Annotated in this window: 102 protein-coding genes (1 of these 102 only partly in view); 71 read left to right on the forward strand and 31 right to left on the reverse strand. The window is 67.0% G+C overall.

Features of this window, described 5'->3' with window-relative positions; genetic code table 11:
- Positions 1–141 precede the first annotated feature (141 nt).
- Positions 142–771, reverse strand: coding sequence for an OmpW/AlkL family protein (locus tag FJU31_RS00690; RefSeq protein WP_108770094.1), 630 nt, complete (start codon positions 769–771; stop codon positions 142–144).
- A gap of 187 nt (positions 772–958) precedes the next feature.
- Here FJU31_RS00690 and FJU31_RS00695 point away from each other — a divergent pair, with 187 nt between their 5' ends.
- The 3 genes from FJU31_RS00695 to lpdA all read left to right on the forward strand — a co-directional run bounded on the left by FJU31_RS00695 (position 959) and on the right by lpdA (position 5264).
- Entirely contained in the window at positions 959–1474 is a 516-nt protein-coding gene (locus FJU31_RS00695) for a DNA-deoxyinosine glycosylase (protein WP_150453071.1), read from the forward strand.
- A 167-nt stretch (positions 1475–1641) separates the two neighbouring features.
- The gene (gene aceF, locus FJU31_RS00700) at positions 1642–3348 is read left to right on the forward strand and encodes a dihydrolipoyllysine-residue acetyltransferase (protein ID WP_150453072.1); all 1707 of its coding nucleotides are present in this window, start codon (positions 1642–1644) and stop codon (positions 3346–3348) included.
- A 107-nt stretch (positions 3349–3455) separates the two neighbouring features.
- A complete protein-coding gene (lpdA, locus tag FJU31_RS00705; RefSeq protein WP_150453073.1) occupies positions 3456–5264 on the forward strand; it encodes a dihydrolipoyl dehydrogenase in 1809 nt (602 codons plus the stop codon).
- 488 nt (positions 5265–5752) lie between these two features.
- Here the strand turns inward: lpdA and FJU31_RS00710 are convergent, their stop codons facing one another.
- A complete protein-coding gene (locus tag FJU31_RS00710; RefSeq protein ID WP_150453074.1) occupies positions 5753–6571 on the reverse strand; it encodes a hypothetical protein in 819 nt (272 codons plus the stop codon).
- A gap of 493 nt (positions 6572–7064) precedes the next feature.
- Here FJU31_RS00710 and FJU31_RS00715 point away from each other — a divergent pair, with 493 nt between their 5' ends.
- The 9 genes from FJU31_RS00715 (at position 7065) to FJU31_RS00755 (ending at position 14137) form a co-directional block, all read left to right on the forward strand.
- On the forward strand, positions 7065–7400 hold the full coding sequence (locus FJU31_RS00715) for a hypothetical protein (RefSeq protein ID WP_150453075.1): 336 nt from the start codon (positions 7065–7067) through the stop codon (positions 7398–7400).
- 30 nt (positions 7401–7430) lie between these two features.
- Positions 7431–8231 carry a F0F1 ATP synthase subunit A gene (gene atpB / locus FJU31_RS00720; RefSeq protein ID WP_079223562.1) on the forward strand — a complete coding sequence of 267 codons (801 nt, stop codon included), beginning with the start codon at positions 7431–7433 and terminating at the stop codon, positions 8229–8231.
- A 72-nt stretch (positions 8232–8303) separates the two neighbouring features.
- The gene (atpE, locus tag FJU31_RS00725) at positions 8304–8609 is read left to right on the forward strand and encodes a F0F1 ATP synthase subunit C (protein WP_005411133.1); all 306 of its coding nucleotides are present in this window, start codon (positions 8304–8306) and stop codon (positions 8607–8609) included.
- A gap of 106 nt (positions 8610–8715) precedes the next feature.
- Positions 8716–9186 carry a F0F1 ATP synthase subunit B gene (locus tag FJU31_RS00730; protein WP_005419512.1) on the forward strand — a complete coding sequence of 157 codons (471 nt, stop codon included), beginning with the start codon at positions 8716–8718 and terminating at the stop codon, positions 9184–9186.
- 2 nt (positions 9187–9188) lie between these two features.
- Entirely contained in the window at positions 9189–9716 is a 528-nt protein-coding gene (locus FJU31_RS00735; protein WP_079223560.1) for a F0F1 ATP synthase subunit delta, read from the forward strand.
- 44 nt (positions 9717–9760) lie between these two features.
- Positions 9761–11308: a F0F1 ATP synthase subunit alpha gene (atpA, locus tag FJU31_RS00740; RefSeq protein ID WP_108747433.1), complete on the forward strand. Its 1548-nt coding sequence runs from the start codon at positions 9761–9763 to the stop codon at positions 11306–11308.
- Positions 11309–11403: 95 nt separating this feature from the next.
- The gene (gene atpG, locus FJU31_RS00745) at positions 11404–12267 is read left to right on the forward strand and encodes a F0F1 ATP synthase subunit gamma (RefSeq protein ID WP_150453076.1); all 864 of its coding nucleotides are present in this window, start codon (positions 11404–11406) and stop codon (positions 12265–12267) included.
- Positions 12268–12305: 38 nt separating this feature from the next.
- Positions 12306–13712, forward strand: coding sequence for a F0F1 ATP synthase subunit beta (gene atpD / locus FJU31_RS00750; protein WP_079223556.1), 1407 nt, complete (start codon positions 12306–12308; stop codon positions 13710–13712).
- Positions 13713–13714: 2 nt separating this feature from the next.
- Positions 13715–14137: a F0F1 ATP synthase subunit epsilon gene (locus tag FJU31_RS00755; protein WP_005411127.1), complete on the forward strand. Its 423-nt coding sequence runs from the start codon at positions 13715–13717 to the stop codon at positions 14135–14137.
- 193 nt (positions 14138–14330) lie between these two features.
- Here FJU31_RS00755 and FJU31_RS00760 read toward each other — a convergent pair whose 3' ends face one another.
- A complete protein-coding gene (locus FJU31_RS00760) occupies positions 14331–14717 on the reverse strand; it encodes a GtrA family protein (RefSeq protein ID WP_150453077.1) in 387 nt (128 codons plus the stop codon).
- Between the two features lie 81 nt (positions 14718–14798).
- On the opposite strand from FJU31_RS00760, the gene glmU reads away from it, so the two are divergent.
- Positions 14799–16166, forward strand: a complete 1368-nt coding sequence (glmU, locus tag FJU31_RS00765) for a bifunctional UDP-N-acetylglucosamine diphosphorylase/glucosamine-1-phosphate N-acetyltransferase GlmU (RefSeq protein WP_150453078.1) — start codon at positions 14799–14801, stop codon at positions 16164–16166.
- Between the two features lie 110 nt (positions 16167–16276).
- Here the strand turns inward: glmU and FJU31_RS00770 are convergent, their stop codons facing one another.
- The 6 genes from FJU31_RS00770 to FJU31_RS00795 all read right to left on the reverse strand — a co-directional run bounded on the left by FJU31_RS00770 (position 16277) and on the right by FJU31_RS00795 (position 23710).
- The gene (locus FJU31_RS00770) at positions 16277–17638 is read right to left on the reverse strand and encodes a sensor histidine kinase (RefSeq protein ID WP_150453079.1); all 1362 of its coding nucleotides are present in this window, start codon (positions 17636–17638) and stop codon (positions 16277–16279) included.
- Positions 17635–18981, reverse strand: a complete 1347-nt coding sequence (locus FJU31_RS00775) for a sigma-54-dependent transcriptional regulator (protein ID WP_150453080.1) — start codon at positions 18979–18981, stop codon at positions 17635–17637. The genes FJU31_RS00770 and FJU31_RS00775 overlap by 4 nt, the downstream gene beginning before the upstream one ends.
- 154 nt (positions 18982–19135) lie before the next feature.
- Complete coding sequence (locus tag FJU31_RS00780) at positions 19136–20353, reverse strand: ABC transporter permease (protein ID WP_108770083.1); 1218 nt, start codon at positions 20351–20353, stop codon at positions 19136–19138.
- A 20-nt stretch (positions 20354–20373) separates the two neighbouring features.
- Entirely contained in the window at positions 20374–21675 is a 1302-nt protein-coding gene (locus tag FJU31_RS00785) for an ABC transporter permease (RefSeq protein WP_150453081.1), read from the reverse strand.
- 10 nt (positions 21676–21685) lie between these two features.
- Positions 21686–22408, reverse strand: a complete 723-nt coding sequence (locus FJU31_RS00790) for an ABC transporter ATP-binding protein (RefSeq protein ID WP_150453082.1) — start codon at positions 22406–22408, stop codon at positions 21686–21688.
- A gap of 24 nt (positions 22409–22432) precedes the next feature.
- Entirely contained in the window at positions 22433–23710 is a 1278-nt protein-coding gene (locus FJU31_RS00795; protein WP_150453083.1) for an efflux RND transporter periplasmic adaptor subunit, read from the reverse strand.
- A gap of 203 nt (positions 23711–23913) precedes the next feature.
- Here FJU31_RS00795 and glmS point away from each other — a divergent pair, with 203 nt between their 5' ends.
- Positions 23914–25752 (forward strand): glutamine--fructose-6-phosphate transaminase (isomerizing), encoded by a 1839-nt coding sequence (gene glmS / locus FJU31_RS00800; RefSeq protein ID WP_150453084.1) that lies wholly within the window; start codon positions 23914–23916, stop codon positions 25750–25752.
- Positions 25753–26194: 442 nt separating this feature from the next.
- On the opposite strand, the gene FJU31_RS00805 is transcribed toward glmS, so the two are convergent.
- On the reverse strand, positions 26195–26590 hold the full coding sequence (locus tag FJU31_RS00805) for a hypothetical protein (protein WP_150453085.1): 396 nt from the start codon (positions 26588–26590) through the stop codon (positions 26195–26197).
- Between the two features lie 765 nt (positions 26591–27355).
- Positions 27356–28168: a lysozyme inhibitor LprI family protein gene (locus FJU31_RS00810; RefSeq protein WP_150453086.1), complete on the reverse strand. Its 813-nt coding sequence runs from the start codon at positions 28166–28168 to the stop codon at positions 27356–27358.
- A 475-nt stretch (positions 28169–28643) separates the two neighbouring features.
- On the opposite strand from FJU31_RS00810, the gene FJU31_RS00815 reads away from it, so the two are divergent.
- The 3 genes from FJU31_RS00815 to FJU31_RS00825 all read left to right on the forward strand — a co-directional run bounded on the left by FJU31_RS00815 (position 28644) and on the right by FJU31_RS00825 (position 31573).
- On the forward strand, positions 28644–29012 hold the full coding sequence (locus FJU31_RS00815; RefSeq protein WP_150453087.1) for a hypothetical protein: 369 nt from the start codon (positions 28644–28646) through the stop codon (positions 29010–29012).
- Positions 29013–29064: 52 nt separating this feature from the next.
- Positions 29065–29526, forward strand: a complete 462-nt coding sequence (locus tag FJU31_RS00820) for a DUF2846 domain-containing protein (protein ID WP_204324091.1) — start codon at positions 29065–29067, stop codon at positions 29524–29526.
- A 97-nt stretch (positions 29527–29623) separates the two neighbouring features.
- Complete coding sequence (locus FJU31_RS00825; protein WP_150453088.1) at positions 29624–31573, forward strand: PEP/pyruvate-binding domain-containing protein; 1950 nt, start codon at positions 29624–29626, stop codon at positions 31571–31573.
- A gap of 39 nt (positions 31574–31612) precedes the next feature.
- Here FJU31_RS00825 and FJU31_RS00830 read toward each other — a convergent pair whose 3' ends face one another.
- On the reverse strand, positions 31613–32086 hold the full coding sequence (locus tag FJU31_RS00830; protein WP_150453089.1) for a hypothetical protein: 474 nt from the start codon (positions 32084–32086) through the stop codon (positions 31613–31615).
- Positions 32087–32383: 297 nt separating this feature from the next.
- Between FJU31_RS00830 and yddG the strand changes: the two genes are divergently transcribed.
- The 4 genes from yddG to FJU31_RS00850 all read left to right on the forward strand — a co-directional run bounded on the left by yddG (position 32384) and on the right by FJU31_RS00850 (position 38095).
- Positions 32384–33334 (forward strand): aromatic amino acid DMT transporter YddG, encoded by a 951-nt coding sequence (gene yddG / locus FJU31_RS00835; protein ID WP_150453090.1) that lies wholly within the window; start codon positions 32384–32386, stop codon positions 33332–33334.
- 190 nt (positions 33335–33524) lie between these two features.
- Positions 33525–36269: a TonB-dependent receptor gene (locus FJU31_RS00840; RefSeq protein ID WP_150453091.1), complete on the forward strand. Its 2745-nt coding sequence runs from the start codon at positions 33525–33527 to the stop codon at positions 36267–36269.
- A gap of 70 nt (positions 36270–36339) precedes the next feature.
- Positions 36340–37299: a pectinesterase family protein gene (locus FJU31_RS00845; protein WP_150453092.1), complete on the forward strand. Its 960-nt coding sequence runs from the start codon at positions 36340–36342 to the stop codon at positions 37297–37299.
- 364 nt (positions 37300–37663) lie between these two features.
- Positions 37664–38095: a CBS domain-containing protein gene (locus FJU31_RS00850; protein WP_150453093.1), complete on the forward strand. Its 432-nt coding sequence runs from the start codon at positions 37664–37666 to the stop codon at positions 38093–38095.
- A 90-nt stretch (positions 38096–38185) separates the two neighbouring features.
- Here FJU31_RS00850 and FJU31_RS00855 read toward each other — a convergent pair whose 3' ends face one another.
- Positions 38186–38614: a VOC family protein gene (locus FJU31_RS00855; protein ID WP_150453094.1), complete on the reverse strand. Its 429-nt coding sequence runs from the start codon at positions 38612–38614 to the stop codon at positions 38186–38188.
- A 70-nt stretch (positions 38615–38684) separates the two neighbouring features.
- Positions 38685–39203, reverse strand: coding sequence for a lactoylglutathione lyase (gene gloA, locus FJU31_RS00860; RefSeq protein ID WP_150453095.1), 519 nt, complete (start codon positions 39201–39203; stop codon positions 38685–38687).
- Between the two features lie 125 nt (positions 39204–39328).
- On the opposite strand from gloA, the gene FJU31_RS00865 reads away from it, so the two are divergent.
- Positions 39329–40441, forward strand: coding sequence for a PLP-dependent cysteine synthase family protein (locus tag FJU31_RS00865; protein ID WP_150453096.1), 1113 nt, complete (start codon positions 39329–39331; stop codon positions 40439–40441).
- Between the two features lie 246 nt (positions 40442–40687).
- Here the strand turns inward: FJU31_RS00865 and FJU31_RS00870 are convergent, their stop codons facing one another.
- A complete protein-coding gene (locus FJU31_RS00870) occupies positions 40688–41092 on the reverse strand; it encodes a hypothetical protein (RefSeq protein ID WP_150453097.1) in 405 nt (134 codons plus the stop codon).
- A 163-nt stretch (positions 41093–41255) separates the two neighbouring features.
- Here FJU31_RS00870 and FJU31_RS00875 point away from each other — a divergent pair, with 163 nt between their 5' ends.
- Positions 41256–43334, forward strand: a complete 2079-nt coding sequence (locus tag FJU31_RS00875; protein ID WP_150453098.1) for a M3 family metallopeptidase — start codon at positions 41256–41258, stop codon at positions 43332–43334.
- A gap of 115 nt (positions 43335–43449) precedes the next feature.
- Here FJU31_RS00875 and FJU31_RS00880 read toward each other — a convergent pair whose 3' ends face one another.
- Together FJU31_RS00880 and FJU31_RS00885 are read right to left on the reverse strand one after the other, a co-directional pair.
- Positions 43450–44253 (reverse strand): SDR family oxidoreductase, encoded by an 804-nt coding sequence (locus tag FJU31_RS00880; RefSeq protein WP_150453099.1) that lies wholly within the window; start codon positions 44251–44253, stop codon positions 43450–43452.
- Entirely contained in the window at positions 44250–44816 is a 567-nt protein-coding gene (locus FJU31_RS00885) for a DUF1415 domain-containing protein (RefSeq protein ID WP_150453100.1), read from the reverse strand. Before FJU31_RS00885 ends, FJU31_RS00880 begins: the two co-directional genes overlap by 4 nt.
- Positions 44817–45011: 195 nt before the next feature.
- Here FJU31_RS00885 and FJU31_RS00890 point away from each other — a divergent pair, with 195 nt between their 5' ends.
- The 3 genes from FJU31_RS00890 (at position 45012) to FJU31_RS00900 (ending at position 48821) form a co-directional block, all read left to right on the forward strand.
- On the forward strand, positions 45012–46478 hold the full coding sequence (locus FJU31_RS00890; protein ID WP_150453101.1) for a benzaldehyde dehydrogenase: 1467 nt from the start codon (positions 45012–45014) through the stop codon (positions 46476–46478).
- Positions 46479–46495: 17 nt separating this feature from the next.
- A complete protein-coding gene (locus FJU31_RS00895) occupies positions 46496–47623 on the forward strand; it encodes an NAD(P)-dependent alcohol dehydrogenase (protein WP_150453102.1) in 1128 nt (375 codons plus the stop codon).
- A 106-nt stretch (positions 47624–47729) separates the two neighbouring features.
- Positions 47730–48821, forward strand: a complete 1092-nt coding sequence (locus tag FJU31_RS00900; protein ID WP_150453103.1) for a helix-turn-helix domain-containing protein — start codon at positions 47730–47732, stop codon at positions 48819–48821.
- 210 nt (positions 48822–49031) lie between these two features.
- On the opposite strand, the gene FJU31_RS00905 is transcribed toward FJU31_RS00900, so the two are convergent.
- The gene (locus tag FJU31_RS00905; protein WP_079223459.1) at positions 49032–49514 is read right to left on the reverse strand and encodes a YajQ family cyclic di-GMP-binding protein; all 483 of its coding nucleotides are present in this window, start codon (positions 49512–49514) and stop codon (positions 49032–49034) included.
- 91 nt (positions 49515–49605) lie between these two features.
- On the opposite strand from FJU31_RS00905, the gene FJU31_RS00910 reads away from it, so the two are divergent.
- The 5 genes from FJU31_RS00910 (at position 49606) to FJU31_RS00930 (ending at position 53144) form a co-directional block, all read left to right on the forward strand.
- Entirely contained in the window at positions 49606–50502 is an 897-nt protein-coding gene (locus tag FJU31_RS00910; RefSeq protein ID WP_150453104.1) for a DMT family transporter, read from the forward strand.
- Between the two features lie 199 nt (positions 50503–50701).
- Positions 50702–51709: a methionine ABC transporter ATP-binding protein gene (locus FJU31_RS00915; protein ID WP_150453105.1), complete on the forward strand. Its 1008-nt coding sequence runs from the start codon at positions 50702–50704 to the stop codon at positions 51707–51709.
- Positions 51706–52395: a methionine ABC transporter permease gene (locus tag FJU31_RS00920; protein WP_150453106.1), complete on the forward strand. Its 690-nt coding sequence runs from the start codon at positions 51706–51708 to the stop codon at positions 52393–52395. The genes FJU31_RS00915 and FJU31_RS00920 overlap by 4 nt, the downstream gene beginning before the upstream one ends.
- A 160-nt stretch (positions 52396–52555) precedes the next feature.
- The gene (locus FJU31_RS00925; protein WP_150453107.1) at positions 52556–52834 is read left to right on the forward strand and encodes a type II toxin-antitoxin system RelE/ParE family toxin; all 279 of its coding nucleotides are present in this window, start codon (positions 52556–52558) and stop codon (positions 52832–52834) included.
- Between the two features lie 10 nt (positions 52835–52844).
- Positions 52845–53144, forward strand: coding sequence for a HigA family addiction module antitoxin (locus tag FJU31_RS00930; RefSeq protein ID WP_150453108.1), 300 nt, complete (start codon positions 52845–52847; stop codon positions 53142–53144).
- 71 nt (positions 53145–53215) lie between these two features.
- Here FJU31_RS00930 and FJU31_RS00935 read toward each other — a convergent pair whose 3' ends face one another.
- Positions 53216–53818, reverse strand: coding sequence for a lipocalin family protein (locus FJU31_RS00935; protein ID WP_150453109.1), 603 nt, complete (start codon positions 53816–53818; stop codon positions 53216–53218).
- 126 nt (positions 53819–53944) lie between these two features.
- On the opposite strand from FJU31_RS00935, the gene FJU31_RS00940 reads away from it, so the two are divergent.
- Positions 53945–54259 (forward strand): hypothetical protein, encoded by a 315-nt coding sequence (locus tag FJU31_RS00940; protein ID WP_150453110.1) that lies wholly within the window; start codon positions 53945–53947, stop codon positions 54257–54259.
- Between the two features lie 69 nt (positions 54260–54328).
- On the forward strand, positions 54329–56425 hold the full coding sequence (locus FJU31_RS00945) for a prolyl oligopeptidase family serine peptidase (protein WP_150453111.1): 2097 nt from the start codon (positions 54329–54331) through the stop codon (positions 56423–56425).
- 123 nt (positions 56426–56548) lie between these two features.
- On the opposite strand, the gene FJU31_RS00950 is transcribed toward FJU31_RS00945, so the two are convergent.
- On the reverse strand, positions 56549–57733 hold the full coding sequence (locus tag FJU31_RS00950) for a pyridoxal phosphate-dependent aminotransferase (protein WP_150453112.1): 1185 nt from the start codon (positions 57731–57733) through the stop codon (positions 56549–56551).
- Between the two features lie 143 nt (positions 57734–57876).
- Here FJU31_RS00950 and FJU31_RS00955 point away from each other — a divergent pair, with 143 nt between their 5' ends.
- The 8 genes from FJU31_RS00955 to hslU all read left to right on the forward strand — a co-directional run bounded on the left by FJU31_RS00955 (position 57877) and on the right by hslU (position 65723).
- A complete protein-coding gene (locus FJU31_RS00955) occupies positions 57877–59988 on the forward strand; it encodes a S9 family peptidase (RefSeq protein WP_150453113.1) in 2112 nt (703 codons plus the stop codon).
- Positions 59989–60042: 54 nt separating this feature from the next.
- Positions 60043–60462, forward strand: coding sequence for a YbaN family protein (locus FJU31_RS00960; protein WP_150453114.1), 420 nt, complete (start codon positions 60043–60045; stop codon positions 60460–60462).
- Between the two features lie 129 nt (positions 60463–60591).
- Positions 60592–60843 (forward strand): LPS translocon maturation chaperone LptM, encoded by a 252-nt coding sequence (gene lptM / locus FJU31_RS00965; protein WP_150453115.1) that lies wholly within the window; start codon positions 60592–60594, stop codon positions 60841–60843.
- Positions 60836–61687, forward strand: coding sequence for a diaminopimelate epimerase (gene dapF / locus FJU31_RS00970; protein WP_150453116.1), 852 nt, complete (start codon positions 60836–60838; stop codon positions 61685–61687). Before lptM ends, dapF begins: the two co-directional genes overlap by 8 nt.
- On the forward strand, positions 61684–62358 hold the full coding sequence (locus tag FJU31_RS00975) for a DUF484 family protein (RefSeq protein WP_188115427.1): 675 nt from the start codon (positions 61684–61686) through the stop codon (positions 62356–62358). The genes dapF and FJU31_RS00975 overlap by 4 nt, the downstream gene beginning before the upstream one ends.
- A gap of 16 nt (positions 62359–62374) precedes the next feature.
- Positions 62375–63253, forward strand: a complete 879-nt coding sequence (xerC, locus tag FJU31_RS00980; RefSeq protein WP_150453118.1) for a tyrosine recombinase XerC — start codon at positions 62375–62377, stop codon at positions 63251–63253.
- A 438-nt stretch (positions 63254–63691) separates the two neighbouring features.
- On the forward strand, positions 63692–64243 hold the full coding sequence (gene hslV / locus FJU31_RS00985) for an ATP-dependent protease subunit HslV (RefSeq protein WP_079223431.1): 552 nt from the start codon (positions 63692–63694) through the stop codon (positions 64241–64243).
- A 106-nt stretch (positions 64244–64349) separates the two neighbouring features.
- Positions 64350–65723, forward strand: coding sequence for an ATP-dependent protease ATPase subunit HslU (gene hslU, locus FJU31_RS00990; protein WP_150453119.1), 1374 nt, complete (start codon positions 64350–64352; stop codon positions 65721–65723).
- 268 nt (positions 65724–65991) lie between these two features.
- Here hslU and FJU31_RS00995 read toward each other — a convergent pair whose 3' ends face one another.
- The gene (locus tag FJU31_RS00995; RefSeq protein WP_150453120.1) at positions 65992–66645 is read right to left on the reverse strand and encodes a TetR family transcriptional regulator; all 654 of its coding nucleotides are present in this window, start codon (positions 66643–66645) and stop codon (positions 65992–65994) included.
- A gap of 227 nt (positions 66646–66872) precedes the next feature.
- Here FJU31_RS00995 and smeD point away from each other — a divergent pair, with 227 nt between their 5' ends.
- From smeD to smeF, 3 genes are read left to right on the forward strand one after another with little or no spacing between them, the layout of a single operon-like run.
- Positions 66873–68060 (forward strand): multidrug efflux RND transporter periplasmic adaptor subunit SmeD, encoded by a 1188-nt coding sequence (gene smeD / locus FJU31_RS01000; RefSeq protein ID WP_150453121.1) that lies wholly within the window; start codon positions 66873–66875, stop codon positions 68058–68060.
- A gap of 12 nt (positions 68061–68072) precedes the next feature.
- A complete protein-coding gene (smeE, locus tag FJU31_RS01005; RefSeq protein WP_246161177.1) occupies positions 68073–71252 on the forward strand; it encodes a multidrug efflux RND transporter permease subunit SmeE in 3180 nt (1059 codons plus the stop codon).
- On the forward strand, positions 71245–72630 hold the full coding sequence (smeF, locus tag FJU31_RS01010) for a multidrug efflux RND transporter outer membrane subunit SmeF (RefSeq protein WP_425473600.1): 1386 nt from the start codon (positions 71245–71247) through the stop codon (positions 72628–72630). Before smeE ends, smeF begins: the two co-directional genes overlap by 8 nt.
- A 316-nt stretch (positions 72631–72946) precedes the next feature.
- Here the strand turns inward: smeF and FJU31_RS01015 are convergent, their stop codons facing one another.
- From FJU31_RS01015 to FJU31_RS01030, 4 genes are all read right to left on the reverse strand, one after another.
- The gene (locus FJU31_RS01015; RefSeq protein ID WP_342788274.1) at positions 72947–73411 is read right to left on the reverse strand and encodes a transposase; all 465 of its coding nucleotides are present in this window, start codon (positions 73409–73411) and stop codon (positions 72947–72949) included.
- 160 nt (positions 73412–73571) lie between these two features.
- Positions 73572–73994: a low affinity iron permease family protein gene (locus FJU31_RS01020; protein WP_108770045.1), complete on the reverse strand. Its 423-nt coding sequence runs from the start codon at positions 73992–73994 to the stop codon at positions 73572–73574.
- Between the two features lie 73 nt (positions 73995–74067).
- Positions 74068–74394 carry a hypothetical protein gene (locus FJU31_RS01025; protein ID WP_150453123.1) on the reverse strand — a complete coding sequence of 109 codons (327 nt, stop codon included), beginning with the start codon at positions 74392–74394 and terminating at the stop codon, positions 74068–74070.
- Positions 74395–74782: 388 nt separating this feature from the next.
- Entirely contained in the window at positions 74783–75235 is a 453-nt protein-coding gene (locus tag FJU31_RS01030; RefSeq protein WP_108750493.1) for a nucleoside deaminase, read from the reverse strand.
- Between the two features lie 81 nt (positions 75236–75316).
- On the opposite strand from FJU31_RS01030, the gene ubiE reads away from it, so the two are divergent.
- The 4 genes from ubiE to FJU31_RS01050 all read left to right on the forward strand — a co-directional run bounded on the left by ubiE (position 75317) and on the right by FJU31_RS01050 (position 79776).
- Positions 75317–76078, forward strand: a complete 762-nt coding sequence (gene ubiE / locus FJU31_RS01035; RefSeq protein WP_079223406.1) for a bifunctional demethylmenaquinone methyltransferase/2-methoxy-6-polyprenyl-1,4-benzoquinol methylase UbiE — start codon at positions 75317–75319, stop codon at positions 76076–76078.
- A 192-nt stretch (positions 76079–76270) separates the two neighbouring features.
- On the forward strand, positions 76271–78199 hold the full coding sequence (locus FJU31_RS01040) for a M1 family metallopeptidase (protein WP_150453124.1): 1929 nt from the start codon (positions 76271–76273) through the stop codon (positions 78197–78199).
- A gap of 228 nt (positions 78200–78427) precedes the next feature.
- Entirely contained in the window at positions 78428–79159 is a 732-nt protein-coding gene (locus tag FJU31_RS01045; RefSeq protein WP_150453125.1) for a hypothetical protein, read from the forward strand.
- Positions 79156–79776, forward strand: coding sequence for an HAD family hydrolase (locus FJU31_RS01050; protein WP_281290800.1), 621 nt, complete (start codon positions 79156–79158; stop codon positions 79774–79776). The genes FJU31_RS01045 and FJU31_RS01050 overlap by 4 nt, the downstream gene beginning before the upstream one ends.
- A gap of 562 nt (positions 79777–80338) precedes the next feature.
- Here the strand turns inward: FJU31_RS01050 and FJU31_RS01055 are convergent.
- Positions 80339–81277, reverse strand: coding sequence for a carbohydrate kinase family protein (locus FJU31_RS01055; RefSeq protein ID WP_079223403.1), 939 nt, complete (start codon positions 81275–81277; stop codon positions 80339–80341).
- 283 nt (positions 81278–81560) lie between these two features.
- Between FJU31_RS01055 and FJU31_RS01060 the strand changes: the two genes are divergently transcribed.
- The 9 genes from FJU31_RS01060 (at position 81561) to FJU31_RS01100 (ending at position 92933) form a co-directional block, all read left to right on the forward strand.
- Entirely contained in the window at positions 81561–82607 is a 1047-nt protein-coding gene (locus FJU31_RS01060) for a rod shape-determining protein (protein WP_079223402.1), read from the forward strand.
- 118 nt (positions 82608–82725) lie between these two features.
- Positions 82726–83742, forward strand: coding sequence for a rod shape-determining protein MreC (mreC, locus tag FJU31_RS01065; protein WP_150453126.1), 1017 nt, complete (start codon positions 82726–82728; stop codon positions 83740–83742).
- Positions 83739–84224 (forward strand): rod shape-determining protein MreD, encoded by a 486-nt coding sequence (gene mreD, locus FJU31_RS01070; RefSeq protein WP_079223400.1) that lies wholly within the window; start codon positions 83739–83741, stop codon positions 84222–84224. Before mreC ends, mreD begins: the two co-directional genes overlap by 4 nt.
- Before the next feature lie 3 nt (positions 84225–84227).
- Complete coding sequence (gene mrdA, locus FJU31_RS01075) at positions 84228–86309, forward strand: penicillin-binding protein 2 (RefSeq protein WP_150453127.1); 2082 nt, start codon at positions 84228–84230, stop codon at positions 86307–86309.
- Positions 86306–87418 carry a rod shape-determining protein RodA gene (gene rodA / locus FJU31_RS01080; protein ID WP_150453128.1) on the forward strand — a complete coding sequence of 371 codons (1113 nt, stop codon included), beginning with the start codon at positions 86306–86308 and terminating at the stop codon, positions 87416–87418. Before mrdA ends, rodA (FJU31_RS01080) begins: the two co-directional genes overlap by 4 nt.
- Positions 87419–87604: 186 nt before the next feature.
- Positions 87605–88705 (forward strand): rod shape-determining protein RodA, encoded by a 1101-nt coding sequence (gene rodA / locus FJU31_RS01085; RefSeq protein WP_150453129.1) that lies wholly within the window; start codon positions 87605–87607, stop codon positions 88703–88705.
- 492 nt (positions 88706–89197) lie between these two features.
- Positions 89198–90346 carry a lytic murein transglycosylase B gene (gene mltB / locus FJU31_RS01090; RefSeq protein WP_150453130.1) on the forward strand — a complete coding sequence of 383 codons (1149 nt, stop codon included), beginning with the start codon at positions 89198–89200 and terminating at the stop codon, positions 90344–90346.
- The gene (locus FJU31_RS01095) at positions 90343–91617 is read left to right on the forward strand and encodes a septal ring lytic transglycosylase RlpA family protein (protein WP_150453131.1); all 1275 of its coding nucleotides are present in this window, start codon (positions 90343–90345) and stop codon (positions 91615–91617) included. The genes mltB and FJU31_RS01095 overlap by 4 nt, the downstream gene beginning before the upstream one ends.
- A 98-nt stretch (positions 91618–91715) precedes the next feature.
- The gene (locus tag FJU31_RS01100; protein ID WP_150453132.1) at positions 91716–92933 is read left to right on the forward strand and encodes a D-alanyl-D-alanine carboxypeptidase family protein; all 1218 of its coding nucleotides are present in this window, start codon (positions 91716–91718) and stop codon (positions 92931–92933) included.
- A 131-nt stretch (positions 92934–93064) separates the two neighbouring features.
- Here FJU31_RS01100 and FJU31_RS01105 read toward each other — a convergent pair whose 3' ends face one another.
- Positions 93065–94126: a lipid A deacylase LpxR family protein gene (locus tag FJU31_RS01105; RefSeq protein WP_246161178.1), complete on the reverse strand. Its 1062-nt coding sequence runs from the start codon at positions 94124–94126 to the stop codon at positions 93065–93067.
- Between the two features lie 259 nt (positions 94127–94385).
- On the opposite strand from FJU31_RS01105, the gene FJU31_RS01110 reads away from it, so the two are divergent.
- The 7 genes from FJU31_RS01110 to gnd all read left to right on the forward strand — a co-directional run bounded on the left by FJU31_RS01110 (position 94386) and on the right by gnd (position 101854).
- Complete coding sequence (locus tag FJU31_RS01110; RefSeq protein ID WP_150453134.1) at positions 94386–94664, forward strand: YbeD family protein; 279 nt, start codon at positions 94386–94388, stop codon at positions 94662–94664.
- On the forward strand, positions 94652–95362 hold the full coding sequence (gene lipB / locus FJU31_RS01115) for a lipoyl(octanoyl) transferase LipB (RefSeq protein ID WP_079223387.1): 711 nt from the start codon (positions 94652–94654) through the stop codon (positions 95360–95362). Before FJU31_RS01110 ends, lipB begins: the two co-directional genes overlap by 13 nt.
- A gap of 18 nt (positions 95363–95380) precedes the next feature.
- Positions 95381–96391, forward strand: a complete 1011-nt coding sequence (lipA, locus tag FJU31_RS01120; protein ID WP_150453135.1) for a lipoyl synthase — start codon at positions 95381–95383, stop codon at positions 96389–96391.
- A gap of 291 nt (positions 96392–96682) precedes the next feature.
- Positions 96683–98860 carry a carboxy terminal-processing peptidase gene (locus FJU31_RS01125; protein WP_150453136.1) on the forward strand — a complete coding sequence of 726 codons (2178 nt, stop codon included), beginning with the start codon at positions 96683–96685 and terminating at the stop codon, positions 98858–98860.
- 180 nt (positions 98861–99040) lie between these two features.
- Positions 99041–99682 carry a DUF2242 domain-containing protein gene (locus tag FJU31_RS01130; protein WP_150453137.1) on the forward strand — a complete coding sequence of 214 codons (642 nt, stop codon included), beginning with the start codon at positions 99041–99043 and terminating at the stop codon, positions 99680–99682.
- 47 nt (positions 99683–99729) lie between these two features.
- Entirely contained in the window at positions 99730–100938 is a 1209-nt protein-coding gene (locus FJU31_RS01135; RefSeq protein ID WP_188115428.1) for a hypothetical protein, read from the forward strand.
- A 10-nt stretch (positions 100939–100948) separates the two neighbouring features.
- Positions 100949–101854, forward strand: a complete 906-nt coding sequence (gnd, locus tag FJU31_RS01140) for a phosphogluconate dehydrogenase (NAD(+)-dependent, decarboxylating) (protein WP_150453138.1) — start codon at positions 100949–100951, stop codon at positions 101852–101854.
- A 408-nt stretch (positions 101855–102262) separates the two neighbouring features.
- Here the strand turns inward: gnd and FJU31_RS01145 are convergent, their stop codons facing one another.
- Positions 102263–103306 (reverse strand): oxidoreductase, encoded by a 1044-nt coding sequence (locus FJU31_RS01145; protein ID WP_150453139.1) that lies wholly within the window; start codon positions 103304–103306, stop codon positions 102263–102265.
- A gap of 171 nt (positions 103307–103477) precedes the next feature.
- Here FJU31_RS01145 and FJU31_RS01150 point away from each other — a divergent pair, with 171 nt between their 5' ends.
- The 4 genes from FJU31_RS01150 to FJU31_RS01165 all read left to right on the forward strand — a co-directional run bounded on the left by FJU31_RS01150 (position 103478) and on the right by FJU31_RS01165 (position 107745).
- Positions 103478–103849, forward strand: coding sequence for a BON domain-containing protein (locus FJU31_RS01150; RefSeq protein ID WP_150453140.1), 372 nt, complete (start codon positions 103478–103480; stop codon positions 103847–103849).
- 128 nt (positions 103850–103977) lie between these two features.
- A complete protein-coding gene (locus FJU31_RS01155; protein ID WP_150453141.1) occupies positions 103978–105792 on the forward strand; it encodes a sensor histidine kinase in 1815 nt (604 codons plus the stop codon).
- Complete coding sequence (locus FJU31_RS01160; RefSeq protein ID WP_150453142.1) at positions 105789–106229, forward strand: response regulator; 441 nt, start codon at positions 105789–105791, stop codon at positions 106227–106229. Before FJU31_RS01155 ends, FJU31_RS01160 begins: the two co-directional genes overlap by 4 nt.
- 4 nt (positions 106230–106233) lie before the next feature.
- Positions 106234–107745 (forward strand): ATP-binding protein, encoded by a 1512-nt coding sequence (locus tag FJU31_RS01165; RefSeq protein WP_150453143.1) that lies wholly within the window; start codon positions 106234–106236, stop codon positions 107743–107745.
- A 73-nt stretch (positions 107746–107818) separates the two neighbouring features.
- Here the strand turns inward: FJU31_RS01165 and FJU31_RS01170 are convergent, their stop codons facing one another.
- A complete protein-coding gene (locus FJU31_RS01170; protein WP_150453144.1) occupies positions 107819–108568 on the reverse strand; it encodes a proteasome-type protease in 750 nt (249 codons plus the stop codon).
- 94 nt (positions 108569–108662) lie between these two features.
- Here FJU31_RS01170 and folK point away from each other — a divergent pair, with 94 nt between their 5' ends.
- On the forward strand, positions 108663–109148 hold the full coding sequence (folK, locus tag FJU31_RS01175) for a 2-amino-4-hydroxy-6-hydroxymethyldihydropteridine diphosphokinase (protein WP_150453145.1): 486 nt from the start codon (positions 108663–108665) through the stop codon (positions 109146–109148).
- A 77-nt stretch (positions 109149–109225) separates the two neighbouring features.
- Here folK and FJU31_RS01180 read toward each other — a convergent pair whose 3' ends face one another.
- On the reverse strand, positions 109226–109963 hold the full coding sequence (locus tag FJU31_RS01180; RefSeq protein WP_150453146.1) for a pteridine reductase: 738 nt from the start codon (positions 109961–109963) through the stop codon (positions 109226–109228).
- Between the two features lie 58 nt (positions 109964–110021).
- On the opposite strand from FJU31_RS01180, the gene FJU31_RS01185 reads away from it, so the two are divergent.
- The gene (locus FJU31_RS01185; protein WP_150453260.1) at positions 110022–111206 is read left to right on the forward strand and encodes a class I SAM-dependent methyltransferase; all 1185 of its coding nucleotides are present in this window, start codon (positions 110022–110024) and stop codon (positions 111204–111206) included.
- A complete protein-coding gene (locus FJU31_RS01190) occupies positions 111203–111595 on the forward strand; it encodes a VanZ family protein (RefSeq protein ID WP_150453147.1) in 393 nt (130 codons plus the stop codon). The genes FJU31_RS01185 and FJU31_RS01190 overlap by 4 nt, the downstream gene beginning before the upstream one ends.
- A gap of 133 nt (positions 111596–111728) precedes the next feature.
- Here FJU31_RS01190 and FJU31_RS01195 read toward each other — a convergent pair whose 3' ends face one another.
- A protein-coding gene (locus tag FJU31_RS01195) for a beta-N-acetylhexosaminidase (protein WP_150453148.1) crosses the window boundary here: on the reverse strand, positions 111729–112666 show its final stretch. Its footprint extends 1396 nt past the window's final position; only the last 938 of its 2334 coding nucleotides appear in the window; its start codon lies beyond the right edge, outside the window; it ends in the stop codon at positions 111729–111731.

Raw genomic sequence — 112666 nt, forward strand, 5'->3', positions numbered from 1 at the left:
GGGGGGGGGGGGGGGGGGGGGGGGGGGCCCCCCCCCCCCCCCCCCCACCCCACCCCCCCCCCCCCCCCCCCCCTCGACTCTACAAAACAACAACGGGCCCCGCAGGGCCCGTTGTTTCAACACAGTAGAGCAGGCAACCGCTTAGAAGCGCGCACCGATGCCGAAGCCCACGGTCCACGGGTCAAGCTTGGCTTCGCCCACCTTCTGGCCGGCGACCTTCAGGTCCGGGCGCGAGTGCATGTAGCGGGCATCGGCGCGGGCAAACCAGGTGGAGTTGATGTTCATGTCCACACCCACGGTGCCGATGGCACCCTTGGCGTCCTTCAGGCGGATGTCATCGCCACCGGCGAAGTTCTCGTTGCTGAAGGCCGACTGGAAGTAACCCACGCCCACGAACGGACGGAACACATTGTCAGCCTGGCCGAAGTGGTACTGGCCGCTCAGCGCGACCGGCTGCTGCTCGACGCTGCCCAGGCGGGCATTGCCCGGACCCTTGACGCGGTGGTCGAACTTGTCGGCAGCTCCCCACAGCTCAACGGCCCAGTTGTCGTTGACGTAGTAGCTGAAGCTGACGGTCGGCGCCGGGCCGCCATCAACCTTCTTGATGCCGTCGATCGGATCGTTCTTCGGCTGCAGCAGCGATACACCACCAACCACGGCAAAATGCTTGCCCGAGGCGGTGTCTGCGGAGCTGCTGTCCTGCGCGAAGGCAGCAGGAGCGAAGGCAGCGGAGGTCAGCAGGGCGAGGCTCAGAATACGGATGGAGCGCATGGGGGATATCTCCTGTTGTTTCTTGTTTTGGGCCCCCGGTTGCGGGGTGATGCCACCGTAGTCGCCTCAACATGAATCGAATCCGACGCGCGTTAAAATTTGGTTTTCATTGTTCAGCGGGCAGAGAGAAACCGCTGTTTTATAGGGGTTTCATGCATATGCGATTGTTCATGCAGTTGGAGGGAATGTGAGCGGCGATGCGTTGTGCATCGGCCTGCCTGCGCACGTTGATCGCGATTGCCGCGTGCTGGTGCTGGGCTCGATGCCCGGTGTCGCCTCGCTGCAGGAACAGCAGTACTATGCACATCCGCGCAACCGTTTCTGGCCGCTCCTCGGGGATCTGTGCGGGTTCGATCCGGCGCTTGCCTACGAGGCGCGGCTGCGCGCGCTCGCCAATGCCGGTGTCGGCCTGTGGGATGTGATCGGCCAATGCGAGCGGCGGGGCAGCCTGGATGCGGACATCGTGCGCGGTTCGGAAGTCCCCAATGCGCTGCCCGCACTGATTACCGGCCTGCCGCGGCTGCGTCTGGTCGCCTGCAATGGCGGGGCGGCCTGGCAGGCACTGCAGCGCTGGGTTGTGCCGGATCTGGCAGCAACGCCGGCGCTGCTCGCGCTGCCGTCCACCAGCCCGGCCAATGCCGCGTGGTCCCTGCCGCGCCTGCGCCAGGCCTGGCAGCCGCTGGCTGACGCGCTGGCGACATGAAGCGGACATCGTCGGGACAATACGCTACCCACTGGAAGTGCCCGCAGGCCTTTGGCAACAGCGTGTCCCGGCGGCGTGCGTACTGAAAACACCTGTAACGGTTGGCGCTGGCCCCCTCTGGCCGCACAATAGACGTTTCCCTACACCAGATTGCCGGAGTTATCCCCATGGCCGAAATCAAGGAAGCACTTGTCCCCGATATCGGTGACTACAGCGATATCCCGGTAATCGAGGTGCTTGTCGCCGTCGGCGACACGGTCAAGAAGGACCAGGGCCTGGTGACGCTGGAGAGCGACAAGGCCACGATGGAAGTGCCGTCCTCGGTTGCCGGTGTGGTCAAGGAAATCAAGGTCAAGGTCGGCGACAACCTCTCCGAGGGCAAGGTCGTGGCCCTGATCGAAGTGGCTGAAGGCGAGGCTGCCAAGCCGGCTGCTGCTGCCCCGGCCCCGGCCAAGGCCGCTGCCCCGGCTGCCGCCACCCAGAGCGCCCCGGCCGCTGCTGCGCCGGCCGCCCCGGCTGCCAGCGGCGGTGCCGTTGAAGCGCTGGTGCCGGACATCGGCGATTACACCGACATCCCGGTCATCGAAGTGCTGGTCGCCGTCGGCGATACGGTCAAGAAGGACCAGGGCCTGGTCACGCTGGAAAGCGACAAGGCCACCATGGAAGTGCCGTCCTCGGTCGCTGGCGTGGTCAAGGAGCTGAAGGTCAAGGTTGGCGACACCCTGTCGCAGGGTGCCGTGGTCGCCATCATCGAGTCAGAAGGCGCTGCCGCGCCGGCCCCGACCAAGGCGGCCGCTGCCGCCGCCCCGGCCGCTGCCGAGACCGCCACCAAGGTCGAGCCGGTCGCCGTTCCGGCCCAGCCGGACAAGCTGGCCGCGCGCGAGATCGCCTCGGCCGGTACCCCGACCAGCCCGCCGGTGCAGTTCAACGCCGATGGCGTGCTGCCGGCCAAGGTGCCCTACGCCACCCCGGCCGTGCGCGTGTTCGCCCGCGAACTGGGCGTGGACCTGCTGCAGATCAGCGGCACCGAAAAGGGCGGCCGCATCACCAAGGGTGACGTGCAGAAGTTCGTCAAGGCCGCGCTCAGCGGTGGCGTGCCGGCCGCAGCCGGTGCTGCCGTCGCCGCCGGTGGTGGCTTGAACCTGCTGCCGTGGCCGAAGGTCGACTTCAGCAAGTTCGGCGAGACCGAAGTGCAGCCGCTGTCGCGCATCAAGAAGATTTCCGGTGCGAACCTGGCCCGCAACTGGGCGATGATCCCGCACGTCACCCAGTTCGAACAGGCCGACATCACCGACCTGGAAGGCTTGCGCGTGGCGCTGAACAAGGAGAACGAGAAGGCCGGCATCAAGCTGACCATGCTCGCCTTCCTGATCAAGGCCAGCGCCGCGGCGCTGAAGAAGTTCCCGGAATTCAACGCCTCGCTCGATGCCAGCGGTGAAAACCTGACCCTGAAGAAATACTTCCACATCGGCTTCGCCGCCGATACTCCGAACGGCCTGGTCGTGCCGGTCATCCGCGACGTGGACAAGAAGGGCGTGGTGCAGATCGCGCAGGAAACCACCGAACTGGCCAAGAAGGCGCGTGACGGCAAGCTGGGCCCGGCCGACATGAGCGGCGGCTGCTTCTCGATCAGCTCGCTGGGCGGCATCGGTGGCACCGCGTTCACCCCGATCGTCAACGCACCGGAAGTGGCCATCCTCGGCGTCTCCAAGTCCGCCATCCAGCCGGTCTGGAACGGCAAGGAGTTCGCACCGAAGCTGATGCTGCCGCTGTCGCTGAGCTACGACCACCGCGTCATCGATGGCGCCCTGGCCGCACGCTTCACCACGTACCTGTCGCAGGTACTGGCCGACATGCGCCGCGTGCTGCTGTAACGCACCGCTTCGCCCCCACCGTGCGGCCGCTGCCCCTTGGCGCGGCCGCGTGAACAGATGCAGTGACAGCCCGCCGGCGCCGCCGGCCGGGCACGAGGAAAACCACCATGGCCACGATTGAAGTCAAGGTTCCCGACATCGGCGATTACAGCGATGTGCCGGTGATCGAAGTGTTGGTCGCCGTCGGCGATACGGTGAAGAAGGATCAGGGTCTGGTGACCCTGGAATCGGACAAGGCCACCCTGGAAGTGCCGTCCTCGGCCGCCGGCGTGGTCAAGGAAATCAAGGTCAAGCTGGGTGACACCCTCTCCGAAGGCGCCGTGGTCGTGGTGCTGGACGCTGAAGGTGCCGCCGAAGCCCCGGCCAAGGCCGCAGCGCCCGCCCCGGCGGCAGCCGCCCCGGGCAGCAAGCCGCCGGTGACCCCGTCGCACCGCGCCCCGGCCGAGCCGGCGTCACCGAAGCCGGCGCTGTCCAGCGGCAAGCCGGCTGACATCGAATGCGAAATGGTCGTGCTGGGCTCGGGCCCGGGCGGCTACACCGCCGCCTTCCGTGCCGCCGACGTCGGCCTGGACACCGTGCTGGTCGAGCGTTACGCCAGCCTCGGCGGCGTTTGCCTCAACGTTGGCTGCATTCCGTCCAAGGCCCTGCTGCACGCCGCAGCGGTCATCGACGAAGTGGCCCATGCCGGTGATTTCGGCGTCGAATTCGGCAAGCCGACCATCACCCTGGACAAGCTGCGCCAGTACAAGGAAAAGGTCGTCAACCAGCTGACCAAGGGCCTGGCCGGCATGGCCAAGCAGCGCAAGGTCCGCAGCGTGCAGGGCGTCGGCAAGTTCATCTCGGCCAACGAGCTGGAAATCACCGCCGCTGACGGCAGCACCCAGCTGCTGCGCTTCCAGAAGTGCATCATCGCCGCCGGTTCGCAGGCGGTGAAGCTGCCCAACTTCCCGTGGGACGACAAGCGCGTGATGGATTCCACCGACGCGCTGGAGCTGGCCGAAGTGCCGGGCTCGCTGCTGGTCGTCGGCGGCGGCATCATCGGCCTGGAAATGGCCACCGTGTATGGCGCGCTGGGCAGCAAGGTCACCGTGGTCGAGTTCATGGACCAGCTGATGCCGGGCGCCGACAAGGACCTGGTCAAGCCGCTGGCCGACCGCCTGAAGAAGCAGGGCATCGACGTCCACCTGAAGACCAAGGCCTCGGGTGTCACCGCCGATGCCAAGGGCATCACCGTGACCTTCGAAGCTGCCGAGGAAGGCCAGACGCCTGCCCTGGCGCAGGGCACCTTCGACCGCGTGCTGGTGGCCGTGGGCCGCTCGCCGAACGGCAGGAAGATCGATGCCGAGAAGGCCGGCGTGCAGGTCACCGACCGCGGCTTCATCCCGGTCGACCGCCAGATGCGCACCAACGTGCCTCACATCTTCGCCATCGGCGACATCGTCGGTAACCCGATGCTGGCCCACAAGGCCACGCACGAAGGCAAGCTGGCCGCCGAAGTGGCTGCCGGCCACAAGAAGGAATGGGTCGCCCGCGTGATTCCGTCGGTGGCCTACACCAACCCGGAAATCGCCTGGGTCGGCGTCACCGAGACCGAAGCCAAGGCCAAGGGCCTGAAGGTCGGCGTGGCCAAGTTCCCGTGGGCCGCCAGCGGCCGCGCGATCGGCATCGGCCGTACCGAGGGCTTTACCAAGCTGATCTTCGACGAAGAGACCCACCGCATCATCGGTGGTGCCATCGTCGGCGTGCACGCCGGTGACCTGCTGGCCGAGATCGGCCTGGCCATCGAGATGGGTGCCGAAGCCGAAGACATCGGCCACACCATCCATGCGCACCCGACGCTCAGCGAATCGGTGGCGATGGCCTCGGAAATCTACGACGGCACGATCACCGATCTGTACCTCCCCAAAAAGAAGTAATGCCGGGCCATGCCCGGCGGGCATTTGGTGCGGCATGAAAAACCCGGCGAAAGCCGGGTTTTTTGTGTGCGGGAGCGTCCGGGGGGAGAGTCGACTGTCAGTCGACTATCGCGCGCAGCGCGGGCCTGCATGGGTTACGGCGAAGGGCAGTCGACTCTACCGGCCGAGCGCGCGCAGCGCGGGCTTGCATGGGTTCCGGCGAAGGGCAGTCGACTGACAGTCGACTCTACCGGCCGAGCGCGCGCAGCGCGGGTATCCAGGCGGTCCGGCGGAGGGGTAGAGTCGACTGTCAGTCGACTATCGCGCGCAGCGCGGGCTTGCATGGGTTCTGGCGAAGGGCAGTCGACTGACAGTCGACTCTACCGGCCGAGCGCGCGCAGCGCGGGCTTGCATGTCGACTGACAGTCGACTCTACCGCTCCCACGCGGCACAAAAAACGCGGCGCCGGTTGCCCGGGCGCCGCGCTGGGGAGATCGGGTGACGCTCGATCAGAAGGTCATGCTGATGCCGGCCACCGGGCCCTTGAACTCCTGCTTCAGGCCGATCACGCCGTCGCTGCCCTTCTGGTCCACGTCCAGCTTGAACCAGTCATAGCCGGCGAACACGCCGAAGGTCTCGGTGAAGCGGTATTCGACGATGGCGTTGGCGCGGCTCAGGTCGCCGTCGTAGTCGTCAAAGCTGCCCCACTTGGTGTTCAGGTACTGGCCCTGGATGTTGATCAGCCAGCGGTCAGCCGGGGTGAAGCTCAGGCGCGCGCCAACCACCGGGGCCACGCCGCTCTCGCTCTCATCCAGGAAGCGGCCGCTGTACACGTTGCCCAGGTCGGCAAAGCCCTTGGCGCTCACCTTTGCCCACTCGGCGCCCAGCTGCAGGCCCATGTCGAACTTCTCGGTGTCCACCACCGAGTAGTCGTACACCAGGCTGGCGACCTGGTACTTCAGTTCGGCCTTGACGAAGCTACCTTCCGGCACGTTGATCTGGCCGAAGGCAATGCCGTCATCCAGGGTCTCGCGGCGGTCCTTGTCCCACTTGAAGTAGTCGAAGATCAGGCGCTGGCGGTCGCTGAAGCGGAACACGCCGTCAATGCGCGGCTCCCACTCCTTGCCGCCCATCTTGAAGTCTTCACTGACGTTGACATCCTGGCCGGCAACGGTGGTGTTGCCGCGGATGGTGTTGTCGTTCTCGATGTTCATGGCACCCACGCGCAGCGTGAAGCGCGGATCGCCCTCGGCAGCATGGGCGGCATTGGCGAACGAGGCGCCGGCGGCGAGCAGCGAGAGGGCGAGCAGGGTGGGTACGGGGCGCATCGCAGAGTCCTTGCAGTGGTTAATTCGGAATGAAGGCCACTGTGCCGGACGTGAGCGTCCACCCTACGTGAACGTATGGTCCACGCCGCGTAGACGGTTCAGCGCCGTCATGGCGCTGCAAAGAAGATGGCCCCGGAGCGGACTACGGGGCCATCCTGGGACCTGCGGGGCGAAGCGTCGACGAGGTTGCTGCAGGCAGGTCGAAAGATAGGACAGGCGGCGCTCCGGAAAGTTCCGCGGCCTGCGACCAAAGTTGAATGCGCTGCATCGCAACATGGTGCGGACGCTATTGTCCCCCCTGTGGGCCGTAAAAATCCTGCCGATCCGGCAACTTGCGGCTCCGCGGATGAACAGGCAGCGGTTGTCTCACAAATTGTCCCACTGATATAATTTGGCGGCTCGATGAGGCACGCACGCTGTAACGGCCTCCGCCCTTCACAAGAACCATGTGGGACATCCTGTGCTGAACTCCGTTGAAGCGGGTCGGCGACTGATGCTGCGCGCCGCGGTCTATCCGCTGGTCGCAGTGGCTGTCCTGGCCCTGGCATTCCTGCTGATGGCGGGGCAGAAGGCCGCACTGGGTGCGCTGCTGTCCGGCGTGGCGGTCTCGGCCGGGGGTTGGGTGGCGGCGCGGATGGCACTGAGCGGGGGCGCAGTTGCAGCAGGTTCGGCGATGGCGCGCCTGATCATTGCGGTAGTTGCGAAGTGGGCAGTCGTTTTCGGCGTCCTGCTGGCGGGTTTCCTGGTCTTCAAGCTGCCTGCATTGGCGCTGTTGGCCGGTATCGCCGTCGGTTTGATGTTCCAGGTCCTGGCTCTGGCCAGGCGTTGACAGAATTCAATTAACTAAGGTTCCGGACACATGGCGGGCGAGGCTCTAACCCCTACCAGCTACATCCAGCATCACCTGCAGAACCTGACCGCACCGGTCGGCAACGGCGAAGGGATGTTCTGGCACATCCACGTCGATACCTTCCTCACCGCCGTCCTGATGGGCCTGGTGATCGTGGTCGCGTTCTGGATGGGTACCCGCAAGGCCACCGCCGGCGTGCCGGGCAAGTGGCAGGCCTTCGTCGAAATCTGCCTGGAGTTTGTTGACCGCCAGGCCAAGGACACCTACCACGGCAAGAGCAAGCTGGTCACGCCGATCGCCATCACCATCTTCTTCTGGATTCTGCTGATGAATCTGCTGAAGATGATCCCGGCCGATTTCATCGCCAAGCCGCTGGAAATGGCCGGTGTCCACTACTGGAAGCCGGTGCCGACCGCTGACGTCAACGCCACCCTGGGCATGGCCTTCAGCGTGTTCTTCCTGATGCTGTTCTTCGCGCTGAAGTCGAAGGGCCTGCTGGGCTTCATCAAGGAATTCCTGACGGCGCCGTTCGGCAAGTGGATGATGCCGTTCAACCTGATCCTCAACATCGTCGAGTGGCTGAGCAAGCCGATCTCGCTGGCGATGCGACTGTTCGGCAACATGTTCGGCGGCGAAATCGTGTTCCTGCTGATCTGGGTGCTGGGTGGTGCCGGTTTCTTCGGTGCCATTGCCGGTGGTGCATTCGGTCTGGGCTGGATGCTGTTCCACCTGCTGGTGATCCCGCTGCAGGCCTTCATCTTCATGATGCTGTCGATCGTGTACCTGAGCCTGTCGGAAGACGCTCACTAAAGTTCCAAGCTTCAACCAGTTTCACCTTCATCCGTTTCATCACCCTTAGCAACTTAGTTCCTGGAGATAACCATGTACTTCGCCGTCCTGACCAACTTCGCGCAGATTCAGAGCTCCACCGCCCTTGCCGTCGGCATCATGATCGGCCTGGCCGCGCTGGGCGCTGGCCTGGGTCTGGCCATCATGGCTGGTAAGTTCCTGGAGTCGGCCGCCCGCCAGCCGGAACTGATCCCGGTCCTGCAGGTCCGCATGTTCATCACCGCCGGCCTGATCGACGCCGCGTTCATCATCTCGGTCGCCGTCGGCCTGCTGCTGGCCTTCGCCAACCCGCTGTCGGCTGCCTTCGCTGGCGCCGTCACCAAGGCTCTGGCCGGCTGATACAGCGGTTTGAGACGACCGGGTGCTGATGCACCCGGTTTCGGATGAAGGCCGGATGCGCCGCTTCGGCGGCGCGTCCACCCCGAAACCAGCGATCGAGCTAACCATGAATATCAATTTCACCCTTCTTGCGCAGGCGCTCGCCTTCGCTGGTCTGATCTGGATCATCGCGACCAAGATCTGGCCGCCGCTGATGAACGCGATCGAAGAGCGCCAGCAGAAGATCGCTGAAGGCCTCGCTGCTGCCGACCGCAGCCAGAAAGATCTGGCCCAGGCGCAGGAGAAGGTCAACGAAGCGCTGAAAGAAGCACGCACCAAGGCCAACGAGATCATCGACCAGGCCCACGCGCGCGCCAACCAGATCGTTGATGCTGCCCGTAACGAAGCAATCACCGAAGCCACCCGTCAGAAGGAACTGGCCCAGGCTGAGATCGACGCCGCCGCCAACCGTGCCCGTGAAGATCTGCGCAAGCAGGTGTCCGCGCTGGCCGTGACCGGTGCCGAAAAGCTGCTCAAGCGCGAAATCGACGCCAACGCCCACAAGGCGCTGCTCGACGAGCTGGCCTCGGAGATCTAAGGATGAGCCAGGCCCTCACGCTTGCCCGCCCGTACGCCCGCGCCGCCTTCGCGACCGCGCGTGACGAAGGCACGTTCGCGCCGTGGTCGGACGCCCTGGCGTTCTCCGCCCACGTCGCCGCCGACCCGCGCGTGGCGGCCCTGCTCGCCAACCCGGAGCTGGGTCGCGACGAAGCCGTCGCACTGCTGGCACCGGAAACCCACGGTGAGACGTACTCGCGTTTTCTCGCCGTGCTGGCCGAATCGCATCGTCTGCCGCTGCTGCCGGAAATCGCTGGCATGTTCGACGCCCTGCGCGCCGAAGCCGAACACGTGGTCAAGGCCACGGTGACCTCGGCGGCCGAACTGTCGGCCGGTGAGCTGGATGCGATCAAGGTCGCGCTGCGCAAGCGCTTCAACCGTGAGGTCGACGTGACCACCGCGGTCGATGCCTCGCTGATCGGCGGCGCCGTCATCGACGCCGGCGACGTGGTCATCGATGGTTCGCTGAAGGGCAAGCTGGCCCGTCTGCAGACCGCGCTCGCTAACTGAATTCATTTAACGTCCGGCCCCGCTGCCGGCACTAGGACTTGACGATGGCAACCACGCTCAACCCCTCCGAAATCAGCGAACTGATCAAGAACCGCATCGAGAAGGTCAAGCTGGCCGCGGAATCGCGCAACGAAGGCACCGTGACCAGCGTGTCCGACGGCATCGTGCGCATCTTCGGTCTGGCCGACGTGATGCAGGGCGAAATGATCGAACTGCCGAACAACACCTTCGCCCTGGCCCTGAACCTGGAGCGCGACTCGGTCGGCGCCGTGGTCCTGGGTGACTACGAGCACCTGCGCGAAGGCGACGTCGCCAAGACCACCGGCCGCATCCTGGAAGTGCCGGTCGGTCCGGAACTGCTGGGCCGCGTCGTGAACGCGCTGGGCGAGCCGATCGACGGCAAGGGCCCGCTGGGCACCGATCTGACCGCTCCGGTGGAGCGCGTTGCTCCGGGCGTGATCTGGCGCAAGTCGGTCGACCAGCCGGTGCAGACCGGTTACAAGTCGGTCGACTCGATGATCCCGATCGGCCGTGGCCAGCGCGAGCTGATCATCGGCGACCGCCAGACCGGCAAGACCGCGATGGCCATCGATGCGGTGATCAACCAGAAGGGCACCGGCATCAAGTGCGTGTACGTTGCGATCGGCCAGAAGGCTTCGACCATCGCCAACATCGTGCGCAAGCTGGAAGAAAACGGCGCGCTGGCCCACACGGTCGTGGTTGCCGCCACCGCTTCCGAATCGGCTGCCATGCAGTACATCAGCGCCTACTCGGGCTGCACCATGGGTGAGTACTTCATGGACCGCGGCGAAGACGCGCTGATCGTGTACGACGATCTGTCCAAGCAGGCCGTGGCCTACCGCCAGATCTCGCTGCTGCTGAAGCGCCCGCCGGGCCGTGAAGCCTACCCGGGCGACGTGTTCTACCTGCACTCCCGTCTGCTCGAGCGCGCAGCCCGCGTGTCCGAGGAATACGTCGAGAAGTTCACCGAAGGCAAGGTCACCGGCAAGACCGGTTCGCTGACCGCGCTGCCGATCATCGAAACCCAGGCCGGCGACGTGTCCGCCTTCGTTCCGACCAACGTGATCTCGATCACCGACGGCCAGATCTTCCTGGAAACCGACCTGTTCAACGCCGGCATCCGCCCGGCCGTGAACGCCGGTATCTCGGTGTCGCGCGTCGGTGGCTCGGCCCAGACCAAGATCATCAAGAAGCTGTCGGGCGGCATCCGCATCTCGCTGGCCCAGTACCGTGAGCTGGCTGCGTTCGCGCAGTTCGCCTCGGACCTGGACGAAGCGACCCGCAAGCAGCTGGAGCGCGGCCAGCGCGTGACCGAGCTGATGAAGCAGAAGCAGTACGCGCCGATGTCGATCGCCAACCAGGCGCTGTCGATCTACGCCGTCAACGAGGGTTACCTCGACGACGTGCCGGTCAACAAGCTGCTGGCCTTCGAAGAAGGCCTGCACGCCCACTTCGCCAACACCCAGGGCGAGCTGGTCGGCAAGGTCAACGCCACCGGCGGTTGGGACAACGACATCGAAGGTGCCTTCAAGAAGGGCATCGCCGAGTTCAAGACCACCGGCAGCTGGTAATCGCGGTCCTGTAGAGCGGAGCCATGCTTCGCTGGACCAGATGACAAACGGTTGAACAACGCGGGGCAACAGCCCCGCGCCACGGGAAACAAGAGATGGCAAGCGGACGCGAAATCAAAACCAAGATCAAGAGCGTGCAGAACACCCGCAAGGTGACGCGCGCCCTGGAAATGGTCTCGGCCTCCAAGATCCGCAAGGCGCAGGATCGGATGAAGACCTCGCGTCCGTACGCGCAGGCGATGAAGCAGGTGATCGGCCACCTGGCCCAGGCCAGCACCGATTACCAGCATCCGTTCCTGGTCGAGCGCGAGCAGGTCAAGCGGGTCGGGTTCATCGTGATCTCCTCCGATCGCGGCCTGGCTGGCGGCCTCAACAACAACCTGTTCCGCAAGATGCTGGGCGAAGCCAAGGCATGGCAGGACAAGGGTGCTGAAGTGGACCTGGTGACCATCGGCCAGAAGGCATCGACCTTCTTCCGCCGCGTGAAGGTCAACATGGTCGGCAGCGTGACCCACATCGGCGACGTGCCGAAGCTGGAATCGCTGATCGGTGTGATCAAGGTCATGCTCGACGCCTTCACCGAAGGCAAGCTCGACCGCGTGTACCTGGTCTACAACCGCTTCGTGAACACCATGACGCAGAAGGCCAGCTTCGACCAGCTGCTGCCGCTGCCGCCGGCTGAGAAGCAGGTCGCTCACCACGACTGGGATTACCTGTACGAACCCGATGCCGCGACCGTGCTCGAGCACGTGATGACGCGTTACATCGAGTCGCTGGTGTACCAGGCACTGCTGGAAAACGTCGCCTCCGAACATGCCGCACGCATGGTCGCGATGAAGGCGGCGAGCGACAACGCCAACAAGCTGATCGGTGAGCTGCAGCTGGTCTACAACAAGGCCCGCCAGGCAGCGATCACCCAGGAAATCTCCGAAATCGTCGGCGGCGCGGCAGCAGTCTGACCGCGTTCGTTCAAAGCACACATTTAGAGGATGCAGCAATGAGTCAGGGCAAGATCGTTCAGATCATCGGCGCGGTCGTCGACGTCGAATTCCCGCGTGAGTCGGTGCCGAAGGTGTATGACGCACTGAAGGTCGAAAACACCGAAATCACCCTCGAAGTCCAGCAGCAGCTGGGCGACGGCGTGGTGCGTACCATCGCCCTCGGTTCCACCGACGGCCTGAAGCGCAACCTGGTGGCCGTCAACACCGACCGCGGCATCTCCGTGCCGGTCGGCGCTGGCACCCTGGGCCGCATCATGGACGTGCTGGGCCGTCCGATCGACGAAGCCGGCCCGGTGGCCGCCAGCGACAGCTGGGAAATCCACCGTGCGGCCCCGTCGTACGAAGATCAGTCCCCGGCCACCGAGCTGCTGGAAACCGGCATCAAGGTCATCGACCTGATGTGCCCGTTCGCCAAGGGCGGCAAGGTCGGCCTGTTCGGCGGCGCCGGCGTCGGCAAGACCGTCAACATGATGGAACTGATCAACAACATCGCCAAGGCGCACAGCGGTCTGTCCGTGTTCGCCGGCGTGGGTGAGCGTACCCGTGAGGGCAACGACTTCTACCACGAAATGAAGGACTCCAACGTCCTCGACAAGGTGGCGATGGTGTACGGCCAGATGAACGAGCCGCCGGGTAACCGTCTGCGCGTCGCCCTGACCGGCCTGACCATGGCCGAGTACTTCCGCGACGAGAAGGACGAAAACGGCAAGGGCAAGGACGTCCTGCTGTTCGTCGACAACATCTACCGCTACACCCTGGCCGGTACCGAAGTGTCGGCACTGCTGGGCCGCATGCCGTCCGCCGTGGGTTACCAGCCGACCCTGGCCGAGGAAATGGGCGTCCTGCAGGAGCGCATCACCTCGACCAAGAACGGTTCGATCACCTCGATCCAGGCCGTCTACGTTCCCGCGGATGACTTGACCGATCCGTCGCCGGCGACCACCTTCGCCCACCTGGACTCGACCGTGACCCTGTCGCGTTCGATCGCCTCGCTGGGTATCTACCCGGCCGTCGATCCGCTGGACTCCACCAGCCGCCAGATGGACCCGCTGGTCATCGGCCACGAGCACTACGACACCGCCCAGCGCGTCCAGCAGACCCTGCAGAAGTACAAGGAACTGAAGGACATCATCGCCATCCTGGGCATGGACGAACTGTCCGAAGAAGACAAGCAGGCCGTGTCGCGCGCCCGCAAGATCGAGCGCTTCTTCAGCCAGCCGTTCCACGTGGCCGAAGTGTTCACCGGTTCGCCGGGCAAGTACGTGTCGCTGAAGGACACCATCCGTGGCTTCAAGGCCATCGTCGATGGCGAGTACGATCACCTGCCGGAGCAGGCGTTCTACATGGTCGGCAGCATCGAAGAAGCGGTCGAGAAGGCCAAGAAGATGGCTGAGAAGGCCTGATCATGAGCACCATCCGTTGCGACATCGTCAGCGCCGAGCAGGAAATCTTCCGTGGTGAAGCGACTCTGGTCGTGGCTACGGGTGAGCTCGGCGAACTGGGCATCGCGCCCAAGCACGCACCGCTGATCACCCGCCTGAAGCCGGGCAAGGTGGTGGTGACCACGCCGAACGGCGAGCAGCTGGATTTCGCTATTTCCGGCGGCATCCTGGAAGTGCAGCCGCAGGTGGTCACCGTGCTGGCCGACACCGCGATCCGCGCGCAGGACATCGACGAAGCCTCGGTCCGCAAGGCCAAGGAAGAAGCCGAGCGCATCCTGGCCAACCGCGGTGAAGCCATGGAAGTGGCCGAGGCCCAGCAGAAGCTGGCCGAAGCCGTGGTGCAGCTGCAGGCGCTGGAGCGCCTGCGCAAGACCCTCAAGCACTGAGGTTCGCGCCACACCCGCAGGAACGCCGGCCTCGTGCCGGCGTTTTTGTTTGTGCCGGCGGCGTTGGTCGAGTCGACCGTTGGTCGACTACCGCGCGCAGTGCGGGTTTCAAGCGGCCCCCGAAAGAGCAGTCGACCAACGGTCGACTCTACCGGGTAGGTTTTTCCGCGGCCCCTACGGGTAGAGTCAGCCGTCAGCGGTAGACCACGTAGCGCATCAGCAGAAACGACACCGCGGCCAGCGCTGCTTCCACCAGTGGCTTCGCCAGCCATGCGTATTGCAGGCCCAGCGCATGATGGGCGGCGGACACCAGCAGCGTGCTGGCAACCGTCAGCAGCAGCCACACCGGCAGGAAGCGGGCGAAGCGCTGCCAGCCCAGGCGCTGCCGGCCCTGCACATCGGCGAAGGTGATCCGCCCGTTCAACCAGAAGCCCAGCAGCATGCCGGCCACGCGCCCGGCGATGTTGCCCGGGGCCACCGGAACGCCCGCCGCAGTGAGGGCGACAAACACCAGCCAGTCCAGCAACAGCTGCAGCAGGCCGATGACGATGTAGGCGCTTCCCTGGCGGAGCAGGCTCATGGCGGCAATCAAGGCGGACAGGCCGCCATGTTAACGGCGGACGCTCTAGAATCACCGGCAACGAACCACGGACCGCTGCCCATGACCCAAGCCCTGCACGTCATCATCCTCGCCGCCGGCGCTGGCAAGCGCATGAAATCCGTGTTGCCGAAAGTGCTGCAGCCGATTGCCGGCCAGCCGATGCTGGCCCACGTCATCGCTGCGGCGCGCGAACTCCAGCCCGCCGCCATCCACGTGGTGTACGGGCATGGTGGTGAAGCCGTGCGGCAGCGCTTCGCCGACCAGACCGACCTGCTGTGGGCCGAGCAGGCGCAGCAGCTGGGCACAGGGCATGCGGTGGCGCAGGCGATGCCGGAGGTGCCGGATGCGGCGCAGGTGCTGGTGCTGTACGGCGACGTGCCGCTGATCCGTGCGGACACCCTGCGCCACCTGCTGGCGCAGCCGGGCCGCCTTGCGGTGCTGGTGGCCGAAGTCGACGACCCGACCGGCTATGGCCGCGTGCTGCGCGATGCTGAAGGCCGGGTCGGCTCGATCGTCGAGCAGAAGGACGCCAACGACGACCAGCTGCGGGTGCGGACCATCAATACCGGCATTATTGCCGCCGAATCGACCGCGCTGCGCCGCTGGCTGTCGCAGCTCTCCAACAGCAATGCGCAGGGCGAGTACTACCTGACCGATGTATTCGCGTTTGCCGCGCATGAATACACCCCGGCAGAGATGGCCCTGGTGTCCGATGCGCAGGAGGCCGAGGGCGCGAATGATCCCTGGCAGTTGTCGCAGCTGGAACGTGCCTGGCAGCGCCGCGCGGTGCGCGCCCTGTGCGCGCAGGGCGCACGGGTGCGTGATCCAGCGCGCTTGGATGTCCGTGGCGAGGTCACGGTCGGCAGCGACGTGCTGATCGATGTCAATGTGATCCTCGAAGGCAACGTAGAGCTGGCCGATGGCGTGACCGTCGGCCCGTTCACCCGCCTGAAAGACGTGCGCCTGGGGCCGGGCACCGAAGTGCGCGCGCACTGTGACCTGGAAGGCGTGGTGACCGAGGGTGCCGCGCAGATCGGCCCGTTCGCGCGCCTGCGCCCCGGCACCGTGCTGGCCGACGGCGTGCACGTGGGCAACTTCGTGGAAACCAAGAAGGTCACCCTGGGCGTGGGCAGCAAGGCCAACCACCTGACCTACCTGGGCGATGCAGTGATCGGCAGCAAGGTCAACATCGGCGCCGGCACCATCACCTGCAACTACGACGGGGTGAACAAGTCGACCACGACCATTGGTGACAATGCCTTCATCGGTTCCAACAGCGCGCTGGTGGCGCCTGTGACGATCGGCGAAGCCGCGACCATCGCGGCGGGGTCGGTCATCACCCGCGATGCGCCGGACGGCAAGCTGACCCTGGCCCGTGCGCGGCAGGAAACCATCGATGGCTGGAAGCGGCCGGTGAAGACGGGTTGATGAGAGGCCGCCGGGCATGGCCCGGCGCTACCGGGGAATGTCCGTCAAGGTAGCGCCGGGCCATGCCCGGCGGCAGCAGATCCACGCCATGCGTGGATGCGGCCACCCGGTCAACTCACCGGCAGCAGGATCGACACGCACAAGCCGCCATCACCGCGGTTCTGCAGGGATACCCGGCCGCCGTGCGCCTCGACGATCTCGCGGGTCAGCGCCAGGCCCAGGCCGGTGCCGTTGCGCTTGGTTGAGTAGAACGGCATCAGCGCGTTCTGCAGCACCTGCTCGTTCATGCCCTTGCCGCGGTCCAGCACGTCCAGCCGCAGCCACTGCGGCAGGCGCGTCAGCTGCACCTGCACGTCGTCGTTGGGCGGCTCCGCTTCCGCACAGGCCTCGTGCGCGTTCTTCAGCAGGTTCAGCAGTGCCTGGCCGAACTGGGCGATGTCGATCCGGCTGCTCAGCGTCTCGTCCGGCTCGCGGTCCATGCCGAAGGGAATCTGCTGGCGCAGGCTGGACAGGAACGGCGCCCAGTGCACGGTCTGCAGCTGCGGCTGCGGTAGTTTGGCGAAGCGCGCATAGCCGCGGATGAAGCCCTCCAGGTGGCGGGCGCGGTCTTCGATGGTGCTGAAGATTTCCGGTAGCCGGTCGAAGCGTTCTCGCCTGACCAGCTCGCCACCGGAATGGGCCAGCGAGGCAATGGGTGCCAGCGAGTTGTTCAGTTCATGGCTGATCACCCGGATCACCTTCTTCCAGGTCTGCACTTCCTGCCGGCGCAGTTCAGCGGTCAGCTGGCGCACCAGCAGCAGATCGTGCGGGCGGCCGTTCAGATGGAACGCGCGCCGCGACAGATGGTAGACCTGCTCGTCGTCCTCATCGGGCTCGACGCCCTCCTCGGCTTCCGCTCGCACCGCGAACAGGCTGTCACCGCCGCGTGCGATGGCATCGCGCAGTTCCACCGGAAGCTGTTCCAGTACCTCTTCCATGCGCTGGCCTTCCAGCTTCCAGCCACCGTGCAGCAGCTTGCGTGCGGCCAGGTTGGAAAACACCACGCGGGAAATGCCGTCGCCCCCGGCCGCGATCAGCAGCATCGCCACCGGCGTGTTCTGCACCATGGTGTCCAGCAGCAGTTCGCGCTGCGCCAGGCCCTGGCGCTGCTCGCGCAGCACGTCGCCCAGCTCGCGGTGTGCCTGCACCAGGTCGCCCAGCTCGTCGTTGCCCGGCCAGTACACACCGAAGTTGAACTCACCATCGCGGTAGCTGCTGGTGGTGCCGGCCAGGGCGCGCATCAGCGAGCGTACCGGTGCGGTGGCACGGCGCAGCGACCACCACATCAGTGACAGCAGCACGACCGAGGAGATCCCCGTCACCCACCAGCCGTGGTTCATCCAGTAGGCCAGCAGCCACGGCAGCGCGGCGGCCAGCGCAAGCACCGGCAGCAGGCGCAGGAACAGGAGGAAGGTGAAGGAGCGCCGTTTCATTCGCGCGGAATGCCGTGGCGGTCCATGCGCCGGTACAGCGCCTGGCGGCTCAGCCCGAGCTCGGCAGCGGCCTGGGCGATGACCCCGTGGTTGCGGGCCAGCACGTCCTCGATGCGTGCACGGTCGGGATCATTGCCCGCGCTCGGCGTCGGGCGCGGCGCGGCCGCTGCACGCGGCAGGTTGAGGTCGGCCACCTCGATGCGGTTGCCGCTGGACAGCAGCTCGGCACGCTGGATCACGTTGCGCAGTTCGCGCACGTTGCCCGGCCACGGGTGCCGCTGCAGTGCGGTGGCCGCAGCGGTGGACAGCGGCTTGCCGGCGCTGAGGAAGCGCTCGGCCAGCGGCACGATGTCGCCCGCGCGCTCGGCCAGCGGTGGCAGTGCCAGTTCCACCGTGTTGAGGCGGTAATAGAGGTCTTCGCGGAAGCTGCCGTCGCGGATCATTGCCGGCATGTCGGCGTTGGTCGCGCTGACCACGCGGACCTTGACCTGGCGCTCGCGGTTGGAGCCAAGGCGCTCGAAGCGGCCGGTTTCCAGCACGCGCAGCAGCTTCATCTGCCCACCCAGCGACAGGTTGCCGATCTCGTCCAGGAACAGCGTGCCACCGTCGGCGGCTTCGAACTTGCCCTCACGCGCCTTGTTGGCGCCCGTGTACGCACCGGCTTCGGCGCCGAACAGTTCGGCCTCAATCAGTTCGGAGGGCAGGGCACCGCAGTTGACCGCCACGAACGGGCCCTTGGCCACAAGCGAATTGGCCTGGATGATCTGCGCGATCTTTTCCTTGCCGGCGCCATTGGGGCCGGTGATCAGCACCGGCAGTTGCGAACGCGCGACCTGGCAGGCCAGGGCGATGACACGTTCGCTGGCGGGATCGGCAAACACCGCGCCGCACAGTTCGTACTTCTCTTCCAGCGCGTTGCGCTGGCGTTCCTCGCGGGCGCGACGCTGGTCCAGCTCGCGGCGCGCTTCGGACAGTTCCAGCAGGTTGTTGACCGTGGTCAGCAGCTTGCGGTCATCCCATGGCTTGGCCAGGTAATCGGCGGCGCCGGCCTTGACCAGATCCACCGCGCTGCTCAGGTGCGTCCAGGCGGTGAGCAGGATGACGGGCAGGTCGGGATGGCGCGCGCGGATCTGCGCGAACAGGGCCTCCCCTTCCTCGCCCGAGGTAGTGTCCTCGGTGAAGTTCATGTCCTGGATGACCAGGTCGACGGCGTGTGCTTCCAGCATCGCAAGGCCGTCAGCCGGGCTCTGCGCCTGCAGGGTGTCGATGTCATGCAGGGAAAACAGCACGTCCAGCGCGGTACCCACGCTGGCGTTGTCGTCGATGATCAGGATCGCGGGCATGGTTCGCAGAAGGGTGGCGCCGGGCATGCCCGGTAAGGGGTAGCGCCGGGCCCTGCCCGGCGGACGAGGGTGCAGTAAAGCCGCCGGGCGTGGCCCGGCGCTACCGTCACCTTCCCAATATAGCCAAAGTCAGGACGCCGCAAAGGCCGACCGCTCACGCCCCCCGGGTGGCAACGGCCGGCGGCACGGCGGCGGCGCGGCGGGCCGGGCCGAACACCGCGACCTGGCCCAGCACCCACAGCAGCACCGCGCCCAGCGGCAGGTACAGCAGCGGCATGCGCGGCAGCTCGTACATGTTCATCAGCGCCAGGTTGATCGCGTACGCGGCGAGCATGCCCAGCACGATGCCCAGCGTGGCCAGCAGGAAGTTCTCGGTCTGGAAGTAGCGCAGGATCTGCCCGCGGGTCGCCCCCAGTGCACGGCGGATGCCGATCTGCTTGCTGCGCTGCTGCACCCAGAAGCTGGCCAGGCCGATGATGCCCAGTGCGGTCACCACCAGCAGGGCGATGGACACCGTCACCAGCAGGCCGACCATGGCGCGGTCGTTCTTGAAGTAGTCGTTGCGCTGGTCCTCGTAGGTCTTCTTGTCGCGCATCAGGCGATTGGCATCGTTGCGCTCCAGCGCGGCGACGGCGGCCTTGAGCACTTCATCGCGGCGCTCGGGAGCGGTGCGCAGCATGTAGGTGCCGCCTTCGTCGAAGCCGCGGCGCAGCGGCATCAGCATCGACTCGTTCCAGTTGTCGTCCCAGCCGGTGGGCGTGGTCAGGGTGTCGACGATGCCGACGACATGCAGCGGCTGCTTGCCCATGTAGTAGGTCTTGCCCAGCGCGCTGCCGTCGGGTTCCATCTTCGCGGCGGTAGCCTGGCTGAAGATCACCGGGACCGCCTTGTCCTTGGAACCGGCCTTGGAGACCACGGCGTAGTCCATGTATTCGTCGGGCAGGAAGTCACGCCCGGCGATCACGTTGATGCCCATCGTGCGGATGCCATCCTCGGACATCGTGTACATCGATGCCTCGGTGGTCGGCCGCTCCTGGTCCTGCTGGCGCTGGATGCTGCTGCTGGACGAGCCGCTGCGGAACGGCACCTGGTTGATGATGGTGGCGCCGGTGACGCCGGGGATCGCGCGCAGCGACGCCAGGTCCTCGCGGGTGCGGGCCATGCCGTTGGTCTGCTTACCGATGCCGCTGACGCGGACCATCACCAGTTCGTTCTCGGCGATGCCGCTGGGCATGCTGATCTTTTCCACGCGTTGGCTGACCAGGAACAGCGCGTTGCAGACGATGGCGCAGGTCAGGGCGACTTCCAGCACGATCAGGGCGGCAGCGGTCTTGTGCCGGCGCAGGGTGCTGAGGATGGGGCGGATGTCCATGTGTGTCCTCGTTCCGGTACTTACTGCGACTTGAGCTGGATGGCCGGGGTGACCTGCATCGCGCGCCAAGCGGGCAGGAAACCGGCAGCAAGGCTGGCAAACAGGGTCAGGCCGATCGCCAGCAGCAGCATGCTGCCGTCCAGGTGGGCCAGCTTGGCGTAGTCCACGGGCTGCTGGCGCACGGCGAACAGACCGAGCAGGGCCACGCCGATGCCGAGCACGCCGCCGACCACGCCCACTGCACCGGCTTCCACCAGGCACTGCAGGAAGATCTGGCCACGGCTGGCACCGAGCGCGCGCCGCACGCCTATCTCACCGCTGCGGCGCAGGAACTTGGCCAGCAGCAGGCCCACGGTGTTGACCAGGCATACGCCTAGGAAGCCCAGCGCCAGCCACAGCTGCAGGCGCACATCGCTGGGCACCGCACCGTTGAAGTCCAGCCACTCCATCACGTTGCGCAGGCGCACGTTCGGCGGGCGCTCGAAGCGGCCGGCCTCACGCTGCTGGCTGGAGTAGTTTTCCAGGTAGCGGCGGTAGTCATCGGCCTTGCCCGGATCCATCTCGGCCCAGTACTGCAGCCAGGTGCAGGGCGCGTTCACCGAATAGCTGTCGCCGTCGGGGTTCTCGCCGAAGCAGTTCATGTTGCCGTTGCTGCCCAGCTTCAGGTCCATCGAGGTCGACATCGGCAGCAGCAGATCCTCGTCCTTGCCGAAGCTGCCGGTGGTGAGGTCGAAGAACTGCGGTTCGGGATTCCACTCCTTCATCACGCCGACGATGCGGAAGCTCTGGCCATCCATGCGGATGTCCTTGCCGACGCTGTTGCCGCCCTGGTACAGCTTGTCGTTCAGGGCCTTGGAGATGACCACCACGCGTGCGCGGCCGTCGTCGTCCTGGCGGGTCCAGGCACGGCCGTACTGCATCGGCACGTCGAACATCGGGAAGAAATCAGCCGAGGTCCAGCGCGTATCGATCGAGAACGGCTGCAGGGTGCTGCCGTCCGGCTCGATGGTGCCGCCGCCGCCGCTCATCAGCGCCTGGCGCTCGGCCTTGGCTTCGCGCAGCAGGGCTTCGCCATCGAAGCGGGTCATCTGCGAATTGGGTTCCTCGCCGGGCACGTAGCCACCGCGTGGGCCCGGGTCGAGCTGTACGTAGAACAGGCGATCGCTCTTGTCCGGGATCGGATCGCCGGAGAGCACGTGGAAGACGGTCAGGGTGGTCATCGAGGCGCCGATGCCCAGCGCGATGGCAACCACCATCAGCGCGGTCAGGACCTTGTTGCGGCGGAAGCTGCGCGCCGCCAGTCGGGCGTAGTAGGCGAACATGGTCGGGCCCTCACTCGTTGACGGCGACGATGCGGCGCGGGGTGGCCAGCACCGGCTCACGCACCAGGTCGGTGACCTGGCCATCGACGATGTGCACGTTGCGCTGCGCGCGTGCGGCCAGTTCCGGGTCATGGGTGACCATGACGATGGTGGTGCCGGCCGCGTTGATCTCTTCCAGCAGCTCCATCACGCCACGCGCCATCTGCGTGTCCAGGTTGCCGGTCGGTTCGTCGGCCAGCAGCAGGCGCGGGCTGCCGGCCAGGGCGCGGGCGATGGCGGCACGCTGCTGCTGGCCGCCGGACAGTTCGTTGGGGTAGTGCTTCATGCGCGAGCCCAGGCCCACCTGGTTCAGCGCCTTCTCGATGCGCTCGCGGCGCTCGCCGGCGCCCATCCTGCGGTAGCGCAGCGGCACGTCCACGTTGTCGAACAGGTTCAGGTCGGGGATCAGGTTGAAGCCCTGGAAGATGAAACCGATCTTCTGGTTGCGCATGCGGCTGCGCGCATCATCGCCCAGCGTGCTCACGTCCTCGCCGTCGAGCATGTAGGTGCCGCTGGTGAAGGTTTCCAGCAGGCCGGCGATGTTGAGGAAGGTGGTCTTGCCTGAGCCGGACGGACCGGTGACGGCGACGAATTCGCCTTCCTTGACCTGCAGTTCCAGCGAGCGCAGTGCGTGGGTCTCCACCTGTTCAGTACGGAAAACCTTGGCGACCGAACGCATTTCGAGCATGTACATGGGGTGTCCTCTCTCCAGGATGTGTCAGTTGACGGAGACGCGTTCGGCGTCCTTGAACAGGTCGCTGCCGGAGACCACGATGCGGTCGCCCGGCTGCACACCCGACTTGATTTCCACTTCGCCCAGGCTGCTGACGCCCAGTTCCACCGGTCGGCGCACCGCGGTGCGGCCGTCCATCACGTAGGCCACGCCGTTGCCCTGCTCGACGAACGGGCCGCGCTCGACCTTCATCACGTTCCTGCGGGTATCGAGCAGCACGCGCACTGACATGCGCTGGCTCTGGCGCAGGCCTTCCGGCTGTGCGGCGGCGAAGCGCACGCGGGCGTTGACCTCGCCGTTGACCACTTCCGGCGAGACCGCGCTGATCTCACCCGGGAACGGCTTGCCGTTGCCGCCGGTCAGCTGCGCCGGCATGCCGATCGCCAGGTCACGGGCGAAGCTTTCGGGCACCTTGATCTCCACTTCGAACTTGGACAGGTCGACCACGCCCAGCACCGGCGCATTGGCCGCCAGGTTGGTGGCCTGGGTGGCCTGCACCTGGCCGACCTGGCCGTCGAACGGGGCGCGCAGGGTCAGCGCATCGACCTGGCGCTGCACTTCAGCCACCACCGCCTTCTGGCGGTCGGCCAGCAGGCGCTTGTTGCGCGCGTCCAGGTCGGCGCCCTGGCTCTGCAGGCGCGCATCGGTGGTGGCGTTGGCCAGGGTGATGTCGGCCTTCTTCAGGGAGTCCTGGGCCTTGGCCAGGTCGATCTGCGGCACCGCGCCGCCGTCGTAGCCGCGCTGGTAGCGCTGCAGGTCGCGGTCGGCGGCCTGCCGTTCGATGCTGGCCTGGTCGGTTTCCTTGCGCGACTTGGCGCGGGCGAGGGTGGCGTCCAGCGCGGCGCGGCTGGCCTCGGCTTCCAGGCCGGCCAGGGTGGCCTGTTCCTGGGCCAGCTTGCTGCGCAGTTCCGGGCTGTCGATGATGGCCAGCTCCTGGCCCTTCTTGACCACGTCGCCGGCCACCACCTTCAGGTCCACCGTACCTGCGGAAATGGCGTACAGGGTCGGGCTGTTGGCGGCGATGACGCGGCCGTCGGCGGCGATGTCGCGGACCAGGTCGCCGCGCTGCACTTCGGCGATGCGCACCCGGCTGCTGTCGAAGGAGCGGCTGGCGTTGGACCAGGCATGCACCGCCCAGCCGATGGCGGCCAGCAGGGCGATCGCACCCAGGGCCGGCCAGCGGTAGCGCTGCCAGGCGGCACGGGGGGCGCTGGCAGTGGGGGCGGAAACGATATGGTCCTGGGCAGAGGTGTCGCGGATCATCGGGTGCGTGCCTTTCTGTGGTGCAAAGAACCAAGCACGCTCCGTGCCAACTTTTTTCAAAGTGATTTCAATGGCTTGCGGTATGGCTCCCCGTGTCCGGGTGTCCGCGGACACCGTTGCGGACACTTTCATTAAGCGGACAGGAGGGACGGAGTGGACAGCCACGCTAGAATGCCGCGACCGTCTTCAAGGAATAGCGCGACATGTGTGGAATCGTGGGTGCGATCGCTGATCGCGATGTGGTGCCGATGCTGATCGAAGGACTGAAGCGGCTGGAGTATCGCGGCTACGACTCGTCCGGCATCGCGGTCATCGACCAGGCTGAGCACGCAGATGTGCGCCGTGTGCGACGCACCGGCCGCGTTTCGGAAATGGCCACCGCCGCCGAGGCCGAAGGTTTCAAGTCCCAGCTGGGCATCGGCCATACCCGCTGGGCCACCCATGGCGGGGTGACCGAGGCCAATGCTCACCCGCACATCAGTGCCGGCGTGGCGCTGGTGCACAACGGCATCATCGAGAACCACGAAGAGCAGCGCGAGAAGCTGCGCGCGCTGGGCTACACCTTCGAGTCGCAGACCGACACCGAAGTGATCGCCCACCTCATGCACCACCACCTGAAGGGCGGCGACAGCCTGCTGGGCGCGCTGCAGCGCACGGTGAAGGAACTGACCGGTGCCTATGCGCTGGCCGTGGTCAGCCGTGCCGAGCCGGACCATTTCGTCTGCGCACGCATGGGCTGCCCGCTGCTGGTCGGCCTGGGCGAAGGCGAGAACTTCGTCGCCTCCGACGTCTCGGCCGTGATCTCGGCCACCCGCAAGGTGATCTTCCTGGAAGAGGGCGACACCGCCGACATCCGCCGCGATGGCGTGCAGGTGTTCGACGAGCACGACCAGCCGGTCGAGCGCGACGTGCACCTGTCCGACGTGTCGCTGGCCTCGCTGGAGCTGGGTCCGTACCGCCACTTCATGCAGAAGGAAATCCACGAGCAGCCGCGTGCGCTGGGTGACACCCTTGAAGCGGCGATCGACGCCGGTGGCTTCCCGGCCGAGCTGTTCGGCAAGAATGCCGAGGCCGTGCTGGCCGGCATCGAAGGCGTGCAGATCCTGGCCTGTGGCACCAGCTACTACTCGGGCCTGACCGCGCGTTACTGGATCGAATCCATCGCCGGCCTGCCGTGCAGCGTGGAAATCGCCAGCGAGTACCGCTATCGCGCCGCGTATGCCAACCCCAAGCACCTGATCGTGACCATTTCCCAGTCCGGCGAAACGCTGGATACGATGGAAGCGCTGAAGTACGCCAAGTCGCTGGGCCACACGCACACGCTGTCGATCTGCAACGTACCGGAGAGCGCGATTCCGCGTGCCAGCGAGCTGGTCTGCTACACCCGCGCCGGCGCCGAGATCGGCGTGGCGTCGACCAAGGCCTTCACCACCCAGCTGGCCGCGCTGTTCCAGCTGACCGTGGTGCTGGGCAAGCTGCACGGCCGCGTCGATGCTGCACAGGAAGCGGATTACCTGGAGCAGCTGCGCTTCCTGCCGGGCAGCGTGCAGCACGCGCTGAACATGGAGCCGCAGATCGCGGCGTGGGCCGAGCGCTTCGCCCGCAAGAGCAGCGCGCTGTTCCTGGGCCGTGGCCTGCATTACCCGATCGCGCTGGAAGGCGCGCTCAAGCTCAAGGAAATCTCCTACATCCACGCCGAGGCCTATCCGGCCGGTGAGCTCAAGCATGGGCCGCTGGCGCTGGTGGACGAGGACATGCCGGTGGTGGTGATCGCGCCGAACGACAGCCTGCTGGAAAAGGTGAAGTCGAACATGCAGGAAGTGCGCGCCCGCGGTGGCGAGCTGTTCGTGTTTGCCGACCAGGACAGCAACTTCAACGAGTCCGAAGGCGTGCACGTCATCCGCACCCCGCGCCACGCCGGCGTGCTCAGCCCGATCGTGCACACCATTCCGGTGCAGCTGCTGGCCTACCACACCGCCCTGGCGCGTGGCACCGACGTGGACAAGCCGCGCAACCTGGCCAAGAGCGTTACGGTGGAGTAAGCGGTGAGGGCCGTCCGGCGCGATCCGCATCGGTAGCGCCGGGCCATGCCCGGCGGGGGGCGGTGTGCTGGCGACGCATTTGGCCGTTGTGCTCATTCCATGGAAGAACGAGCTGGAACCTCGTGCCTTGGCGTGCCCCCTCCTTGCGCCTGCCCGGCCCGGCAGAGGGTGGCACTTGATCGTCCTGACCGCAGGCACTAACCTGCTCCCAACACACCCGCCACGCCTCTGACGCGCACCGCCGCGACATGCTCAAATTGGCGGGTTTTTTTATGCCCGCTGTTTTGTACGTCAGGATGACCCGATACGTAAAGCCGCCTCTTTCTGTGAGCAGCCTAGCGCGTGTGTACGGCTTCGGCGTCGACAATGGATGGGATACGCATCCTTTGTGGCGCCCATGACGGACCGGGGGTAGCGCCGGGCCATGCCCGGCGGAATGCCCTCAGGCCGCATGCACCTGCACATCCACATACTCCGACAAGCCACGGCAGGCCAGCAGCAGGCCCTCGCGCACATCGTTGCCGACCTGCTGCGCTTCGTCGCCGTCCACGCGCACGCGCTCGCTGGCGTGCAGCAGTTCCAGCAGCACGGTCAGCCCGGCGTTGGCCCGGTTGATGCGCGCCAGCGCCATGCACTGGCCGATGCTGCGGCCGGTGCGGTGCAGCGGCTGTCCATCGGCGGCGTCCACCTGGCGGATGCGCTGCAGGCTGCCTAGCAGGGTGACGCCTTCCTGCTGGGCGGCAAGCGTGGTTTCCAGCGGCTGGGCAAGTTCTTCGGGCAGTGTGTTGGCGGCTTCGCCCAGGGTGGCGAACAGATACGGGTATCGCGTGGTGCTCATGTCGGCTTCCTTCTGCATGCGGCAAAGAAGCCACCCGGCTGACTTGACGGCGAGGGTGGCGGACGGTGCGTGGTTGCAATACCGGTGAATCACCTAGCGAAAAGCCGGCGGGCACGAGGCCCCCACGCACCGCCCGCCATAGGTGCGCGGGCAGAATGCCTGCCGGCGCCACCCACAGGGGGTGGGCGACGCCGGCAGACAAGCGTAACCGCTAGGTAGTTCAAACGGGATTGCAAGCCCGTGCCACCCTTTTCCGGTGGCGGTCCATGTTTCGCATGGATGGCCTTGGCCGCCAATGAGAAAAGTTGGAAAGATCGAAAGATGTGCAAATAGTCGATTTGTTGCATGCGCAGGGCGTGGCGTGCCGATTGCGACACTCCATTCCGGCATGGCACCATCTGCGCACGCTGCTGCACGCATCACGGAGGAGGGCGCCGACAGACACGCGTGACCGCCGCCCGTGCCACCACAGTGCGCGGGTGTCCACGGCGGCGAGCCCTTCCTGCTCTCGACCAGGTCAGCAACTTCATAAGATCAAGAGGCGTGCGTGTAACCCGCTCCTCGCATTGATGCGGACAGAAACTGCTCAGCCGGGCCAAGGGCATGCCAGTGGAACAAGGAATGGCCGAGCGTGGCAGGGCAAAGGCGCTGTAGCCTTCGCTTGTCTTCGCTGCTCGGTTCTACCTGCGCTTGTGGGCACGTTGCTCAGGGGAGCTGGGGTCCTTCAGTTCGCTGTACCCAACGTGTTGGCCGACGTGGAAAGGATCATCTGCGGATCTCGAAGATCCGCGTCTCCGTCATCTTGATGTGACAATCAATGACATCAACGCGGTCCAGCGTGTCTTCTGTATCATCTGATTCGAGGTTGATCGTTCCGCATTGATCTGTCTTTGACGTTATCCAGTCGCGTTGTGTAGCAAGTCCAGTTGCCTGCAGGTGTTTGGGAAGTATCCGCCAAAGCTTGTTCAGCTCCCCATCTCTGGCGTGATAGCGCTTCAGTGCATCCTGCAGTATCAGGTGGCGGCCGTTGACGGCGAGTGTCGTGATGATGTGCAGCGACCATGGGCCATTGAAATCGGACTGATGGACCTTGATGGATCCTCCGTCAATTTCGCGGGCATTGAACGAGAAGTCCTCAAAATAAACTGAGCTGTCGCCAAAACGTCCCTTTCCGTTGTCGAGAACGCGCATCTTTTGATATTGATTTCTCTTCATAACGTCCGAAACCTGGGCGGGGATTTCAATCTTGAGCAATGCCCGGCAACGCAGAGTTCTCTGCCTGGTTCCATCTCTGGAATTACTCGCGGCAACGGTCTCGACCTGTTCCAACGTGATTGGAGTGGAGCCAAGCTGGTCGGAGTATGCAGCGAGAGGCTTGTTGTCGAGTTTGGATGGTGGATATATGTAGTCGCTGTACGTGTATCCGCTGGCGGTGCGACGAATGCTCTCGATTGCGGCTGTCAGGACATCTTCGCGATTGCACCTCAGTTCTTTGGGATTGCCATCTTTTCCTGTGCATCCGGAAGTGAGCGTTGAGCTTGCGATGGCGGTCAGAAGCAGTAGTTGACGGGTATTCATGGTCTAGGTGCTGATCTTCATAATTTGGAGTTTTCGGCGCATTGGCATATGCATCGAAGGACTGTGCGGAGGCCGAGATCGCCTGTGCTGCCGGGGCTCTCGTCGAATCAACGCTCGTTTGAACTTCGGTCCTTTGACAAGGGGAATTGCGCGCGCAGATTGCGAGGAGGGCGCCAACACCGGCCGAGGTGCTGTGCCGTAGCTTGCAGTGAAGCTCGGGAGCTGACGGGGCAGATGCTGCTGGCGGTGGATGGAAAAAGGGAGATGGCGTCGTGGGAGTGTTGAAAGCGACAGAATGCGCAGTCATCTTCGCGCTCGCCTGAGTGACTCAGCATCGAGGCGCAGTCGCTTCGGAAACCTTGGTGAGGCGGGTCATGCCCTGTCAGACTGAGCAAGAAAAGGCGACGACCGCCACCTTTTTTCATTCCAACATGGCACCATCTGCGCACGCCGCTGCCCGCATCACGGAGGATGCATGCGCCACCTCTCGCATTTCGATCTGCTTGCCAACCTGCGCAATGGCCGCAGTGTCGAGCAGTTGCTGTCTGGGCGATGGGAGGGCGATGTCGAGGTGATCCGCTTTCTGGGCATCGACCGGGACCGGGATGGCCGCTGGACTGTGCGGCTGTATGAGGTGGCCGACGTGGGGACGCCGGACTATCTGGATCTGTACAGCTTCCCGGACGTGTCGGAAGATCCGGAGGATCTGCCGAGCGCGACCTTTTCAAGCATCGAGCCCGCGCTTGAGTACGCGTGCAGCGCGCTGGGCGCGGACCTGCAGCGCTTCGTGAATCAGGGCGTGGCCGAATCGGAGTACATCGACGCCTACCACCCGCAGTGGTGAGGCTGACCAGGTTTCATTCCGCGTGCAGGGCACGCATTACAGGGGGCTGTAGATGAGCAAGTGGCACGTGGTTGCAATGGCAGCGGCGATCAGCCTGCTGTCCGGGTGTGCGAGTGTTCCGATGTCGGACAAGGGCCAGGTAGACGTGGCCAAGAGCTTCCCGGTTCCGGAGGAGGGCAAGGCGGGCGTGTACGTCTACCGCAACTCCTTCGTCGGCCAGGCGCTGAAGAAGGATCTGCGCATCGATGGCGAGTGCCTGGGTGAGACGGCCAACAAGGTGTTCTTCTACACCCTGGTGCCGGGCAACCAGGAGCACGTGATCTCCACCGAATCGGAGTTCTCGCCCAACGACGTCAAGCTCTACACCGAGGCGGGGCGCAACTACTTCATCCAGCAGTCGATCAAGATGGGCGTGTTCGTCGGTGGCGCCAAGCTGACGGTGATGCCTGAGGCCGAGGGCCGCCGCGAGGTGGCGCAGCTGAGCCTGGCCCAGCGCGGGCGTTGCTCGAAGTGAGGTAGGCGGGCCGTTCAAGGTGGCGATGGCTGATGGGCCATCGCCACCGGAGCGCGTACCCTGTTGTCTCCGTAGCGGTATCAAGGACCGATCCCGTATGAATACCTTCTGGCACCGCGCGATCCTGCTGTTGCTGCTGGCCTGCGCCACACCCGCGCTGGCACAGACCGCACGCAAGCCATCGGCGTATGAGCATCGCCCTGACGCGGCACAGCAACCGGCCGAAGGGTCGGACTATCTTCCGCGCATCGACAGCCGCGCACAGTTCATGCAGATGGCCCGCGTCTACAACGCTGGCACGGCGCTGGAAATGCCGCATCTGATCTTCGTCATCGACCGGCGCGAGAACGGGCGCATCTACTACGTCAACACGCGTCGCCACGGCCTGCACGAGCAGTTCGTGCGCCAGCAGCGGCTGCTGCGCTCGATGGACAAGGCCATGGTGAACGCGCAGTACCGCGACCCGCAGCGGCGCTTCCTGTTCGGCACCGTGGCCTGGCAGCAGGATCTGCCGGGATACACCTACGAATTCTGGGAAGGCGACCAGCTGACCGCGCCGCTGTTGCGCGAGGCCGATGCAGGGCTGCGCGCCTCGTTCGCCGATCCGATCCGTTTCAAGACCAATTCCACCGCGCATGAGCAGCTGGCGGGCGAGATGAAGCTGGCCTACGTCAGCCAGGAGGCCCTGCTGCGTGAGCAGCGCTTCCTGCCGCTGAACACCGGGAAGGCGGAGGGGCGCCTGCGCATCGTCCGCACGGAGGCGCAGCTGGCCACGCTGTCGCCGCGCGACATTCCGGTGCTGGATGAGGTGCCGATCGCGCTGGCCCCGGTCGCCGGGCTGGTGACGCAGCGGCCGTCGACCCTGCTGTCGCACGTCAACCTGCTGGCCAAGGGCTGGGGCATTCCCAACGTCTACGTGCGGGATGCGCAGGACGCGCTGCGCCACCACGACGGGCGCTGGGTGGCGCTGGAGGTGACCAGCAGCGACTACCGGGTGACCCCGCTGGCGCGGCCGCCACGCACCCCATCTGCCACTGCCGCACGCCCACCGCAGCGCAGCCTGCCGCGCCCGGACCTGGCCGTGGTGGCGCTGAAGCCGCTGCAGGCGCTGCGTGCACGCGACAGCCCGCACTGCGGGGTGAAGGCCGCCAACCTCGGCACGCTGCGTGCGGTGCTGCCACCGGCGGCACGGGTGCCCGATGGCTTCTGCGTTCCGTTCTCGCACTACCAGGCCATGCAGCAACGGCTGCAGATACCGCAGCGCCTGCGCGAGCTGCAGCAGCGGCCGGGGTTCAACAGCGACCCGGCGGTGCGCCGTGAAGCGCTGGCGTCGCTGCGTCTGCAGATCGAGAACGCGTCCGCCGATCCCGCCTTCCTGCGCACGCTGGAAAACCAGTGGCGTGGGCAGTTGAAGGGCGCGCCGGTGTTCGTGCGCAGCTCGTCCAATTCCGAGGATCTGCCGGGTTTCAGCGGGGCAGGGTTGTACACCACGGTGCCCAACCTAACCCGCATGGAGGCGGTGGCCAAAGCGGTGCAGACGGTCTGGGCGTCGGTCTACAACTTCGAGGCCTACGAAGCGCGCACGGCGGCGGGACTGCCGCAGGATGCGGTGGCCATGGCGGTGCTGGTGCAGGTGGCTGCACCGTCGGACAGCGCCGGGGTGATGATCACCCGCGATCCCTTTGATGCCGCACGCCGCCACATCACCTACATCTCGGCCAAGCGTGGGCTGGGCATCCGGGTGGTGGAAGGCAGGCGACAGGCCGAGCAGGTGATGTACTCGTCGTGGTCGAAGGCGGTCCAGCTGCTGAGCCGTTCGGCCGAAGACACGCAGCTGGTGGCGCGTGCGGGTGGCGGTGTGCGCGAGGTGCCGATCACCGGTTCGCGGCAGGTGCTGACCGATGCACTGATCGCGCGGTTGGCGCGCATTGGTAGCCGCACTAAGCAGGCGCTGGGCGGTGCCGACCAGGACATCGAATGGGCCGTGGTCGGCGATGAGGTGCTGATCCTGCAGTCGCGCCCGTATGTGGAGGGAAGCGCGCGCTAGCCCTGCCAGGACAGGGCCACCGCGCACTCCACGGGTCGCTTACGGTTCCTGGTAGTCGCGCTCGTCGTAGGCGCCATACACCAGGCAGGTCAGCTGTGCCGATCCATCCTGGGCGATCGACAGCACACCCATGCTGGTATCGCGCTCGGGCTTCCTGCCCAGCTTGGAGGCGTTGCGCACCGCTGCGGCATTGGCCGAGAGCTTGCTGGTGTAGCTGGCCCCCAGGTCACCGTCGGGATCGATGTAGACCGAGAACGAGCGGACCTGCAGCCCGAACACGGTGAACGGCACCGGCGGCTTGATCGGTTCGTCGGTGCCATCCAGGTTGACCGACAGGCCGGCCAGCGCCTTGGCGGCGGCATCCGGGTCCGCGCGGCATTCCAGTGCCGCCTGCAGCGTGGGTGCCAACTTCTGCCACTGCGCTGCGTCGATGGTCGTTGCGGCATGCGCCGTGGAGGCGGCCAGCAGGGCGGCGAAAATCGGGGCGAACATCCGGGTGGGGATCAATGTCATGACAGCCATTCCTTTGCGTGGGGACGGGAATTCTACGCAAAGGAGAGTGGATGAACAGGAGCATATTGCGGCGCAACATCGAAAGCGTACAATCCGCTTCGGCCAGTCGGCTGCTGTAACCCGCCTCCCGCCGTACCCCCCTGCAACGCACAGTGCCGGGGCGTTCCGGGGACGACGCTACGGACCAGCGTACTCCCCAGGACCCACGCGTCCGCATGAGCTTCCTGTCCCGCTGTCGGGGCCGGGCGCATCGCTGCGCGTGCCTTTCAACCGATCGCCTTCTGTTGTCGTCGCCCCATGTACGGCTTCCGCGCCCTGCGCGCCTCCGCGTCCCCCCATCTTCCGACCCTCATTGGTGCCAGCGCCGTGCTGCTGTGGAGCCCGGTCCTGGGCATGCTGCGCACGATCAGCGAAATCTTCGGTGCGGTCGGTGGCGCCGCGCTGGTCTTTACCGCCGCTGCGGTGTTCTCGGCGCTCATCCTGGGCGTGCCGCGACCCGCGCAGCTGCCGCGACGCTACCTGCTGATCGGCGGTGCGTTGTTCATCGGCACCGAGATCTCGCTGTCGCTGTCCATCGGCCTGGCCCACCACCGTGGGCAGGCGCTGGAACTGGTGATGATCAACTACCTGTGGCCGTGCCTGACGGTGCTGCTGACCGTGCTCACCCGCATGCAGCGCGGCAACTGGCTGCTGCTGCCGGCCACCGTGCTGTGCCTGCTGGGCGTGGTGCTGGTCATCACCGGCGAAGGCACATGGTCACCGGCGATGCTGCTGGCCAACCTGCGCAGCAATCCGCTGGCCTATGCCTTGGCGCTGGCCGCCTCGTGCATGTGGGCCACCTATTCGCTGGTGACCAAGCGGATCGGCGGTTCGCGCAACGCGGTGCCGTTGTTCATGATCGCCACCGCCGCGGTGCTGTGGCTGAAGTACGCGCTGGGCGATGCGCCGCCGCTGCACCTGCACTGGGGCGGGCTGGCCCAGGTGGCCGTGTTCGGCCTGCTCACCGCCACCGCCTATTCGTGCTGGAACCATGGGCTGCAGCACGGCAACGTCACCTCGATGGCGATCTTCTCCTACTTCGCCCCGGTGCTGTCGGTGCTGTGGAGCAGCGTGTGGCTGTCGCTGCACCCGGGCATGGGCTTCGTGCAGGGCGTGGCCTGCGTGACCGCAGGCTCGCTGCTGTGCTGGTGGGCGACCCGCGCGCGGCCGTTGCCGCCCCCGGTGCCGCCGGCCGCATACACGGCCTGAGCCTCCGCCTGGCGGCTTGCCGGGCGGGGCTCGACTTCCCTTTGTGGGCAGTCACTTGCGGGTGGCTGTCGCTGTCTTGCTGCACCGCATGATGTGTCAGTTCCATGACGCTGCTACGTTTCGTGTCCCCCGGTGTCATATCTTGATCGGCACCCTCGACCGCCAGTAGCAGTGATTGCAAGGGATTTTCATGACGCACAGGCTGAATGTTAAAAAGACACCGGTTACCTTGACCGCCAGCGCGCTGGCCAGTGCCGTGCTACTGGCTCTGGCCGGCCCCGCTGCCGCACAGGACACCGCCGCGGCCAACCCCACCGAACTGGATGCGGTGACGGTGACCGGCTACCGCGCCAGCGTGGAGAAGGCGCTGGACATCAAGCGCTCGGAGAAGGGCATGGTCGATGCGGTGGTGGCCGAGGACATCGCCAACTTCCCCGATCTCAACCTGGCCGAATCGCTGCAGCGCATCCCCGGCGTGACCATCACCCGCGACGCCGGCGAAGGCCGCAACATCTCCGTGCGCGGCCTCGGCCCGGATTTCACCCGCGTGCGCATCAACGGCCTGGAAGCGCTGACCACCGTCGGCGGCTCCGACCAGTCCGGCGGCACCAACCGCAGCCGTGGTTTCGACTTCAACGTGTTCGCCTCGGACCTGTTTTCGCAGCTGATCGTGCGCAAGACCGCCTCGGCCGACGTGGAAGAGGGCTCGCTGGGCGCCACCGTGGACCTGCGCACCGCGCGCCCTTTCGACTACGACGGCTTCACCTTCGCGGCGAGCGGGCAGGGCAGCTTCAATGATCTTTCCGAGAAGGCCAGCCCGCGTGCGGCCGCGCTGATCGCCGATACCTGGGCCGACGGGCGCTTCGGTGGCCTGCTGTCGGTGGCCTATTCCGAACGCCGCGTGCGCGAGGAAGGCAGCAACACCGGCCGCTGGTACAGCGCCAGCAGTAACGGTGGCTTCAGCCCCAGCTCGCCGTTCACCGCCGGCCTGGCCGATGGCGTGTGGCACCCGTATTTCCCGCGTTACACGCTGCTGGAACACGACCAGAAGCGCCTGGGCGTGACCGCATCGCTGCAGTGGAAGCCGACCGACAACACCGAGTTCGCGCTGGACGCGCTGTATTCGAAGATCGATACCGTGCGCAGCGAGAAGTACATCGAGGCGATCTCGTTTGCCTACTCGGCGCAGAAGCAGAACATGGTGCTGCGCGACGGCTACATCGACCCCACTTCCGGCGCGCTGCTGTACGGCCTGTTCGATGGCGCCGGCGTGCGCTCCGAACAGCGTCGTGATGAGTGGAGCACCGAGTTCAAGCAGGTGTCATTGAGTGGCGAACATCGCTTCAGCGATGCGTTCAAGGTCAATCTGCTGGTCGGCCACTCGAAATCCGAGCACGCCAACCCGGTGCAGACCACGCTGATCATGGACAAGGCCAACGTGTCCGGCTACAGCTACGATTTCCGCGACAGCGTCACCCGCCCAACCTTCAACTACGGCATCGACCCCACCGACACCAGCGGCTGGACCCTGGCCGAAGTGCGCCTGCGCCCGCAGTACGCCAGCAACAGCTTCGACAACGGCGCGCTGGATTTCACCTGGAACTTCGGCCCGTCGTTCACCCTGCGGGGCGGCCTGCTCGCCAAGGACTATACGTTCGACACCAGCGAGTACCGCCGGCGGAGCGAAACCGTGGTGCCGGCCTTCGCCGATGGCAGCTACACCGTGCCGGCGGCACTGGTGGACATCGCCCGCCTGGGCGGCGTGGCCGGCTCGCCCGATGCCTGGGCCGTGCCCGACCTGGCCGCGTTGTCGCAGCTGCTGGGCATCTACAGCGGGCAGGGCATCTACCAGCTGTACGAACGCAACGCGACCCGCCGCAGCGTGGAAGAACGTGACCGCGGCGCGTGGCTGATGGGCGAGTTCGGCTTCGATGTCGGCAGCGTGCCGGTGTCGGGCAACGTGGGCGTGCGCCGGGTCAAGACCACCCAGTCCTCCACTGGCTACTCCACCGTGGATGGCGCGATGGTGCTGACCCATGTCTCGCGCGACTACACCGATACGCTGCCGTCGCTGAACCTGGTGGCCGAGCTGGCACCGGACCTGATGCTGCGCTTCGGTGCGGCCAAGGTGATGGCACGCCCCGGCCTGTCCTCGCTGACCCCGGGTACGACGCTGAGCCTGTCCAGCGGCCACCGCTACGTCAACGGCGGCAACCCGAACCTGGACCCGATCCGCGCACGCACGCTGGACCTGGGCGTGGAGTGGTACTTCCAGGAAGGCGGACTGCTCGGCCTGGCGCTGTTCCACAAGGACATCGAAAGCTTCGTGCAGGGCACCAGCACGGTCATGCCGTTCAGTGCCAGCGGCCTGCCGGCCAGCCTGCTCGATGGCACCGGCGTGTCGCCCAATGAAGACTTCACCTTCACCCGTCCGTTGAATACGCCCGGTGGCGACCTCAAGGGGGCCGAGTTCAACTATGTGCAGCCCTTCAGCTTCCTGCCGGGGCGCTGGAGCAACCTGGGCCTGCAGCTGAACTACACCTGGGTCGATTCGCAGATCCAGTACCTGACCTCCACCGGTGCGGCCTCGCTGAAGACCGACCTGACCGGCCTGTCGAAGAATTCGTACAACAGCACGCTGTTCTACGAAGGCGAGAAGCTGGGTGCGCGCGTGTCCTACACCCATCGCGACGGCTATTACACCCAGGTGCCGGCCAGCGTGCAGGGCTTCAGTTTCCACGGCATGGATGCGGTGGACACGGTGGATGCCTCGATCAGCTGGAAGATCGACGACCATCTGGAAGTCAGCCTGGAAGGCATCAACCTGACCAATGAAACCAGCAACGAGTGGGTGGGTACCTCGGCGTGGAAACTGCCGCTGACCTACACCCAGACCGGCCGCGAATTCCTGCTCGGCCTGCGCTACAAGTTCTGATCGTTGCCCCTGGATCGCGGCCGGGCTGCTGTGCCGGCCGCGCGTTGTCCCCTTGCCCGCAGGATGCCGCATGCCGCGCTCACGCTTGTTTTTCCTTCCCCTGGCCGGCCTGCTGATGCTGGCCGCACTGCCGGCTGCCGCGCGCGACTGGGTGGTGGCCGCCGATGGCAGCGGCGACTACCGCAGCGTGCAGGCGGCCATCGATGCGGTGCCCGATGGCAACCGCACGCGCCAGGTCATCGTGCTGCGCGAAGGGCTGTACCGCGGCGTGGTGAAGGTGCCGAAGGAAAAGAGCCGGGTAACGCTGCGCGGGGCCGGCGCCGGCGCGTCCATCCTCAGCTGGAACAACTACGCCGACCTGGTCGATCCAGCCACCGGCAAGGCGATGCGCACCAGTGGCTCGGCCACGGTGTACGTGTATGGCGATGAGTTCATCGCCGAAGACCTGACCATCGAGAACACCGCCGGCAACGTCGGCCAGGCACTGGCGCTGTATGCCGCACCGCCGCGCGGCGGCTTCCGCAACGTGCGCCTGCTCGGCAACCAGGACACGCTGTACACGCACGAAGGCAGCGTGCTGCACTTCAAGGACTGCTACATCGAAGGTACGGTGGATTTCATCTTCGGTGCGGCCACCGCGCTGTTCGATGACTGCACGATCATGTCGAAGGGCGAGCTGGGCTGGGTGACCGCAGCATCCACGCCGGAAGGGCAGCGCTTCGGTTACGTCTTCCGTCGCGCGCTGCTGCGTGGCGAAGGCGCGGGCACCGCCTACCTGGGCCGGCCGTGGCGGCCGTTCGCGCGCACAGTGTTCCTGCAGTCCAACCTGGGCCCGCACATCGTGCAGGCCGGCTGGCACAACTGGGACAAGCCCGATGCCGAACGTACCACTTACTACGGCGAGTTCGGCAGCGTCGGTGCCGGTGCCTCACCGGAGGAACGCGTGGCTTGGTCGCATCACCTGTCCGGTGACGAGGCCGCGCAGTACACCACTGAGGCGGTGCTCGGCAGCTGGCGGCCGTTCCCCTGACTTTGCATGGTTGGGTGGCTGCGCGTACGTCGGCCGCGCGGGTGCGAACTTGAGCGGCTTGAGAGGGCTGTATTCAGCGCCGGTTTTGCCGCAGGTGCGATTCTCGGAATCGTCGACAGGTTCCACGACGAAGCGTCCCATCGGTGCCGGTAGTGGCCGCGCGGGGCAGTCGTAGAATCGAATCGTCCGAGGCCCCTGCGGGTTTTCCTTCACCGGCCTCGTTCGCGTTGCAGCACCGTGCTGGCCGATGCAGTTCCGCGGCCGCACCGTGCGCCAGACGTGCGCTGAAAGGTCTGTTCCCGGGGAGGGGGCGATTCGGAAGAGCACACTTTTTGACTTCAGTGACCTGCACCAGGAAACAAGAATGAACGTCCGCGAACTCCTGCAATCCAAGAAAGAAGCTGTCATCACCATCGATTCGGAAGACACCATCGGTGCCGCCGCCCACAAGATGAGCGCGAATAAAATCGCTGCCCTGGTGGTGATCAAGGACGGGGTGCCGGTCGGCATCATCTCCGAGAAGGACATCGTGCGCAGCCTGGCCGACGACGGCCCGCAGGCCGGCCGCCGGGTGATCTCCACCGTGCCGACCACTGGCCTGGAAGGCATTGCGCCGGAAGCCACCCTGAAGCAGGTCATGTCGCTGATGACGTACTCGCGTCGCCGCCACCTGATGGTCACCGATGGCAACACGCTGGTCGGCATCCTCAGCCTGGGCGATATCGTGAAGAACCTGCTGGGCGAGCTGGAGCTGGAAAAGGCCGTACTGCAGGACATCTACATGGCCGCCCACTGAGGCGACCGTGCAGGACGGACGAAGCCGGGCATTGCCCGGCTTCTTCGTTGGTAGCGCCGGGCCATGCCCGGCGAGCGCGCAGCGCGGCAATCAGAAGCTGACTTTCACCGAATCGGCGCTGTAGGTCGCCGGGCCGTGGTAGACCACTTCGATGTTGTTGCCATCGGGGTCGAGCACGAAGGCGCCGTAGTAACCCGGGTGGTAGGGCCGCTCGCCCGGCGCGCCGTTGTCGGTGCCACCTGCCGCCAGTGCAGCAGTGTGGAAGGCATCCACCGTGGCCGCATCACGCGCCTGGAACGCCAGGTGATGGCGTCCGGTCAGCTGGCCGGCGGCGGCCTCGCTGCTGGCGGTGGAAATGAACAGTTCGTCGGCCCAGAAATAATCCGGGCCTTCGCCGGCGATGGGGATGCCGATGGCATCGAACACAGCCTGGTAGAAGCGGCGGCTGGCGGCCAGGTCACGCACCACCAGCTGCAGGTGGTCGATCAGGCGCCCGCGATGCAGTTCCATCGTTTCCATGCGTACCTCTTCAGAAGGGGACCGCTCTGGTAGCGCCGGGCCAGGCCCGGCGGGCGCCTGGCGCGGCCGGTCAGGCGTTGGCGATGATCTCGACCCAGTAGCCGTCCGGGTCCTTGATGAAGGCAATGTTCTTCATGCGGCCATCGGTCAGGCGCTTCTGGAACGGCACGCCGAGGTCTTCGAAGCGCTGGCAGGCCGATTCCAGTTCCGGCACCGACACGCAGATGTGGCCGAAGCCGCGCGGGTCGCTGTTGCCGTCGTGGTAGACCGGGCCATCCTGGGTCTCGGTGCCGTGGTTGTGGGTCAGTTCCAGCACGCCCGGCAGGCCGGCCATCCACACGCGGCGGGTGGCATCGTCTTCCGGCACGGCCACGCCGGCCGGCACGTAGGCCAGGAAGTATAGGCTGAACTGGGCTTCGGCGAAGTCACGCTTGTCGATCAGCTGGTAGCCGAGCACGCGGGTGTAGAAGTCCAGCGAGGCGGTGATGTCCTTGACCCGCAGCATGGTGTGGTTGAACACGAAGCCGTGGGTCTCGGCCGGGGCCTGGGCAGCCACGCCGGGAACATCGCGCAGGGCGGGAAGGGTCATGGGGGAAGGTCCTTCAGACAAGGCCGTGATGGCCGGATGGCGTCATTCTACCGGCCGCCACCTGACGGCACTGCGACGTACAATGGACCGATCGCACCGTTCCGTCCTGACAACGATTGCCCGCCATGTCGCAGCGTGAATGGGTGGCCGCCGCCATCCGCAAGATCGAAGCCGATTTCAACCGTTCCGCCGATACCCACCTGATCCCGCTGGCGCTGCCCGGGTTCGAAGGCATCGACGTGTATCTCAAGGATGAATCGAGCCACCCCACCGGCAGCCTCAAGCACCGCCTGGCGCGCTCGCTGTTCCTGTACGCGCTGGCCAATGGCTGGCTGCGCGAGGGACGGCCGGTGATCGAGGCGTCCAGTGGCTCGACCGCGGTGTCCGAAGCCTACTTCGCGCGCCTGCTCGGCCTGCCGTTCATTGCGGTGATGCCGGCCACCACCTCGCCGGAAAAGATCGCCGCGATCGAATTCCACGGCGGCCGCTGCCACCTGGTCGAGCGCGCCTGCGACCTCAACTGCGATTCGGAACGGCTGGCCCGCGAGACCGGCGGCCACTTCATGGACCAGTTCACCTACGCCGAGCGGGCCACCGACTGGCGCGCCAACAACAACATCGCCGAATCCATCTTCAAGCAGATGGCCGAGGAGCCCAGCCCGATCCCGGAATGGATCGTGTGCAGCCCCGGCACCGGTGGCACCGCGGCCACGCTTGGCCGTTACGTCAGCTACCGGCGGCACGATACGCGCATTCTCTGCGCGGACCCGGAAGTATCGGTGTTCTTCGACGGCTACCAGGCCGCCGTGGCCGGCCAGCCGGACTGGCGCGCGCTGACCTGCAGCGGCGGTTCGCGGGTGGAAGGCATCGGCCGGCCGCGGGTGGAATCGAGCTTCATCCCGACCAGCGTCGATGCGATGGTAAAGGTGCCCGATGCACTCAGCCTGGCGGCGATGCGCCATGTCAGCCGCCAGATCGGCCGTCGCGTCGGCGGCTCCACCGGCACCAACTTCATCGGCGTGCTGCAGGCCGCGCAGTGGATGCATGAGGCTGGCCACCAGGGCAGCATCGTCAGCATCCTGTGCGATGCCGGCGAGCGCTATGCGCACAGTTACTACGACCCCGCGTGGTACGGCCGCCAGGGCATCGACGTGGACGGCGCCGACGCGCAGCTGGCCGCGGCCGTGGCCGGGCAGGGCCTGCCCGCATTGCCGTGGTGCAGCCTGGAAGCGTTGTAGACACAACGGGGCAGGGGCAACGGGGTAGAGTCGACTGTCAGTCGACTGCTCTCCGTTCAGATCGCGAAACCCTCGCGAAAGCCGGCCGGTAGAGTCGACTGTCAGTCGACTGCTCTCCGTTCAGATCGCGAAACCCTCGCGCTGTGCGCGATAGTCGACTGACAGTCGACTCTACCGTTCACCGTTCACCGTTCCCCGTTCCCCGTTCCCCGTTCCCCGTTCCCGGTTCCCGGTTCTACGGGCCGCTCAATACCCCGCGTCCATGAATGCATCGAGCAGCGTGTCACGCAGGGCATCGGGCAGGGCCTCGATGTCCATCGCGCGGTCGTCCAGGTGCAGGTGCGGATCCAGCACGCTGGCGCGGCCCTGGGCCAGCGCCTTCAGCCACAGCAGCACGCAGATCACGAACTCGCGCTCGTGGCCGGGCTGCAGGCGGCTGGCACCGCGTTCGATCACTTCGAACGGGTACCACTCCTGCGTCTCGCTGAGCCGGCCCCTTTGGCGTTGCAGGGCCTTCAGCTGATCCAGGTGGCGCGGTGCATCGTCGCCGACATCGCACAGCGCGGCGATCCAGGACAGCTCGTCCGTGGTGGCGGTCAACGCCAATGAACGGGCGGATGACGCGGTGGAGCTTGGAGCCAGACCTTCCATGTGGGCCTCCTCATGACGTACCGCTGCGGTCTCCCCCGCAGTTCCAGCTTCGGCGCGGACCTGTAAGGCCGACGTGAATGCCGGGGTTCGGTGGAAAGCTCCATCCACGCATGGCGTGGATCTACTGGAGATGCCCCTTGTCTGGCGGCCCGGCCAGCGCCATATGAACAGGGATGCCCGCCTGCCGGGCCCGTTTCCTTGGAGATCTGCCGTGACCGATGCCAACCCCCTGCTCGATGCTTCCGGCCTGCCGCCCTTCGAGGCGATCCGCCCCGAGCACGTGGCGCCGGCGCTGGACGTGCTGCTGGCCGACGCCGAAGCAGCCGTCAAAACGGCAGAGCAGGTGCAGCCGGTGCGCTGGGAGACCTTCGTGACCCCGCTGGACGATGCCACCGAACGCCTGTGGCGCGCCTGGGGCCTGGTCGGCCACCTGCAGGGCGTGGTCAACACCCCAGAGCTGCGCGAGGCCTACAACAGCAACCTGCCGCGGGTGACCCGCTTCGCCAGCGCGCTGGGCCAGAACCTGGCGCTGTACCGCCAGTACCAAGCGCTGGCCGCCAGCCCGGAAGCGGCCAGCTTCGATGAGGCCCGCCGCAAGGTGCTGGACAACACCCTGCGTGATTTCCGCCTGGGCGGTGCAGAGTTGGACGCCGACGCCCAGCAGCGTTTCGCCGCGATCAAGGAGGAGCTGTCGGCGCTGTCGGCCAGGTTCTCGCAGAACGTGCTCGACGCCACCGATGCCTGGTCGCTGATCGTGGAAGACGAAGCGCGCTTGGCCGGCGTGCCGGACGACGTCAAGGGCGCCGCCCGCGCCGCCGCTGAAAAGGACGGCAAGCCCGGCTGGAAACTGACACTGCAGATGCCGTGCTACCTGCCGGTGCAGACCTGGGGCGAAGACCGCGACCTGCGCGAGATCCTGTACCGCGCCAGCGCGCAGCGTGCATCCGAATTTGGCGATGAAACGCTGGACAACGGCGCCAACATCGACCGCATCCTCGCCCTGCGCGCTGAACTGGCCGTGCTGCTGGGCTTTGCCTCCTACGCCGATTATTCGGTGGCCACCAAGATGGCGCAGGACCCGGCCGAAGTGCTGGCCTTCCTGCGTGACCTGGCCGTGCGTGCCAAGCCATTCGCCGGCAAGGACCGCGCCGAGCTGGAACAGTTCGCCCGTGAGCAGCTGGGCATCGACAGCCTGCAGGCCTGGGACCTGGCGTTCGCCGCCGACCGCCTGAAGCAGGCGCGCTACAGCTATTCCGAGCAGGAAGTGAAGCAGTACTTCACCGAGCCGAAGGTGCTCGGCGGCCTGTTCTCGGTGATCGAGCAGCTGTACGGCCTGCGTGTGCAGGAAGACAGCGCGCCGGTGTGGCACGAGGACGTGCGCTTCTTCCGCCTGGTCGATGGGCAGGGCGCGCTGGTGGGCCAGTTCTACCTCGACCTGTACGCGCGCGAAGGCAAGCGCGGTGGTGCGTGGATGGATGATTGCCGCAACCGCCGCGAGCGTGCCGATGGCAGCGTGCAGACGCCGCTGGTCTACCTGGTGTGCAACTTCGGCCGCGGCGCCAACGGCAAGCCGGCCACCTTCAGCCACAACGAAGTGACCACGCTGTTCCATGAAATGGGCCACGGCCTGCACCAGCTGCTGACCCGCATCGGCGAACTCGGCGTGGCCGGCATCAACGGCGTGGAGTGGGATGCGGTGGAGCTGCCCAGCCAGTTCATGGAGAACTTCTGCTGGGAATGGGACCACCTGCAGGGCATGACCGCGCACGTGGACACGGGCGAGCCGCTGCCGCGCGCGCTGTACGAGCGCATGCTGGCGGCGCGCAATTTCCACAGCGGCATGGCCACCGTGCGCCAGCTGGAATTCGGCCTGTTCGACATGCTGATCCACAGCCAGTTCGAACCGGCGCAGGACAGCGTGCTGGCGCTGCTGGATCGCGTGCGCAGCGAAGTGGCGGTGAACCATCCGCCGGCCTGGAATCGCTTCCCGCACCAGTTCAGCCACATCTTCGCTGGCGGCTATGCGGCCGGTTACTACAGCTACAAGTGGGCCGAGGTGCTCAGCGCCGATGCCTATGCGGCGTTCGAAGAAGCGCCGGAGGCGATGGCTGAAACTGGTGCGCGCTTCCGCGACGAGATCCTCTCGCGCGGCGGCAGCCGTCCGGCGGCTGAGAACTTCAAGGCGTTCCGCGGCCGCGCGCCGCAGATCGACGCGTTGCTGCGCCATTCGGGCATGGCGTAAACGCAAAAAAACGCCGTGCATCCGGGTAGCGCCGGGCCATGCCCGGCGAGCGCGCGGCGCAGCGCGGCGCGGCAAAAAGAGCCGCCGGGCATGGCCCGGCGCTACCGCGCAGCGGTCATTCGGCGTAGATCATCTTCCGGGTCATGCCGCCGTCGACGATGAAATCCTGGCCGGTGCTGAAGCCGGACAGCGACGACAGCAGGTACACCGCCAGTGCGCCGATGTCCTCGGGTTCGCCCACGCGGCCGACCGGGTGCTGGCCGTGGTCGGTGGCCGAATAGTCCGGCGCATGCCGGCGCGAGGGCGCCTGCCAAGCCGTGGTGGCGATCCAGCCGGGGCTGATGCTGTTCACCCGCACCGCGGGGCCAGCGCTGATCGCCAACGCATGGGTGAAGGCCACCAACCCACCCTTGGCCGCGGCATAGGCTTCGCTGTTCGCTTCGGACTGCCAGGCGCGGGTGGAGGCGACGTTGATGATCGAACCGGCCGCACTGGCCGCAAGTGCCGGCAGTGCGTGCTTGCTGCACAGGAACGCGCCATGCAGCGAGGACAGCCGCCGCTGCCACTCGTCCCACTCCATCTCCTGCAGCTCTGTGCCGTGCGGGCCGGCGATGCCGGCGTTGTTGACCAGGCCATCGATGCGGCCGAAACGCTGCTGCGCCGCGCCGATGAAGTCGCGCACGCTGGCTTCGTCGGCGATGTCCAGGCGCTGGAACGCGGCATCGTCGCCACGCTGCCATTCGTCCAGGCAGGCCTGGCCTGCTTCCACGTCCAGATCGCCGATCAGCACGCGGCCACCGGCGCCCAGCACGGCCTGCGCCACGCCGCGACCGATGCCGTTTGCACCGCCGGTAACCAGCACCACCTTGTCATGAAGCGGTGCCGCCGGCCACGCGGCGATGGGCGGGGCCGCGCTCATGACAGGTCTTCGCCGCGCAGGCGGCGGTGCCAGCCGGCCACGCCGATGCGGTCCAGGGTCTGGATGTTGCGCTCGACGATCACGTCCGGGTCCGGGAAGGCGTCCATCGCGCGTTCCACGCTTTCCTCGCGCAGCAGGTGCAGGGTGGGGAAGGGCGCGCGGTTGGTGTAGTTGCTGGCATCGTCGGCGGCCACGCCATCGAACTGGTAGTCCGGGTGGAAGCTGGCCACCTGCAGGATGCCCTGCAGGTCAAGTGCCTCGATGGCGGCGTCGGCGTTGTCGAGGAAATCGTTGTAGTCGAGGAAATCGGTCAGCACCTGCGGGTGCACGATCAGGGTGGTGTCGATCTGCTCGGCGGGGGTGTCGCGCAGCAGCACCAGTTCCTCGGCCAGCTGTTCAACCAGCGCCTCGGGCGTGGTCGCATCGCTGAGCACGAAGCGTACCTGGTCCTTCACGTAAACCGCCTTGGCGAACGGGCACAGGTTCAGGCCGATCACGATGCGCTCCAGCCACAGGCGGGTGGCGGCGATCGGGTCATCGGTGGGCAGGGCGGGGTCGGTCATGGCGGGCGCTTCGGCTGGCGGGGGCCGCCATTGTAGGCAGTCGCCCGCGGCTGCGTTGTTCACTGTCCACGCACTGGACAGTGGCGATGCTGGAAAGTCCCATCCATTCAAGCCCTTGCCGGGATCGCACCGATGGCCGATTGCGTGCGCGGCGGGCCGGGCGTGCAATGGACGAACGACACAGGAGGACACCTCATGACTGCATCTTCCCCGTGGCTGCCGGACGAACTCTGGTCCGGCGCCTTCTTCGACGGCCAGTGGCAGGCCGCCAGCCAGCGCCAGCCAGTGATCGAACCGGCCACCGGCCAGACCCTGGGCGAGGTCGGCCTGGCCGACGCCGCCCAGGTCGCCACCTCGGCCGTCGCCGCCGCGCAGGCCCAGCAGGCCTGGGCCGCCGCCCCCTATGAACAGCGTGCGCAGGTGCTGCGCCAGGCCGCGCGCCTGGCCGAAGACAACATCGACACCCTGGTGGACTGGCTGGTGCGCGAAAGCGGCTCGACCCGCCTCAAGGCCGGCTTCGAGGCCAAGGTGACCATCAAGGCCTTGCACGAAGCCGCCGCGCTGCCTTCGCGCAGCACCGGTGAAATCCTGCCCTCCGAACCGGGCCGGCTGAACCTGGCGCGGCGCCGTCCGCTGGGCGTGGTCGGGGTCATCTCGCCGTTTAATTTCCCGCTGTACCTGGCCATGCGCGCGGTGGCACCGGCGATTGCGCTCGGCAATGCCGTGGTACTCAAGCCCGACCCGCGCACCGCGGTGTGCGGTGGCGCGGTCATCGCCCGCCTGTTCGAACAGGCCGGGCTGCCGGCCGGCGTGCTGCACATGCTGCCCGGTGACGGCGCCGCCGGTGCCGCGCTGACCAGCGATCCGCACGTGGCGATGATCCAGTTCACCGGTTCCACCGCTGCAGGACGCAAGGTCGGCGAAGCGGCCGGCAAGCACCTGAAGAAGGTCTCGCTGGAACTGGGCGGCAAGAACTCGCTGATCATCCTCGACGATGCCGACCTCGACCTGGCCGTCGCCAACACTGCCTGGGGCGTGTACCTGCACCAGGGCCAGATCTGCATGGCCACCGGCCGCGTGCTGGTGCACAGGAAGATCCATGCTGCGTTCCTGGAAAAACTGGTGGCCAAGGCGAAGTCGCTGAAGGTCGGCGACCCGGCACGCGAAGACGTGGCGATCGGTCCGCTGATCAACGCCACCCAGCGCGACCACGCCGCCCGCGTGGTGGCTGACGCGGTCAAGGCCGGCGCCACGCTGGAAGCCGGCGGTACCCATCAGGACCTGTTCTTCGCGCCCACCGTGCTCGGCAACGTGGCCGCCGACAACCCGGCATTCCATGAAGAAATCTTCGCGCCGGTGGCCGTGGTGGTGCCGTTCGATGACGACGACCAGGCCGTGCAGTTGGCCAACGACAGCGAGTACGGCCTGTCGATGGCCATCGTGTCCAGCAACGTCGGCCGCGCGCTGAAGCTCGGCGAACGCCTGCGCACCGGCCTGCTGCATATCAACGACCAGACGGTGAACGACGAAGTGATCAATCCCTTCGGCGGCGTCGGTGCATCCGGCAACGGCACCAGCATCGGCGGCCCGGCCAACTGGGAAGAGTTCACCCAATGGCAGTGGTTGACCGTCAAGGGCGAAGCGCCCGCCTATCCGATCTGATCGAAGGAACCATCACGATGAACGACAACACCGCAACGCGTGAGATCACCGCCGCCGTGGTCCGCGGCAAGGAACAGCCCTTCGTCATCGAGCAGGCGCAGCTGCGCGGCCCGCAGGACGACGAGGTGCTGGTGAAGGTGGTGGCCACCGGCCTCTGCCACACCGACCTGATCGTGCGCGACCAGTACTACCCGGTGCCGCTGCCGGCGGTGCTCGGCCATGAAGGCGCCGGCATCGTCGAGGCCGTGGGCCCGAACGTGCGTGACCTGAAGGTGGGTGACCACGTGGTGCTGACCTACGGCGCCTGTGGCCACTGCAATCCCTGCCGCGGCGGCCACGGTGCCTACTGCAAGGATTTCTTCGGGCTCAACTTCGGCGGCGACGATGGCCACGGCCATACCGCCATCACCGATGCGGAGGGCCAGCCGCTGCACGACCACTTCTTCGCGCAGTCCTCGTTCGCCACTTTCGCCATCGCGCGCGAGATCAACGCGATCAAGGTACCCGACGACGCGCCGCTGGAACTGCTGGGCCCGCTGGGCTGCGGTATCCAGACCGGTGCTGGTGCGGTGCTCAATTCGCTGAAGGTGCGTTCGGGCAGCAGCTTCGCCAGCTACGGTGCCGGTGCGGTGGGTCTGAGTGCGGTGATGGCGGCCAAGGTGGCCGGTGCCACCACCATCATCGCCATCGATGTGGTGCCGTCGCGGCTGGAGCTGGCGCTGGAACTGGGTGCGACCCACGTGGTCAACAGCCGCGAGACCGATGTGATTGAAGCGGTGCGTGCGATCACCGGTGGCGGTGCGGATTTCTCGCTGGAATCCACCGGTCGCCCGGAAGTGTTGTCGGCCGGCATCGAGGCACTGGGCGGGCTGGGCATGATGGGCGTGGTGGGTGCGCCGAAGCTGGGCACCACGGCCAGCTTCGATGTGAACAACCTGCTGCTGGGCGGGCGCAGCATCCGCGGCATCGTCGAAGGCGACAGCGTGCCGCAGGTGTTCATTCCGCAGCTGGTGACGCTGTTCCTGCAGGGGCGGTTCCCGTTCGACAAGCTGGTGAAGTTCTATCCGCTGGAGCAGATCAACCAGGCGGCCGAGGACAGCACGCGCGGGATCACCCTGAAGCCGATCCTGCGGATCGCGGCGTAACGCCCGGTAGTGCCGGCCGCTGGCCGGCAACACTGCAGTTGATGAGTGCCGGCCGTTGGTCGGCACGGCTGCGCGGCCGTGCCGTGCGCGGGTGTACTCTGCTTCCATGATGGCCACGACAGTCGGGCAACAACAGCTGGTCGCCGCGCGTGCTGCGTTCGCGGAAGGCGATGTGCAGTCCTTGGCGGTGTTGCCGCTGCCGCTGCAGCACTCCTGGCAGCGTTCGCGCGCGGCCGGGGTGCAGCCGGGGCAGGAGCCTTATTACCCGCCGCTGCAGGGCGATGGCCTGCGCCTGCGCGATCCCGAAGACCGCCGCCTCGCGCGCTGCGTGCAGCCCGAACTGGAACAGCTGTGGGCCGCCTTCGGTGGGCGTGGCTGGACGATGTTCTGCGCCAACCGCGAGGGCCTGGTCATCGCCCAGCAGGCGCATGGCCTGGAGGATGCGCCGCTGCTGCGGCCGATCCAGGTCGGGCGGCGGCTGGGTGAGGCCGAGATCGGCACCACGGCGCCAGCGGTCAGCCTGGCCGATGACGTGCCCGCGCTGGTGCGTGGCAACGAACATTACCTGCAGCGCTTCGCGCCGGTGTTCTGCCTGAGCGAACCGTTGCACGACCTCGATGGCCAGGTCTGCGGGGCGATCGACATCACCGGGCTGGGCGAGCGTGATCCGGCGCTGCTGCAGGGCTACTTCCGGCAGGCCGCGCTGGCCAGTGAGAACCGGTTGTTCCAAGGCCTGGCCGATGTGCACCTGCTGGCCGTGCAGCACGATCCACGCTGGCTGGCCACGCCGCTGCAGGGGCTGCTGGCGGTGCAGGATGATGGGCAGCTGCGTGCCGCCAACCGCGTGGCACGCCGCCTGCTGGGCCTGCCGCGCCGCGGGCCGTTGCCGCTGCTGTCGATGGAGACGGTGTTTGCCGGTGCCAGTGCAGCGCAACGGCGTCGGCTGCTGCAGCCGGGGCCTGCACACCGGGTGCGGCTGGGCGAGGGTAGTGCGGTATACCTGCAGCACCTGCGCGCACCGCGTGCGCCTCGCACCCGGGTGGCGGCAGCACCGATGGCCGTGGCCGACGTGCCATTGCGCCAGCAGCAGCGCGAAGCCGCACGGCGTGCGGCGCAGGCGGCCGAAGGCAATCTCAGCCTGGCCGCCCGCCAGTTGGGGATCTCGCGCACCACGCTGTACAAGCTGCTGCGCGATTAGTTGAGCAGTCCGCCGGGCATGGCCCGGCGCTACCGCTGTAGCCTGGGGTGCGCCGGGTCATCCATCGCGCGCCGTTCCGGTAGCGCCGGGCCATGCCCGGCGGCATCCATCAGTCGCGCGATCCCCCCGGTAGCGCCGGGCCATGCCCGGCGGTGGGTCATCAGCCGCGCGATCCCCCGGGTAGCGCCGGGCCATGCCCGGCGGCATCCATCAATCGCGGAAGTTGTTGAACTGCAGCGGCAGCTCGAACTTGCCGGCCTTCAGCACCGCGATGGCGTCCTGCAGGTCGTCGCGCTTCTTGCCCTGCACGCGCAGCTTGTCGCCGTTGATCTGGCTTTCCACCTTCAGCTTCGCTTCCTTCAGGGCAGCGGCGATCTTCTTGGCGATCTTCTGCTCGATGCCCTGCTTGACGGTGATCTTCTGCCGGGCCTGGGCCAGGTTGGTCTCGATGTCGCCAAACTCCAGGCTCAGCACGTCGATGCCGCGCGCGGCCAGGCGGGCGCGCAGGATGTCGTTCATCTGCTTGAGCTGGAACTCGGTCGGTGCGGACTGGTTGATGACATCTCCCTCGCGCTCGAACTTGGCTTCCACGCCCTTGAAGTCGAAGCGGGTGGCCAGTTCGCGGTTGGCCTGGTCGATGGCGTTGGTCAGTTCGTGGGTGTCGACTTCGGACACGACGTCGAAGGAAGGCATGGGCGCGGCTCCGCGGAATTCAGTGGCCACCATTCTATCGCGGCACCCGTGCCCCGCGCCCGACGGGGCACGCGGTCGGCGATAATGGGCCATGAACGCGCAACGCTCCCCTTCGCGCGCGGTGACCTGGATGGTCGCCGCCGTGGCCTGCTTCTCGCTGATGGACGCCGGCATGAAACAGCTGTCGGCCAGCTACCCCTCGCTGGAGGTCACCTTCCTGCGTGGCGCGGCCTCGCTGCCCTTCGTGCTGGTGTGGGTGCTGGCCAGTGCCGGCCCGCGCTCACTCATTCCGCGCCGCTGGGGCCTGCACCTGCTGCGCGGCGGCCTGGGCATGGCGATGATCGGCTGCTTCGTTTATGCGTTGCGCGACCTGCCGCTGTCCACCGCCTACAGCATCTACTTTGTGGCCCCGCTGCTGATCGCCGCGCTGTCGGTGCCGCTGCTGGGCGAGCGGGTCGGGCCGCGCCGCTGGGTGGCCATCGGCGTCGGCCTGCTGGGCGTGATCGTGGTGCTGCGCCCGGGCGTGGAGGGCTTCATTTCCATCCCCGGCCTGATGGTGCTGGCCGCCGCCACCGCCTATGCCATCGCCGCGATCACCGTCAGCCTGCTGACTCGCACCGACACTTCGCAGTCGATGGTGGTCTGGTTCCTGGTCATCATGGCCATCGGTGCCGGCCTGCTGGCCTTGCCCGGCTGGGTGCCGCTGCAGCTGGCGCATGCGCCGCTGATCGCCGGCATGGGCCTGGCCGGCGCGCTGGGCCAGATCGCCCTGACCCGCGCCTTCCAGCTGGGCGAGGCGTCGATGATCGCGCCGCTGGAGTACAGCGGCCTGGTCTGGGTGATCGGTTGGGACCTGGCCTTCTGGGGCCAGCTGCCGGACGCCTGGACCTGGGCCGGCGCGGCGATCATCGTGGCCTCGGGCCTGTACCTGCTGCATCGCGAGCGCCTGAACCGGGTGCAGCCGCCGAAGCCGCTGGATCATCCGTAGAGTCGAGCGTGCTCGACTGTTTCGGTGGCCGGACGGAAAGCAGTCGAGCAAGCTCGACTCTACCGACCCCCACCGTCATCCCCGGTACACGCGTCTTAGAACCAAAAGGAATAACATTCTGGCCCAAGGCGCAGGCGCGCAACCGCCGGCGCTGGTAGGCTGCACGCCCCTTCCATCGCTCTGCCGGTGAGCCACGCCCGTGATCGAGTTCCAGCGCCTGCACAAATCCTATGCCGTTGCCGGCCGCCAAGTGAGCGCGCTGCAACCGCTGGACCTGACCATCGAGGCCGGCGAAGTGTTCGGCATCATCGGCCATTCCGGCGCGGGCAAGTCGACCCTGATCCGCATGATCAACCGCCTGGAAGAACCCAGCGGTGGGCGCCTGCTGATCGGCGGCGAGGACATCACCGCGCTGGATGCGGATGGGCTGCGCGCGCTGCGCCGGCGAATCGGCATGATCTTCCAGCACTTCAACCTGCTGTCCTCGCGTACCGTGGCTGGCAACGTGGCGTTCCCGCTGGAACTGGGTGGCATGCCCAAGGCCGAGATCGACGCGCGCGTGGCCGAGCTGCTGCAGACCGTCGGCCTGCAGGACCACGCGGCGAAGTATCCGGCGCAGCTGTCCGGCGGCCAGAAGCAGCGCGTTGGCATCGCCCGTGCGCTGGCCACCCGCCCGCAGATCCTGCTATGCGATGAAGCCACCAGTGCGCTCGACCCGCAGACTACGGCCTCGGTGCTGTCGCTGCTGTCAAAGATCAACCGCGAGCTGGGCCTGACCATCGTGCTGATCACCCACGAGATGGATGTGATCCGCCGCGTCTGCGACCGCGTGGCGGTGCTCGATGCGGGTGATCTGGTGGAAACCGGCCCGGTCACCCAGGTCTTCCTGCACCCGCAGCACCCGACCACGCGCCGTTTCGTCAGCGAATCGGAGCATGTGGACGAGGGCACGCTGCACCGCGATTTCGACGTGGTCGGTGGCCGCATCGTGCGCCTGACCTTCCTCGGCGGCGATACCTACGAACCGCTGCTGGGCAGCGTTGCGCGGCAGACCGGCGTCGACTACAACATCCTGTCCGGCCGCATCGACCGGATCAAGGACACCCCGTATGGCCAGCTGGTGGTCGCCCTGGTGGGCGGTGACCAGTCCGCCGCGCAGGCCGCGTTCGTGGCCGCCGGCGTGCACGTTGAGGAACTGCGTCGATGATCGTCGCTACTGCTGAGGGCTTCTTCCGCCACCTGGATGCGGACAAGTGGGTGGATATCGGCAAGGCCACCATCGAGACGCTGCTGATGATGGCCGGCTCGCTGCCGCTGACCCTGGCCATCGGCCTGCCGATGGGCGTGCTGCTGTACGTGTTCGGTGCGCCGCAGATGAAGCGTCGTCCGTTTGCCTACGGCGTGCTGGCGATCGTGGTGAACCTGCTGCGTTCGGTGCCCTTCATCATCCTGATGGTGGTGCTGATTCCGGTGTCGCTGTGGCTAATGGGCCAGTCCATCGGTGTGCTCGGCACGCTGCCGGCGCTGGTGATCGGCGCCGCGCCGTTCTATGCACGCCTGGTCGAGACCGCGCTGCGCGAAGTGGACCGCGGCGTGGTCGAGGCCGCGCAGTCGATGGGCGCCACCACCTGGCAGCTGGTCACCCGGGTGCTGCTGCCCGAAGCGCGGCCGGGCCTGATTGCCGCCGCCACGGTCACCACCGTTGCTCTGGTCGGCTTCACCGCCATGGGCGGCGCGATCGGTTCCGGCGGCCTGGGTGACCTGTCCCTGCGCGAAGGCTACCAGCGCAACCGCACCGACGTGGCCCTGGTCACCGTGGTGGTGCTGCTGATTTTGGTGCAGCTGCTGCAGATGCTCGGCGACCGCCTGGTCGCGCATTACACCCGCAAGTAACACCGTGCCGGGCGGCGCCCGGCATCGTCCGGGTAGCGCCGGGCCATGCCCGGCGGCGGCATGACGCAATCGATCCATTGAAAACCTGAATCACCGAACCGGGACTGGCAGCACATCCAGTTGCTTGGTATATTCCGCGCGACGTAATACGTTTTGCGGAATGATCCGGTCCTTCCGTTGCAAGCACACCCGCGCCTTGTTTGAAGGCCACTGCGTGCGCGCCTGGCTGCCGATCAGACGCGCAGCCGAACGCAAGCTGCAGATGCTTGACTCGGCACAGACGCTGGCGTTCCTGCGCAGTCCGCCTGGCAACCGGTTGGAGGCACTGGCGGGCGACCGCAAAGGGCAGCACAGCCTGCGAATCAACGATCAGTGGCGGCTGTGTTTCATCTGGACCGAAAGCGGTCCGCAATCCGTGGAAATCGTTGACTACCACTGAGGCATTCGCCATGAAGCCAACCGACAATCGCATGCGGGCCATCCATCCCGGCGAGATCCTGCGCGAAGAGTTCCTCTCCCCACTGGCCTTGAGCGTGAACGCGTTGGCGAGGGCGTTGGATGTTCCGGCCACACGCCTGCATGCCATCGTCCATGGCGAACGTGCGATCAGCGCCGATACCGCTGCCCGGCTGGCGCGTCATTTTGGCGGCGATGCTGCATCGTGGCTGGCGCTGCAGGCGACCTATGACCTGAAGACGTTGCCCACACTCGGCGAGATCGAACGCCGCGTGCAGCCGCGGGCGGCGTAAGGCACGTCACGTCCGCCGGGCATGGCCCGGTATCGTCCGGGTAGCGCCGGGCCATGCCCGGCGACGCTTTTTCAGCGCACGTTCGGGACTTCGTAGCCCAGCTTGCCGACCTGGTCGGCGTGCTGCGGCACGCGCTTGAGCTTGTCGGTGTTCACGCCGTACTCGTCGCGCAGGCGCTCGGCCAGCTCCTTGTACAGCGCCTTGTCCATGTCCGGCTGGCGCGAGAAGATCCAGGCCATTTCCCGGCCCGGGTAGCCGATCATCGCCCACGAATAGTCCGGGGCGACTTCCAGAACGCGCGAATGGGTCGGCACGATCCGGTAGAACCAGGTGCGCCAGGCGTGGTTGCCGCTGTCGGCGTCGACGCTGGCACGCGCACGCACTTCCTGCTGCGGCGCACCGAAGCCATCGCGGTAGCGGTAGACGATGCCCACCTTGTTGTCTTCGCGCAGCGTGTATTCGTTGACGCTGGCCACGTGGCCGCGTTCGATGAAGTTCGGCACGCGGCCGATCACGTACCAGGTGCCCATGAAGCGCTGCAGATCGATCGGCGCACCATGTTCGGAGGCCCCCGATGCGCTGGCGCGCGGCAACGGCGGGTCGCTGGCGGCCAGCGCGGGGCCTCCAAGGGACAGAGCCAGCAACACGGCGCAGAACGGGCGGATCGAGGACATGCGGGAGCGAGCTCCATTGGGTGCCCAAGCATGGTCGACTGTGTGTGCTCGATCCGTCAATGGCGGTCGCAGTCTGTGAGAAGGGAGCGGGCCAAGCTCGCCGCCATCGAACCATCGAGACCGCCCATGAACGCTCGCTCTTCCCGTCGCAACCCTGCTGAACGCGACAGCTTCGCCTCCGACCGCCGCCTGTTGCGCAGCGTGCAGCAACTGGCCCTGGCCGGGCTCGCGCTGGTGCTGGTGTGGCCGGCCGCACGCGGCAGCAGTGTCTGGCTGGGCTGGCTGCCGCTGTGGCTGGTGGGCATGCCGCTGGCAGCCTGGTGGGCGCTGCTGGGCTGCCCGTTGCCGCTGCGGGCCTGGCTGCGCCGCCAGCGCCAGCCGGGCGTGCAGGCCCGGCGCCTGCCGGCACGGGCGCGGCGCGCGCGTACCGCTGCGGCCTGACCTTCGACACGGGGGCGGCCCCGGGGATCCGTGCTAGCGTTCCAGCGCTTATGACTGCCTGGAACCGCAATGTCACGATTCGCTTCCGCCTGCCTGCTGGCCGGCATGATGACCGCTGCTTCGGTGGGGACCACCGTGGCTGCTGAAGAGACCGACCGTTACGCCTGGCTGGAGGACGTCACCGGCGACAAGCCGCTGTCCTGGGTCAAGGAACAGAATGCCAGGTCCGAGGGCCGCCTGGCGCAGACCCCGGCCTTCAAGCAGATGGAAGCCAGCATCCGCGAGGTGCTCGATTCGGACGCCAAGATCCCCGGCGTGCAGAAGATCGGCGACTACTACTACAACTTCTGGAAGGACCAGCAGCACGAGCGTGGCCTGTGGCGCCGCACCACCCTGGCCGAGTACCGCAAGGCCTCGCCGCAGTGGGAAACCGTGCTCGACCTGGATGCACTGAACAAGGCCGAGGGCGAGAACTGGGTCTGGCACGGCGCCGACTGCCTGCGCCCGGACTACAGCCGCTGCCTGATCGCGCTGTCGCGCGGCGGCGCCGATGCCGATGTCACCCGTGAATTCGACCTGGCCAGCAAGACCTGGATCAAGGACGGCTTCTTCCGCCCCGAATCCAAGGGCGGCCTGGGCTGGATCGACCGTGATTCGGTATTCGTCTACACCGATTTCGGCGGCGGTTCGATGACAACCTCCGGCTACCCGCGCGTGGCCAAGCTGTGGAAGCGTGGCACGCCGCTGGCCTCGGCCAGCGTGGTCTACGAAGGCAAGCCGGAAGACATGTACATCGCAGCGATGCACGATGACACCCCGGGCTTCGAGCGCAACCTGGTCAGCCGCACGCTGGCCTTCTACAACAACGAGCTGTACCTGCGCGCCGACAATGGCACGCTGACCAGGATCGACGCGCCGAACTCGGCGGAGAAGGGCCTGCACAAGCAGTGGCTGACTTTGGAGCTGCGCGACCCGTGGACCGTGGGTGGCAAGACCTACGCCTCCGGCTCGCTGCTGGCGACCAAGCTCGACGACTTCCTGGCCGGCAAGCGTGATTTCGAAGTCCTGTTCACCCCGACCGCGACCACCTCGCTGGCCGGTGCCACCTGGACCAAGAGCCACCTCGTGCTGAACGTGCTCGACGACGTCAAGAACCGCCTGTCGGTGCTGACCCCGGGTGCCAACGGCTGGCAGAAGAGTGAGTTCGTCGGTGCGCCGGCCTTCGGCACCCTGGCCGTGGGCGCAGTGGACAGCAACGACAGCGACGCCGTGTGGCTGACCGCCACCGATTACCTGACCCCGACCACCCTGGCCCTGGCCGACATCGGCAAGGCCCCGGAAACGCTGAAGACCATGCCGGCCTTCTTCGATGCCGAGGGCAAGGTGATCGAGCAGCACTTCGCCACCAGCAAGGACGGTACCCGCGTGCCGTACTTCGTGGTGCACGACAAGGCGATGAAGCTGGACGGCTCCAATCCGACCCTGCTGTACGGCTACGGTGGCTTCGAGATCTCGCTGACCCCGAGCTACTCCGGGGGCATGGGCCGCGCCTGGCTGGAGAAGGGCGGCGTGTACGTGGTCGCCAACATCCGTGGCGGTGGCGAGTACGGCCCGCGCTGGCACCAGGCGGCGCTGAAGCAGAACCGCCACAAGGCCTATGAAGACATGGCCGCGGTGGCGCAGGATCTGGTCACCCGCAAGATCACCACCGCCAAGCACCTGGGCGTGCAGGGCGGCAGCAACGGCGGCCTGCTCACCGGCAACATGCTCACCCAGTACCCCGAGCTGTTCGGTGCGGTGGTGGTGCAGGTGCCGCTGCTGGACATGAAGCGCTACAGCCACCTGCTGGCCGGCGCTTCGTGGATGGCCGAGTACGGCAACCCGGACACCAGCGACTGGGAGTTCATCAAGACCTTCTCGCCGTACCACCTGTTCGATGCGAAGAAGAGCTACCCACCGGTGCTGTTCACCACCTCCACCCGCGATGACCGCGTGCATCCGGGCCACGCCCGCAAGATGGCGGCGAAGATGATCGACGCCGGCAAGGACGTGACCTACTACGAGAACATCGAAGGTGGCCACGGCGGCGCAGCCAACAACGCGCAGGCCGCACACATGTCGGCCCTGGCCTACAGCTTCCTGTGGGAGCGTTTGGGCGGCAAGTAAGCAGAACCGAAAACACCGCCCACCAGGGCGGCGTTTTTCGTTGGGCGTTCGTTGAACGGTAGCGCCGGGCCACGCCTGGCGGCTTCATGGCTGTGCGGCGCGATCGCCGGGCATGGCCCGGCGCTACCGGAATCGCTGCAACCCACGCGCAATCCGCTCCACCGCCTCCTGCAGCCGCGGCACTTCCTGCGTATACGCCAGGCGCACATGCTGGTTGGCGCGATGGAAGCCGAAATCCAGGCCCGGGGTGAACGCCACGTGCTCGGTTTCCAGGAAGTGCGCGCAGAACGCCTGCGCATCATCAGTGAAGGCGCTGACATCGGCATACAGGTAGAACGCGCCCTGCGGCTCCACCTCGATGCGGAAGCCCAGCTCGCGCAGTGCGGGCAGCAGGAAATCGCGGCGCTGGCGGAACGCCTCGCGGCGCTGCTCGAAGATCGCCATCGATTCCTCGCTGAAACAGGCGAGGGCGGCATGCTGGGCGATGCTCGACGCGCTGATGTACAGGTTCTGTGCCAGCTTCTCCAGATCAGGCACGGCCGCCGGCGGTGCCACCAGCCAGCCGAGCCGCCAGCCGGTCATGCCGAAGTACTTGGAGAAGCTGTTCAGCACGAACGCGCTGTCATCCACCTGCAGCACGCTGGGTGCATCCAGGCCATAGGTCAGGCCGTGGTAGATCTCGTCCACCACCAGGTGGCCACCGCGCGCATGCAGCGAGGTCGACAGCGCGGCCAGTTCATCGGCCGACAGCACGGTGCCGGTGGGGTTGGCCGGTGAAGCGACCAGCGCACCGACGCTGTCGGCATTCCAGTGCTGTTCCACCAGCGAGGGGGTCAGCTGGTAGGCGGTATCGGGGCCGACCGGCACCAGCTGCGCGCCGCCTTCCACCAGACGCAGGAAGTGGCGGTTGCAGGGGTAGCCGGGGTCGGCCAGCAGCCAGTGCCGGCCCGGATCAACCAGCAGGCTGCTGGCCAGCAGCAGTGCGCCGGAACCACCGGGGGTGACCACGATGCGTTCGGGGTCGATATCCAGCGCGTAGTGGCTGCGATAGAAACCGCTGATGGCCTGGCGCAGGGCCGGCAGGCCGCGTGCGGCGGTGTAGCGGGTGTGGCCGGCGGCCAGTGCGGCCTGGCCGGCGCGCACGACCGGCTCGGCGGTGGTGAAGTCCGGTTCGCCGATCTCCAGGTGGATCACATCGTGGCCCGCCTGTTCCAGCGCCTGCGCGCGGGCCAGCAGGGACATCACGTGGAAGGGGGCGATTTCATGGCTGCGCCGGCTGTAGCCCGGCGTGTGGGGCAGGGTGCTCATGCCGCCATGGTACGCCGCCGGCAGGGGCCGCCGCAGCGGTGGTAGAGTCGAGCTTGCTCGACTGCGGCTGCGGTCAGTCGAGCAAGCTCGACTCTACCTGCGCCACGGACGCCATTGCGTAACCGCACAAGGAGCCCTATCTCATGAAATCCACCCTCTGCCTGTTGCTTGCCAGCCTGATGACCAGCACCGTTACCGCCGCCACCCCGCCCGTTCCGCCGGATGCCGCCAAGCACCCGCACGAGGTCAAGGCGCCGTTCGGCGCTACCCGCACCGACGACTATTACTGGCTGCGCGACGACAAGCGCGAAAACAAGGACATGCTGGCCTACCTGCAGGCCGAGAATGCCTACACCGACCAGCTGCTGGCGCCGCTGAAGCCGCTCGAAGACACCCTGTACAAGGAGATCGTCGGCCGCATCAAGCAGGACGATTCCAGCGTGCCGGCGCGCGAGCGCGGCTACTGGTACTACAGCCGCTACGAGACCGGCCAGGATTACCCCATCCACGCGCGCCGCAAGGGCAGCATGGAGGCGGCCGAGGAAATCCTGCTGGATGTCAACGCGATGGCCGCCGGCAAGGGCTACTTCAGCGTCGGCGCGATGGAAGTCAGCCAGGACAACCAGCTGCTGGCCTGGGCCGACGATGATGTCGGCCGCCGCCAGTACACCATCCGCTTCAAGGACCTGGCCACCGGCAAGGTGCTGCCCGACGTCATCACCGGCAGCTCCGGCAACCTGGTCTGGGCGGACGACAACCGCACCGTGCTGTACGTCGAGAACGATCCGGAAACCCTGCTGACCGTGCGGGTCAAGAAGCACGTGCTGGGCACCCCGGCCAGCGCCGACTCCGTCGTCTACGAAGAGAAGGACGACAGCTTCTACATGGGCATCGGCCGTACCCGTGACGATCGCTTCATCACCATCGGCGTGCACAGCACCGTGTCCTCGGAAGAGCGTTACGCCCCGGCCAGCGACCCGACCACTTTCACCGTGCTGGCCCCGCGCCAGCGCGATGTCGAATACGATGCCGACCATTACGACGGCCGCTGGGTGATCCGCACCAACGATGGGGCGAAGAACTTCAAGCTCGTCACCGCACCGACCGATGCCACTTCGCGTGCGCAGTGGAAGGACTGGATCGCGCACGACGATGCGGTGTTCATCGAAGGCTTCGAGCTGTTCGACAGCTACACCGCCATCGCCGAACGTTCCGAAGGCCTGGAGCGCATCCGCCTGCTGTTCAAGGATGGCCGCAGCGACTACGTGAAGGCCGACGAGCCGGCGTATTCGATGGGCCTGGGCGACAACACCGAGGCCGACACTCAGTGGCTGCGCTACGTCTACACCTCGATGACCACCCCGACCACGGTATTCGAGCTGAACACCGCCACCGGCGAGCGCCGCCAGCTGAAGGTGCAGCCGGTCATCGGCTATGACGCCTCGAAGTACGAAACCGACCGCGTCTGGATCACCGCGCGTGACGGGGTGAAGTTGCCGGTGTCGCTGGTCTACCGCAAGGGCTACCAGAAGGATGGCAAGGGCGCGCTGTTCCAGTACGCCTACGGCAGCTACGGCATGTCGATGGACCCGTACTTCAACCAGACCGCGGTGAGCCTGCTCGACCGTGGCGTGGTCTACGCCATCGCCCACATCCGTGGCGGCCAGGAAATGGGTCGCGACTGGTACGAGAATGGCAAGCTGCTGCACAAGCAGAACACCTTCAACGACTTCATCGACGTCACCCGTGGCCTGGTGGCGCAGGGCTGGGCGGCCAGGGACCGCGTCGCCGCCTCCGGTGGCAGCGCCGGTGGCCTGCTGATGGGCGCGGTGGCCAACCAGGCGCCGCAGGATTACCGGGTGATGGTGGCGCAGGTGCCGTTCGTCGACGTGGTCACCACCATGCTCGACCCGACCATTCCGCTGACCACCAACGAGTACGACGAGTGGGGAAACCCGGAGCAGAAGCCGTACTACTACTACATGCTGTCCTACTCGCCCTACGACAACGTCAAGCAGCAGGCCTACCCGGCGCTGTTCGTGGGCACCGGCCTGTGGGACTCGCAGGTGCAGTACTGGGAACCGGCCAAGTGGGTGGCCAAGCTGCGTGACGACAACACCGGCCATTACCCGATCCTGTTCCGCACCAACATGGAAGCCGGCCACGGCGGCAAGTCGGGGCGCTTCCAGCGTTACCGCGAACTGTCCGAGTCGTATGCGTTCGTGCTGCAGCAGCTGGGCATCGTCCAGCCGTGATCGCGACAGGGTGCCGGGCACTGCCTGGCACCCTGAACCGGTATCCTTGCGGCCATGACCGCACCTGCGCCACTGCCTCCGGATGACACCCCGCCACCGCGCGTGGTGCGTTTCCGCTGGGCGTGGTGGCTGCTGGCCTACGCCAGCCTCGGCACCGGCATCGTCGGCATCTTCGTGCCGGGCCTGCCGACCACCGTATTCATCCTGATTTCGGCCTGGGCCGCCTCGCGCGGGTCCGAGCGCCTGCACACCTGGCTGCTGCAGCACCCGCGGTTCGGCCCGGCCATCGCCAACTGGCAGGCGCACGGTGCGGTCAGCCGCTACGGCAAGTGGATGGCCACGATCACCATGGCCGCGTGCGCCGGCATCATGCTGTGGTGCGTGCCGATCGCCTGGGTGAAGTGGTTTTCCATCGGCAGCATGACCGTGGTGGCGATCTGGCTGTGGACGCGGCCGTTGCCGCCGCCGGAATAAGGCTCCCGCCGGGCATGGCCCGGCGCTACCTGGGGCGCACGGTTGCGGTAGCGCCGGGCCATGTCCGGCGGATGCGTGGCCCTGCACCCTCTACCAACCGCTCAGCCGCCAATGGCTATACTCGGGCGCATGAAGATCCCCCATCGCAACGTCATCCTGATTCCGCTGGCAGCGGCCTCGCTGCTGTTCCTGTCCGCCTGTGGCAACAAGGGCCCGCTGGTACTGCCGCAGAAGCCGGTGCCGGTGGAAGAGACGGTCGAACCGGCCGCCGCGCCCGAAACCACCCCGGAAGCCACCCCCGCCGCGACCCAGCCGACCAGCGACGGCAGCCCCTCGGTCACCCCGGACCCGATCAGGCCGGTGGACGGTGGGGATGAGTAAGGCTGGCTCCAATGCCCTGCGCTTCAGCAAGATGCATGGTGCGGGCAACGATTTCGTAGTGATCGACCTGCGTGACGGCACGCCGCCGCCCACCCCTGAAGTGGCCGCGCGCCTGGCCGACCGCCACACCGGCGTAGGCTGCGACCAGATCCTCACCATCGAGGCCCCGCGTGCGGACGGCTCGGTGGCGTCCTATCGGATCTGGAATGCCGACGGTTCCAATTCCGAGCAGTGCGGCAACGGCGCGCGCTGCATTGCCGCCTGGCTGGTGCGCGAGGGCAGTGCCCAGGGCGAGGGCTTCGTGATCGACAGCCCGCTGGCCAGCCATGAGGTGCAGGTGCTGGGCGATGGCCGCTTCTCGGTGGCCATGGGCGTGCCGGCGTTCGAACCGGCGCAGGTGCCGCTGGTGGGCTTCGCCCATGCGCGCGATGAATACCTGATGCCGCTGCAGGGCGAGACCGTGCGCTTTTCGGCCGTGTCGATGGGCAATCCGCACGCGGTCATCGAAGTGGGCCTGGTCGATGCCGCGCCGGTCGAGCGCGTCGGCGCACTGCTGCAGCAGCATGCTTCGTTCCCGCAGTCGGTCAACGTGGGTTTCGCCCAGGTGATGGGCCCGGACCATGCGCGCCTGCGCGTGTACGAACGTGGCGTCGGCGAAACCCTGGCCTGCGGCAGTGGTGCCTGCGCCGCCGCCGTCACCCTGATGCAGCGCGGCCGCCTGCAGGCCGATGCACGCATCAGCCTGCCCGGTGGCGAGCTGCGCATCCAGTGGCCGGGCGAAGGCCAGCCGGTGGTCATGGCCGGCCCGACCGCATTCGTCTTCGAAGGGGAGTGGATCGCATGAGTGAGACCGTCGACAAGCTCGGGGGCCATGACGTCGCTGCGTGGTTGCGGCGCCATCCCGGCTTCCTCAAGCAGTTCCCGGACCTGGCCCTGACCCTGGTGGTGCCGCGCGATGACGGCCCGACCGCGTCGCTGGCCAGCTACCAGCTGGAAGTGCTGCGCGAGAAGAACCGCGAGCTGGCGCGACGGTTGGCCGACCTGGGCGCGACCGCCCAGGTCAACGAGCGGTTGGCGGTGCGCACGCATCAGCTGACCCTGGCTCTGATGAAGCAGGACAACGCCGCCGACACCCTGCGTGCGATGGCGGCCTCGCTGCAGGAAGATTTTGCCGGTGACCTGGTGCGGCTGGTGGTGCACACGCCGGTGGCCGGTCTGGAACGAGCCGAATGGCTGCAGGTGATCGCCGCCGATGACGCGCAGCTGGGGCCGTTCCGTGATTGCCTGAAGGACGGCGAGCCGATCTGCGGGCGCCTGCAGCCTGAGAAGAACGCCGTGCTGTACGGCGCGCGCAGCGATGAAGTGCAGACCACCGCACTGCTGCCGCTGCCGGGCATCGGCCTGATCGCCGTCGGCAGCCACGATGCCAACCGCTTCTACCCGGGCATGGGCACGCTGTTCCTGCGCATGATGGGCGATGCCCTGGTCGCCGGCCTGAAGCGCTTCGAGCGCTGAGCCGGGGCGCACGTCGATGAGCGCGGTACAGCACTTCCTGCAGCACCTGCAGGTGGAACGGCGGATGTCGGCGCATACGCTCGATGCTTATCGCCGTGACCTGGACGCGCTGTCGGTGTGGGTGGAACCGCGCGGCGTGGCGGTGGAGGCACTGGATGCCGAAACGCTGCGCCAGTTCGTCGCCGATGAGCATCGTCGCGGGCTGTCGGCCAAGAGCCTGCAGCGCCGCCTGTCGGCCTGCCGCAGCTTCTATGCCTGGCTGCTCAAGCACGGGCGCATCGAAGTGAGCCCTGCGGCGACCCTGAAGGCGCCCCGTGCACCACGGCGCCTGCCGCAGGTGCTCGATGCCGACGAAGCGGTGCAGCTGGTCGAGCTGGAACCGGAAGGCGAACTCGGCCGCCGCGACCGCGCGCTGCTGGAACTGTTCTATTCCTCCGGCCTGCGCCTGAGCGAAGTGTGTGCGCTGACCTGGCGCGACCTGGATTTCAACAGCGGCTTGGTCAACGTGCTGGGCAAGGGCAACCGCCAGCGCCGGGTGCCCTTCGGCCGCCCGGCACGCGAAGCACTGCTGGCCTGGCGCGCGGAAAGTGGCGGCGGCCCGGCGACGCCAGTGTTTCCCGGCCGCAACGGGCCGATCAGCCAGCGTGCGGTGCAGATCCGCATCCGCCAGCTGGCCCAGCGGCAGGGGCTGTTCAAGCACGTGCACCCGCATATGCTGCGGCACAGTTTCGCCAGCCACATCCTGGAATCCTCCGGCGACCTGCGCGGTGTGCAGGAGCTGCTCGGTCACGCCGATATCGCAACGACGCAGATCTACACCCATCTGGATTTCCAGCACCTGGCCAAGGTCTACGACGCCGCGCATCCGCGCGCGAAGCGTAAGCCGGTAGCCTGACCGTCCGCAGGGCATGGCCCGGCGCTACCGGTCGGGGTTGGTTGGGGCTGCGTGATCCGCCGGGCATGGCCCGGCACTACCGGTCGGGGTTGGTTGGGGCTGCGTGATCCGCCGGGCATGGCCCGGCGCTACCGGTGGGGGTTGTTTAGGGCTGCGTGATCCGCCGGGCATGGCCCGGCGCTACCGGTCGGGGTTGGTTGGGGCTGCGTGATCCGCCGGGCATGGCCCGGCGCTACCGGTGGGGGTTGTTTGGGGCTGCGTGATCCGCCGGGCATGGCCCGGCGCTACCGGTTCCGTGGAGCATCTCCGAGGTAGCGCCGGGCCATGCCCGGCAAGCGCAGCGGTATCTGTGCCTCCGCCCTGAACGGCAGCCACCCGCACAGGCTTGATCGCTCCCGGCGCTGTCCCCATCTCCCGTGAACAGCTATCGGAGGCCGCATGGACCCCAGTCAGAATCCCAATGTTTTCCACGCCACCACCATCGTCTGCGTGCGCCGCGGCGACCACGTGGCGATTGCCGGTGATGGCCAGGTCACCCTCGGCCACACGGTGATGAAGGGCAATGCGCGCAAGGTGCGCCGCCTCGGCCGCGACGGCCAGGTGCTGGCCGGCTTCGCCGGTGCCGCCGCCGATGCTTTCACCCTGTTCGAGCTGTTCGAGGCCAAGCTGGAAAAGCATGGCCAGCTGCAGCGCGCCGCCGTCGAGCTGGCCAAGGATTGGCGTACCGAACGCCGCCTGGGCAAGCTGGAAGCCCTGCTGGCCGTGGCCGACAAGGAAACCTCGCTGATCATCAGCGGCACCGGTGATGTGATTGAGCCGGAGGACGGCATCATCGCCATCGGTTCTGGTGGTTCCTATGCCCTGTCGGCCGCGCGCGCACTGATGGCGCACACCGAACTGGATGCGCGCACGATTGCCAGCGAAGCGATCGGCATCGCCGGCGACATCTGCATCTACACCAACCGCAACGTGGTGGTCGAGGAGTTGTGACGGGGAACCCGTCACAGGCATTCCAGATTCGCCGGGCATGGCCCGGCGCTACCGTCCGGGGCCGTTCGGTTCCGGCATCGTAGACAACGAATTCGTGAGCACATCCATGTCGAAGATCGAAGTTTCCTCCGCCACCATGACCCCGCGCGAGATCGTGCAGGAACTGGACCGGCACATCGTCGGCCAGCACGACGCCAAGCGCGCGGTGGCCATCGCCCTGCGCAACCGCTGGCGCCGCATGCAGCTGGTGCCTGAGCTGCGCAATGAAGTGATGCCGAAGAACATCCTGATGATCGGCCCGACCGGTGTCGGCAAGACCGAGATCGCGCGCCGCCTGGCCACCCTGGCCAACGCGCCGTTCGTGAAGGTCGAAGCGACCCGCTTCACCGAAGTCGGCTACGTCGGCAAGGACGTCGAGCAGATCATCCGCGACCTGGCCGATACCGCGGTCAAGCTTTACCGCGAGCAGGCCAAGGTACGCGTGCGTACCCAGGCCGAAGAGCGCGCCGAAGACCGCATCCTCGACGCACTGCTGCCGCGCCGCAGCGGCGGCATTGGTTTCGACCCGGAAGTGGCCCGCAACGAGCCGTCGGCGCAGGACAACGAGACCCGCATCAAGTTCCGCAAGATGCTGCGCAACGGCGAGCTGGACGATCGCGAGATCGAGCTCGACCTGGCGGCCAACGTCAGCATGGACATCATGACCCCGCCGGGCATGGAGGAAATGGGCCAGCAGCTGAAGTCGATGTTCGCCAACCTCGGCGGCGGCGCCAAGGCCCACAAGCGCACGCTGACCATCAAGGCCGCGCGCCCGCTGCTGATCGAGGAAGAAGCCGGCAAGCTGGTCAACGAGGACGATATTCGCACCGCGGCGATCGAAGCCTGCGAACAGCATGGCATCGTCTTCATCGACGAGATCGACAAGGTCGCCAAGCGTGGCGACAACGTGGGCGGCGGTGATGTGTCCCGCGAAGGCGTGCAGCGCGACCTGCTGCCGCTGGTGGAAGGCTCCAACGTGTCCACCAAGTACGGCACGATCAAGACCGACCACATCCTTTTCATTGCCTCGGGCGCGTTCCACCTGGCCAAGCCCAGCGACCTGATTCCGGAACTGCAGGGCCGTTTCCCGATCCGCGTGGAGCTGGGCGCACTGAGCAAGAACGATTTCGTGCGCATCCTGACCGAGCCGAAGGCCGCGCTGACCAAGCAGTACGAAGCGCTGCTGGCCACCGAAGGCGTCAAGGTCAGCTTCACCGCCGATGCCATCGAGCGCCTGGCCGAGATCGCCTTCCAGGTGAACGAGCGCCAGGAAAACATCGGCGCCCGCCGCCTGCACACCGTGCTGGAACGCCTGCTGGATTCGCTCAGCTACGAGGCGCCGGACCGCGACGGCGAAACCCTGGCCATCGACAGCGCCTACGTCGATGCGCACCTGGGTGAACTGGTGCAGGACCCGGACCTGAGCCGCTACATCCTGTAACGCCAGGCGGGGTCGGATCCCTCGCGTCAGCGAGGGCTCCGACCCCAAGTCCCGCAACGTAAAAGGCCGCCGAAAGGCGGCCTTCTTCGTTTGCGCGCACGGCATCCACGCATGGCGTGGATCTATTGCCGGGCCATGCCCAGCCGTTTTCCTTCCGGCGTGCATTGCATCGAACGCGGGCCGCGCTTCGCGCTCGCCGGGCATGGCCCGGCGCTACCAATGTGGGAGGGTCGCGGTAGCGCCGGGCCATGCCCGGCGGCAGCCACGGCTACGGCAGCGGCTCGGGAATCGAGCCCGGCACGAACACCCCTTCCTTCACGTAGGCGGTCAGGGTCATGTCCAGCGCGAGCATGCCGTCGCGCTTGAGGTCCATCAGTTCCGGTTCGACCATCGCCCCGTGCAGCACGCCCAGCACGGTGGCGTGCAGCATGCGCGCGGCGATCTTCGGGTCGGCGCCGTCGCGCAGCTGGCCCAGGTCCTGGGCGCGGCGCAGGGCGCGCTCCATCCGGTCAAGCGCATCGCGGAAGCCGGACTGCTGCAGCTCGGCCAGCGCGCGGCTTTCCGACGAGGCATCGCTGCGCAGCATGATTTCCATGGTCTTGCGCAGGCGCTCGTCCTCCGACAGTTCGATGAACGAGTAGATCATCACCGCGCGCAGGTCGTGGATCGGCGTCTGCCGTTCGTCGCTGGAGGTGCGCTCCAGTTCCTGCATGAAGGGCAGGTGCACCCGCTGGATGATCGCGGTCAGCACCTCGGTCTTGTTCTTGAAGTGCCAGTAGACCGCGCCCCGGGTGTAGCCGGCGCGGGCGCCGATCATCTCCAGCGTGGTCCGCGCCACCCCGTGTTCATGGAAGCAGCCCTCGGCGGCATCAAGGATGCCTTCGCGGGTTGCCTGGGTGTCTTCTTTGGTCTTGCGCGCCATGGGTCGGGGAGTGGGTACCAGTGCCGGTGAAACCTGACTGAATTGTACCGCTTTACAAACAAACAGTCATGTATGTATATTTCGCACCCATGCTCTCCGCCATGCATGTGCCTCAGCCCATGCTGCGGGGAGAGCTCCCTCCGCGACCACCCCAGCCGGCCTCCTGGCGCTCGGCAGTCGTATCAGGGCGCCTTGAGAATTCCCCCTTGTCGCGAGTCCCCAGCCCCATGCCCCTGACCCGAATCCGCCCCTTCCTGCTGTCGCTGGCCATCGCCGCGACCGTGGCCGCCTGCGGTGGCCAACCCGAACAGCCCCAGCAAGGCCCCGGCCAAGTGACCGTGGTCACGCTGAAGTCGGAAAGCGTGGGCCTGACCCGTGAACTGCCGGGCCGCACCACTGCCTTCCTGGTCGCCGAAGTGCGCCCGCAGGTCAGCGGCATCGTCGCCAAGCGCCTGTTCACCGAGGGCGGACTGGTGAAGGAAGGGCAGCCGCTGTACCAGATCGAAGACGCCAGCTACCGCGCCCAGGCCAACAGCGCCCGCGCCCAGCTGGCCCGCGCCGAAGCCACCGCTAATGCCGCGCGGCTGAGCGCCAAGCGCATCACCGAGCTGGCCAAGGTCGATGCGGTCAGCCAGCAGGATCTGGAAAACGCCGTGGCCGCGCAGAAGCAGGCCGAGGCCGATGTCGGTGCCGCCAAGGCGGCGCTGGACGCGGCCAACGTCACGCTCGGCTATGCCCGCATCACCGCGCCGATCAGCGGCCGCATCGGCAAGTCCAGCGTCACCCAGGGCGCGCTGGTCAGTGTCGGCCAGGCCGATGCGCTGGCCACCGTGCAGCAGCTCACCCCGATCTACGTCGACCTGACCCAGTCTTCGGCCGAGCTGCTGCAGCTGCGCCGCGAACTGGCCGCCGGCCGCCTGCAGGACAACCAGACCCTGCCGGTCACCATCCTGCTGGAGGACGGCAGCGAGTTCCCGCACAAGGGCGCGCTGGAGTTCTCCGAAGTGAGCGTCGACCCGACCACCGGCAGCTACGCGCTGCGGGTGAAGGTGGACAACCCCGAGGGCCTGTTGATGCCGGGGATGTACGTGCGCGCGGTGGTCGGCGGCGGCGTGCGCGCCGATGCCGTGCTGGTGCCGATGCAGGGCATCGCCCGCGACGCCAAGGGCGATACCAGCGCCATGGTGGTCGGCAAGGACAACAAGGTGGAAGTGCGCCCGGTGAAGGTCAGCCGCGCACTGGCCGACAAGTGGCTGGTCGAGGACGGTCTGCAGCCGGGTGACAAGGTCATCGTCGAAGGCCTGCAGAAGATCGGCCCCGGCATGCCCGTGCAGGCCACCGAGAAGGGCGCCGCCCCGGCACAGCCGGACGCCGCCCCGCAGCCTGCCGCCCAGCCGGCCGGCGACGCGAAGTAAGCGGAGAATTCCATGGCACGTTTTTTCATTGATCGACCCATCTTCGCGTGGGTGATCGCCATCATCATCATGCTGGCCGGTGCGCTGGCGGTGATGAAGCTGCCGGTGTCGATGTATCCCGAGGTCGCCCCGCCGGCCGTCGAGATCAGCGCCACTTACCCGGGTGCATCGGCCAAGGTGGTCGAGGACTCGGTGACGCAGATCATCGAGCAGAACATGAAGGGCCTGGACGGCCTGATCTACTTCTCCTCCAACAGCTCGGCCAACGGCCAGGCGACCATCACCCTCACCTTCGAAGCTGGCACCAACCCGGACATCGCCCAGGTGCAGGTGCAGAACAAGCTGCAGCTGGCCATGCCGCTGCTGCCGCAGGAAGTACAGCGGCAGGGCATCAACGTGGCCAAGTCCAGCAGCGGCTTCCTGCAGGTGCTCGGCTTCGTGTCCAACGACGGCAGCATGGATGCCAACGACATCGCCGACTACGTCGGCTCCAATGTCGTCGACACGCTGAGCCGCGTGCCGGGCGTGGGCAACATCCAGGTGTTCGGTGGCAAGTACGCCATGCGCATCTGGCTGGACCCGAACAAGCTGCACACCTACAAGCTGTCGGTCGATGAAGTGACCGCGGCGATCACCGCGCAGAACGCACAGGTGGCCATCGGCCAGCTCGGCGGTGCGCCGTCGGTGAAGGGCCAGCAGCTCAACGCCACCATCAACGCGCAGGACCGCCTGCAGACCCCGGAGCAGTTCCGCAACATCCTGGTGCGTGGCGGTACCGATGGCAGCGAGCTGCGCCTTGGAGATGTCGCCCGCGTCGAGCTGGGTGCGGAAAGCTACGACTTCGTCACCCGCTACAACGGCAAGCCGTCCACCGGTATCGCCATCACCCTGGCCACCGGCGCCAACGCGCTGGCCACCGCCGAGGGCGTGCGCACCGCGCTGGACGAGATGAAGTCCAGCTTCCCGGCCGGCCTGGAAACCGTCGTGCCGTACGACACCACCCCGTTCGTGCAGGTCTCGATCAAGGGCGTCATCAAGACCCTGATCGAAGCGATCGTGCTGGTGTTCGTGGTGATGTACCTGTTCCTGCAGAACTTCCGCGCCACCCTGATTCCGACCATCGCCGTGCCGGTGGTGCTGCTGGGTACCTTCGGCGTGCTGGCCATGCTCGGCTTCTCGGTCAACATGCTGACCATGTTCGCCATGGTGCTGGCCATCGGCCTGCTGGTGGACGATGCCATCGTGGTGGTGGAGAACGTCGAGCGCATCATGTCTGAAGAGGGCCTGTCGCCGCTGGAAGCCACCCGCAAGTCGATGAGCCAGATCACCGGCGCACTGGTGGGCATCGGCCTGGTGCTGTCGGCGGTGTTCGTGCCGATGGCCTTCATGAGCGGCTCGACCGGCATCATCTACCGCCAGTTCTCGGCCACCATCGTTTCAGCCATGGCGCTGTCGGTGCTGGTGGCCATCGTGCTGACCCCGGCGCTGTGCGCGACCATGCTCAAGCCGCTGAAGAAGGGCGAGCACCATGTCGCCCACACCGGCCTGCTCGGCCGCTTCTTCAACGGTTTCAATCGTGGCTTCGACCGTTCCAGCGAGACCTACCAGCGCGGCGTAAAGGGCATCATCCATCGCCCGTGGCGCTTCATGGGCATCTTCCTGGCGCTGGCCGTGGTGATGGGCGTGCTGTTCGCGCGCCTGCCCAGCTCGTTCCTGCCCAATGAAGACCAGGGCATCATGATGGCGCTGGTGCAGACCCCGGTCGGCGCCACCCAGGAACGCACGCTGGAAGCGATGGCCAAGCTGGAAGACCACTTCCTGAAGAACGAGGCCGACGCGGTTGAGTCCATCTTCGCCGTGCAGGGCTTCAGCTTCGCCGGCATGGGCCAGAACGCGGGCATGGCCTTCGTCAAGCTGAAGGACTGGAAGGAGCGCGACGCCGACCACAGCGTGGGTGCCATCACCGGGCGTGCGATGGGCGCGCTGGGCCAGATCAAGGACGCCTTCATCTTCGCCTTCCCGCCGCCGGCGATGCCGGAACTGGGTATCGGTTCGGGTTACACGTTCTTCCTGAAGGACACCAGCGGCAAGGGCCATGACGCCCTGCTGGCCGCGCGCAACCAGCTGCTGGGTGCGGCGGGGCAGAGCAAGCTGCTGGCCAACGTGCGCCCCAACGGCCAGGAAGACACCCCGCAGCTGCGCATCGACGTGGACGTGGAAAAGGCCAACGCCCTGGGCCTGTCGGTCAGCTCGATCAACACCACCCTGGCCGCGGCGTGGGGCAGCAGCTACGTCGATGATTTCATCGACCGTGGCCGCGTCAAGCGCGTGTACGTGATGGCCGATGCACCGTTCCGCATGAACCCGGACGACTTCAACGTCTGGTCGGTGAAGAACGGGCAGGGCGAAATGGTGCCGTTCAGTGCCTTCGCCTCCAAGCGTTGGGACTACGGTTCGCCGCGCCTGGAACGCTACAACGGCGTGTCGGCGATGGAGATCCAGGGCGAGCCGGCCGGGGGCGTGGCCTCCGGTGATGCCATGGCCGAGATCGAGCGCATCGCCAAGGACCTGCCGCCGGGCTTCGACATCGAATGGACCGCGCTGTCCTACCAGGAACGCCAGGCCGGTTCGCAGACGCCGCTGCTGTACACCCTGTCGCTGCTGATCGTGTTCCTGTGCCTTGCCGCGCTGTATGAAAGCTGGAGCGTGCCGACCTCGGTGCTGCTGGTGGCGCCGCTGGGCATCCTCGGCGCAGTGCTGGCCAACACCTTCCGCGGCATGGAGCGCGACATCTACTTCCAGGTGGCGATGCTGACCACGGTGGGCCTGACCAGCAAGAACGCGATCCTGATCGTCGAATTTGCCAAGGAGAACCTGGAGAAGGGCGCAGGCCTGATCGAAGCGACGATGCATGCGGTGCGCGACCGCCTGCGCCCGATCATCATGACCTCGCTGGCGTTCGGCCTGGGCGTGCTGCCGCTGGCCATCGCCTCCGGTGCAGGTTCCGGTGCGCAGCGCGCCATCGGTACCGGCGTGCTGGGCGGCATGCTGGTGGGCACCGTGATGGGTGTGTTCTTCATCCCGCTGTTCTTCGTGGTGGTGCAGCGCGTGTTCAACCGCAACAAGGGCAACGGGGGTGGCACGCCGCCGGCCCCGCGCGATGATGCTGCCCATGGAGGTTCCCATGAATAAGACCCCCCTGCTGCTGGCGCTCGTCGCCAGCCTGGGCCTGGCCGGCTGTTCGACCCTGGCGCCGAAGGACACCGCCGTTGCTCCGGGCATTCCGGCGCAGTGGCCGGCCGAGGCGAGCCAGGGCGAGGTCACCGATGTTGCTGCACTGGGCTGGCGTGACTTCTTCGCCGATGAGCGCCTGCAGCAGGTGATCGGCCAGGCGCTGGACAACAACCGCGACCTGCGCGTGGCCGTGCTGAACGTGGAAAAGGCACGCGGCCAGTACCGCGTGCAGCGCGCCGACCGCGTGCCCGGCCTGGCCGCCACCGGCCAGATGGAACGGCAGGGCACCAATGCGGGTGTCACCGAGCAGTTCACCGCCGGCGTGGGCGTGGCCGACTTCGAGCTGGATCTGTTCGGCCGCGTGCGCAACCTCAGCGAATCTGCGTTGCAGCAGTACTTCGCCGTGGCCGCCAACCGCCGCAACGCGCAGCTGAGCCTGGTGGCCGAGACCGCCACCGCCTGGCTGACCTACGGTGCCGATGCGCAGCAGCTGAGGATTTCCGAGGCAACGCTGAAGACCTACGAGGATTCGCTGCGCCTGGCCGAGGCCCGCCATGAACGCGGCGGCAGTTCCGGTCTGGAACTGAGCCAGACCCGCACGCTGGTGGAAACCGCGCGTACCGATGCCGCCCGCCTGCGCGGGCAGCTGGCCCAGGACCGCAACGCGCTGGCGCTGCTGGCCGGTGGCCAGGTCGATGCGGACCTGCTGCCGAACAGCATCGAACCGCAGCTGCTGGCGCTGGCCCCGCCGCCGGCGGGCCTGCCCAGCGACGTGCTGCTGCAGCGCCCGGACATCATGGCCGCCGAACACCAGTTGCTGGCGGCCAACGCCAACATCGGTGCCGCGCGCGCCGCGTTCTTCCCCAGCATCACCCTGACCGGCAGCATCGGCAGTGGCTCGGGCGAACTGTCCAACCTGTTCGACAGCGGCACCCGCGTGTGGAGTTTCCTGCCGAAGATCACCCTGCCGATCTTCCAGGGGGGCAAGCTGCGCGCGAACCTGGCGGTGGCCAATGCGGACCGCGATATCGCCCTGGCGCAGTACGAGAAGGCGATCCAGAGCGGTTTCCGCGAAACCTCCGACGCGCTGGCGCTGAATGTCAGCCTGGACGAGCAGGTGAGCGCGCAGCAGCGCCTGGTGGATGCGGCCGAAACGGCCAACCGCCTGTCGCAGGCACGCTATGACGCCGGCCTGGACAGCTTCGTGACCCTGCTGGACGCACGCCGCACCGCCTACAGCGCGCAGCAGACGCGCCTGCAGACCGAGCTGGCCCAGCAGACCAACCGCATCACCCTGTACAAGGTGCTGGGCGGCGGCTGGCACGAACGCGGGTAACTCCCGGTAGCGCCGGGCCATGCCCGGCGACGTTTCTTCGGGCGTTCATGGCGTCGGACGCATGCCGCATACGAAGGCGAAGGGATCATCGGTAGCGCCGGGCCACGCCCGGCGGCTTCTTGTCCGGCGTTGAAGGCATCGGACGCAGGCCGCACTGCGCGCTCGCCGGGCACGGCCCGGCGCTGCCAGACGCAGATTGCGGCGCTACCGCATCGGCCATCGGCACCAGGCAAACGGGTATTCATCCAGTTCGGTAGCGAGGCCCGCACGGATTGGATTGCCCAGGATGTAGAGCGCGTGGCGCCTCAACGCATCTTCATGGCGAACAGCGTGGTCGAAGTAGCTCGGCTGCCACAAGGGCGTCTCCACACCGAACTGCTGCCCTAAAAAGGCGGCTGCTGCGTAATTTCAACGTTCCCATCAAGCGGGCGAGCGTTCCCGCGCGCAACTGCATCAACCAATGAATATGATCGGGCATGATGACCCAGGCGAATGAGCGACTGAGCCCTTCGCGCTCCTCGAAGCGCAGCGTATCCACCAAGTATTCCGCGCAGCGAGGGTCTGCAAATACCGGGCGCCGCCTCAGCACCACAGTGGTCAGCACGTAGTACCCATCGATGCGGGAATCGCGGCCACGTTGGAGATGGCGACTGGACATTGGACCAGTCTGGGAATCAGCTCTCAGTCCCCCTATCGGCAGATGCCTTGGCAGCTTGTAAGGTTCTGCCGCACTCGCCGGGCATTGTCCCAGGCGTGCGGGGCTTTGGTAGCGCCGGGCCATGCCCGGCGGCTTACCTTTGAGCGTTCATGGCGTCGGACACAAGCCGCGCTGCCGCGCTCGCCGGGCATGGCCCGGCGCTACCAGAGCGTGGTCGTTCGTGGCGTCGGACACAGGCCGCGCTGCGCGCTTGCCGGGCAGCGCCCGGCGCTAACGTCTGCTGTCAAACCGCCTCATCATCGCGCGGCGCCGCGCGGCAGGAACGTACCCTGGCCAGCGCGTCGCCGGCTTCGCGGGCCATGCGCTCGTACTCGGCGCGGATTTCTTCCAGCCGCTCTTCGTCCATTTCTTCCAGGTCCAGCAACTCGTTGTTGGCCTCGGCCGTGGCGCGGATCAGCTCGTCCAGCTTGATCTGCATCGCCGCCGTATCAGAGTTCTGGGTGTGCTGGATCAGGAACACCATCAGGAAGGTGATGATGGTGGTGCCGGTGTTGATCACCAGCTGCCAGGTATCGTTGAAGCCGAAGACGGGGCCGCTGATGCCCCACACCACCACGATCGCCACCGCGGCCAGGAAGGTCCACGGCGAGCCGGTGGCGGCCGCGGCCTTCTTGGCGATCGTATTGAACAGGGTTCTTGCTTTCATCGTCGTCGTTCCAGCCAAGTGACGAAGATGATCGGCAGCTGCCCGTGCAGGGGCCGTGCAGCCGCGGGGAAACTCAGGCGCGCAGGCGCGGGGCGTCCTGCAGGCGAACGCGGCTGGTCTGGTAGACGTGCTGCCAGCAGCGGTCAACGAATTCGCGGGCCTGCGATTCGGTCAGGCGCGGCATGATCTGCAGGGCATACTGGGTCTGGAATGCTTCGTCGCGCTCGGCATTGCTCGCGCGAGGCTGGGTGATCAATGAATCACACGCGAACTTGATCCAGGGCACATATGAGCCGAACGAATTGTGCGGGAGGGCACCGTCAGCGTGCTGCCGGCGCCAATGATCCAGTTCGGCGTCTACGTCGATGACCGGCGGGATGGTGGGGACTTCAGCGTGCATGTCATTCCAATTCAGTTGGGTTGGATGAAGCGTCGGAACCGCAGTGTCGCGTAACAGTCAGTGCAAGCTGCGTCAGCGCGACGTGCAGTCGGTGTCGCCACCGCGCGGAGGCAATGGACGGGTGGGGTGGCGTTGAAGGCAGGAGCCGCTCGGCGAGGGACGGCAGGCATCGCGTCTGGATGCAGGCAGCCCGCACTGCGGACGTCCCTATATGCCGGGTAAGGCCACACGTTACCCCCGGCCTGTGATGAGCATGTCAGCAGTGCGCGGGGCGACGAGCGCATTCACAGGGAATGCCTGGGTTGGATGTGCCCAAGGTACCGCCGGCACAGGGCTGTGCCGGCTCTGAAGCGTTCATGTAGCTATGCGCGGAACGGAGACGAGGCGCTTATTCGCCGATGTCTTCGTTCCAGATGTCCGGATGTTGCGCAATGAAGCCGCCCAGCAGGTCCACGCATTCCTGGCTGTCCAGGTCGATCACGTTGACGCCGTTTTCGCGCAGCCAGTCGATGCCGCCCTGGAAGGTGCGCGATTCGCCCACCACCACGGTGCCGATGTTGAACTGGCGCACCAGGCCCGAGCAGTACCAGCACGGCGCCAGGGTGGTGACCATGATGGTGTCCTGGTAACGGCGCTGGCGGCCGGCCTTGCGGAAAGCATCGGTTTCGCCGTGCACGGACGGGTCGCCTTCCTGCACACGGCGGTTGTGGCCGCAGCCGAGCAGGCGGCCGTCGTTGTGGTACAGCGCCGCGCCGATCGGCACGCCGCCCTCGGCCAGGCCCTGTCGGGCTTCGGCGATGGCGGTCTGCAGCAGGGCCTGGTAGTCGGGCGTGGTGATCATGCGGGGCTCCGGTGGGTCATGGGCCGCCATGATAAGGCCCGGTTACCCCGCAGCGGCCCCGGCGGTGCGATAATCAGCGGCATGAGCGAATCCCCCTACAAATCCGGTACCACCCATTTCGGGTTCCGCGACGTGGCCGCCAAGGACAAGCAGAAGCTTGTCGGCGAGGTGTTCACCTCGGTCGCGCGCAGCTACGACCTGATGAACGACCTGATGAGCCTCGGCGTGCACCGGGCCTGGAAGCGCTATTACGTGGCCACCGCGCAGGTGAAACCGGGTGATCGCGTGCTCGACCTGGCCGGCGGCACCGGTGACATCGCCGCCCTGCTGAAGGAGCGCGTGGGCGCCGAGGGTTCGGTGGTGCTGGGCGACATCAACGCCGGCATGCTGTCGGTCGGCCGTGACCGCCTGACCAACCGCGGCTTGGTGCTCGGCCTGGATTACGTGCAGTGCAACGCCGAAGCCCTGCCCTTCCCGGACAACAGCTTCGACCTGGTGACGATCGCCTTCGGCCTGCGCAACGTGACCGACAAGGACGCCGGCCTGCGCGAGATGTACCGCGTGCTGAAGGTGGGCGGCCAGGCCCGCGTGCTGGAGTTCTCCGAAGTCACCGCCGACTGGTTCAAGCCGATCTACGACTTCCATTCGTTCAGGATCCTGCCGAAGCTGGGCAAGCTGTTCGCCAACGATTCGGACAGCTACCAGTACCTGGCCGAGAGCATCCGCAAGCACCCGCCGCAGGAAGAGCTGAAGGCGATGATGGGGCAGGCCGGTTTCGAGCGCTGCCACTACAAGAACCTGACCGGCGGCATCGTCTCGATCCACTCCGGCTACAAGCTGTAAAGCGTGTGGGGCCGCCAGGCATGGCCCGGCGCTACCTGTTCTGGTAGATGCCAACCTTGGTTGGCACACGCCCGCGCCGGGCGCCCCATGGCGCAGGGCCGGCCCACGGCCGGCCCTGCCCCGCATCACGCAGCGCGTCCGGGGCGAGGGAGAGGTACCATTGGGGTTTGATCCCTGTAACGGTCCCGATTCATGCGTAATCCGCTGATGCTCCTTCCGCTGGCCGTGGCCCTGGCCGCCGGCTGCTCCCAGGAGGCGGCCGCGCCCGCCGCCGCCCCGACTGCCGAAAAGGCCCCCGCCGCCCCCGTGAACGCCGAGAACCGCAGCCACGACGAAAGCTCGTACGCCGAGCCGGACAAGGTCGTCATCAAGGACATCGCGCTGGATCTGAAGCTGGACTTCGACCAGAAGCAGATCGGCGGCACCGCGACCTACACCCTGGAATGGAAGCAGAAGGACGCCCAGCAGCTGGTGCTCGACACCCGTGAGCTGAGCGTGTCCAAGGTCGAGGCCATCGCTGCCGACGGCGCGCGCAGCGAGCTGAAGTTCGAAGTGGCCCCGGTCGACAAAGTGTTCGGCAGCAAGCTGACCATCGAAGTGCCGGAACAGCCGGCCAAGGTGGAAGTGACCTACCACACCGCACCGACCGCCTCGGGCCTGCAGTGGCTGGAGCCGTCGATGACCGAGGGCAAGAAACTGCCCTTCATGTTCAGCCAGTCGCAGGCCATCCACGCCCGTTCCTGGGTGCCGCTGCAGGACACCCCGAGCGTGCGCTTCACCTACAGCGCGCACGTGACCTCGCGCCCGGACGTGATGGTGCTGATGAGCGCCGACAACGACCCGAAGGCCGCGCGTGACGGTGACTACACCTTCAAGATGCCGCAGCCGATCCCGTCCTACCTGCTGGCCATCGCCGCCGGTGACCTGGTGTTCGAGCCGATTTCCGGCCGTTCCGGCGTCTGGGCCGAGCCGACCATGGTCAACAAGGCCGCCAAGGAATTCGAAGACACCGAGAAGATGATCGGCGCCGCCGAAAAGCTGTACGGCGAATACCGCTGGGGCCGCTACGACATGCTGGTGCTGCCGCCGTCGTTCCCGTTCGGCGGCATGGAAAACCCGCGCCTGACCTTCGCCACCCCGACCGTGATCGTCGGCGACAAGTCGCTGGTCTCGCTGGTCGCCCACGAACTGGCGCACAGCTGGTCGGGCAACCTGGTGACCAATGCCAGCTGGAAGGACATCTGGCTCAATGAAGGCTTCACCACCTACGTCCAGGGCCGTATCACCGAAGCCCTGTACGGCAAGGAGATGGCCGAGATGGAGAAGCAGATCGACCAGACCGACCTGCTGGCCGAAGTGAAGGACATGAGCCCGGCCGACCAGGCCCTGGCCCTGCCGCCGCTGAACGAGCGTGACCCCGACGAAGCCCTGAGCCAGGTCGCCTACGTCAAGGGTTCGTGGTTCCTGGAATTCCTGGAACAGCGCTTCGGCCGCGAGACCTTCGATCCGTTCCTGCGTGGCTGGTTCGATGACCATGCCTTCCAGAGCGCCAACACCGACCAGTTCGTCGACTACCTGAAGAAGAACCTGCTGCCGAAGAACCCCTCGGCGGTGAGCGAGGCCGAGCTGAAGGCATGGCTGGACGAGCCGGGCATCCCGTCGTTCGCCACCAAGGCCCAGTCGCGCAACTTCAGCAGCGTCGATGCCGCGCGCATCGCGTTCTCCGGTGCGGGCAGCCTGCCAGCCAACCAGGTCACCGCCGAGTGGGGCACCCAGGAATGGGTCCGCTTCATCGACGGCCTGGGCACCACCCTGCCGCTGGACAAGCTGGCCGCGCTGGACAAGGCCTACCACTTCACCGGCACCGCCAATGGCGAAATCGCCATGCGCTGGTACCCGCTGGCCATCCGCAGCGGCTACGAGCAGGCCAATGACGCGGCCGCGGCGTTCATCGAGCGCGTCGGCCGTCGCAAGCTGATCATGCCGATCTACGCCGAACTGGTGAAGACCCCGAAGGGTCTGGAGCTGGCCAAGGCGGCCTTCGAGAAGGCCAAGCCGGGCTACCACCCGATCACCACCGCCTCGGTGCAGGATCTGCTGGCCAAGGCTGAAGCCAAGTAAGAAAACGCGCCGGGCATCCCCCGGCGCTTTTTTTGTAGAGTCGAGCCATGCTCGGCTGCTGTTGCTCCGGTAGAGTCGAGCCATGCTTGACCGCTGTTGCGCCGTTCGAGTCTAGCCAGGCTTCACCGTTGTTGCTCCGGTAGAGTCGAGCTTGCTCGACTGTTGTTGGAATGTCAGTCGAGCAAGCTCGACTCTACAGGGCAGTCGCAACCCGCAAAGGACTTCCGAATGAAACGTCTGATCCTGATCACCGCCTGCGCCCTGGCCCTGGCCGCCTGCAGCAACCCCGAGGAAGAGCGCAGGGCGCAGGAAGCCGCCGCCGCCGCCGCCCAGGCGCAGAAGGAAGCCAAGGCCGAGGACGTCGCCAAGCAGTACGACGCGGCCGTGGCCGCGCAGGACTGGGAACGCGCGCGCATCCACGGCGGTTCGCTGCTGGACCAGTACAAGGACACCGCCGCGGCCGAGCGCATCGCCGCTGGCTTCGATGACGTGAAGGCCAAGGGCGATGCCGCGCGCGACCTGCGCCGCATGCAGGCGCTCTGGCAGTACAACGAGATTCCGGTCGGCAGCAAGGGCAAGCAGGTTTCGGCCACCATCTACAGCAAGGAACGGGTGGACGTGGACGGCAGCGGCGCCAAGCCGGTGCAGCTGGTGTTCCGCGATCATCCCGAATGGAAACGCCATGCCTATCTGGTGCTGCAGGCCGGTGATTTCCGCTGCCCGCAGTGCACGGTGAAGGTGACCGTGGACGATGGCAAGCCGATCTCGATGGCGGCCTGGCGGCCGAAGACCGATGAGGCCATCGCCATGTTCATCACCGACCAGAAGGCGCTGTGGAAGCTGGCGCAGAAGGGCAAGTCGATCAGCATCGAGTTCCCGGTGAAGGCCGGTGGCACCCGCACGGCCGTGTTCGAGACCGGCGGCGTGGACACCAGCCGCATGCCGCAGTGGTGGAAGTGACGGCCACTGCCGTGGTGGCGCCGGCACTGTCGGCCGTGCGCCACTGGGTGTTCGACATGGATGGCACGCTGACCGTGGCCATGCATGATTTCCAGCGCATCAAGCGCGAGCTGGGCGTCCCGCCCAGCGCGGACATCCTCGTGCACCTGGCGGGCCTGCCGGGTGCGGAGGCGGCGCGGAAGCACGCCTGGCTGCTGGCCCACGAGCGTGAGCTGGCCGTAGGCGCGCTGCCGGCGCCCGGCGCGGTCGAGCTGCTGCGCGCGCTGGCCGCGGCCGGTTGCCAGCTGGGCATCCTGACCCGCAACGACCATGCGCTGGCCAAGCTGACGCTGGACGCGATCGGGGTAGGGGATCTGTTTGACGATGGCGGCATCATCGGCCGCGATGAAGCGGTGCCGAAGCCGTCACCCGACGGCGTGCAGCAGCATCTGCGGCGCTGGGGCATTGGTGCCGACGCGGCGGTGATGGTGGGCGACCACGCCTACGACCTGGACTGCGGCCGCGCCGCCGGAGCGCGCACCGTGCTGGTCAACCTGCCCGACAACCCGTGGCCGGGCCGCGCGGATTGGCATTTCGCCGATTGCCGCGCGTTGTTGTCGGCCTGGCAGGCCGCATGACCGTGTAGAGCCGAGCCCATGCTCGGCTGTTCTGCGGTCAGGTCGCGCCGACGCGCGAAAGCCGAGCATGGGTTCGGCTCTACAGAGAGCAGGCCGCGATTCGACCGGAGGTTCCGGCCGTGTCGACCAAGGTCGACACCTGCCAGAGCAGGTCCAGATAACGCGTCGGGTGGAGAGCCCCCTTGTTGTTCAAGGGGGCGCGCCGAAGGCGGGGGGACAAGGTGAAATGCGCGGGCAATTTGGTTACGCGCCCAGCGCGTAGCCAATTGGCATTTCGCCGATTGCCGCGCGTTGTTGTCGGCCTGGCAGGCCGCATGACCGTGTAGAGCCGAGCCCATGCTCGGGCTGCTCTGCGGTCAGGTCGCGCCGACGCGCGAAAGCCGAGCATGGGCTCGGCTCTACAGAGAGCAGGCAGCGATTCGACCCGAGGTTCCGGCCGTGTCGACCAAGGTCGACACCTGCCAGAGCAGGTCCAGATAACGCGTCGGGTGGAGAGCCCCCTTGTTGTTCAAGGGGGCGCGCCGAAGGCGGGGGGACAAGGTGAAATGCGCGGGCAATTAGGTTACGCGCCCAGCGCGTAGCCAAATTGCTGCTTGAACTGGTCGTGGAACTCTTCAAACGTGAAGCGCTGGTTCTGCGTGCCCGGGTGCTCGACCTTCAGCGCGCCCATAAGGTTCGCCATGCGGCCGATGGTCAGCCAGTCGTAGCCCTTCTCGATGCCGTAGATCAGACCGGCGCGGAAGGCGTCGCCACAACCGGTCGGATCGACCACGCGGCGCTCGTGCGCCGGCGGGATGTCGTAGCTCTTTTCCGGGGTGTGGATGACCGCGCCCTTCGGGCCACGGGTGGTGATGTAGGCCTTCACCCGGCTCACGATCTGCTTCTCGTCCCAGCCGGTGCGTTCCTGCAGCAGGTTCGACTCGTAGTCGTTGACCACCACGTAATCGGCCTGCTCGATGAAATCGCGCAGCTCCGGACCGTTGAACAGCGGCAGCGCCTGGCCCGGGTCGAAGATGAAGGGGATGCCGCATTCCAGGAACTCGGCCGCATTCTGGATCATGCCGTCACGGCCGTCCGGCGCGACGATGCCGAAGGTGACGCCCGGCACGTCCTTCACGTGGTTCTCGTGCGAACGCATCATCGCGCCCGGATGGAACGCGGTGATCTGGTTGTTGTCGTGGTCGGTGGTGATGAAGCACTGCGGGGTGAACATGTCTTCCAGCACGCGGACCTGGCTCAGGTCGATGTCCATGCGCTCGAAGTGCTCACGGTACGGAGCGAAATCCTGGCCGACGGTGCCCATCGGGATCGGGCTGCCGCCCAGCAGCTTCAGGTTGTAGGCGATGTTGCCGGCGCAGCCGCCCAGTTCGCGACGCATGCGCGGGACCAGGAAGGACACGTTCAGGATGTGCACCTTGTCCGGGAGGATGTGATTCTTGAACTGGTCCGGGAACACCATGATGGTGTCGAAGGCAAGAGAACCACAGATCAGAGCGGACATCGATGTAAGCCTATGCGGTGAATTTTGGGGGTGGCCAGCCGGCATCGGCCAGCAAGCAAATGGCGCCCTTGGGCGCCCGACGGCGCAAAGGTTACCTGCTGGTGCCGCTCAGGGCCAGAACCGGGTAATGCCCGATCAGGCCGAAACCCAGCCAAGTCGCGGGTTCAGCTAGTTTTTTCCTTGCTCGCCGGGGAGCGGGTTGCTAGGCTTGTCGGCCTCGAATTCTGCCCATTTTTTCGCCATCCCGCGGCGGGCACGACACCCCTCAGGACTCCTTCCTCAGATGTTCAAGAAACTCCGTGGCATGTTCTCCAACGACCTGTCCATCGACCTGGGCACGGCCAACACCCTTATTTACGTGCGTGGGCAGGGTATCGTTCTGAACGAGCCGTCGGTCGTGGCCGTGCGCCAGGACCGTGCCATCGGTGGCACCCGCTCGGTGGCAGCCGTAGGCGCCGAAGCCAAGCAGATGCTGGGCCGTACCCCGGGCCACATCACCACCATCCGCCCGATGAAGGACGGCGTCATCGCCGACTTCACCTACACCGAGGCGATGCTCAAGCACTTCATCAAGAAGGTGCACAAGTCCCGCGTGCTGCGCCCGAGCCCGCGCGTGCTGGTCTGCGTGCCGGCCGGTTCGACCCAGGTCGAGCGCCGCGCCATCCGTGAATCGGCCGAGGAAGCCGGTGCCCGCGACGTGTTCCTGATCGAAGAGCCGATGGCCGCCGCGATCGGCGCCGGCATGCCGGTCACCGAAGCGCGCGGTTCGATGGTCATCGACATCGGCGGCGGCACCACCGAAGTGGCGGTGATCTCGCTGAACGGCATCGTCTATTCGGCCTCGGTGCGAATCGGTGGCGACCGCTTCGACGAGTCGATCACCAACTACGTGCGCCGCAACCACGGCATGCTGATCGGTGAAGCCACCGCCGAGCGCATCAAGGTCGAGCTGGGCTGCGCATACCCGCAGGCGGAAGTGATCGAGATGGAAATCTCCGGCCGCAACCTCGCCGAGGGCGTGCCGAAGATGATCAAGATCAGCTCCAACGAAGTGCTGGAGGCCCTGCACGAGCCGCTGTCGGGCATCGTCAGCGCGGTCAAGCTGGCCCTGGAACAGACCCCGCCGGAACTGTGCGCCGACGTCGCCGAGCGCGGCATCGTGCTGACCGGTGGTGGCGCCCTGCTGCGCGACCTGGACCGCCTGATCTCCGAGGAAACCGGCCTGCACGTGCAGGTGGCCGACGACCCGCTCACCTGCGTGGCCCGCGGTGGCGGTCGTGCGCTGGAACTGGTCGACATGCACGGCAACGAGTTCTTTGCGCCGGACTAAGGCCTGCCGCCTGGTCGTTCCTGCAGCGCCCTTCCGGGGTGTGGCCCGCTGCTGCGGGCCAGCACCGGCGGGGCGCCGCCGTGTTTCCCCTTCGCCCTCAGCTGATTGAACTGTTGCCGTGCCGCCTTACGCCGGTCCTCCCGTAGCCTCCCGATCCGGTGACGCCGCCAGTCCGCTGCGACTGCTCGCCTACCTGGCCATGGCCATCATCCTGATCGTGCTGGACGACCAGGCCGGCTGGCTGGCGCGCGTGCGCGCCCAGGCCGACACGCTGGTGCAGCCGGTGTGGGCACTGGCCGGACTGCCCGGCAAGCTCAGCAACCAGGTGCGCGACAACGCGGCCAGCCATGGCCAGCTGGTGGCCGAGACCCGCGAGCTGCGCAACCAGTTGCTGCTGGCCAATGCGCGCCTGACCCGCCTGCAGACCGCCGCGCTGGACAACGCCCAGCTGCGCGAGCTGCTGAACGTGGCCGAGCGTAGTGGCCTGGACGTGCAGCTGGCGCCGATCCTCGATATCGACCTGGACCCGGTCAAGCAGCGCCTGGTGCTCGATGCCGGCAGCCGCGACGGCGTGCACGTGGGGCAGGCGGTGATCGATGCCGGTGGCCTGATGGGGCAGGTGATCAGCACTACCGGTGGCACCTCCACCGTGCTGCTGCTGACCGACCCCGACCATGCTGTGCCGGTGACCGTGGCCCGCAACGGCGTGCGCCTGATCGTCTACGGCCGCGGTGACACCCTGCAGTTGCGCGACATTCCGTTGAGCGCGGGCGTGGAAGTGGGCGATGAGATCGTCACCTCCGGCCTGGGCGGGCGTTTCCCGCCGGGCTTCCCGGTCGGCACCGTCACCGCGCTGCGCCCCGACGACACCCATGCCTTCCTGGTAGGTGAGATGAAGCCGGCCGCGCAGCTGGACCGCGGCCGCGACGTGCTGCTGCTGCGCCCAGGTGCTGCGATCCGGATTCCGCCGGAACTGCGGCAGAGCCTGGAAGTCGGCGGCGCCGGTGGCCGCGCCGGGACCGATGCGCTGCCTGCGGGCACTGCGCCGGCCACGCCCCCCGACGCTGCGTCGTCCCCGATAGTGCCGGCCGCTGGCCGGCAACCGCAACCCACCCCGCAGGAGCCCGCACGATGAGCCGCCTGCGCGACAACCCCTGGGTGCTGCCGGCCAGCTTGGTCGTGGCCCTGCTGCTGGGCCTGCTGCCGCTGCCCGCGCTGCTGCAGCCGCTGCGCCCGTACTGGCTGGCGCTGGTGCTGGCGTACTGGGTCATCGAGGCCCCCGAGCGCGTGGGCCTGGGCATTGCCTTCACCAGCGGCGTCATCGCCGACCTGCTATATGGCGGCGTGCTGGGCGAACAGGCCATGCGCCTGGTGATGCTGGCCTTCATCCTGCAGCGCTTCCGCGCCCGCATCCGCTTCTTCCCGATGTCGCAGCAGATGCTGGCCATCGGCGGCCTGCTGTTCAATGACCGCATCGTCAGCGCGCTGGTGCACATCCTGGTGGGTGAGCCGACCCTGCCGTGGTCGTACTGGTGGGCACCGCTGCTGGGCATGGGCCTGTGGCCGCTGGTGTTCGTGCTGCTGGACGCCGTGCGTTTCGGCAAGCGCGGGCGCTGAGCCATGATCCCGCGTCGCCAGGTCAAGAACCCGCACGCCGAAGCCGAACAGTTCCGCCGCCGCGCGGCGCTGGGCTTCCTCGGCGTGCTGGTCTGCCTGCTGGGCCTGGGCGGCTGGTACTTCAAGCTGCAGGTGCTGGACCACGACATCTATGCCACGCGCTCGGAAGCCAACCGCATCAAGCCGCGGCCGGTGGTGCCGGGGCGCGGCATGATCTACGACCGCAACGGCCGCCTGCTGGCCGAGAACGTGCCGGCCTTCCGCCTGGACGTGACCCCGGACAAGGTCACGGACATGGACGCCACCCTGGAAGGGCTGGCGAAGATCATCAGCATCAGCCCCGAAGAGCTGGAAGCGTTCAACAAGTCGCGCAAGGCGCGCCGCAAATTCCTGCCGGTCACCCTCAAGCTGCGCATGACCGATGAGGAAATGGCGCGCTTCGCGGTGGACCGCTGGCGTTTCCCGGGCGTGGAGCTGGAACCCTACCTGACCCGCCGCTACCCCTATGGCGACCTGTTCGCGCACATCATCGGCTACGTCGGGCGCGTGGATGACAAGGATCTGGAGATCCTTGGCGAAGGCAACGCGGCACTGACCCACATCGGCAAGTCCGGCCTGGAGCGCTATTACGAGCAGCAGCTGCGCGGCAAGGTCGGCTACGAGCAGGTCGAGACCAACGTGCAGGGCCGCGCCATCCGCACCATCGGCCGGGTGGCTGCGCAGTCCGGCGCCGACCTGCGCCTGTCCATCGATGCCGACCTGCAGCGTGCGCTGGTGGCCGCTTTCGGCGACCAGGAAGGTTCGGCCGTGGCGATGGACCCGCGCACCGGTGAAGTGCTGGCGATGGTCAGCCTGCCGTCATACGACCCCAACCTGTTCGTCAACGGCATCTCGCATGCCGATTTCAAGGCGCTGAACGACAACCCGTCGCGGCCGCAGTTCAACCGCCTGGTGCTGGGTGGCGTCGCCCCCGGTTCCACCCTGAAGCCGCTGATCGGCCTGGCCGGCCTCGATTCTGGTGTGCGCCGGCCGGAAGACAAGGTGCTGTCCACCGGCATGTTCTACCTGCCGGGCACCTCGCGCGGCTGGGGCGATTCGCACCGCGGCGGCCATGGCTGGACGGACCTGCGCAAATCCATCGCGCAGTCGGTCAACACCTATTACTACAAGCTGGCGCTGGATCTGGGCATCGAGCGCTTCGACCATTACATGGAGTACTACGGCTTCGGCCAGCCGACCGGTATCGACCTGACCGGCGAGATCGGCGGCATCCTGCCGTCGCCAGCCTACAAGCGCAAAAGCCGCAAGGAAGCCTGGTACCCCGGCGACACCGTCAACATCAGCATCGGCCAGGGCGACTGGAAGGTCACCCCGCTGCAGCTGGCGCGTGGCGTCAGTGCGCTGGCCAATGGCCAGCTGCGCACCCCGCACCTGGTCATCCAGCAGCGCGCCGGTTTCGACCACGACTGGATCGCCACCGAGCCTGGCCCGAGCAAGCCGGTCAGCCCCAACCCGAACAACCTGCAGGCCGTGCGCGAAGGCATGATGGCCACGATGCAGCCCGGCGGCAGCGCCGCGCGCATGGCCGCGGGCGCGCCGTACGTCATGGCGGGCAAGACCGGTACCGCGCAGGTGGTCAGCCGCAAGGGCACGGCCGCGGTGAACCCGAAGAGCCTGCCGATGCACCTGCGTCACCGCGCGCTGTTCGTCGGTTTCGCGCCGGTCGAGCAGCCGGTCATCGCCCTGGCCATCGCCGTCGAAGGCGGTGGCTACGGTGGTTCCGCCGCCGCGCCGATCGCGCGCAAAGTGTTCGACGCCTACCTGCTGGGCAAGATGCCCGAGGGCATGCAGCCGCTGGACGCCGAGCGCGGCACCACCGTCATCGGCGTGACCGCGTTCGACAATGAAGATGCCAACGCGCGGCCGGCCGGCGACACCGCCGCCGCGCAGCTGGGCGAACACCCGGTGCTGGTCGGCATGCCCGCCCCGGAACCGGCGCCCGCTCCGGCCCCGGGCGCGCCTGCCGCACCTGCCGCCGCGTTGCCCGCCAGCCCCCGTTCGCCCCCCGCGGAGCCTGCACGATGAGTGACTTCCTGCGCTGGGCCGGCGACATGCTGCGCCGCTTCTTCAGCACCCTGGACTGGGTGTTGTGCCTGGCCCTCGGCGCGTTGATGCTGATCGGCCTGGCCACGTTGAAGAGTGCTGGCGGCGACGGTCTGGTGATGGCGCAGGGCGTGCGCTTCGTGGTCGGCCTGGCCGCCCTGTGGGGCATCTCGCGCGTGCCGATCCTGCGCATCCGCTCGGCGACCCCGCTCATCTACGCGATCTCGATGATCCCGCTGCTGGCGGTGTTCGTGCTGGGCACGGGCAAATACGGCCGGCAGTGGCTGGACCTGAAGTTCTTCTACCTGCAGCCGGCCGAACTGCTGAAGGTCAGCCTGCCGATGATGGTGGCCTGGTACCTGCACCGCATGCCGCTGCCGCCGCGCTTCAATACCGTGCTGGTGGCGATGGTCATCATCGGCGTGCCGACCGGCCTGGTGATGCTGCAGCCGGACTTCGGTACCGGCGTGCTGATCGCCGCCAGTGGCGTGTTCGTGCTGCTGCTGGCCGGCCTGCCGTGGTGGTGGGTGGGCCTGGGCGTGGGCGGCGTGGCCGCAGTCGCGCCGTTGGCGTGGTTCTGGCTGCTGCGGCCGTACCAGAAGGACCGCATCATGATGTTCCTCGACCCGGAGATGGACGCGCTCGGTGCGGGCTGGAACATCATCCAGTCGAAGATCGCGATCGGTTCGGGCGGCTTCGATGGCAAGGGCTGGGGCGAAGGCTCGCAGTCGCACCTGAACTTCATTCCCGAACAGACGACCGACTTCGCGTTCTCGGTGCTGAGCGAGGAATTCGGCTGGATGGGCGTGGCCCTGGTGCTGACCCTGTACCTGGTGGTGATCGGGCGCTGCCTGTGGATCGCCAGCCAGTCGCGCGATTCGTACTCGCGCCTGCTGGCCGGCGCCACCGGCCTGGCCTTCTTCGTCTACGTGCTGGTGAACGGCGGGATGATTTCCGGCCTGCTGCCGGTGGTGGGCGTGCCGATGCCGCTGATCAGCTACGGCGGCACCTCGGCGGTTTCGCTGCTGGCCGGCTTCGGCCTGGTGATGGCTGTACGCAGCCACAACCCGGTGCACGGCGGCTACGGCTGAAATCGGCTCCGCCGCCTTCGTAGAGTCGAGCTTGCTCGACTGCTTTTCGCGCGTAGCAGCCGAGCGTGGGCTCGGCTCTACAGAAAGCGTAGTGCAGTCGAGCAAGCTCGACTCTACGGAAAGCGAAAGCATGCATCCGGCGGCACCGGAAAGCTTCACGCAAGCGCCGCCCGCTACCCTGCCTGGGTGGAATGGAAACGTGTATCCGGCATCTGGCGCGAGGCGGTGCGTACGATCGATCTGCCGCTGCTGGTTGCGTTGCTGCTGTTGATGGCAGCCGGCCTGGCCGTGCTGCACAGCGTGTCGGGCCCGGTCACCGGGCAGGCCGCGCGCTTTGCCGGTGGCTTGGTGGCGATGTGGCTGCTGTCGCGGGTGTCGCTGTTGCGCCTGCGCGCGTGGACCCCGGCCCTGTACGCGCTGTCGATGCTGCCGTTGATGGGGGTGTACGTGATCGGGACCGGCAAGTACGGCCAGCGCTGGCTCAACCTGGGCGTGTTCTACCTGCAACCGTCCGAGCTGCTCAAACTCAGCCTGCCGCTGATGATGGCCTGGTATCTGCACCGTCAGCCGTTGCCGCCGTCGCCACGCACGGTGCTGACCGCCGCGGCGCTGATCGGCGTCCCCGCGGTGCTCATCCTGCTGCAGCCCAACCTGGGCACGGCCACCCTGGTGACGGCCAGCGGCGTGTTCGCGTTGCTCCTGGCCGGCCTGCACTGGGGCTGGGTGGTGGCCGGCCTGGCCAGTGTCGCGATGGCTGCGCCGCTGGCCTGGTTCGGCCTGCTGCGCCAGTACCAGAAGGATCGCGTACTGACCTTCCTCGACGCCGCCGCCGATCCGCTCGGCACCGGCTGGAACATCCTGCAGTCACGCATTGCCATTGGTTCGGGCGGATGGGAAGGCCGCGGCTGGGGCAACGGCACCCAGGCCACCCTGGATTTCCTGCCCGAATACACCACCGACTTCGCGTTCTCGGTGCTGAGCGAAGAGTTCGGCTGGATCGGCGTGGCGACTATGCTCGCGCTGTACCTGTTCGTGGTCGGGCGCTGCCTGTGGATTGCCGTGCACGCACGCGACACGCATGCGCGGTTGCTGGCCGGCAGCCTGGGCCTGGCGTTCTTTGTCTATGTTCTGGTGAATGGCGGAATGATTTCCGGCCTGCTGCCGGTGGTGGGCATCCCGATGCCGCTGGTCAGCTATGGCGGCACCTCGGCGGTTTCGCTGCTGGCGGGGATCGGCCTGGTGATGGCAGTGCGCGTGCACAACCCGATACACGCTGGCTGCGGCTGAAACCGCCGCCGCTTCTGTAGAGCCGAGCCCATGCTCGGCTCTACATCAAAGCGCAGACGCGTACGTCAGACACCACCGGCCCGATCTTCCCGCCGACGAAGTTCCATAAAAAGTGCGCAACAATTCACACTTTGACGCAGCGTTGATCCGGATCAATGGACTTGTCGCAATCGGCCTGCACAATGGCGGCCCGTGCGGCACGGCGCGCCGTCTGAAGATGCAGCGCGAGGGGGGTGTCGGGCGGGAAAGCAGTACTGATCCAACGGATACAGGGAGCGCGGGGCACTGTCGCTGGGGAGCGACAGCCGCGCAGGTATCGACAGGATCCGGTCGCCGGTTGCGCCTGCGGGGATGGGGGCGCAGCCGGCAACCTCTGCCTGAATGGGGCAGGGTAATCACGACGCCTTCACATTTCCCGCTGAACGCGGGCAAATCGTTGTGATTCATGGTGTTAGGGGTTTTAATTCATCCATGACCTGCTAACCTGCGACGATGATTCGACGCTCCCTGGCCTGCTTGCTCACCCTCGGTCTGGTCGCCTGCGCGACCCAGCCGACGTCTCCGCCGACTTCACCCCAGGCCAGCAGCACGCCGCGCCATCCGGCCGGCAAGCCCCAGCAGGGCCCGGCCGAAGCTGCCCCGGAAGCGACCGCGGCCACGGCGCCGCCGGTTGACCTGACCCCGGTGCCGTTTGAAACCGCCCGCGCCAACTTCATCGCCGACACCGCCAAGCGTTATGGTCTGGCGCCGGCCGAGATCGCCCGCGTGCTCGACCAGGCGCAGGTGCGCCAGCCGATCATCGCGGCCATGTCGCGGCCGGCCGAGCGGGTCAAGCCGTGGAACGAATACCGGCCGATGTTCATCAGCAAGGCGCGCATCGATGGCGGCCGCGCCTTCCTGGCCGAGCACCGCGCCGAACTGGACCGCGTGCAGCAGCGCACCGGCGTGCCGGCCGAAGTGATCGTGGCGATCATCGGCGTGGAAACCAGCTACGGAAAGAACGCCGGCAGCCACCGCGTGCTCGATGCGCTTTACACGCTGGCCTTCTATTACCCGCGCAGCGGCGACCCGGCCAAGCTGGAACGCGAAGTGCGCCGCGAGCTGTTCTTCCGCGATGAACTGGCCAAGCTGTTCGAGCTGGGCCGCGAAGAGAAGCTGGACATCTCCACGCTCAAGGGCAGCTATGCCGGTGCGATGGGCATGGGCCAGTTCATGCCCTCCAGCTACCTGGATTACGCCGTGGATGGCAACGGCGATGGCCGCCGCGATCTGTTCACCAGCTATGACGACGTGTTCTCGTCCATCGCCAACTACTTCGTGAAGAAGGGCGGCTGGGTGCGCGGCGGCCAGGTGGCGGTGCCGGCCACGCTGGCGCCGGGACGCGAGGAATTCAATCCGACCGAGTGGATGCCCACCTGGTCGCTGGCCGACCTGGCCCAGCGCGGCTACCAGCCCAGCGCGCCGGTGCAGCCGGGTGCCACCGCCACGCCGATCACGCTTGAAGGCAGTACCGGCAAGCAGTACTGGCTGGGCTTCCAGAATTACTACGCGATCACCCGCTACAACCTCTCGAAGATGTACGCGATGGCCGTGTTCCAGTTGTCGCAGGCCATTGCCGGACAGGAGCTGCCCCCGGCATGAACATCAGATGGCTGGCCCCCGGAATCGTCGTGCTGGCGCTGGCTGCCTGCAGCAGCGCACCGAACAAACCCAGTGCCGGCCATGGCGGCAAGGTGCCCGGCACGGTGGTGCAGGGCAAGAGCGGGCGCCCGGCGCACTGCCCGGACGGTTCGCCGTACGCGGCCGCTACCGAGGACCTCGCCACCCGCGGCAACTACATCGCCGGCGGCCTGTACAAGCCGGGGGTGAAGGACACCACGCCCAGCTACGTGCCGAACGTGGCCTGTATTCCCGAGCCGGAAGTGACTGCGGTCGAGCGCTCGGTCATCGGCAACAAATCGCCCTACGTGGTGCTGGGCAAGTCGTACAACGTGCTTGACGACACCCATGACTATGTCGAGCGCGGCACCGCCTCGTACTACGGCGCCAAGTTCCATGGCCGCCTGACCTCCAACCGCGAGGTCTACGACATGTACCAGTTCACCGCCGCGCACAAGACGCTGCCGCTGCCCAGCTTCGCCCGTGTGACCAACCTGGACAACGGTGAATCGGTGATCGTGCGCGTCAATGATCGTGGCCCGTTCCACGATGGCCGCGTGGTCGACCTCAGCTATGCCGCCGCCGTGCGCTTGGGCATCACCCAGCGCGGCACCGGCAACGTCGAAGTGCGCGCGCTGCAGCCGGGCGAGAGCAACCTGCTGGCGCAGAAGCCGTCGCGCCGCGAGCGTCGTGCGGCCGAAGCCGCCGCCGCTGCCACGACCGTTGCGGCCGCGCGCCCGGCCGCCGCCCCGCGTGCCACCGCGCCCAGCGATATCGACCGTCTGGTCCAGCGCCTGCCCGCCGATGGCACGCCGGGCCGTGGCCAGCCCGCCACCACCCAGGCCGCCAGCAGTGCGCTGCCCGAAGTCGCGGTCAGCAGTCTGCCGCCCAGTGCGCCGCCGGTGCGCAGCGCCGCCACCGCCACGGTGGCAGTGGCCGCCGCTACCCCGCGTGCCGGCACGCCGCCGGTCCGCAGCACGCCGGCTGCCACCCCGTCGCCGACGCTGTCGCAGCAGGTGGTGGGCGCGGTGATGGTGCAGGTGGCCAGCTTCTCCAGCCGCGACAACGCCACCCGCGCGATGGGCCAGCTCAACGCCGCCGGCATCGTCGGCGCGACCATCAGCGACATCGCCGCTGGCGGCCGTACCCTCTTCCGCCTGCGCGTACCCGCCAGCGACCATGCCAGTGCCGCGGAACTAGTCGGCCGCATCGCAGGTCTTGGCCTGGGTTCGCCGCAGATCGTCAAGGATTGATCCGCCCGGGCCGGTGCTGCCGGCCCCTGCCACACCGGCCTTACAATGTCCCTTCGTACCATCCTCCATTCTGGCCGTCCCCTGGAGCCTGCAGTCCAATGAATTTCCGTTCCGCCGCCACCGCCCTGGCCGCCACCCTGGTGGTTGGCCTGGCTTCCGCCCAGACGCCGCTGCCGACCCCGGCCACCCCGGCGCCCGCTGCTGCTGCCGCCCCGGCGGTCGTCGCCACGCCGCCGGCCCCGGTGCCGAGCACGTCCAAGGCCTGGATCCTGATGGACTACGCCACCGGCCAGATGCTGGCGGGCGAGAACGTCCATGAACAGCTGGCCCCGGCCAGCATCACCAAGGTGATGACCTCCTATGTGGTCGCCGCCGAGGTCAAGAACGGCAAGGTCCGCGCCGACGACCAGGTGATGATGAGCGAGCGCGCCTGGCGCGAAGGCGGCGCCGGCACCGACGGCAGCTACAGCGGCTTCCCGGTCAACCAGACCGCGCGCCTGGAAGACATGGAAAAGGGCATGGCGATCCAGTCCGGCAACGACGCCGCGATCGCCCTGGCCGAGCACGTGGCCGGCAGCGAGGAAGCCTTTGCTTCGCTGATGAACAGCTACGCCGCCAAGATCGGCATGAAGGACTCGCACTTCGTCAACGCCCACGGCCTGAGCGCCCAGGGCCACCACAGCACCGCCTATGACCTCGCGCTGCTGGGCCGCGCGATGGTGCGTGACTACCCGGAAACCTACGCCTACAACAAGGTGAAGGAATTCCAGGTCGGCAACATCAAGCAGCCGAACCGCAACCTGCTGCTGTGGCGCGATGGCAGCGTGGACGGCATCAAGACCGGCCACACCTCCGAAGCCGGCTACTGCCTGATGAGCTCGGCCCAGCGTGGCGACCAGCGCCTGATCGCCGTGGTGCTGGGTGGTTCGTCGGAGAAGCAGCGCGCCGATGACAGCCTGGCCCTGCTCAACTGGGGCTTCCGCTTCTTCGAAACCCACCGCCTGTATGAGCCGGGCAAGGCCGTGGCCGAGCACAAGGTGTGGAAGGGTGCCACCGACAAGGTTCAGCTGGGCGTGGCTCAGCCGATGCTGGTGAGCGTGCCGCGTGGTCGCTACAACGACCTGAAGCCGAGCATCGACGTGCCCAAGACCCTGGAAGCCCCGTTCACCGCGGGCCAGCAGATCGGCACCGTGAAGGTGACGCTGGATGGCAAGGTCGTGGCCGAAGCCCCGCTGGTGGCCGTGGCCGCCGTCGAAGAGGCCGGCTTCTTCAAGCGCCTGTGGGACAGCTTCTGGATGTGGTGGGAATCGGAATGATCCACGCCCCGGCGTGGTGAATGAAAAGGCCGGCGAAAGCCGGCCTTTTTCGTGGATTTCCGCCGGGCATGGCCCGGCGCTACCCCGTCGTCGGTAGCGCCGGGCCATGCCCGGCGGAATGACAACCCCGGTTACATCGAGCGGCTGATGGTGAAGCTGCCGAACACCGGGGCTTCGCGCTGGCCGTTGAACTCGCGGGTGCTGTGGTAGCGCGCCATCGCGAACTTCCAGCGGCCGCGCATCACCGCGATGCCGTAGCCGCCGTAGGCCACCACGTGGCGCTTGTCGACGCTGTGGCTGTCGCGGAAGGTGTTGCCGTCCAGAGTGATATCGCGGATCACCCACGCCGCATCGGTGGTGGCGAACAGGTGCCACGACCAGCCGCTGGGCTTGCCGCCGCGGGTCGGCGCGGTGTTTTCACCGGCCGGGCGCAGCGGGGTGCTGCCGAAATCGTCGGGCAGCTTCCAGCCGAAGCGCACTTCACCACCGAAGTTGGCCTTGGTTTCCAGGTTGCCGATCGAGCCGCCGTAGTGGCTGATCGCATCCCAGCCCCAGCCGCCGGCATTGACGCTGGCATCGCCCGGCCAGCGGCGCATGCGTTCGTGGGTGTACATCACCACCGGCTCGTTGTGCAGCTGGTTGTCCCAGCCCTGGAATTTCTCGTCGCCCAGCAGGTCATGCACCGCGTTCTGCACCTGCTTGCCCTGCGCCCACGGTCCGACCACGCCCAGGGTCAGCAGGGTGGTCTGCAGGCGGTCGCCGCGGCGGGCGTTGTAGCCGAAGCTGGCCACCAGCACCCCGGCATACGGCCGGTCGTCCTCGATCAGGTCCTTGCGGGTGAAATCGGTGGGCGTATAGATCCCCTGGCCGAGGCTGAAGATCATGTTCTGCTGCTCGAACTCGCCCGGGTGCAGGCGCTCGAGGTGGCGGTTCACCCAGCGGGCCAGGCGCGGCAGGCAGGGGTCATCGGTGTAGTCCACCAGATTGGGCGAGACCAGGGTCAGCTGGGCGCCGTTGGTATAGCCCTGGTCCTGGTCCTTGGCGCCGAACAGGTCGTTGTCGACGCGGAAATTGACCTGCGGCGGGTGCTCACTCATCGCGTCGGGCCCGCACTGCTGGGCGGCATGGGCAGTGAGGGGCAGGGCAGCGGCCGCCAGCAGGCCGGTCAGGCCGAGGGTGGCGGCAGTACGCATGGATGGAATGATCATCAGGTCGTTGGCGTGTGAAGGTCGATTTATGCAACAAAAGACTACTCCCGTCCCCGTGACGGAACGAGCCGTCCGCCTTCACTTGTCTGTTCCGTAAAACGCACTTGTCGCGCCAGCAAATCCGCTCGCCGGTCCGGCGCAGGCTGAACCGGGCCGCAGCCTGCAACGCAGCAGCCCGCCCGTGCGCCGTTTGACGTTGATGAATACTCTTGGGTTTGTTGCCCTGCGGCCCGATAATGGGTCCATGGAAATCAAGTCCGACAACCCCGAACACGGCTTCCAGTTCCCCGGTCAGTTCGAGCTCAGCGCGATGGGCCCGGCCAACCGCGGTCTGGAACAGGAACTCCCCCGCCTGCTGATATCCGCTGGCGTCGACGTGGTGAACGAGCGCATCAGCTGGAAGCATTCGTCCAACGGCAAGTACGTCTCGGTGCGCCTGGTATTCCGGGCCGAAAACCGCGAGCAGTACGACGTGGCCCACCAGGCCCTGCGTGACCACCCGGAAGTGAAGTGGACGGTGTAGCCACCAGCTGCGCGGCCGAGCCTGCCCCCGGGCAGCGTCCGGCCCGCCCTGCGGTGGTGCGCGACCTCGGTCGCCAGGCCTATGAACCGGTCTGGCGCGCCATGCAGCGCTTCACCGACCAGCGGACCGACGACGACGCTGACGAACTGTGGGTGGTCGAACACGATCCGGTGTTCACCCTCGGCCAAGCCGGCAAGGACGAACACGTGCTGGCGCCGGGCGATATCCCGGTGCTGCACGTCGACCGCGGTGGCCAGGTGACCTACCACGGCCCCGGCCAGATCGTGGTCTACCCGTTGCTGCGCCTGCCGCGGCTGGGCATCGGCGTACGCGACTACGTCTGCCGCATCGAACAGGCCCTGATCGACACCCTCGGCGAATGGAACATCGGTGCCGAGCGCCGTGACGGTGCGCCGGGCGTCTACGTGGGCGATGCGAAGATCGCCGCCCTCGGCATCCGCGTCCGCCGCGGCTGCACCTTCCACGGTCTGGCCTTCAATGTGTCGATGGACCTGGAACCCTTCCACCGCATCAACCCCTGTGGCTATCAGGGGCTGCAGGTGACCTCGGTGGTAGACTTGGGAGGCCCGTCCGGGATGGACGCCGTCAAGCCGGTGCTGCTGGACCATCTGGCCCGCCAGTTTGGCCTTCTGCTGCAGCCCACGCCCGAACTGCCCGATCTTTCTGCGGCCGCCTGACCGCCCCCCGGAACTGCCATGACTGAAACCACCGCCCGCACCATTCCCCTGCAGATCGTGCAGGCCGAGCTTCCGTCCGCCGCGCCGCTGCAGGTGGGCGTCAAGCAGATGGGCGGCGACAAGATCAACCGTTCGCCGGTGCAGTTCGCCGACGCACCGGTGCTGCGCAAGCCGTCGTGGATCCGCGTGCGCATTCCTTCGGGCAATGCCGTGCAGAACCTGAAGGCCAAGCTGCGCGAGAACCGCCTGGTGACCGTGTGCGAGGAAGCCAGCTGCCCGAACATCCACGAATGTTTCAGCCACGGCACCGCCACTTTCATGATCCTGGGCGAGGTCTGCACTCGTCGCTGCTCGTTCTGCGACGTGGCCCACGGCCGCCCCAAGCCGCCGGATGCCAACGAGCCGGCGACCCTCGGCCAGACCGTGGCCGACATGGGCCTGAAGTACGTGGTGGTGACCAGCGTCGACCGCGATGACCTGCGCGACGGTGGTGCCCAGCACTTCGTCGACTGCATCGCGGCCATCCGCGAGAAGTCGCCGGGCACCCGCATCGAAGTGCTGACCCCGGACTTCCGTGGCAAGGGCCGCATGGAGCGCGCGCTGGAGATCCTGGCGCAGAACCCGCCGGACGTGTTCAACCACAACATCGAAACCGTACCGGACCTGTACCGCAACGTGCGCCCGGGTGCGGATTACCAGTGGTCGCTGACCCTGCTGAAGAACTTCAAGGCGCAGCACCCGTCGGTGCCTACCAAGAGCGGCATCATGCTGGGCCTGGGCGAGGAGTTCGAGCAGATCAAGGCCACCATGCGCGACCTGCGTGCGCACGACGTGGACATGATCACCATCGGCCAGTACCTGCAGCCGACCGCGCACCACCACCCGGTGCTGAAGTACTGGACCCCCGAGGACTACAAGGCGCTGGAAGACTACGGCTACGAGCTGGGCTTCAGCCACGTGGCCTCCGGCCCGATGGTGCGCTCGTCGTACCATGCCGACGTCCAGGCCAAGGGCGCCGGCGTCTCCTGAGGTAGGTGCGGACCGTTGGTCCGCACACCTTGACCTCTTCCCCGGCGGTTCCCTCCCGCTGCGCCCGCCGGGCATGGCCCGGCGCTACCAATGGGTGCGCACCTCCGCACCGGTGGGTGCGGACCGTTGGTCCGCACGCCTTGCCCTGCATTCACAATTTGCTACACCGGCCCCGCTAGGCTGGATTTCCACCGAACGCGGCCGGGTGACAAACACGGCAACTTTCGGCACTGTCGTGGTGTCTGAACACCCTGCAGTCTCCCCCTTGGCAAGGCGCCTTCGAGCACGTTCATGAAATTCAAAGCCCCCGCATTCCTGATGGCCCTGGCGCTGGTCGCGCCGTTGGCGCTGGCGGCCAAGGCCGACTCGCCGGCGCTGCCGGCGGCCGCGACCGCCGACCAGGTCACCACCTCCAAGCTGGTCTATGGCCTGCTGTCCGACAGCCGCTACGCCTACCGGCCGCGCGCGCTGGACGAGGCCACTTCCAAGGACGTGTTCAAGCGTTACCTGGAAACCCTCGACGGCGGCAAGCAGTATTTCACCCAGGCCGACGTGGCCCGTTTCGCGCCGTTCCAGGCCGGCATCGCCAACGCCATCCGCGGCGGCGAACTGGAGCCTGCCTTTGAAGTGTTCGCGGTCTACAAGCAGCGCGTGGGCGAGCGCGTCGGTTATGCGCGCAAGCTGCTGAAGCAGGAGCCGGACTTCACCGCCGACGAGCGCTTCGAGTACGACCGCAAGGACGTGCCGTGGGCGGCCAGCAACGCCGAGCTGGATGAGCTGTGGCGCAAGTCGGTGAAGAACGACTGGCTGCGCCTGAAGCTGGCCGGCAAGAAGTCCGACGACATCCGCAAGACCCTGGACAAGCGTTACGCGACGCTGGAAAAGAGCGTCAACGAGCTGAAGGGCGAGGACGTCTTCCAGTTCTTCATGAACGCTTACACCAGCGCCGTCGATCCGCACACCGACTACTTCACCCCGCGCACCGCCGAGAACTTCAACCAGGCGATGTCGCTGTCGCTGGAAGGCATCGGCGCGCAGCTGCAGCGCCAGGACGACATGGTGGTGATCCGCGAGATCATCGCCGGTGGTCCGGCCGCCGTGGACGGCACCCTGAAGCCGGGCGACCGCATCGTCGGCGTCGGCCAGGGCAAATCCGGGCCGGTGGACGATGTGATCGGCTGGCGCATCGATGACGTGGTGGCCAAGATCCGTGGCGCCAAGGACACCCAGGTCCGCCTGGAGTTCATCTCTGCCGAGGACGGCGTGGACGGCAAGCACCACACCCTTCTGCTGACCCGTCAGAAGGTGCGCCTGGCCGAGCAGGCCGCCAAGGGCGAGACCATGACCATCCCGGGCAAGGATGGCCAGCCCGAGCGCAAGGTGGGCGTGATCAAGCTGCCGACCTTCTACCAGGACTTCGAAGGCCGCCGCCGCAACGCTGCCGACTACGCGTCGGCCACCCGCGACGTCGCCAAGCTGCTGGCTGGCTTCAAGGCCGACAAGCTGGATGGCGTGGTGCTGGACCTGCGCAGCAACGGCGGTGGTTCGCTGGATGAAGCGATCGAACTGACCGGCCTGTTCATCGAACAGGGCCCGGTGGTGCAGGTGCGCGAATCCGGTGGCCGCGTCACCGTCAACAGCGACCGCAACCAGGGTGTTGCGTGGGACGGCCCGCTGGCCGTGCTGATCAACCGTGGCTCGGCCTCGGCGTCTGAGATCTTCGCCGGTGCCATCCAGGATTACGGCCGTGGCCTGGTCATCGGTGAAACCAGCTTCGGCAAGGGCACTGTGCAGAACATCGTCGACCTGGACCGCTGGCCGAGTGGCGAGACCCAGCGCTTCGGACAGGTGAAGCTGACCATCGCTCAGTTCTTCCGCATCAGCGGCAGCAGCACCCAGCACAAGGGCGTGGTGCCGGATCTGGCCTTCCCGGCCAGCGTCGATGCGACCGAATTCGGCGAAAGCACCTACGACAACGCGCTGCCGTGGACCCGCATCGCCGCCGTGCCGCACACCCAGTACGGCAACTTCGCGCCGCTGCTGCCGAAGCTGGAAACGCGCCACGAAGCCCGTATCGCCACCGACAAGGAATTCCAGTGGTGGAACGAGGACGTGCAGCAGTTCCGCACCGAGGCGGCCAAAAAGTATGTCTCGCTCAACGAAGCCACCCGCCTGGCCGAGCGTGAGCGCCAGGACAAGCAGCGCAAGGACCGCCAGGTCATCCGCAAGGAACTGGGCTTGGCCCTGGACCCGCTGGCCGATGACAGCAGCGATGACGGCCTGACCGGTAACGAGCGTGACATCGTCAAGGATGCCGCCCGCGAGAAGGCCGCCGAGAAGCGTCCGGACCCGCTGCTGCGTGAATCGGCCTCGATCCTCGCCGATGCAGTGAACCTGCTGGAGACCGACCGCCCGCTGTCGGCCCAGGTGCTGCCGCAGTCCACCGGCGCCGGCCGCTGGGCGGACTGATCCGCACGTGACGTGAAGTTCCCCACGGGGCCGGCATTGCCGGCCCCGTTTGTTTTTCCGGTAGCGCCGGGCCATGCCCAGCGGACGTCGATGAACCGCGAGCAACGGGGGCGGGCGCTTCGACCTGGCGCACACGGCCCCGGGTCTACTCTTTGGGCTTCCGTTCTCGCAGGAGTACCCATGCGGGCCTCCCGTCTTTCGCTGTCCCTGCTGGTCGTGGCCAGCACCCTGGTCCTGGCCGGTTGCGGTGGCCGTGCCGCCGACAACAGCCTGCTGCGCGAATCCTTCGATTCGGGCGACACCTTCTCGCGCACTGTGGATGGCCGCCCCGCCGAGGCCTGTGAAGCGGCGCGTCGCACCCTGCTCAGCCAGGGCTACGCGATCGCGCGTGCCGATGATGGGCAGGTGGAAGGCAACAAGAATTTCCAGGTGCGCGAGGACGACCATGAGCAGCTGGTGCTGCGCATTTCCTGCGCGCCCCGCGGCAGCGAGCAGGCGCTGGTGTTCGTCAGCGCCGTGCAGGACCGCTATGCGCTGAAGAAGAGCCCGACCTCGGCCAGCGTTGGCGTGGGTGCGCTGGGCTCGGTATCGCTGCCGTTCGGCAGCAACGATGATTCGCTGGTGAAGGTCGCCAGCAGCACGATCACCGATTCCGATTTCTACCGCCGCTTCTTCGACCGCCTGCACCAGTACCTGCCAGCGGCCGCAGCGGCAAAGCCGGCGCCCGTACCGCCTCCGCCGGTTCCCGCCGCGCCCGCGACACCTGTGCCCGAACCCGCCCCGCAACCGCCCGCCCCGCCGCCGGCGGCCGAACAGGGCTGACGGTGAAGGGCAGGGCGCTGGGGCTGGCCCTGCTGCTGAGCTGGCCCATGCTTGGCAACGCCGCGGGTAGTGGCTGCGAGCAGGGCTTGCTGCAGCGGCTGGGCTGGCGTTTCGAAACCACGGCCGTCGAGGCGCCCCGCATCCACGGCGGCCCGGTCTGCACGCGTGCCTCGCTGCAGGCTGCGCAGCAGGCGGGCGATCTGCAGGTACGCTGGCCTGCGTCGATGACGGACGAGGCGCGGCAGGCCCTGTTGCAGCGCCTGCTGGATGACCCGGCCACCCTCTGCGCCTACACCTTCGAACTTGGGGCAGCTGCGCAGCGCGCGGCACAGGCGCTGCAGGACAATCCCGGATTCCGCTTCAGCGGCCTGCAGCTGGGCTGGATCGGTTTCGGCGCACGTGGTGCGCCCGCACAGGGCTGGCGGAACACCCGCACCTTCGGCCGTGGCTACACGCCGCTGGCCGGGAACAGCCGTGCGCTGGACGCGTTCTACACCGGCAACGTGCGCGCCGAATGTGGGGTGGGCCGCCAGGTCGCGCAGTTGGCCACCCAGCGAGAGCTGTACGGCGATGCTGCCTTTGATGCTGAATTCGCGCCCGGTGAGTTGTCGATCGGCACCCTGCTGGGCCTGCACGACACCGATAGCATCCTGCTCGGCGCGCAGGCCGGTGAGTTCTTCGCTGATGGCAAGGCGGTGCGCACCGCAGCGATGGGACGCACGGCATTCCTCGGCGTGCCCGGTTTCATTGAACACGTGGGCGACGTCGCCACCCTGGACGATCTGAGCAACCAGGCCGAGAACTTCATCGTCGTCGACGTGGGCGCAGACGCAGCGCAGGCGCTGGCCACGCACGGCGGCCTGGCCTGGTACGACCAGCGCAATGCTGAACTGTGGAAGCTGGCGCAGGGCCTTCCGCGGCTCGGCCGCCGTTACTTCGAACGCCTGTTGTACGAACGCGACCCAGGCCTGCGCGCGCAGCTGCAACCGCGTTTCCAGGCCACGCTGGCGCGCATGGACCAGCTGCTGGACGATCCGTTCTACCAGCAGTTCGTGATCTATGTGCACCCACGCGGTATACGTCCCATCGGTTACCACATCATCCGCCTGCTCGACCGCAATCCACGCACGCCGTTTTCCATCGACCTGGCGTTGCACAATCTGCATACCACGCTCTTTCGGCGCTGGCGCGAGGCGCAACTGCGCCACTGCGCGGCGACCGGCCGGCCAGGCAGCCTGACCCTAGACCCCAACTGAAGGTGAAACAATGGACATTGCAATGATCGGCCTCGGCCGCATGGGCGCCAACATGGCCCAACGCCTGCATCGCGGCGGCCACCGCGTGGTCGGCTACGACCCCGGCGAAAGCGCCCGCCAGCGCGCCGCCGAGGCTGGCCTGGAAGTCGTCGATTCGCTGGCCGCAGCGGTTGCCGCGCTGCCGGTGCCGCGCGTGGTGTGGTTGATGGTGCCGGCCGGCGAGACCGTCGACCAGACGCTGGGCCAGCTGACCCCGCACCTGGCCGAAGGCGATATCGTCATCGACGGCGGCAACTCCAACTACCAGGACTCGATCCGTCGTGCCAAGGCGCTGGCCGAGGATGACCTGGGGTACGTGGACTGCGGCACCAGCGGTGGCGTGTGGGGCCTGCAGGAAGGCTACAGCCTGATGGTCGGCGGCGATGCCGCGGTGGTTGACCAGGTCGCGCCGCTGCTGCGCACCCTGGCCCCGGCCGAGGATCGTGGCTGGGGCCGTGTCGGCCCGTCCGGCGCCGGCCACTTCACCAAGATGGTCCACAACGGCATCGAGTACGGAATGATGCAGGCCTATGCCGAAGGCTTCGCGCTGATGGAGCGCAAGCAGGAGATGGAACTGGACCTGGCCCAGGTCGCCGAAGTCTGGCGCCACGGCAGCGTCGTGCGTTCGTGGCTGCTGGACCTGAGCACCGAAGCGCTCAAGCGCAATCCCTCACTGGATGGCATCGCCCCGTATGTCGAGGATTCCGGCGAAGGCCGCTGGACCGTCGCCGAAGCCATTGCCCTGGACGTGCCGGCGCCGGTGATCACCCTGTCGCTGCTGGAACGCCTGCGCTCGCGCGAATCCAATTCGTTCACCGACCGCCTGCTGTCGGCGATGCGCAACGAATTCGGCGGCCACGCCATCAAGAAGTCGTAAGCCCCACGACGGGATCGGTAGCGCCGGGCCATGCCCGGCGGTTCTGCCAGCACCGCTGCGCTCGCCGGGCGCGGCCCGGCGCTACCGTGCTTTCCCAAGCCGATCGTTTCCACGTCATCCACGCATGGCGTGGATCCGACCCCGTGCCGACCAACGGTCGGCACCCACCAACAGCACCCACCAACAGCAGCAGTTTCCAACAGCCCGCAGGAAACTGTCGAAGGCGGGGTGGCTCAGGTTGCGGGGGCGTGAGCGCCATGGATGGCGCGACCGAGGCTACAGGGACGTACTTGCGCCGTCCCCCTCAACCGGACCCAGCCCGCCAACCCACGGAATGCAGGCTTTTGCCATTGACGTTGACGTTGAAGTTGACGTTGATTCGGCAGGTGCAGGGCGCAGCCCTGCCGATCACCCCAACACCACCCGCCGTCCCTCGCGCGCACTCGCCATCCCCGCCTCCAGCAACCGCATCAGCTGCAGCGCCTGCACCGCACTCACCGTCGGCTCGCCCCCGCCACGCATCGCCGCCGCGAACTGCGCATACAGCCGCCGGTAGTCGCCCGGCAGGTTGTCCACCGTCGTGCGCTGCACGTTCTCCTCCGCATCGCAGCGCAGCAGCTCGCCATGCCGCGGGTCGATGCCCCAGCCCGGCGCGCCCGGTGCCACGCCCCGGCGCAGCTGTGCCTCCTGCACGTCCAGGCCGTGCTTGACCCAGCTGCCGCCGCGGCCATGCACCGCGAAGTGCGGCGTCGGCGCCGCCACCAGCGAACCGGCATGCACGATCGCGCGATGCCGCGGGTAATGCAGCACCGCATGGAAATAGTCGCCCCCGCTGCCGCCTTCGCGCTGCACTGCCAGATCGGCATCGATCGCCTGCGGCCATCCGAACAGCACCAGCATCTGGTCCAGCAGGTGCGGGCCAAGGTCGTACCACAGGCCGCTGCCGGGTCCTTCCTGTTCGCGCCAGCGGTCACGCACCTGTGGCCGGTAGCGGTCGAAATGCGCATGGCATTCGGCCACCTCGCCCAGCGCGCCCTCGGCCAGCAGCGCCTGCAGGGTGAGGAAATCCGCATCGAAGCGCCGGTTCTGGAACACCGTGGCGATGCGCCCGGCATCGCGCGCGGCGGCCAGCACCGTTTCCGCTTCGGCCACGTCCAGGGCGAACGGCTTGTCGACCAGCACGTGCTTGCCGGCGGCCAAGGCAGCAATCGCCAGCGGCGCGTGCTGCTCGTTCGGCGTGGCGATCACCACCGCGTCCACGGCGGGGTCATCGAACACCTCCTGAGCGGTGGCGCGCACGTGCACATCGCTGAAGCTGCGCAGCAGCGTGTCACGCTGCGAACTGACGATGCTGTGCAACGCCAGCCCGGGCGTGTGCTGGATGAGCGGGGCATGGAAGACACGGCCGGCCAGGCCGTAGCCGATCAGGGCCAGTTGCAGATCGGGGCGCATGGGGCGTTCCGCAGGGAGGGGGAGGCAAAGCGTAGAACGAGGCCACGGGCGAGGCAAAACTGAACGGTTACCGATGCTTTTCGCGGATTCACGGCAGCGTGACCTCGGCCCGACGCGTGCAACACAGGCACCTGTCCAGACTGGCAGCACATTCAGAAGGAGCACCGCACGATGAGCAACCTGACCCGTACCCTGATTGCTTCGTCCCTCACCCTTGGCCTGGCCCTGTCTTCTTCGGCCGTCATGGCCAAGGATCCGCCGAAGACCGACCACGCTGCGATGACCCATGCGGATCGCCACGACTCCAACGAGCCGGTGACCGACAGCTGGATCACCACCAAGGTGAAGGCCGACCTGCTGGCCAGCAGCAATGTTCCGGGTACCGAAGTGAAGGTGGAAACGGTCAACGGTGTGGTCAGCCTCAGCGGCACCGTTGCCACCCAGGCCGAGAAGGACAAGGCCGTCACCACCGCCAAGGGCATCAAGGGCGTGACCCGCGTCGATTCGGCCGCGCTGAAGGTCAACGCCGCCGCCAAGCGCTGATCCCGGCCCTCGCTTGAAGTGGACAGGGGCGTCCCGCAGGGGGCGCCCTTGTCGTGCTGCCTCTGCCGGATTCTCCCGGAGTGAACGGCTGCGCTATATTGGCGGCATCGCTTCGTTGACGATGGATCATGGCGCTGGTGTTCAGTGATGACATCTGGGACCGCTGGCGGTTGCCTGCCCTGGCACTCGCTGCCGCTGCGATCATCATCGTCCCCTGGCTGACCCTGCGTCAGCTGCAGCAGGACAACGAACAGGCGATGGCCTGGGTCAGCCACACGCAGGCGGTCGGCGTGGCCCTGCAGCAGCTGCAGGCCGATGTGCGCGACGTCGAGTCGGCGGCGCTGACCCTGTCCAAGGGCGTGGATGCGCCCGGCCTGCGCGAGCGGATGGCCAGGGCCAACGACATCCCCGGACGGCTGACCGAGCTGGCCCGGATGACCCGCGACAACCCCGACCAGCTGATCCGCATCGGCCGCATCGAGTCGATGCTGGAAGGGCGCATGGCGCTGGCCCGCCAACTGGCACGCTCGGAGCCCAATACCGACCAGCGCGAGCTGGTGCAGGACCTGAGCACGCGCTACCCGATCCGCGGCCTGGTGGAAGCACTACAGGCCAGCGAACAGGCGCTCCTTGCGGCGCGTGCCGAGAAGGCGGCGCGCCAGCACAGGCAGACCGAGCTGGTGTCGTGGAGCTCGCTGGTGGTGCAGCTGTGCCTGCTGGGCCTGGTGTTGTGGCTGCTGCAGCGGCAGATCGGCCGCCGCCTGCAGGCCGAGCGGCAGTCGCTGCGCTCTGCCGCGCGTGCCGCCTCGGTGCTGCAGACCGTGCGCGAGCCCATCGTGCTGCTCGACCGCGACCTGCGCGTGCAGCTGCATAACCCGGCGTTCGCCGAACTGTACGGGCTGCAGGACGAACGTGCCGACGGCACGCTGCTGGCTGACGTCGGGGAAGGCGCGTGGCAGGATCCGGTGGTGCGCCAGCGCCTGTCCGACGTGCTGCTGCGCGGGCGCGAACTGTGGGATTTCGAACACGAACAGCGCACCGACGGCACGGTGCGCTACATGCTCATCAACGCGCGGCGCATGCCGCTGCCCGATACCGATGATGAAGTGGTGTTGATGACGGTGAGCGACGTGACCGTGCAGCGCGCCGTGCAGTGGCGCGTGGAAGAACTGAACCGCCAGCTGGAAGGCAAGGTGGCCCAGGTCTCGGAGGTCAACCGCGAGCTGGAGGCCTTCAGCTATTCGGTGTCGCACGACCTGCGCGCACCGCTGCGCCACGTCGCTGGTTTCTCCGACAAGCTGTCGCGGCACCTGGGCGAGAACGCCGACGAGAAGAGCCATCACTACCTGGAGGTGATCTCCGGTTCGGCGCGGCGCATGGCGGCGCTGATCGACGACCTGCTGGTCTATTCGAGGCTGGGCCGCGCGGCGATGCGCCAGCAGGCGGTGGACATGCAGACGCTGGTGGCCGACACGCGGGCCATGCTTGATGCCAATCTGAAGACCGATGCCGAAAGCAGCGGCGTGGCCCACCACGTGGAGTGGAACATCGCGCCGCTGCCGATCGTGGTGGCCGACGAGAACATGATGCGCCAGGTGTGGCTGAACCTGCTTGGCAACGCGGTGAAGTACTCGGGTAACCGTGAACCGGCGCAGATCCGCGTGGACTACCAGCAGCAGGCCGATGGCGGCCATCAGTTCACGGTCAGCGACAATGGTGCAGGCTTTGACATGGCCTACGCCGGCAAGCTCTTCGGCGTGTTCCAGCGCCTGCACAAGGCCAGTGACTACCCCGGCACCGGCATCGGCCTTGCCAGCGTGCGCCGCGTGCTGACCCGCCATGGCGGCCGCATCTGGGCTGAAGCCGCGCCCGACGCTGGCGCCACCTTCCACTTCTATCTGCCTCCGGCACTGGATGCAGTCAACCAAGGGTCTTCCGCATGACGACGCTGCGCACCATCCTCCTGGCCGAAGACAGCCCGGCCGACGCTGAAATGGCCATCGATGCGCTGCAGGAAGCCCGCCTGGCCAACCCCATCGTGCACGTCGAGGACGGCGTGGAAGTGATGGACTACCTGCTGCGCCGTGGTGCCTGGGCCGGCCGCGAAGAGGGCCTGCCGGCGGTGCTGCTGCTGGACATCAAGATGCCGCGCATGGATGGCCTGGAAGTGCTGCGGCAGATCCGCGAGCACGAGGAACTGAAGCGGCTGCCGGTGGTCATCCTGTCGTCCTCGCGCGAGGAAAGCGACCTGGCACGCAGCTGGGACATGGGCGTGAACGCCTACGTGGTGAAGCCGGTGGACGTTGACCAGTTCTTCGGTGCGGTGCAGACCCTGGGCAAGTTCTGGGCGCTGATCAACCAGGCACCGGAGGTCGAGTAAGGCCATGCCCTTGACCGGTCCGGCCCTCGGGGCGCTGCGCATCCTGCTGGTGGAAGACTCACCGGAAGATGCCGAGCTGATGTCCGAACAGATGCTCGACGCGGGCCTGGACGCCCGTTTCGAGCGCGTGGAGAGCGGCCCCGAGCTGCGCCAGGCGCTGGCCAGCTTCGCGCCGGACATCGTGCTCTCGGACCTGAGCATGCCGGGTTTCTCCGGTGACGAAGCGCTGCGCATCGTGCGCGAGTCCGCACCGGAGGTTCCCTTCATCTTCGTCTCCGGCACGATGGGCGAGGAGAACGCGGTGGAGGCCCTGCAGAAGGGTGCCAACGACTACATCATCAAGCACCACCCGGCGCGCCTGCCGTCGGCGGTGGCGCGCGCGGTGCGTGATGCACGCAGCGCGGTGGAGCGCGTGCGCGTGGAAACCGAGCTGATGCGCGCGCAGCGGCTGGAGAGCCTGTCGCTGCTTGCCGCCGGCCTCAGCCACGACCTGCGCAACATCCTGCAGCCGCTGCTGATCATGCCGGACCTGCTGAAGGCGCGTACCGAAGATCCGCAGCTGCATCACCTGGCCGATGTCATCGCCGAGTGCGGCCGCCGTGGCCACGAGATGGCCGAATCGATGCTGTCCTTCGTGCGTGGCTCGCGCAATCCCAGCGAGCGCATCTTCATCGATGATCTGTTCCAGGCCGTGGCGCTGCTGTTGCGCAGCAACGTGCCCGAGGCAGTGAACCTCGAGCTGGAGGTGCAGGACGAAGGCTTGGCGGTCGACGCCAATTACACCGAACTGCAGCAGGTGCTGCTGAACCTGGCGCTCAACGCGATCCAGGCGATGCCACAGGGCGGCCGCCTGAGCCTGACGGCCGAACATGCCGGCGAACGCGAGGGCGTGGACTGGCTGCGCATCGTGGTCGACGACGAAGGCATCGGCATGGACGCCGATACGCTGTCGCACCTGTTCAATCCGTTCTTCACCACCAAGGCCGATGGCACCGGGCTGGGCCTGATTTCCTGCAAGCGCATCGTCGAAGGTGCCGGTGGCAGCATCCACGTCAGCAGCCAACTGGGGCAGGGCACGCGGTTCGAGCTGCGGCTGCCGATGCATGAGCGGGCCGAGGGCGGTGAGCCGGTCGAACAGCTGGTGGCGCTGGGCAGTGGCCAGTCGATCCTGGTGGTCGATGGCGAAGCCACGCGGCTGTCGTTGCTGGGCAACGCGCTGTCCAGCCAGGGGTATCAGCTGCAGCTGGCTTCCGACGGCCCGGCCGCGCTGCGCTGGATGCAGCAGGAAGCGATGCCCGCGCTGGTCATTGCCGATGCCGGTTCGCGGCTGCTGCCGGCCAGCCAGCTGCTGGGCGAGATGGCCACGCTGGGCTACGCCGGCCCGGCCCTGGTGCTGGAAGAGGCTGCGGTGGAGCTGGACACCAGCGTCTTCCCGCCCGGCATCGACGTGCACGTGCTGCGCAAGCCGCTGCAGATGCAGCAGGTGTTCCGCGCGGTGGCCGACGCGCTGGGTTGACACCGCGTCGCCGGGCATGGCCCGGCGCTACCGGATTACGGTGACGGTGGCGCCGCGCCATGCCCGGCGGGTTTTATGGGTCGGTGCCAGGCGCTTCCCACGGGAACCGCGGCAGGCTCGCCACCGCCTGCTCCAGCCGCCGCGACCAGTTGTTGTGGATGTCGGCATACAGCGGCGAATCGGCGGTGAAGCGCAGCTGCTGGCCCACCTGCAGTTCGTCCTTGCGCAGCAGCACCATGTCGATCGGCAGGCCTACCGACAGGTTGGAACGGATGGTCGAATCCAGCGACAGCAGCGCAGTACGCGCGGCATCTTCCAGCCGCGTGGCCGGGCTGACGATGCGGTCGAGGATCGGCTTGCCATACTTGGATTCACCGATCTGCAGGTAGGGCGTCTCCGGCGAGGCAGCAATGGCATTGCCCAGCGGGTAGATCATGTACAGGCCCGGGTGCTCGCCGGCGATCTGCCCGCCAAAGATCAGCGTGGCCTGCGTGTTGACGCCATCGTGGCCGTGTTCGGTGTGCTGGCACTTCACCTGGCTGTCCACCAGCAGCGCGCCCACGTAGGCCGCCGCCTCGAACATGTGGCGCATCTGCCGCAGGTTGGGCGTGCGCGCTTCGGCGGCATCACGCTGCAGGCGCGAGACCAGCAGCTGGGTGGTGGCCAGGTTGCCGGCGGCCATCAATACGAAGGTCGCCTCCCCGGGGTACTCGAACACGTGCAGCTTGCGGTGAACGCGGACGTCGTCCAGCGCGGCATTGGTCCGGGTGTCGGCGGCGAAGACCAGGCCTTCGTCCACCTCGATTCCAACGCAATAGGTCATGTGGGTGTCCTATCATGTGCGTCCCGGATTGTAGGCAGGCCGCCGTGACGATGGCATGCCCACCCCACCCCCTGAACGCCGTCACCGGAACCGCATGACCACCGTGCTCCTGAGCCTGGGCAGCAACGTCCAGCCCCGCCGCTACCTCCACGCCGCGGTGACGGCCCTGCGCGAGCGTTTCGGCGCGCTGCGGGTATCACCGGCCTACCGCACGGCCGCGGTCGGCTTCGATGGCCCGGCCTTCCTCAACAACGGCGTGGCGATCGAGACCGATCTGCCGCTGCAGGTACTCGACGATTGGCTGCACGCGCTGGAAGACGCGCATGGTCGCGACCGCAGCGGGCCGCGCTTTTCCGACCGTACGCTGGATATCGACGTGGTGTTCTACGGTGACCTGGTGGTGGAAGGCCCCGGCCACCTGCGCATCCCGCGCCCGGAGCTGAAGCATGCCTTCGTTCTGAAGCCGCTGGCGGACATCGCCCCGGACTTCATCGATCCGGTGAGTGGCCAGGATCTGGCCACGCTGTGGCGTGCGCACAAGCAGCATGGCGAAGCGTTCGAGGTCGTGGATCTGGAATGATCGGGTTGTTGTTGCCGCTGCGCTCGCCGGGCATGGCCCGGCGCTACCGGTGGTGCCGGCCGCTGGCCGGCAACATGTCAGCTGACCGTACGCCCGCCATCCACGCGCAGCGTGTGGCCGGTGACGAAGCTGGCCTCGGCCACCAGCCAGTACACCGCCTCGGCGATCTCTTCGACGGTGCCGATGCGGGCCAGCGGCGTGCGCGCAAGCAGCGCCTCGCGGGCGAAATCATCCTTGCCCTGTTCCGGCCACAGGATCGCGCCTGGCGCCACGGCATTCACCCGCACCTTCGGCGCCAGTTCCAACGCCAGCGAACGGGTGGCCATCTCCAGCGCGGCCTTGGCCATGGTGTAGGCGACGTGGTCGCGCATCGGGTCGGTGCCGTGCAGGTCGGTCAGGTTGACGATGCAGCCCTGCTGGCGGCGCAGGTAGGGCGCGGCCGCCTGTGACAGCAGCAGCGGCGCGCGGGCGTTGACCGCGTAGAGCTCGTCCATGGCCGCGGCGGTGACCTGGCCGAACGGGGTGGGGAAGAAGTTGGAGGCGTTGTTGACCAGCGCGTCCAGGCGGCCGAAGTGGGCCACGGCCTGTTCGACCAGGTCGGGCAGGGCCTCCGCGTCGCGCAGGTTGGCCTGCAAGGCCAGCACGCTGCCGGGGCGGTCGTTCTCCAGGTCGAACGCGGCCTGCTGCAGCTCGGCGCTGGACGTATGGGCGTGCAGCACCACCGACCAGCCACAGGCGTGGAACTGGCGGGCGATGGCTGCACCGATCCGGCGGGCGCTGCCGGTGATCAGGGCCACGGGGGCGGTGTCGCTCATGAGGGTCCTCCAAGGCTCGGCTATCCTGTGCACCATTGTCACCGCATTCGAAGACACCATGCAGCCCACCTTCCCCCTGCCCGAAGCCGACGCCCTGGCCCACAGCGACCAGTTGGCGGCCGCCCTGCGTGCCGAAATCCTTGCGCAGGGCGGGGCGATCCCGTTCTCGCGCTTCATGGAGCTGTGCCTGTACGCCCCCGGCTGGGGCTATTACAGCGCCGGCGCCAGCAAGTTCGGCGGCAGCGGCGATTTCACCACCGCGTCCGAGCTCGGCAGCCTGTTCGCCGGCAGCGTGGCCAACGCGCTGGCCCCGGTGTTCGCCCAGCTCGATGCGCACGCGCGCATGCTGGAGCTGGGTGGCGGCACCGGCGCCTTCGCCGAGGCCGTGCTGCTGCGCCTGGCCGAACTGGACGCGCTGCCGTCGCGCTACGCCATCCTCGAGCCCAGCGCGGACCTGCGCCAGCGCCAGCAGCAGCGCCTGCAGCAGAACCTGCCGGCCGAGCTGGCCAGCCGCGTGGAATGGGTCGACCGCCCGCTCGATGACGACTGGGACGGCGTGGTGTTCGCCAACGAGGTGATCGATGCGCTGCCGACCCCGCGCTTCCTGATCAAGGACGGTGAGGTCTACGAGGAAACCGTCGAGCTCGATGGCGAGGGCAACTTCATGCGCGGCGCGCAGCCGGCCGACGTGCTGCTCAACGGCGCGGTGCGTCACCTCGAGCGCTACCTGGAAAAGCCCTTCGCCGATGGCTACCGCTCCGAAGTGCTGCCGCAGCTGCCGTACTGGCTGCAGGCGGTGGCCGGCGGCCTGCAGCGTGGCGCGATGCTGTTCGTCGACTATGGCTACAACCGCAGCGAGTACTACCAGCACGACCGCGATGATGGCACCGTGCGCGCGTTCTACCGCCACCACGTGCACAACGAGGTGTACCGCTGGCCGGGGCTGCAGGACATCACCGCGTCGGTGGATTTCACCGCCATGGCCGAGGCCGGCCTGCACGGTGGCTTCGAGCTGGCCGGTTACTGCAGCCAGTCCAGCTTCCTGCTTGGCAACGGACTGGACCAGGTGCTGGTGCTGGCCGAAGAGCGTACCGATGAAGTGGGCCGCATCCAGCTGCGCGACCAGGTGAAGAAGCTGACCCTGCCGACCGAGATGGGCGAACGTTTCCAAGTGATCGGCCTGCAGCGCGAGGTGGATTTCGAGCCGGCCTTCGAGCTGGGTGACCTGAGCTGGCGCCTGTGAGCGCGCGGGTGCCGGTGATCAAGCCGCTGCGCCGGCCGCGGCTGTGGACCGCGCTGTGGCTGCTGGCGGTGCTGGTGGTGATCGTGGTCTGCCTGATCCCGCCGCCGCCGATCGACCTGCCGGCGAACAGCGACAAGGTCGAGCACTTCCTGGCCTATTTCATCCTGTCCGGCAGTGCGGTGCAGCTGTTCCGCCGCGGCACGCCGCTGCTGTGGGCGGGCGTGGGCCTGGTGCTGATGGGCGTGGGCATCGAATTCGCGCAGGGCGCGCTGACCAGCAACCGCAGTGCCGACCCAGTGGATGCGCTGGCCAACACGGTGGGCGTGCTGTCGGGCCTGGCGACCGCCCTGACCCCGCTGCGCGACATCCTGCTGCGCTGGCGCGGCTGAGTGCCTTGTAGAGCCGAGCCCATGCTCGGCTTTCCCGTTGAAAAGCAGCCGAGCATGGGCTCGGCTCTACAGAAGATCCACGCTACGCGTAGGTGAAGCCGTCCAGCAATGGCAGCCGAGCGTAGGCTCGGCTCTACTTCAGCGTCACCTCATCCAGTACCCACATCGCCGGACGCGTATCGCCGGTGAAGTTGATGCACAGATCATCCGTGCCCGACACGCCCTTCGGCAGCGCCGCGCGCAGGGTGACGAACCCATCCGCGTCGGTGCTGGCCGGCAGCGGCACCTGGGCCACGACCTTGCCGGTGCAGTCGCCACGACGGATCAGCATTTCGCCGTTGCGGCCCTTGGCCTTCTCGAACTTGCGCGCCGGCTCGTCGTGGGCCAGCTGGAAGTAGTACGGGATGCGCCCGGCACGAACCTGCACGCTGCCGATGCCATCGAGCTGCGCGGCCGGCCAGCGCCAGCACGGCTGGAAGATGTCGACGGTGAATACCTTGCGCGGGCCTTCGCGCGGGCCATCGTCTTCCAGGCGCAGCACCAGGCCCTTTTCGCCCACGCAGCTGCGCAGTTCCTCGCTGTGGCGGCTGAGCAGCGACTGCGCGGTATACGACGCCACGGTAGGTGCCGCTGCCAGCGGCTGGCCCTGGAAGAATGCAGCGGCCTGCACGGTGGCCGGCAGCGGCTGGGTCAGCGGCTGCTGGTACAGCGGCGAGCTGGCGGTCACCGGCGTGCCGTCGGTGCTGTAGCGCACTTCATAGCCGAGCGGATTGGCCAGCGACACCGTCACCCTGTTCGCGGCGCGGTCGTCGGTATGGCCCACGCCCACTTCGAACGGGGTCTGCGCGTAGGCCAGGCCCCAGGCGCGGTAGCGCTGCAGCTGGGACGGCAGACGGGCGAGGAAATCGCGGAAATCGCGATGCTCCGGCGCGCTCCAACCGGTTTCGGCCAGCGCGGCCAGGCGCGGGAACAGATTGTGCTGCAGGCGTGCGTAGGTGCGGGTGTGCTCAGTGAACATGTTCGCCTGCAGGCCGAGGATGTGCCCGTGCTTGTCGGCGGCCAGCTCGGCCG

This window comes from Stenotrophomonas cyclobalanopsidis (assembly GCF_008710035.1).
GTDB lineage: Bacteria > Pseudomonadota > Gammaproteobacteria > Xanthomonadales > Xanthomonadaceae > Stenotrophomonas > Stenotrophomonas cyclobalanopsidis.

What these genes read in the sequence shown, in the direction of transcription:
- FJU31_RS00795 (WP_150453083.1), bottom strand. Translation starts at nt 23,710, where the DNA reads ATGATCCGCGACACCTCTGCCCAGGACCATATCGTTTCCGCCCCCACT.
- FJU31_RS01135 (WP_188115428.1), top strand. Translation starts at nt 99,730, where the DNA reads ATGCTTGGCAACGCCGCGGGTAGTGGCTGCGAGCAGGGCTTGCTGCAG.
- FJU31_RS00925 (WP_150453107.1), top strand. Translation starts at nt 52,556, where the DNA reads ATGATCCGGTCCTTCCGTTGCAAGCACACCCGCGCCTTGTTTGAAGGC.
- lptM (WP_150453115.1), top strand. Translation starts at nt 60,592, where the DNA reads ATGAAGATCCCCCATCGCAACGTCATCCTGATTCCGCTGGCAGCGGCC.
- FJU31_RS01125 (WP_150453136.1), top strand. Translation starts at nt 96,683, where the DNA reads ATGAAATTCAAAGCCCCCGCATTCCTGATGGCCCTGGCGCTGGTCGCG.
- aceF (WP_150453072.1), top strand. Translation starts at nt 1,642, where the DNA reads ATGGCCGAAATCAAGGAAGCACTTGTCCCCGATATCGGTGACTACAGC.
- FJU31_RS00995 (WP_150453120.1), bottom strand. Translation starts at nt 66,645, where the DNA reads ATGGCGCGCAAGACCAAAGAAGACACCCAGGCAACCCGCGAAGGCATC.
- FJU31_RS00805 (WP_150453085.1), bottom strand. Translation starts at nt 26,590, where the DNA reads ATGAGCACCACGCGATACCCGTATCTGTTCGCCACCCTGGGCGAAGCC.
- FJU31_RS00755 (WP_005411127.1), top strand. Translation starts at nt 13,715, where the DNA reads ATGAGCACCATCCGTTGCGACATCGTCAGCGCCGAGCAGGAAATCTTC.
- FJU31_RS00910 (WP_150453104.1), top strand. Translation starts at nt 49,606, where the DNA reads ATGAACGCGCAACGCTCCCCTTCGCGCGCGGTGACCTGGATGGTCGCC.
- FJU31_RS00710 (WP_150453074.1), bottom strand. Translation starts at nt 6,571, where the DNA reads ATGCGCCCCGTACCCACCCTGCTCGCCCTCTCGCTGCTCGCCGCCGGC.
- FJU31_RS00875 (WP_150453098.1), top strand. Translation starts at nt 41,256, where the DNA reads ATGAACAGGGATGCCCGCCTGCCGGGCCCGTTTCCTTGGAGATCTGCC.
- gnd (WP_150453138.1), top strand. Translation starts at nt 100,949, where the DNA reads ATGGACATTGCAATGATCGGCCTCGGCCGCATGGGCGCCAACATGGCC.
- FJU31_RS00955 (WP_150453113.1), top strand. Translation starts at nt 57,877, where the DNA reads ATGAAATCCACCCTCTGCCTGTTGCTTGCCAGCCTGATGACCAGCACC.
- FJU31_RS00880 (WP_150453099.1), bottom strand. Translation starts at nt 44,253, where the DNA reads ATGAGCGCGGCCCCGCCCATCGCCGCGTGGCCGGCGGCACCGCTTCAT.
- glmS (WP_150453084.1), top strand. Translation starts at nt 23,914, where the DNA reads ATGTGTGGAATCGTGGGTGCGATCGCTGATCGCGATGTGGTGCCGATG.
- gloA (WP_150453095.1), bottom strand. Translation starts at nt 39,203, where the DNA reads ATGACCCTTCCCGCCCTGCGCGATGTTCCCGGCGTGGCTGCCCAGGCC.
- FJU31_RS00715 (WP_150453075.1), top strand. Translation starts at nt 7,065, where the DNA reads ATGCTGCGCGCCGCGGTCTATCCGCTGGTCGCAGTGGCTGTCCTGGCC.
- FJU31_RS00885 (WP_150453100.1), bottom strand. Translation starts at nt 44,816, where the DNA reads ATGACCGACCCCGCCCTGCCCACCGATGACCCGATCGCCGCCACCCGC.
- smeE (WP_246161177.1), top strand. Translation starts at nt 68,073, where the DNA reads ATGGCACGTTTTTTCATTGATCGACCCATCTTCGCGTGGGTGATCGCC.
- FJU31_RS01015 (WP_342788274.1), bottom strand. Translation starts at nt 73,411, where the DNA reads ATGGCCCGGCGCTACCAAAGCCCCGCACGCCTGGGACAATGCCCGGCG.
- FJU31_RS01095 (WP_150453131.1), top strand. Translation starts at nt 90,343, where the DNA reads ATGAACATCAGATGGCTGGCCCCCGGAATCGTCGTGCTGGCGCTGGCT.
- dapF (WP_150453116.1), top strand. Translation starts at nt 60,836, where the DNA reads ATGAGTAAGGCTGGCTCCAATGCCCTGCGCTTCAGCAAGATGCATGGT.
- FJU31_RS00930 (WP_150453108.1), top strand. Translation starts at nt 52,845, where the DNA reads ATGAAGCCAACCGACAATCGCATGCGGGCCATCCATCCCGGCGAGATC.
- FJU31_RS01160 (WP_150453142.1), top strand. Translation starts at nt 105,789, where the DNA reads ATGACGACGCTGCGCACCATCCTCCTGGCCGAAGACAGCCCGGCCGAC.
- FJU31_RS01130 (WP_150453137.1), top strand. Translation starts at nt 99,041, where the DNA reads ATGCGGGCCTCCCGTCTTTCGCTGTCCCTGCTGGTCGTGGCCAGCACC.
- FJU31_RS00940 (WP_150453110.1), top strand. Translation starts at nt 53,945, where the DNA reads ATGAACGCTCGCTCTTCCCGTCGCAACCCTGCTGAACGCGACAGCTTC.
- FJU31_RS00815 (WP_150453087.1), top strand. Translation starts at nt 28,644, where the DNA reads ATGCGCCACCTCTCGCATTTCGATCTGCTTGCCAACCTGCGCAATGGC.
- FJU31_RS00845 (WP_150453092.1), top strand. Translation starts at nt 36,340, where the DNA reads ATGCCGCGCTCACGCTTGTTTTTCCTTCCCCTGGCCGGCCTGCTGATG.
- FJU31_RS00895 (WP_150453102.1), top strand. Translation starts at nt 46,496, where the DNA reads ATGAACGACAACACCGCAACGCGTGAGATCACCGCCGCCGTGGTCCGC.
- FJU31_RS01025 (WP_150453123.1), bottom strand. Translation starts at nt 74,394, where the DNA reads ATGCACGCTGAAGTCCCCACCATCCCGCCGGTCATCGACGTAGACGCC.
- FJU31_RS00960 (WP_150453114.1), top strand. Translation starts at nt 60,043, where the DNA reads ATGACCGCACCTGCGCCACTGCCTCCGGATGACACCCCGCCACCGCGC.
- mrdA (WP_150453127.1), top strand. Translation starts at nt 84,228, where the DNA reads ATGATCCCGCGTCGCCAGGTCAAGAACCCGCACGCCGAAGCCGAACAG.
- FJU31_RS01170 (WP_150453144.1), bottom strand. Translation starts at nt 108,568, where the DNA reads ATGACCTATTGCGTTGGAATCGAGGTGGACGAAGGCCTGGTCTTCGCC.
- yddG (WP_150453090.1), top strand. Translation starts at nt 32,384, where the DNA reads ATGTACGGCTTCCGCGCCCTGCGCGCCTCCGCGTCCCCCCATCTTCCG.
- FJU31_RS00760 (WP_150453077.1), bottom strand. Translation starts at nt 14,717, where the DNA reads ATGAGCCTGCTCCGCCAGGGAAGCGCCTACATCGTCATCGGCCTGCTG.
- atpG (WP_150453076.1), top strand. Translation starts at nt 11,404, where the DNA reads ATGGCAAGCGGACGCGAAATCAAAACCAAGATCAAGAGCGTGCAGAAC.
- FJU31_RS00770 (WP_150453079.1), bottom strand. Translation starts at nt 17,638, where the DNA reads ATGAAACGGCGCTCCTTCACCTTCCTCCTGTTCCTGCGCCTGCTGCCG.
- FJU31_RS00855 (WP_150453094.1), bottom strand. Translation starts at nt 38,614, where the DNA reads ATGGAAACGATGGAACTGCATCGCGGGCGCCTGATCGACCACCTGCAG.
- FJU31_RS01145 (WP_150453139.1), bottom strand. Translation starts at nt 103,306, where the DNA reads ATGCGCCCCGATCTGCAACTGGCCCTGATCGGCTACGGCCTGGCCGGC.
- FJU31_RS00890 (WP_150453101.1), top strand. Translation starts at nt 45,012, where the DNA reads ATGACTGCATCTTCCCCGTGGCTGCCGGACGAACTCTGGTCCGGCGCC.
- FJU31_RS00810 (WP_150453086.1), bottom strand. Translation starts at nt 28,168, where the DNA reads ATGAATACCCGTCAACTACTGCTTCTGACCGCCATCGCAAGCTCAACG.
- FJU31_RS01155 (WP_150453141.1), top strand. Translation starts at nt 103,978, where the DNA reads ATGGCGCTGGTGTTCAGTGATGACATCTGGGACCGCTGGCGGTTGCCT.
- FJU31_RS01100 (WP_150453132.1), top strand. Translation starts at nt 91,716, where the DNA reads ATGAATTTCCGTTCCGCCGCCACCGCCCTGGCCGCCACCCTGGTGGTT.
- FJU31_RS00870 (WP_150453097.1), bottom strand. Translation starts at nt 41,092, where the DNA reads ATGGAAGGTCTGGCTCCAAGCTCCACCGCGTCATCCGCCCGTTCATTG.
- FJU31_RS01110 (WP_150453134.1), top strand. Translation starts at nt 94,386, where the DNA reads ATGGAAATCAAGTCCGACAACCCCGAACACGGCTTCCAGTTCCCCGGT.
- FJU31_RS00945 (WP_150453111.1), top strand. Translation starts at nt 54,329, where the DNA reads ATGTCACGATTCGCTTCCGCCTGCCTGCTGGCCGGCATGATGACCGCT.
- atpE (WP_005411133.1), top strand. Translation starts at nt 8,304, where the DNA reads ATGTACTTCGCCGTCCTGACCAACTTCGCGCAGATTCAGAGCTCCACC.
- FJU31_RS00950 (WP_150453112.1), bottom strand. Translation starts at nt 57,733, where the DNA reads ATGAGCACCCTGCCCCACACGCCGGGCTACAGCCGGCGCAGCCATGAA.
- FJU31_RS01040 (WP_150453124.1), top strand. Translation starts at nt 76,271, where the DNA reads ATGCGTAATCCGCTGATGCTCCTTCCGCTGGCCGTGGCCCTGGCCGCC.
- atpD (WP_079223556.1), top strand. Translation starts at nt 12,306, where the DNA reads ATGAGTCAGGGCAAGATCGTTCAGATCATCGGCGCGGTCGTCGACGTC.
- lipA (WP_150453135.1), top strand. Translation starts at nt 95,381, where the DNA reads ATGACTGAAACCACCGCCCGCACCATTCCCCTGCAGATCGTGCAGGCC.
- mltB (WP_150453130.1), top strand. Translation starts at nt 89,198, where the DNA reads ATGATTCGACGCTCCCTGGCCTGCTTGCTCACCCTCGGTCTGGTCGCC.
- FJU31_RS01105 (WP_246161178.1), bottom strand. Translation starts at nt 94,126, where the DNA reads ATGCGTACTGCCGCCACCCTCGGCCTGACCGGCCTGCTGGCGGCCGCT.
- FJU31_RS00840 (WP_150453091.1), top strand. Translation starts at nt 33,525, where the DNA reads ATGACGCACAGGCTGAATGTTAAAAAGACACCGGTTACCTTGACCGCC.
- FJU31_RS00785 (WP_150453081.1), bottom strand. Translation starts at nt 21,675, where the DNA reads ATGTTCGCCTACTACGCCCGACTGGCGGCGCGCAGCTTCCGCCGCAAC.
- FJU31_RS00790 (WP_150453082.1), bottom strand. Translation starts at nt 22,408, where the DNA reads ATGTACATGCTCGAAATGCGTTCGGTCGCCAAGGTTTTCCGTACTGAA.
- FJU31_RS01045 (WP_150453125.1), top strand. Translation starts at nt 78,428, where the DNA reads ATGAAACGTCTGATCCTGATCACCGCCTGCGCCCTGGCCCTGGCCGCC.
- FJU31_RS00825 (WP_150453088.1), top strand. Translation starts at nt 29,624, where the DNA reads ATGAATACCTTCTGGCACCGCGCGATCCTGCTGTTGCTGCTGGCCTGC.
- FJU31_RS00820 (WP_204324091.1), top strand. Translation starts at nt 29,065, where the DNA reads ATGAGCAAGTGGCACGTGGTTGCAATGGCAGCGGCGATCAGCCTGCTG.
- hslU (WP_150453119.1), top strand. Translation starts at nt 64,350, where the DNA reads ATGTCGAAGATCGAAGTTTCCTCCGCCACCATGACCCCGCGCGAGATC.
- xerC (WP_150453118.1), top strand. Translation starts at nt 62,375, where the DNA reads ATGAGCGCGGTACAGCACTTCCTGCAGCACCTGCAGGTGGAACGGCGG.
- FJU31_RS00735 (WP_079223560.1), top strand. Translation starts at nt 9,189, where the DNA reads ATGAGCCAGGCCCTCACGCTTGCCCGCCCGTACGCCCGCGCCGCCTTC.
- glmU (WP_150453078.1), top strand. Translation starts at nt 14,799, where the DNA reads ATGACCCAAGCCCTGCACGTCATCATCCTCGCCGCCGGCGCTGGCAAG.
- smeF (WP_425473600.1), top strand. Translation starts at nt 71,245, where the DNA reads ATGAATAAGACCCCCCTGCTGCTGGCGCTCGTCGCCAGCCTGGGCCTG.
- smeD (WP_150453121.1), top strand. Translation starts at nt 66,873, where the DNA reads ATGCCCCTGACCCGAATCCGCCCCTTCCTGCTGTCGCTGGCCATCGCC.
- atpA (WP_108747433.1), top strand. Translation starts at nt 9,761, where the DNA reads ATGGCAACCACGCTCAACCCCTCCGAAATCAGCGAACTGATCAAGAAC.
- FJU31_RS00905 (WP_079223459.1), bottom strand. Translation starts at nt 49,514, where the DNA reads ATGCCTTCCTTCGACGTCGTGTCCGAAGTCGACACCCACGAACTGACC.
- FJU31_RS00780 (WP_108770083.1), bottom strand. Translation starts at nt 20,353, where the DNA reads ATGGACATCCGCCCCATCCTCAGCACCCTGCGCCGGCACAAGACCGCT.
- FJU31_RS01180 (WP_150453146.1), bottom strand. Translation starts at nt 109,963, where the DNA reads ATGAGCGACACCGCCCCCGTGGCCCTGATCACCGGCAGCGCCCGCCGG.
- atpB (WP_079223562.1), top strand. Translation starts at nt 7,431, where the DNA reads ATGGCGGGCGAGGCTCTAACCCCTACCAGCTACATCCAGCATCACCTG.
- mreD (WP_079223400.1), top strand. Translation starts at nt 83,739, where the DNA reads ATGAGCCGCCTGCGCGACAACCCCTGGGTGCTGCCGGCCAGCTTGGTC.
- lpdA (WP_150453073.1), top strand. Translation starts at nt 3,456, where the DNA reads ATGGCCACGATTGAAGTCAAGGTTCCCGACATCGGCGATTACAGCGAT.
- FJU31_RS01020 (WP_108770045.1), bottom strand. Translation starts at nt 73,994, where the DNA reads ATGAAAGCAAGAACCCTGTTCAATACGATCGCCAAGAAGGCCGCGGCC.
- FJU31_RS01165 (WP_150453143.1), top strand. Translation starts at nt 106,234, where the DNA reads ATGCCCTTGACCGGTCCGGCCCTCGGGGCGCTGCGCATCCTGCTGGTG.
- FJU31_RS00900 (WP_150453103.1), top strand. Translation starts at nt 47,730, where the DNA reads ATGATGGCCACGACAGTCGGGCAACAACAGCTGGTCGCCGCGCGTGCT.
- hslV (WP_079223431.1), top strand. Translation starts at nt 63,692, where the DNA reads ATGGACCCCAGTCAGAATCCCAATGTTTTCCACGCCACCACCATCGTC.
- FJU31_RS01150 (WP_150453140.1), top strand. Translation starts at nt 103,478, where the DNA reads ATGAGCAACCTGACCCGTACCCTGATTGCTTCGTCCCTCACCCTTGGC.
- FJU31_RS01185 (WP_150453260.1), top strand. Translation starts at nt 110,022, where the DNA reads ATGCAGCCCACCTTCCCCCTGCCCGAAGCCGACGCCCTGGCCCACAGC.
- FJU31_RS00690 (WP_108770094.1), bottom strand. Translation starts at nt 771, where the DNA reads ATGCGCTCCATCCGTATTCTGAGCCTCGCCCTGCTGACCTCCGCTGCC.
- FJU31_RS01030 (WP_108750493.1), bottom strand. Translation starts at nt 75,235, where the DNA reads ATGATCACCACGCCCGACTACCAGGCCCTGCTGCAGACCGCCATCGCC.
- FJU31_RS00830 (WP_150453089.1), bottom strand. Translation starts at nt 32,086, where the DNA reads ATGACATTGATCCCCACCCGGATGTTCGCCCCGATTTTCGCCGCCCTG.
- rodA (WP_150453128.1), top strand. Translation starts at nt 86,306, where the DNA reads ATGAGTGACTTCCTGCGCTGGGCCGGCGACATGCTGCGCCGCTTCTTC.
- FJU31_RS00920 (WP_150453106.1), top strand. Translation starts at nt 51,706, where the DNA reads ATGATCGTCGCTACTGCTGAGGGCTTCTTCCGCCACCTGGATGCGGAC.
- ubiE (WP_079223406.1), top strand. Translation starts at nt 75,317, where the DNA reads ATGAGCGAATCCCCCTACAAATCCGGTACCACCCATTTCGGGTTCCGC.
- folK (WP_150453145.1), top strand. Translation starts at nt 108,663, where the DNA reads ATGACCACCGTGCTCCTGAGCCTGGGCAGCAACGTCCAGCCCCGCCGC.
- FJU31_RS00935 (WP_150453109.1), bottom strand. Translation starts at nt 53,818, where the DNA reads ATGTCCTCGATCCGCCCGTTCTGCGCCGTGTTGCTGGCTCTGTCCCTT.
- FJU31_RS01060 (WP_079223402.1), top strand. Translation starts at nt 81,561, where the DNA reads ATGTTCAAGAAACTCCGTGGCATGTTCTCCAACGACCTGTCCATCGAC.
- FJU31_RS00865 (WP_150453096.1), top strand. Translation starts at nt 39,329, where the DNA reads ATGTCGCAGCGTGAATGGGTGGCCGCCGCCATCCGCAAGATCGAAGCC.
- FJU31_RS00730 (WP_005419512.1), top strand. Translation starts at nt 8,716, where the DNA reads ATGAATATCAATTTCACCCTTCTTGCGCAGGCGCTCGCCTTCGCTGGT.
- FJU31_RS00850 (WP_150453093.1), top strand. Translation starts at nt 37,664, where the DNA reads ATGAACGTCCGCGAACTCCTGCAATCCAAGAAAGAAGCTGTCATCACC.
- FJU31_RS00975 (WP_188115427.1), top strand. Translation starts at nt 61,684, where the DNA reads ATGAGTGAGACCGTCGACAAGCTCGGGGGCCATGACGTCGCTGCGTGG.
- FJU31_RS00775 (WP_150453080.1), bottom strand. Translation starts at nt 18,981, where the DNA reads ATGCCCGCGATCCTGATCATCGACGACAACGCCAGCGTGGGTACCGCG.
- FJU31_RS01055 (WP_079223403.1), bottom strand. Translation starts at nt 81,277, where the DNA reads ATGTCCGCTCTGATCTGTGGTTCTCTTGCCTTCGACACCATCATGGTG.